This window comes from Psychrobacter jeotgali, from assembly GCF_904846315.1.
GTDB lineage: Bacteria > Pseudomonadota > Gammaproteobacteria > Pseudomonadales > Moraxellaceae > Psychrobacter > Psychrobacter jeotgali.
Map to the genome: position 1 here is coordinate 749,728 of NZ_CAJHAF010000001.1, position 115,343 is coordinate 865,070.

Below are 115,343 nucleotides of genomic sequence, written 5' to 3' on the forward strand. Positions count from 1 at the left end.
CACTGCTCATCATAGCTGTCATCATAGCGGTAAATAAAAAAGCTGAACCAGAAGCAGCTGCTGCTGTTTTAATATTATTCATTGAGATAGTTTTCATGGTTTCCTCCTAAAAGTATAAATAATATAATAGTTTAACGTAGGTAAAGTTACCGTTAACTATCGTATAGGTTTTATTTTACTTCGCCTTGGAAGTTAATCTAACCACAACGAACCATAGGCTAGTAGTTTTTATCTGCTATAACCTTTATAAATTTTGCGTTAGGGGTTGTAATAGCGAAAAAACCTTGTATAATCTGCAACTGGTGGCTCCATTGGTAGCCTCGCAACATTGTTCTATGAATCCCGCCAGGACCGGAAGGTAGCAACGGTAGTAGTTATAATGTGTGCCGAGGATGTGCTGATGGAGTCGCTTTTTTTTGCCTAAAATTTATTTAGCAGACCTTATCGTTCCCTTTAATATATACAGATTAAAGGGTTTTTTTTGCTTAAAATTTTATCTGCTAGAGTGGCAGCATTATCAGGATGAAATAGCTTATAATGCTTCTTAGTTAGAAGGGATACGTTGCATAGACAGGTTTTAAACGCTACGATAGTCAGTCAAACTCGTTATTATTGAGTCATTTTTAGTTTTAGTTATTTCGACTTTCAAAATTATTAATCTATGAATTCATTGCTAAGCCAGTAGGAAAGTGACCTCTCTATGAGCGATACTCAAGACCTTCTCTTAAGGCAACATAAAAAACAGCAACGTCAGATCCAGCAGCGTCAAATTTTGGCGATGATGGGGATAGGGCAGTGGGTGCAACCTAACTCGCCGACGCTAGCGATAGATGAGATATCTGCGTCTATAGAGCAAGCGTTAACCGCTCAGCAACCAACCTCTTATCAACCTGTGGATTCTGAGCCTGAGCTTAAAGATATTAATAATCAAGCACTTATTAATAATGAAGAAAATAGTTCTCAGTTTGAGGATGCGCCGGTTGATGTCGAGGATGCAGAAGTAGACAGTGTAGATATTGCAAGTGTATCTATAGCAACACCAGCAAATGTAGAACAAGCCGTTGAGCCCTTGTTAGATAAAGTGTCAAATAAAGTCACAGCGCCTGTTATTAATGAAAGCTTAGAGGAAGGTGCTGATGAGCAAGATAATGTCAGCTTTGATAAAGTCGCGCCGTTTGATTTGCAAGGGGCACGCTACGGCGATTGGATAGTGATGGTTGATATCCAAGCACTTAACAATGACAGTCAAAAACTCTGGCAAAATATTACCCAAGCGTTATCATTAACTTGTGAGACCACTTCATTCCCCATTTGCGTAGGGATGGATACTGCTGAGCTTGCCAACGCCAGCCTTGCCGGCTATCTATTTAAAATAGGTAGAAGTGAAGATATCAAAGTGGCGGCCTTAACGGAACTGCCGGAGGGCTTGACTCATCCTAATATTGCACAGGTACCAAGCTTAGATGAAATGCTTGCCGATAGTGCTCTCAAACGTGACTTGTGGCAACAAATATCTCAATAAACCTAAAAACAGCTGTTATACATAGTTTTTATAAAATGTTTTTTACTACTCTTTACCTATTCCCTTTATTCGACACCATATAGGACTGTAATGATGACCAATGCTACTGCTGATAATAATGCTGACAAGAAGTCTACACCGCATCGTCTACCTAACTTTAGCGCTGGACCGGCAACGATACCCACTGCGGTGCTGCAGCGTGCGCAAGAGGAGTTGCTCGATTGGCAAGGTAGCGGTGTATCAGTGATGGAGATGAGCCATCGTAGTAAAGACTATATAGCGGTGACTGAAAAAGCCGAAGCTAAGCTGCGCTCATTGATGGCTATTCCTGATAATTATAAAGTGCTGTTTTTGCAAGGCGGTGCCAGCCTACAGTTTTCAGCTATTCCATTGAACTTGTTAAATGGCGGGCGTGCTGATTATTTAACGACCGGTGCATGGTCGGGTAAAGCGATCAAAGAAGCGCAGCGTTATGCCAAGCTTGGTTTAGGCGAGGTGAATCTGGTCGCTAGCGGTAAAGACAGTAATTTTACTGATGTGCCAGAGGTAAGCGAGTGGAATACAACTCTAGATGCCGCTTACTTTCACTACTGCGCTAACGAGACTATTCATGGTCTACAAATATTTGAGCCGCCACAAGTCGATGTGCCGCTCGTTGCCGATATGTCATCCTCTATTTTATCGCATCCTGTAGATGTATCGAAGTTTGGCATGATCTATGCTGGTGCGCAAAAAAACATCGGTCCTGCTGGTTTAGTGATTGTCATTATTCGTGAAGACTTATTAGGTAAGGCCAGCGAATGGTGCCCGCTACTGATGAACTACGAGCATCAAGCCGAAAAAGAATCAATGTCGAATACGCCAGCGACCTATTCTTGGTATTTAGCTGGACTGGTATTTGAGTGGTTAGAAGAACAAGGCGGGGTTGAAGCTATTTACAAAATCAATCAGCAAAAGGCAGATTTGCTCTATAAAACCATTGATGATAGCTCTTTTTATAACAATCCAGTGGCGCATAAGTATCGCTCTATCATGAACGTTCCTTTTACTTTAGCCGATAGTAATCTTGATAAAGTGTTCTTAGAAGAATCAGAAAAAGCAGGTTTTTTGGGTCTAAAAGGTCATCGTGATGTCGGCGGCATGCGTGCCAGTATTTATAATGCAGTATCGCTTGATTGGGTACAGCAACTGGTTGACTTTATGAAGGACTTTGAGCAAAAGTACGCTTAAATTTAAAACTGTTAGCTCATTTAAGCTTTAAAAGAATAATAAAGGTGTAACTGCGAAAAGTTGCACCTTTTTTTATAGAAAATTCGATAGCTTGTTAGCCCAATGATTTACAGTACCCTGTGCTTATCTTGGCAAATTATTAGGTTAAAAAAGCGAAATTTGTTATGATGAAAATTCGCAGTTTGGCAATATAGCTCATTTATATGGCTTTAATAGCTTCTATTATGATAAAAACTCTATGTTAATCTTATGTTAAAAGATGTCTTCATACCAGCCGTTTTACTGGCAACCGTCATCAGCCCGCTATCGGCTGCTAGCGCTGCGCCTATCAAAGTTGAAGCGCTAGCCCATAATAGTACGGCTGAGTATGTTGGCGCACCTTTTATGCCTTACGCCAATCCAGAGGCGCCAACAGGCGGTACGCTGTCCCTAGATGCTCGCGGTACTTTTAATAGCACCAATAAATGGATGACCACTGGTGTGCCGGTGATTGGTACTGATTATCTTTATGACACCTTAATGACGGGCTCATTGAACGAAGCTTTTACCATGTATCCGCAGCTGGCAAGCAGCGTCACTTACGATCCTGATGATACCAGCTGGATTATTTATCAGCTGAATCCTGCAGCACGTTTTTGGGATGGCACACCCGTTACCAGCAATGATGTAAAAGCTACTTTTGATGCCTTATTGACCAAAGGACCGATGTATATTCGTAGCTACCTAGGTGACATCAAAGAGGTGCAAATCATCGATAAGCAGCAAGTAAAATTTGTGTTTAATTCAGATGATAATAAAGAGATTCTGTTAACCGTGGGGCAGTTTCCAGTTTTTGCAAAAACCTCTATAGATGCTGATTTTGAAAAGATTAGTCTCACCCCGCTGATGGGCAGTGGCCCTTATAAGCTCGGGCGTATCGAAGCGGGACGCTCGGTCAGCTACGTGCGCGACCCCAATTATTGGGGACGAGATTTGATGGTTAATCGAGGTCGCTATAACTTCGATATGATTAAGTTCGTTTATTATCAAAGCGATGAGATTGCTTTTGAGGGCTTTAAATCGGGGCAATATCGTTTTCGTCCTGAAAACAAAGCTTCCAACTGGGCAACAGGCTACAATTTTCCAGCAGTAAAAGCAGGACTTGTCAAAAAAGAGTCGATAGCGAATCAAAATCCAGTACCGATGCAAGGGCTGATTATGAATATGCGTCGACCGCTATTTCAAGATATTCGCGTCCGCCAAGCGCTCAGTTACGCTTATGATTTTGAATGGATGAATAAAACCTTATTTCATAATCAGTATGAGCGCCTGCAGAGCTTTTTTCATGGCTCCGAGCTGGCGGCAACGGGCACGCCTTCAGAAGCTGAGATGCAAATACTCACGCCATTACTCTCTGAGCTTGAACCGCTGCAACGTCAAGCGGTGTTAAGTGAATGGCAAGTGCCCACTAGTGATGGTAATGGCTTTAATCGAGATGGTTTGTTGGCGGCTCGGCAGTTATTATTGGACGCCGGATTCTACTATGACGATATGCAGCTTTATCAGCCTGATGGCAAGCCGGCGCAGATTGAGATGCTCATGACCGGCGAGACGATGGGGCGGGTTTTATTGCCTTATATCCGTAATCTAAAACGTTTAGGATTCGATGCCAAATTGCGCCAAGTCGATGGGCCGCAGTATTATGAGCGTAAACGCAGCTTTGATTATGATATGACCACTGATATCTTTGCGCAAAGTCTATCGCCAGGCGCTGAGCAAGCTGGGTTTTGGGGTAGCAGCGCTGCTGATGAAGCGGGCAATCGTAACAGTATAGGTATTAAAAACGCAGCAATCGATAGTATAGTAGATCAGCTTAGTGATGCGTCAAATCGCCAAGAGATTATATTATATACTAAAGTGCTTGATCGCTTGTTACGAGCGGGTCACTACCTAGTACCGTTATATGGCAAATCAGGTACCAATGTGGCCTACTGGGATCAATATCGTCATACTGAAAAACTTCCCACCAATGCGGTTGGTATCGACTACTGGTGGGTGGATAAAAAAGCTGAGCAGCGTATTAACCAATATTTAAAACAATAAAATAGCTATTGATACAAAAAGTAAATGACACCTTTAACCGAGAATTTAATTAAAATGGCAATAAACGAATATAACTTCTAGTAAGTAAGGAATTCATATGAGTATTCAAATTCATCCAATAAAAGCATTCAATGATAACTATATTTGGACGCTAATTAATAAGAATAATAAACAAGCGATCGTTATTGATCCCGGTCAAGCTGAGCCCGTCGCGGAATATATGCAAGAGCATAGTTTGGAGCTGACTTCAATCTGGACGACGCATCATCATCACGACCATATTGGCGGCGTCATGGAGCTGCAAGAGTATTTTCCTATGACTCATATCGTCGCCCATAGCGAACATGGCGTTGAAGAAGATCAAACGATTAAAGATGGTGGTAGCGTCAGTGCTTGGGGCTGTTCGGCACAAATATGGGATGTATCAGGTCATACCGCAACACATGTGGCCTATGTTTTAGATATTGATGGGCAAAAGCATTGTTTTTGTGGTGATACCCTATTTAGTGCCGGCTGTGGTCGGGTGTTCACTGGCACTATTGAACAGCTTTATGATAGCTTTAAGCGTCTAAATGGCTTGCCTGCTGATACGCTGCTCTATCCTGCCCATGAATATACTGCCAATAACTTGCGTTTTGGTCTGTCAATTGAGCCTGACAATGTGGCGATGCAACAGGCGCTAGCGCAAGCAGAAGAAAAAACAGCAGCAGGAATTCCTACCTTGCCCGTAACTCTAGCTCACGAGCGTGAGGTTAATGTGTTCTTACGTGTCAATGAGCCTAGCGTTATAGCAGGGGTTGAGGCAAAAAATATGAGTGTCGATAGTGATAAACCTTTGACGGTGTTCGCGGCTCTACGTGAGCTAAAAGATAACTTTTAATCTAAAAAGCACTAATTTAACTATTTTTAAGCACTTTTTTGGCTATCGTTTTTTCAATCAGGTTAATTAGGAAGTCGTTATTATGGGTCGTTATATCCTAAAAAGACTGCTACTCATATTACCGACGTTGTTTTTAATCCTGCTGGCTAACTTTGTCATTGTGCAAGCAGCTCCGGGAGGTCCTGTTGAGCAGCAAATGGCGCTCATAGAACAAGGTGCTCAGGATAAAGCGATAGGTGGTAACGTTGGGGCGGGCAGTGCTGGCGGGAATGATAGTACCTATCAAGGTACGCGCGGACTATCGGAGGAGATGGTCGCTGCTATAAAGGCGCAGTATGGTTTTGATAAGTCCGCACCTGAGCGCTTTTGGCTGATGCTAAAGAATTATGCACGCTTAGATTTTGGAGAGTCGTTTTTTAAAGGTCAGAGCGTAACGGACTTAATCATCGAAAAGCTTCCGGTGTCGATCTCGCTAGGGCTATGGAGCACCTTGCTGATTTATATGATTGCTATTCCCTTAGGGGTTTATAAAGCTATGCATCATGGTTCAGCCGTGGATAAGGCGACTGCTATGTTATTGGCAGTCGGTCATGCCATCCCGGTATTTGTCTTTGCGGTGATATTGCTGGTGTTCTTTGCAGGCGGCAGTTATTGGAATATCTTTCCATTGCAAGGGCTGACCTCAGAGAATTTCGATCAACTCTCACTGCTGGGCAAAATCAAAGATTACTTTTGGCATTTGGCACTACCGCTGCTGGCAAGTACGGTTGGCGGCTTTGCAGGTTTGACTTACCTGACTAAATTTAGTTTTTTAGAGGAGCTTGGTAAGCAATATGTGCTTACCGCCCGCGCCAAAGGTTTAGGCGAGCGCCAAGTACTCTATGGTCATGTGTTTCGTAATGCTATGCTGATCATTATTGCTGGTATCCCAGCGGCTATTGTGGGCATTTTCTTTGCCAGTAATTTTTTAATTGAGATTATCTTCAAACTTGATGGTTTAGGCTTGCTTGGTTTTGAAGCCATTCAGCAGCGGGATTATCCGGTGATATTTGGGACGTTATTTATCTTTACTTTAGTCGGTCTACTATTACAGCTGATTAGTGATTTGAGCTATCACTTGATTGATCCACGAATTGATTTTGAGGGGCGCTGATGTCAAGTTCTTCGTTATCTTCAACAGCGCCTTTAGCTAAAGAAAAAAAACCTCGCCTAAATCCTATTTGGCAAGCAAGGCTCGAGCGCTTTCGTAGTAATCGTTTAGGCGTTATATCGCTGATTATCTTTAGCATCATCTTTGTTATTTGTATGGCGGCGAATGTCATCGCTAATGATAAACCGCTACTGGTGCAATATGAGGGTGATTATTATTTCCCCGTTTTAAGCGCTTATCCTGAGACCACTTTTGGCGGTATTTTTGAGACCGAAGCCAATTATAAAGATCCTGCGGTACAACAGCTAATCGATGATAAAGGCTATTATATTATGCCGATTATTCCTTTTGCTGATCAAACGCCCAACGTGGAGCTGGGGGTGCCTTATCCGGCGGCGCCCAATAGTCAGAACTGGTTAGGCACCGATGATTTGGGGCGTGATGTGCTGGCACGTATCCTTTATGGTATGCGGGTATCGTTATTATTTGGCATAGCTTTAACGCTTGCGGGGGCGCTGATTGGTATTATTGTGGGCGCAGTGCAGGGCTATTATGGCGGCTGGGTTGACTTAGCTGGGCAGCGTTTTATGGAGGTGTGGGGCGGGCTGCCGCAGCTGTTTATGATTATTATCTTGGTCAGCTTATTTAGCCCCAGCATTACCATACTGTTTGCCCTTATGTTGCTATTTGGCTGGATGGGACTGGTTGGTCTGGTAAGAGCTGAGTTTTTGCGTGCGCGTAACTTTGATTATGTACGGGCTGCACGTAATTTGGGCGTATCTGACAGTCAAATTATGCTCAAACATATCTTGCCCAATGCGCTGGCCTCAAGTTTATCGCAGCTGCCATTTATTCTAACGGCTAATATTATCGCTCTGACTGCTTTGGACTTTTTAGGATATGGTTTGCCGCCCGGATCACCCTCGCTTGGGGAGCTGATGGTACAGGGTAAAAACAATCTTGATGCGCCGTGGCTGGCGTTGTCAGGGTTTTTCAGCTTAACCTTTATATTGTCTTTGCTGATTTTTATTGGTGAAGCGCTCCGTGATGCCTTTGACCCAAGGCGCTCTTAGTATGAATAATATGACCAATAAAACCGCTGATATAGTGCCTAATAAACTCTCTACAAATGGTTTATCTAAAAATAGTCGCTCTACTAATGAGCCTGTTCTTATCGTGGATAAGCTTAGTATTCATACGCGCTCAAATATGGCTTTGGTGGATGATTTATCTTATGAGTTGTACCAAGGAAAAACGCTAGCTATCGTTGGTGAGTCTGGTTCAGGTAAGTCGATTGCAAGTTTAGCGCTATTAGGACTACTGCCAAATAGCCTAAGCATCGATGGTGAAGTCACTTTAAAAGACATCGGCAAACTGCCTATCAACTCTCCTGCCAATAATGTCAATAATAAAAACAGTATTCTAAAAGCTATACGTGGTCAGCGTATTGGCATGGTGTTTCAAGAGCCTATGACTGCGCTCAATCCGCTACATACCGTCGCCAAGCAAATCGCCGAATCATTGCGTCTAAGCGGCGTGGCTAAAAAAGAGTGGCGCGCGCAAAGTATTGCTCTGCTAAATGATGTCAATATCGCAGAGCCCGCTGATAAGCTTAATCGTTATCCGCATGAGCTCTCGGGCGGTCAGCGCCAGCGGGTGATGATTGCCATGGCGCTAGCGCAGCGCCCCGATATTCTAATCGCTGATGAGCCCACAACCGCGCTCGATGTCACTTTGCAACATGAGATTTTGGCATTATTGAATAATCTAAAGTCAGAGCATAACATGGCGATGATTCTAATCAGCCATGATCTCAATCTGGTTAAACGTTATAGCGATGATATTATTGTTATGCGTCAAGGGCAGACTATTGAGCAGGGCAAGACGATAGATATTTTTGGGCAGCCCAAAGCAGACTATACCCGCACCCTTATGCAGCAGGATTTTGGACAAGCGCTGGTTTTTGCCAACTATACCGATAAAAAAGCCAGTCAGATACCAGCTCTAGAGGTTAATTCTTTACAAGTTAAATTCCCTATGGAAAAAAGTCTATTTGGCGGCACCAAGCGTTGGTTTGAGGCGGTAAAAGACGTTAATATGACTCTGCAAAGCGGACAAGCGCTAGGCATCGTGGGCGAGTCTGGCTCTGGCAAGACTACGATTGCGCTGGCTTTGAGCCGACTTCTGAGCAATCAAGCTCAGGTAAGCGGCGAGGTAATGATTGATGGACAAAATATATTAGCATTATCCAAAAGTGAGCTACGCAAATTTCGTGCGCAAATTCAGATGGTATTCCAAGACCCTTTTGCCAGTATCAATCCACGCTTGACGGTTATGCAAATCATTGAAGAGGGTCTGCTGGTACAAGGCGTGGATAAAATCGCGCGCCAGCAAGCGGTATTAGACAGTTTAGAGACCGTACATCTGCCAAGCGACTTTGCCCATCGTTATCCGCATGAGCTCTCGGGCGGTCAACGTCAACGGGTGGCGCTGGCACGAGCGTTAGTTATGCAGCCAAAACTCATTATACTTGATGAACCTACTTCGGCGCTCGATAGCACCACTCAGGTCACCGTGGTCAATCTGCTACGTGAGATTCAACAAAAGCTGCAAATCAGTTACGTATTTATCAGCCATGATCTCAAAGTTGTGCGCGCCTTGTGTCAGCATATTATGGTGCTTAAAGAGGGCGTCTGTGTGGAGTCAGGAGCTACCGAAGATCTCTTTAATCATCCGCAGCACCCTTATGCTAAAAGGTTATTGCAGGCGAGTATTTTATAATAACGCTATTAATAGCCTAAGTAATTTTCTGATCCTATTTTAAAAATCCTACCTATCAATTAAAACCATCGGAGCGCTGCATGATTGGCATGCCTACCATAAAACCTATCCATGCCAGAGATCCTAATGAGCCCAATCGACCCTCGACCACGCTTGAGCTGCTTTTTGACTTGGTCTATGTCATTGCTGTTGCGGCAGCGGCTAGTGGTTTTCACCAGCGTTTAAGTGAGCATGACTTTTCAGGTTTTTTGACCTTTATCGTAGCGTTTTTTATTCTGTGGAATGCTTGGACGAGCTTTACTTGGTTTGCCTCAGGCTATGATCCAGACGATTGGTATTATCGGCTATCAGTGATGCTGCAGATGTTTGGCTCGTTAATGATTGCGGCTAATATCAACCAGTTTTACGAGCAGGGTCTGACTTGGATTGGGGTCACGGGTTACGCTATTATGCGCCTTGCCAGTTGTAGTCAGTGGTGGCGAGTCTACCGTCAAGTGCCCGGTCATCAAAAGGTCGCCAAGCGCAGTATGATCGGCTTGCTCACCTTGCAAGCGATGTGGATAAGCTGGTTGTTTTTACCCGCATCACTGCAGTCACCCGCACTATTTTTATTCATTGCTGCTGAATTATTAATGCCGATGTGGGCGCGCTCAGAGCAGTTTAATAATTGGCACCCGGGGCATATCGCTGAGCGTTATGGTCTTTTGACTATTATTGTATTGGGCGAGGGTGTAGTTGGGGTTAGCAATAGCATTCAGTACTTTTTAGTCAATTCTACCTCGGCAGCCAGCGCTATTATTTTATTAGGATCAAGCTTAGTTGCGTTAGTATTTGCGCTTTGGTGGCTATACTTTAATATCCCTTTTGATACTATTTTAAAGAACCAGCGCAAGCGTTATGATTTGTTTTTATTTGGCTATGGTCATTTTTTTGTATTTGCTTCCTTAGCAGGTTTGGGCAGTATGCTGAATTTAGTTACTGAAGCTGCGGCTGATAGCACCACTGCCAACCCTGATTTGTCCCAGCCTTATGCGATGGCAATGTTGATGGGTATGCTGCTTGCATTTTTGCTAACCTTAACGATACTGCGAGCTTTTATTTGCCGTAAATCAAAGCATAATCTTATGGCGATACTCAGTGCCATTATCATTATTAGTTTATGCTATATCGCTGTGACCCAAGGATTGCCCATTACTTACGGTGTTTGGTTGAGCGTGTTAGCGCCTATAACCATGACCTTTTTATTCAGTCAAGATAATAAGCAGTGGCTCGCCCAAGAAGGTCATTAAAAGCATGTTTTGTAAAAATATTCTCAAGATGAGAACACTAGCGTTCACAGTAATTTCGATATAATAAAAAGGATAATGGCACAATAATAAACCGTGGTTTTATACTAAATAGTGGTAGCTATTAGTCTCTCATTTAATAGTCTGTTATTTAACTTCTGTGTAAATAGCTAATGTGTAAATAGCTAAGTAGTAACCCCACGTTTATTGTCAAAAATTTCACTAGAGTATTACTAAAAAGGATTTTTCATGTCTTTAACAAAAAAAATAAATCGTTCCAAATTAATGTCTACTGAAACCTTGCATCATGCAAGTTATCTGGCCATTGCCAAAACCCGGGCTAAGGCGCTCAAAGCTTTTTCATTAGTGATGCCTATACCGCGACCGATGTTATTTGTAGGCGAAACCGCTTGTGATGAGCTTTGCGATATGCTCATCAACGAAGGCGCTACCAAGGTTTTTATCGTCACTGATGCGGTGCTCAATAAATTAGGCGTACCTGCAAAAGTCACCGATTATTTAGAAAAAAACAATATCAGCTATCACATCTTTGAGGGCATTACCCCAGATCCTACTTTTACCGTAGTTGAAGAGGGGCTACAGCAATCTATCGATGCTGGCTGCGATGCTGTGATTGCTATTGGTGGTGGCTCCGTCATTGATGCCGCCAAAATGATGGCGATGGCTCAGGGTAATAACTGTCAGCCGAAACAGCTTATCGGACTATTTAAAGCCAAAAAATCTAGCTTGCCTTTATACTGCGTGCCTACTACCGCTGGTACGGGCTCGGAGGCGACCCTGGGCGCCGTCGTATCGAATGATAGAACCCATCAAAAAGAATTATCTATCGATCCTAAAATGGTGCCTCTAGCTGCAGCTATTGATCCGACTATTATGCAAGGGATGCCGGCACATATCACTGCTGACACTGGTGTTGATGTCCTCACTCATGCGCTAGAAGCATGGATGAGCGCCAATGCTAATGCTGAGACGGATTATTATGCCGCCTCTGCTGCCAAAACCGTGATGCAATATTTGCCGCGCGCTTATGCAGATGGTAGTGATCTGAAAGCAAGAGAAGAGATGGGCGTTGCGGCACACTACGGCGGTATCGCTTTTAATAAAGCCGGTCTTGGCTACGTTCATGCCATTGCCCATCAACTAGGCGCTTACTATGGTATTGCGCATGGCCGCGCCAATGCTATAGTACTGCCTTATATTCTAGATCTAAACCGGGAAGCCAGCGAAAAAAGATTAGCGAAACTGGCAAAAAAGATTAATCTGGTGGACAGGAATCAAGTAAATAGCAGTGATGGCGAATTGGCTGATTATCTTATCGCCAAGGTAAGAGAGCTGCTCGAAACAGTAGGCATCGACCCTGTAGTAAAAGGTATGCAACAGAGCGACTTTGAAGCGATTGCCAAAGCGGCGGCAAAAGAGGTTAGTGATACTTATGCGGTGCCAACCTACATGCCAGCGTCAGGGATTAAGGATATATTGATGAGAATCAAGACAGCAAGTGATGAGCGTCCTAACGATAGCTCAGCTACTAAAGCTGTTTGATAGGTTTTGCGATCATGTTTTTCTAACTCTTCACTCTACCTATCAATATCACATAAAAAGGACGCTTAAGCGTCCTTTTGATTTTAATAGCTTCCAATTAATAGCATAGAATCAGGAGCATTAAATTCAGAGATAGTTAAAAAGCAGGTTGACGCTTAGGAATAGCGTTTAAAAACTCATTGCGAGCTTGATTATCATGCTTATATTCACCTAGCATTGCGGTACTGCGGGTGGTTGAATGCTGCTTACTGACACCGCGCATCATCATACACATATGCGAGGCATCCATCACTACCGCAACGCCGCGGCAACCAGTGACATCCATGATGGCTTGTGCCACCTGTTCACTCAGGTTTTCTTGAATTTGTAGACGACGAGCGAACATATCGACGATTCGAGCAAATTTTGATAAGCCTAATACTTGACCGTTCGGCAAATAACCAATATGGGCAATGCCATGAAAAGGCAGCATGTGATGCTCACACAACGAATAAAACTCGATATTCTGCACCAATACCAGTTCACGATTGGTTGATGGAAATATCGCCTCATTAACGATTTCATCTAAGTCTTGATGATAACCTATGGTCAAGTGAGCAAAGGCTTTAGCTGCGCGCAGAGGTGTATCTACTAGCCCTGGGCGCCTTAAGTCCTCACCCGTTGAGCTAATCAGGTTGCGATAGGATTCAATAGTTTGTTTATGATCCGATGTTATTATAGGGGTATTACTCATAAGTTTGGCAGCCATCCAAAATGTGGGTATAGCTTAACGCTAAATCCTTGCTAATCAAAGATTATGACAAAGGGATTTTATAAAGTAGAGTGCAAGCTGGGAAGGGCTGCAATTATACTCGAAAACTGCGCAATTTCATACCGCTACAGAGGATTCTTAGCGGTTTGTTATTTAGTACCTAATATTGAGCCCTAATAGTTTACGACTGTTTACTTAAGGTGATTCGTGTATAATAAAACATACTTTTTATTCTGTTATTTGCTTGCAGACCCTAAACTCATTCATTGTTTAACTTTTTTAATTTTTTGACAAGGATATATTATGCTATTGCAAGGACAACGCTTCGTCGTTACTGGTATTGCCAGCAAACTCTCTATTGCTTGGGCAATCGCTGAAGCTTTACACCGTGAAGGTGCGTCACTGATTTTGACTTACCCCAATGAAAAGATTAAAAAACGGGTAGATATGGCGGCTGAAGCTTTTGAGGCCGATATGGTGCTTGAGTGTGATGTTGCCTCTGACGAGTCTATTGCTAAGTGTTTTGAGCAAGTTACGGCGCATTGGGGTGATGGTATCAATGGCGTGGTTCATGCAATTGGTTTTGCGCCTATGGATCAGCTTGATGGGGACTTTGTTAATGCCACCACTCGTGAGGGCAGTCAGATTGCGCATGATATCTCAAGCTATAGCTTTGTCGCTTTGGCAAAAGCTGCGCGCGAATTACTGGCTATGCGTCACGGATCAATGCTGACTTTAACTTACGAAGGCAGTATCTCAGTACTACCGAACTATAATGTGATGGGCATGGCAAAAGCCAGTTTAGAAGCTAGCGTCCGCTATTTAGCCACTTCAATGGGCGGTGAAGGGATTCGAGTTAATGCGATTTCAGCAGGGCCTATTCGTACCCTTGCCGCTAGTGGTATCAAATCCTTCCGCAAAATGCTCGATATCAGTGAAAAGATTGCTCCGCTACAGCGTAATATTGATCAAATGGAAGTCGGTAATGCTGCGTTATTCTTATTATCGCCTTGGGCATCTGGCATCACTGGTGAGATTATGTTTGTCGATGCCGGCTTTAATACCGTTGCCATCAGTGAGCAGTTAATGCTGCTTGGAGAGACTGAAGCGAAATAGTGGATTAATTATCATAAATTCGTAGCGTTAGTTCAGAGAAGGCAGCCAATTGGTTGTCTTTTTTGGGTATACTGTGAGCATTTTTTGCTGATTATATTTAGGCGGCGGATATGATAACCAAACTTCCAAGATGGATATTATGGGGCGGCGGGGTGTTGGCATTCAGCGCAGGTTGTGTCAATACCGCTGCTTTGATTGGCTTTACTAATTTATCTGTGTCTCATGTTACCGGTAACGTCAGTTTTTTTTCGGCCGCCATAGCTCATTTTGATATCAGTAGTATCTTTTTTATTGGTGCTTCATTACTATCGTTTTTGGCAGGGGCAATACTGAGCGGCTTTGTTATCGGTCAGACTTCACTGAGACTGGGTAGAAGTTATGGACGAGCGTTATATATAGAAGCTGCGCTGCTATTTATCAGCTATCTGCTCTATCAACAGCATGATTATTTAGGTCAGTTAGCGGCGGCGATGGCTTGTGGACTGCAAAATGCGATGGTCGCTACTTATAGTGGGGCAGTTATTCGTACTACGCATTTAACCGGGCTGACCTCTGATATGGGCGCTGCTATAGGTAATTGGTTGGCTGGCCGCTCGATTAGCAAGCCCACCCTGGGTTTTCAGACCATTATCTGGTATTGTTTCTTTGGCGGCGGGGTAGTAGGGGCCTTTTTATACGCTAGAGTAGGCTATGGCGCTTTGTTTGTTCCTATAACTATCGTATTGCTGGCCGCTTTTTTCTATAATTATGCTTCTGATAATTTACCTGAGGTGAGACAGCCTAGACGTAAAAGGCGCTCATCAAATAGATAAGCGCCTTTTATTCATATATAAAATATTTATAGACTAAATCTGTAATAACTGATAAAAATGTCTGGTTCAAAGGCTATTTTTCATCTTCTTCTTCATGATCTTCATGCTCATGTAAACCTTGCATCATATCAAGAGCACAGTCATCGGTACGTTGCTGATCTTCTTTAGCAAGTCCATCTTGGTTGATATCTTTAGGGGCCATTTTAGTGGTGGAATCGGTTTTATTGCGATTTGACATAGAATACTCCTCATTATTTTAATCAATATTGTTGTCATTCCTATTTAACAATAGTTATAAGTTAATCTATTAAGTATGGTATAGATACCTTATATTGTACAGGTAGGATATGCGTTGGTTTAGTGACTGTATGTAACTGATATTACGCTACGGCTATTCTGCTTTGTAAAAAAGGTGGAGGCATTTAATAAGGTATTGAGTAAGGTTATTAAAAATCCTAGCAAGCTTAAGTTTTTACAAACGGGACATGAAATGTACTTCAGAAGAAATATTTCTGTTAAGATGTCGACATATTTTGATGGAGCAGGCCATAGTACTGTAGTCCTATCAAAATAGGTTTTTATTCTACTTTGTTTATAACCTGTCTTTGGCTGCAAGCAATACTGCAACCAGTAAGGATACTTTATGTCAGAAAGAAAATTGGACAGTCATCTTCCTGATGATGGCAATGAGTATTTATTTACCGATACTTTTCCAAAAGGTACTGGTAAAGGACTGATCGTGGTGGCCATAGCCGCCATTATTAGTATGGTGATTTATAATATATTACCGTTCGATGTCAATGCCAATAAAGGCCTTGCCATGCTGTTTTTTATTGGTGCGTTATGGTTAACAGAAGCCTTGCACGTTACAATCACTGCAATTTTAGTGGTAGTTATAGGTACCCTTATTGGGATTCCAGACTTTGATGCCAAAATCGGTTTACAAAGTTTCGCTAGTCCGACCATTTATTTATTCTTTGGTGGATTTGCACTAGCCGCTGCGCTTCATGTGCAACAACTGGATAGAAAGATTGCTCTAAAAATATTATCAATGTCAGGCGGCAAGCTTGGTACGGCGGTATTTTTGATATTTGGGGTAACGGCATTTTTATCGATGTGGATATCGAACACCGCTACTGCTGCTATGATGCTGCCTCTAGCCCTCGGTATTTTGACCCAAGTGGATCGTGAAAAAGACCGCGGTACCTTTGTATTCGTACTACTAGGTATTGCTTATTCAGCGAGCTTGGGTGGTTTAGGCACGATTGTAGGGTCTCCACCTAATGCTATTGCGGCTAAAGCATTAGATATCGCCTTTGTTGATTGGATGAAGTTTGGTATTCCTATCATGTTAATCATGCTGCCCTTATTATTGGGAGCGATGTATCTGGTATTAAAGCCTAATCTGAACCGTCAAGTGACTGAGATATCTGAAGCGCCTATCCCATGGAACAAGCCTCGCATACTAACGATTATAGTATTTATTGTGACGGCGCTTAGCTGGATATTCTCTAAGAAGATTGGCACTGCGCTGGATATTGGTGATACGGACGCCGTTATTGCTTTATCAGCTGCGGTAGCTGTGGTTAGCTTAGGACTAGTATCATGGAAACAAGTCTCTGACAATACCGATTGGGGCGTGCTCATGCTATTCGGTGGGGGTATTGCTCTATCAACCGTATTGAAGGTATCAGGCGCTTCTTTGATACTAGGAGAAACGGTCGCCAATGCATTGTCAGCCGCACCTATTATCGTAGTCATGATTGCGGTAGCAGGGTTTATTATATTCTTGACTGAGTTTGCCTCTAATACCGCCTCTGCCGCTTTGTTAGTGCCTGTATTTGCTGCTATCGCTGAGCAAATGGGACTACCGCAAGAGGTATTGGTCTTGGTTATCGGTATTGGTGCTTCTTGTGCCTTTATGCTACCAGTAGCGACTCCGCCTAATGCCATTGTCTTTGGTACTGGTTTGATTAAACAATCAGAGATGGTACGTACCGGAGTAGTGCTCAATATTCTTGCTACCTTTGTGGTTGGACTATGGGCATATTTTTTCTTAATATAATTATTTAATGTCACGCTTTGATATGTTGATATATTAAAATGCTGATACATAAAAACCGCTACTTAGTGTTTTTTCTCAGTAGCGGTTTTTTGATTTTCAATTATAAGGAGTTGCTTAAAGATTACGCAGGATAATTGAGCCAAACCCAACCATTTTCTAACCATTCCATTAATTCATCTGGATCGACAACTGCTACGTCGTCAACGGTTAGAGACTCGCCATCCGCCAGGCGCATCAGCAATGTAGCGGCATCCTTGTCAATCTCATCAAGGCGTTGACCATTAGCATATAGATTCACTTCGCCTTCAAACTTACTATAAAGCAAGCGATTGCTATAATCAGCTTGTAGCACTGCGCCTTCTGCTAAAGCTTGCATCAGCTCGTCAGTAGTCAAGGTCTCTTCAGGTACCAGCGCATCGTATTGGCGTTTGCTGACCACTTCACTAACGGCTTGGCGGATAATATCATCACCGCGCATCGATTCCAGCATTTGCAATAATTGCGCTTTGATAGCTTCGATGCTATCTGTCTGCAATTCACCTGAAGGCTGCAATGACTGAGGTAGAATCATCGGAATAAATAAGCTGCTGTCCTGGGTTGCCACATCTGCCAGACTATCGATGATTTGCATGAGATTAGGTCGACGACAGCCAAAAGAAAAGGTTAAACAGTCATCTTGAGCGACTCCAAAGTGCGATAACTTTGGCGGCACATAAAGCACATCTCCCGCTTCTAGCACTTCATCAAATACAATTTCGCCCATGTCATCAAAGATACGAATCGGCTCATCGGCGACAAATTCGGTATTCTCGTCACAAAACTTGCCCAGCTGCCAACGACGAGAGCCATAACCTTGTGCTAAAAATACATCGTAATCATCATAATGCTTGCCCACTGAACCGCCTTTTGGCGCATAAGAGACCATAATATCGTCACGTTGCCACTGCGGAATAAAATCAAAGGCTTGCCATAATTGTCCCAGCTCAGGAGACCATTGTTCTAAGTTTTGTACCAATACCGTCCACTGCGCTGGCAAATTGTCAAAGTCGGCTTCTGTGAGTGGGCTCTTTTTAAGCTGCCATTGAGACTTGTTTGGTTGTTTAGTGGCTGCTTGCGTTAATAAACGCGCAGAGACATCTTCCTCAAGTGCCAGTCCGAGCATATCATCGGGCTCAAACATACCGATAAGCTGTGGTAAGCCTTGTTTGATTAATAATGGTTTTTTTTGCCAATACTCGCTCAAGAATTGTTCAGCGGTAATATCTTTGGGTAAGCACAGAGGAATAGCTGTCATTGATAAATCCATATGATAAAGGGTTGATAAGTGGTTTAAAATATTGATTAATTTGAAATAATAAAAAGGTTTGCTTTAGAAAAATAAGACAATCGTTTATTATAGAGTGCTGTTCTAATCATAGTTGATCTATAGAAAAACATATCAACATGCCTTTTATATTTACCCAAATTACTATAGGACGCTTATGAAAAAATTACATTTAATAGCTGTAATTGTCGGCGCATTATTCTTACAGGCTTGTGTACACAAGGTGGTGACTGTCCCGGCCAAGGTTGCCTACAAAACCACTAAAGGCGTAGTTAAAGGCACCGTTGCAGTGGGCAAGGCTATCATACCGGGCGACAGCGACGACGATAAAGATGATTAAGGTAGAGCTTGGTCTTTATCATTGTTAAATAAAACGATCCCTGCACCAGATAGGCCTCCTAAAAAAGCCATCATAATATCTTTATGAGCATCCCAAATATCGCCTTGTTGACCATTGTAAGCTTCGCTTGCTTCTGGTGACAAGGTCATCGCTAGCATCCATTCAAATAACTCGTAGGCCGTACTAGTGGCTAAATTCAGCTGCAGAGCAAGCAGTAGGAGGGCGCGCATCGATAATGAAGGTAGATAATAACGAAAGATATCTATCATAAATGGTAATAGTAATAAACCATAGCTGAAGTGAACCAGCCTATCGTACATATTACGCTGCCAACCAAACTTATCCGTTAAGTTGATGCCAAATAACGCCTGCGTCCAATCATCGTAAGGCAAATACGAATATAAGTATCTTGCCCCGATGATATGAATGATAATGAATATACTAGCTAGTACAAAAGACATTGTACGCACGTGCAAATAGCGATAGCAGACTAGCATCACTCCTACAAAAGCAACGGTGCCTGCTTGATGAAGTAGATAGCTTGAGGTGTCTAATGGATTAATACTTGCCAGCGCCATTACTAAGGTAATGACGACTAAGCAAGTAATTATGGCTTTATTAGCCGTAGACTTTGTCATACTTTTTCAAAGCTAAATTTATTAAAGCTTAGCAATCCAGTCCTTAATAGTACGTGCTTGTTCAGCGGCATTACCGGTATAAGTAGCGGGAGTAAGCTCACGCAGGCGCACTTTATCGTCATCACTAACTGCTGACAACTCATCGCTATCCACAAAGGTCAGCATCGCCTCACGAGTCATAGCATTGCCACGAGTCAAAGCTTTAAGTTTCTCATAAGGGTTTTCCACACGGTAACGACGCATAACCGTTTGAATCGGCTCAGCCAACACTTCTTGTGCTTGCTCAAGATCATCATTTAGACGTTGTGGATTCACTTCTAATTTACCCACGCCTTTTAAACAAGCATCATAAGCGATCATGCTTTGCGCTAAGCCCACACCGATATTACGCAGTACCGTTGAGTCTGATAAATCGCGCTGCATGCGTGAAATTGGTAACTTTTCGCCCAAATGAGCCAGCATTGCATTAGCCACCCCAAGGTTACCTTCAGAGTTTTCAAAGTCAATCGGATTGACTTTATGCGGCATGGTTGAGGATCCGACTTCACCTTCTTTTAGACGCTGTTTAAAATAGCCTAAGCTAATATACTGCCAAATGTCACGGTCAAAATCGATCAATACCGTATTGAAACGTTTAACCGCATCGAACAATTCAGCGATATAATCATGGGGCTCAATCTGGGTGGTATAAGGATTAAAAGTGAGCTCCAGATGCTCATTGATAAACTGCTCGGCATGAGCTTGCCAATCGACATCGGGATAAGCTGAAAAATGAGCATTATAGTTACCCACGGCGCCATTGATTTTACCTAGTAATTCAACTTGCTTTATTTGCTTAATTTGACGAGCCAGACGATAGGCGACGTTAGCCATCTCTTTACCCAATGTCGTAGGACTTGCCGTTTGACCGTGAGTACGTGACAACATCGGTTGATCGGCATGGGTCATGGCCAAATCGACAATGCTATCGGTGACTTGCTGCATTTTATCAATGACAATTTGGCGGCTGTCTTTGAGCATTAACGCATAAGATAAGTTGTTGATATCCTCGCTAGTACAGGCAAAGTGAATAAACTCTAGGCTGTCTTCTAATTGCTGATTGCCACGAAAGCGGTCCTTGATAAAATACTCAACCGCTTTTACATCGTGATTGGTAGTCGCTTCAATATCCTTAATCGCTTGGGCATCAGCTTCACTAAAGTTATCAACGATTGCGTTTAAAAAAGTATTGGTTTGATCATCAAATGCAGCCAATTCTCCAATCGCTTTATTATCAGCTAACGACTGTAACCAACGAATCTCAACCGTTACCCGAGCTTTAATCAATCCAAACTCAGATAAATAAGGGCGTAGGCTGTCGGCTTTGGTGGCATAACGACCATCGATAGGGGAGAGAGCGGTAAGTGGGGTCATAGTAGAACCTTAAATTTTAGATAAATAAATCAATAGGTGACACATAAGCTTTGCGACATGATTATAACCTGAAACGGCTCAGTTTTGAGTGAAATACGTTTAAGATGGCTTATTTATTAAGGTGAGCTGCCGGTAAGCGCTTGGGTTGAGCCGTATTGAGTATTAAAATAAAATATACGACTGGTTCTTGCACTCAAAGCTAAGGACTTGGTCTTGACAGTACCATTATCGCCGATAGCGGCACTGTCGCCGGCATAGTCAATAGCATTAAACCTCGGCTCTACCAATTTTGAGGTGACGGTAGCGCCTTTTTCCCCTAATTTTTGTAGCTTGTCTTGCATAACAAAACTAGTGATATTGCGATTAGCTCGATTGGTTGCGGTAATTTTATAAGCAATACACATACCCGGACTTACACTAACACCGGTCTCCGAGCTATTTAAGGGGTTTTTGCTATAAGTAAGACTAGGATCTGTAAGCGAGGTAATACTACAGTCATTGGCTGCCTGCTCTTTTTCAAGTACCAAGGCCTTGTTAGCTTCAATGACTCGACCAAAGTTAATATTTTCATAAAGATATTGATTGGGAATGAATGAGATTATTTGTATAGCGCTGGTGGTACGGATAGGATAGTTATTATTATCCTCTTCTATAACACAAATAGAGTTTGAAGTATTAATCGTGCTAATGGGTATAGTAAAGTTGTATGCTCCAGCGTCAGCAGGTGTTATGGTCTGGGTGGCAATAATAGTCGGTTTAGAGCGGTTACAGTTATTTGCCAAACTCACCTTACTACTAGCAATACCTGACTCGTTACGGTCAAAAACACCATTAAAGTATTGATTATTATTATAGATGCCGCCTATCGTGTCAGGATTTTTTGTTGCAAATTGATCATCAATACCGCCGTTATCATTGTAGACAGTTCCTGAAAAAATGTAATTTAACGGCTCGCTCTCTACTCCAAAGCTGATCCACTCATTAAAAGTTTCTCCAACTTTCTCTCCCTCAAAAGCGTTACTACCATTCATAATACCTTCATAAGTCAACGTGACCGAGCTGGCATTTCTTAACGCCACCACATAGCTGCTATCCGTATTAGCCATACCATAGCTGACATATTGGATATTTTTATTGTTGCTGGTACTGGTACCAACGGCTAATGGAGAAAAGGTACTCTGATTATTAGGACTAGTTGAGGTTGATTTCAAAATATTGGTAAAGGTTGCAGAGCTAGGTAAAAAACCACTGGCATTATTGCGAATACGAACTTCGTTATTAGTGGTGCTAGGTCTAAACCGGTTACTACCTAGATTGGTACCGTTAAGAAAATCTAAGCGATAAAAGTATAGTTTGTTATCACTATTAGAGCGAAGCTGCGGCTCAGGAGTATCGACATCATATCTAAAAGTATTAGAAGTAGGCGACTCCCTTCTACCCATAAAATAGTCGCCCATAGCTTCATAGTATAAAGGGACAGCTGAGTTGTTTTTAACAGTAGCTTCGGCAGGTGTATTTATTTGACTGTTCTTAGTGAATGCTAAAGTATGACGTGCGACCTCTGAATTACCATCTGCAGCATAGCTAGCTTGGCCAATTTTTATGGTATGGATGGCGGTATTGTTAGTAGGAGTAATAGCAAAGGTATAAGTAAACTTATCATTAGCGATATCAGTATTGGCGTCATTTCTTATTTCAATGCCATTATTACCAACTGTGAAGCTCCTACCACTATAACCGTTACTAGCGCCTGCTGAAACAGTATATCTACCAGTGGCGCCCGTTGGCGTGGTATAACGACCAGAAGCGATGCTTCCAGCCTCTGGGCTAAGATCACGGGTAAACGTACCAAAGTTTGATGGTGCTGCCAGTACTTGAAAGGAAGCGATAGCTATAATAAAGACGAGAGGATATTTCGTAAATGATAAAGACTTGATAGAATTGGTAATAAAGGAAGAACGATAGTTCATGAACTGTCCTGAAGAGAATTAGACGTACTTGTATAGATAGTGCTTATAAAAGTACTTAATAAGAAAATATATGCTGATATATTTTCTTATAACATGATTTTAGAAAACGACTTCAAGCTAGTCTGCTCAAAGGTAGTATTAATCAGATAAAAGGCAAGTGGGACGATAAGTAGTTGATTAGTAGACGTTTCTATTTTTCACTTGTTATCGAGCGCGGCGCATCAATAGACTCAATAACCCCGCCGCCCAAGCAGACTTCGTCGATATAAAATACCGCTGACTGGCCCGGCGTGACCGCGCGTTGGGGCTCGTCAAATACCACTCGTACTTTACTGCCATCTTCATCGATAGCAAATACACGGCACGTTTGATCGGGCTGGCGATAGCGTGACTTTGCCATACAGCGCAGACCCTCTTCGTCGAAGATAGCAGCTGGTGGTAGACCGTCTATCCAATCGAGTTTGTAGGCGTGCAGCTCATTACTCATCAGCATAGGATGTTCGTGACCTTGACCGACAATTAGACGATTGTTATCCAAGTCTTTTGCCAGTACAAACCACGGCTCCTCTGGACGGTCTTTGACCCCGCCAATGCCGATACCGCCGCGCTGACCCAAAGTGTAATACATCAAGCCATCATGCTGACCAATAACATGACCGTCGTCAGTGATGATTTCGCCTTTTTGCGCTGGCAAGTATTGCTGCAAAAAGTCTTTAAAACGGCGCTCACCGATAAAGCAAATACCGGTTGAGTCTTTTTTCTTAGCGGTAATCAAATCATGCTCTTCAGCGATTTGACGCACTACTGGCTTTTCAAGCTCCCCAACAGGGAATAAGGTTTTAGCAATCTTATCACCGCCCACTGCATGCAAAAAGTAGCTTTGATCTTTATTGGTATCAAGACCACGTAAGAGCTGCGCTACAGCTGTGCCCTCGCTATTGTGATAATTAACACTGCGGCGGGTATAATGACCGGTAGCGATATAATCGGCGCCAAGAGTCAAAGCATAATCCAAAAAGGCTTTAAATTTAATCTCTTTGTTGCATAAAATATCAGGATTGGGCGTCCGTCCGGCTTTATATTCTGCCAAAAAATGCTCAAAAACCCGATCCCAGTACTCCATCGCAAAGTTGGCGGTATGCAGCTTAATGCCAATCTTATCGCACACCGCCTGCGCATCGGCTAAGTCGTCCATGGCGGTACAGTATTCGGTGCCGTCATCTTCTTCCCAGTTTTTCATAAACAGCCCCTCGACCATAAACCCTGCTTGCTGCAATAATACAGCGGACACGGACGAGTCGACACCGCCGGACATCCCGACAATCACTCGCGTATTGGCAGGGTTGTCGATATCGGCTAGAGTTAGCGGACGGTAAGCTTCAAAAGTGTTTGCAACTGACATAACGGACATAAAAAAGCGCTCAACAATTTGTTATAATATAGGCGCTATATTATACCAGCTAAATGAAAGCGGTGGCGAGTCACGCTTAACTCTGCTGTTCAAACGCAGTTAATTATCCTCATAACTGTTTTGAAAACTTTGAATCTACTTTAACTTTTTGGAATTATCATGATAAAAATTGGTCAAGGTATCGACGTCCACGCTTTTCATAACAATGGCGAGCAAGAGCAATATGTCGTATTGGCAGGTGTGCCCATTGAACATACCCATAGCTTACTTGCGCATTCTGATGGTGACGTCGTGCTACATGCTTTGGCCGATGCCTTGCTTGGAGCGTTAGCTTTAGGAGATATTGGTCAGCATTTCCCTGATACAGATAGCACGCATGCCGGACTTGATTCTAGGGTACTACTACGTTATGTGTATAGCAAAGTTCAGCAGGCAGGGTATAAACTAGGCAATGCTGACATTACGGTGATGTGTGAGCGCCCAAAGCTTGCGCCGCATAATCAAGCCATGCGTGACAATATCGCTAGTGATTTACAAACGGCGGTAAGTAACATTAGTGTCAAGGCGACCACGACCGAAAAGCTTGGATTTACCGGTCGCCAAGAAGGTATCATGGCAAACGCTGTGGTATTATTAGTGGCTGATGATTAACTGGCTTACGATTTGATATGACTTGCAATACAATCACGGTCGCCCCATGTATCAATAACGTATAAAACTTGGTGCTATAGTCAATAAAATCTCAATCAAATTTTTATATCAAATTCTTTTATATTTACACCGTCTTATTAATAGGAGCTGTTATGAGTGAACAAACCCCAAATACTGCGACCAATGATGTTGAACAATTGATTCGTGATCAAATTAAAGATAATAAAGTTATCTTATATATGAAAGGTACGCCGCAGTTCCCGCAGTGCGGATTCTCTGCACGTTCTATTGAAGTATTGACGCAGATTGGTCGTCCGTTTGCCTTTGTTAATATCCTAGAAAACCCAGAGATTCGTGCCACTTTACCAAAGGTAGGTAACTGGCCTACTTTTCCGCAGTTATGGATTGATGGTGAGCTTATGGGCGGATCAGATATTATCTTGCAGATGTATCAATCAGGCGAGCTTAAGCCTTTAGTAGAAGCCAATAGCCCAGCCGCTTAATTTCTATTATTCGCGGGTTAACAATGCTTAACTAAGTTTGTTGTGTATCGACAAGCCTGAGGAGCCCTAGAGTGGGGTTGCTCAGGCTTTTTATTGTCTTTAGAAGATTTAACCCCATATAGGGTTTTAAGATAAATACAGAATAAACCATAAGTGAGACCTATGAATAATCAAGTTAATCAGCAAAAAATTAGTGAACAGCAAGTTAATGAGCAAGCTGCTATCGACAAGCGTCGTGAACAGTTAAAAAAGGAGTCAACACGCATTATTGATATCGCTAGCAATGAGCCAGATTCAGCGCTCAAGTGTATTCATCAATTGAGCGTGGCTGGCGGGGCAACCGAAGGGACTTATATCGCGATTGAGCAGCGCATAGTGGCAGATCAAGATACAGCGGGTGCTTATCATTTGGCACTGTTGGCGCAAAGCACGCCTGATTTACCGATAGATGCGCGTCAGCTTATCGAGCTGGTAGTAGAAAAAGGCAGTAACGAGCAACGTTTGTCATTGCTAAAGAACCTGATGTTGCCCCCTGTTGAGCTTATTAAGTCGCAGATTTTGATGAGTGATGATGGCGAAGCGATTGGGGAGATGAATGCTTATCTACAGATCAACCCTGAGGGTTATGGTAGTCAGCATATGCTTAGCAGTGGTCAAGGAGATCAGATCGTACCGCTAACCCCTGCGAGTAATATCAATAACAATTAAAAATTGTTATAATCGGCAGCACTCTTTTTTGTTTAAATATTGACGTCAATAGTCAAGCGAGGCACACATGCAATACCCAAAAAGTTACGACGTAGTAGTGATCGGTGGCGGTCATGCCGGTACAGAAGCGGCATTGGCGGCTGCACGTATGGGCGCGCAGACCTTGCTATTGACGCATAATATTGAGACTTTAGGTCAAATGAGCTGTAACCCAGCGATTGGCGGTATCGGTAAGTCGCATTTGGTGCGTGAGATTGATGCGCTAGGCGGCGCAATGGCATTAGCTACTGATAAAGCCGGAATTCAGTTTCGGGTATTGAATAGCCGTAAGGGCGCAGCGGTACGAGCGACGCGCGCGCAGGCTGATCGTATTCTTTATAAAGCCGCTATTCGTCATACCCTTGAAAACCAGCCTAATTTGGATTTATTCCAGCAAGGCGCCGATGATATTTTGGTCGAAAACGGTCGGGCAACGGCGGTGGTTACCTCAACGGGAATCATCTTTAAGACCGAGACCGTGATTTTAACCTCAGGGACTTTTTTAGGCGGGGTGATTCATATCGGTCTTGAGAACTCTAAAGGCGGACGGGCAGGGGATCAACCCTCTATTAAGCTTGCTGACCGTTTGCGTGAGCTTAAGTTGCCAGTCGGTCGTCTAAAGACAGGCACGCCTGCACGTATCGATGCGCGCAGCGTTGATTTTAGTGTGATGACGGTGCAGCCGGGTGATACGCCATTGCCGGTGATGAGTTATATGGGCGATGTTTCTATGCATCCTGAACAGGTCAATTGTTATATCACTCATACCAATGCCCGTACTCACGACATTATCCGTGAGAATTTAGATCGCTCGCCGATGTTCTCTGGCAAAATCGAAGGGGTTGGCCCGCGCTATTGTCCCTCTATTGAAGATAAGATTCACCGGTTTGCCGACAAGGACAGCCATCAGATATTCATCGAGCCTGAGGGCTTAACCACGCATGAGCTATATCCTAATGGAATTTCTACCAGTTTGCCGTTTGATGTGCAGCTGGACTTTATCCATAGTATGAAGGGCTTAGAAAATGCGCATATTACCCGCCCGGGCTACGCTATTGAGTATGATTACTTTGACCCACAGAACCTAAAGCCCACCCTTGAAACCAAGTCTATTGATCGCTTGTATTTTGCCGGTCAAATCAACGGTACTACCGGTTACGAAGAAGCAGGTGTGCAAGGGTTGTTGGCGGGTACGAATGCGGCATTGGTTACTAGCAATAATAGTGAGTTTGAGACCTGGACGCCGCGCCGCGATCAAGCGTATTTAGGCGTGCTAGTTGATGATTTAATTACCCATGGCACTACTGAGCCTTATCGGATGTTTACCAGCCGCGCTGAATATCGCTTATTGCTGCGTGAAGACAATGCCGATCAGCGTTTGACCGAAACTGGTCGCAAACTGGGTTTAGTTGATGACGAGCGCTGGCAAGCTTATCAGCAAAAAATGGAAGCTATTGCTAGTGAGTCTGCACGCCTAAAAGATATGTGGGCGACCCCTGCTAACGAGTTAGGTAAGCAAGTAGCAGAGCAAACCGGTGAAGTGCTATCCAAAGAATCTACGGCTTATGATTTGCTTAAACGTCCACAGATACACTTTGCGGATATTGCGGCGATTACTGATTCAAAGGTCGATGCGCAAGTAGGCGAGCAAATAGAGATATCCGTCAAGTATGCTGGCTATATTAATCGTCAGCAAGAAGATATTGAGCAAATGAAACGGCTTGAGAATACCTTGCTTCCGCTAGATTTTGATTATAATGTAGTTTCGGGCTTATCAAATGAAGTGGTACAAAAGCTAATCAAAGTGCGTCCAGCAACCTTAGCGCAAGCCAGTCGTATCAGTGGAGTAACCCCTGCTGCGGTGCAATTACTGGCTATGACGGTCAAAAAGCAGAAAAAAGCGCAGGCCGCCCTAAACTCGTAATAGAAAATTACTACCAAGGCTCATAACTTAGTCGTTATGAGCCTTTTTTATCGATAAGTTAATAATAAGTTTTTTCCTTAAGCGGTTCGTTCACTAATCTATTTCGCTAATCTTGCTATGATTTAGCTCATTTACCGATTTGAGTCTCTTTATGATTGACGCTATCATTTTTGCGATTACCATTGTTTTGCCTAACCTGTTTTTGATGGGGTTGGGCTTTTTTATGAAAAAACGTGGAGAAGTCAGTCAAACCTTTATCGATCAGGCCTCATATTTTGTTTTTAATTATTGCTTGCCAGCGCTATTATTCTTTAGTGTCGTCGATAGCGAAGTTGATTATGCCAAGCAAATCACCTTAATAGCCGCCGGTATTCTCATAACCTTTATTTTATTTATCGGTGCCGAGCTCTATGCTAAGCGCTTCGTTAGCGATCCTGCCGATCAAGGGGTCTTCGTCCAAGGTATCTTTCGTAGTAATATGGCCATCATTGGTCTAGCTACGGTCGCCAACGCTTATGGCGAAAAGGGGTTAAGTATTGGGGCGGTCTATATGGGCATTGTGACCATATTGTTTAATATCTTAGCCGTTATTACCTTGAGCCGAGTCTCTAAAAGCGCGGAGGATACTTGGACGAGCCGTACGCTCATGGTGGTCAAAAAGCTATTTACTAATCCGCTCATTCTTGCGTTACTAGCCGCTTTTGCATACAAGGCGTTACCACTGCCGCCCATAACTGGGGTCATCCATACTACTGGAGATCTGTTGGCTGCTGTGGCTTTGCCGCTAGCACTGATTTGTGCAGGGGCTAGTATTGATCTAAAGTCGATGTTTAGACTATCGGGTTTGTCGATGCAAGCCAGTATTGGCCGCATTGTTATTGCACCTATAGTAGCGATTGTAGTGGGTTTAAGTTTTGGTCTGACCGGCGTGCACATGGGCGTGCTATTTTTGATGGTCGCTTCTCCAACGGCCGCTGCTAGTTACGTTATGGCTAAAGCTATGGGCGGTAATGATGTTTTGGCGGCCAATATTTTGGCCTTCACCACCGTGGTTGGGCTATTTAGTATGGCGATTGGGGCCGCGTTACTGCGGGTGTTTGGGCTGATGTAAAGTTATATCTCTATAAAGTTTTTTATAAAAGCCAGTACTGCATTTGAGGTACTGGCTTTTTAGCTTTTGTTCTAATAAATGCTGTTAACACTTTTAGCACAGCCTGTCACTTAGCCCATCTATTTTGCAGGTAAGTACGCGGTAAAATATAGCTTTTAAAACGAACAACTATATAAATAACTAAGGAGACTTTCCATGCCTTACGGCAAGCTAGCAGAGCTACCAGACAACGTAAAAGATAATTTACCTAAACACGCCCAAGAGATTTTTCGAGCGGCATTTAATAGCGCCAGCGAACAGTATAAAGACGAATCACGCTGGTTTGCCACCGCTTGGGCCGCCGTTGAAAATGTCTATGAAAAAAATGAAAAGGGCGACTGGGTCAAAAAACCAGATTATAAATAATCCCAGTATATGTTCGATGACTATAAATTCAGGTGCCCTAAATAGATAAGGATGGTCTAAAATGCAATTATTAAACAAAACCGTAGTGACTAAGCATTTAACTATGCAAGCAGCAATAGATACTATTGAACAGCTACTAAAAACCCAAGCTAACTATCCGAGCTGGATTAAGTCACCTGAGCGGCTAGTGATTGAAACTTTCGCTGAAGATGATAAAAAAAGCTCGGGCTCGCATTTATCCATGCCAGCGACGATTTATGATGGTAAGGACGAATATGCAGCGGTCAAGCTGGTAACCATTTGTCCCGACAATCCCAGTCGTGATTTGCCGACCACCACTGCCATTATTACGGTCTCCAATAATGCTACGGGCGAGATACTAGCGGTGATGGATGGTATTTATATTACCCAAGTACGTACCGCCGCGCTATCTGGTATCGCTAGCAAATATATGGCGAAAAAGGATTGTCAAAGCTTAGTGGTTGTCGGTTGTGGCGGCATGGCTTATGAGCAGTTGAATGCGGTACTTACTGTCCGTCCTGATATTCAAACCGTATATCTATGGAATAGAAGTCTTGAGGGCGCAAAGCAATTTAAGGAAAATTTTGCTCGCGACTATCAACAATGGAAGGTCGAATTAGTCATTTGTGAGCATATAGAAGATGCTGTTAAACACGCCGATATCATTAATGTCGCTACTCGTGCCACTGAAGGTCTATTTAGTGTTGATCAGATTAAATCGGATGTGCATATCAATGCTGTTGGCGCTTATCAGCCCTCAATGAAAGAGATTGCTAATGATGTGATTGAAAATAGCAGTATGGTGGTGGTTGATGATAAACAAGGGAGCCGTCATGAAGCTGGCGATCTGATTCAGGCGCATAAGGCCGATGATTGCTCATGGACTTGGGATGACCTGAGCGGCGACTTAAAAGAGTTGGTAACCAAAGAAGTGGTTAAGTCTGAGCAAGGCATAACGCTATTTAAGTCGGTAGGGGCGGCCCGCTTTGATGCTGCAGTGGCTTTATATGTCGCCAAGCAAGCTGATCAAAACCATTTGGGTGAAAAGGTATCTTGGTAAGCATTTGTCTTATCCCAGGCTAATAAATCAGAGGCTAATAAAAAACCTCTTACTTCTGATCTTAGAAGTAAGAGGTTCTATCTTTATCAATATCGTATTATATTTTGCTATCGACGTTTATCACGTTTCTCTTCACGTCTGCGCTTGCTAAGTACGCCTGAGCGATAAGTCAAATAACCGCCAATAACCATAATCAATATAAAGCCTATTATATATAAAAATATTGATGAACCGATAAAAGTAGAAGGTTCCATAATTATTATTCCCTTAATATTCTAATCAATACTAATAATTATGCAGTGGCACTCTCAGCTTGTAAAGTAAACAAATTTAACTGGGGTACCAGTGCAAGCGAGCGTAGGCGTGCTGTTTGGTCGTAAACGTTAGCCGTTACGATCAACTCATCAGGCTGATATTTGTCAATAAATTCAGCAAGTTTCGGCTGTACAGTCTCAACCGAACCGATAAATGAAACCGATAAAGCGCTATCGACCATCATCTTCTCTGCTGGGCTCCAGATGCTATCCATATCATAAGTGGGCTTCGGCATTTGTCCTTTTTCACCGCGGCGCAGGCGTACGAAGCTTTGCTGCGCTGAGGTAAAGTGATAATGCGCAGTTTCATCATCATCAGCCAATAATAAATTCGCAGCCAGCATGACATAGGGTTTATCTAAGTATTTTGAAGGCCTGAATTGCTCACGATAAGTATTGATCGCTTGAGCGAGCATCTGCGGTGCAAAGTGCGAGGCGAACACATACGGTAGCCCTAAATGAGCGGCTAATGTTGCACCAAATAATGACGAGCCTAATATCCAAATTGGCACATTTGATTTCGCTCCGGGGAAAGCTTGTACGGGACTGTTATCCGTATCATCGCCTAATAGATAGAGGAGCTCTTGTACATCTTGCGGGAAGCGCTCAGCATCTTTCATTTGACGGCGCAGCGCTTGGAAGGTGGCGCCATCAGTACCCGGGGCCCGGCCTAAACCTAAATCGACTCGGTCACCATATAAGGCTTTTAGCGTCCCAAACTGCTCAGCGACCACTAATGGCGCATGATTAGGTAGCATAATACCGCCAGCGCCAATACGAATACGCTCAGTTTGGCTACCAATATGTGACAACAGCACAGAGGTGGCGGCACTAGCAATACCTGCCATATTATGATGCTCTGCCATCCAGTAACGGTTGAAGCCGGCTGCTTCTGCTTGTTGGGCAATCTCTACGGTTTGGGCGATACCCTCTTCGATGGTTTTACCACTAGGTACGGGCGCTAAATCTAGAAAGGATAAAGGAATAGTATTACTCATAAATCACCTATTTTTACGATGCCATATCAATGCTATTATTTTTATATTATTAACAGCATGCTAGGACTAAAATTAAAAAAAGAGCCATCTGCTCTATAGTTAATATGATGGGGTGGTTATGAGTAATATAAAGGGTAGGATGAGCATTGATAACAAATCTTAATAGTACGCTGTTGTAGTAGGTTTGGACGTTCGTTAAACGTTAATCTGACTGGCTTAGCATTAATTCTTCTTGAGTTTCTAGTCATCCGTGAGTGGGTTATGCTTTGAGCCACCTACGTTACGAGTTATTAATTTTATTATTAGCCTGGCTTTATTCACTAAACTGCTGCTGACAGAGCTCCATAAAAGCCCGACCATACTGACGAATCTCGGCATCGTCACGGACCGCCATCCAACTGGTAAAACGCCCGAAATGATCGACGGGAATAGCCACTAGGTTTTGGTAATGACTGGGTTCAAACGCCATCTCTGCGATAATTCCGATACCCAAACCTAGACCCACATAAGTACTAATCACATCAGCATCGAGCGCCGATAGTACAATATCAGGCTCAAGCCCTGCATCACTAAAGGTTTTATCAATGGCTCCGCGACCAGTAAAACCGCCATGATAAGTCACGATAGGGTAGCTAGCAAGCGTCGGCAAATCTACAGTATCGAGGCCAGCAAGCTCATGGTCACGGGGCACAATAATGCGATGTGTCCAATCGTAATAGCGATGGCAACGTAGATAATCGTTATGCAGTAAGGATTCTGTAGCGATACCAATATCTGCTTGCCCGCGAATGACCATTTGCGCAATAGTTTCAGGATCTGCCTGCTGCAAGATCAAATTAACTTTCGGAAAACGCTCTTTAAAGGCTTTGACCACTTGCGGTAATACATAGCGCGCTTGGGTATGAGTAGTGGCCACCGTCAGCGTACCGGTATTGGGATTATTAAAATCAAGGCTGAGATTTTCAATGGTGCGAATCTCAGCAAAGATAGTTTCGATGTGCGGTAGTAATGCGGTACCCATGGGGGTAAGACCAGTGAGCCGCTTGCCTTGACGAATAAAAACTTCGGTCTTGAGCTGATTCTCTAGGGCGGCAATGTGCTTCGATAGGCTCGATTGGCTGGTATGCAAAACTGTAGCGGCTTGACTTAGGTTATAGCCATTGACCACAGTATGCCAGACCGTTTCCAGTTGCTTAAGCTGAATCTGCAAGTGCCGTTGGTTAACTACCATATCGATTGCCATAACTAAATCCTATATTGTGCCAGTATATGAATAAGCACCTAGTGTAAAACAAAGCTATTATTCCTTTATATAATAAATATGTATATATTTATGCATATGTGGAATATAGACTGATTATAGTTTGTTTAGCGGATATATGAGTAATACTGCAAGCTAAAGATACATAATATTAACCGCTACAACATTGCCGCAAAAATGAAGATAGTAACTGGCAAGTTAATGCAAAAATATCTAGTCAAGGCAAGCGTTCTCAAGTACCATAATTCAATTTTGTAGTAAGTATTGTTTTCCTTATGCCATATATAATGATTTAATTCATGAGTCAATTACTGTTGATATTTGCTTAAAACATTATCGATCTTCATTTTTGAAAGGTTCAATGTTGTTTGAATAATATCTTTTGGATTGAAAATTAAGTAGGGCGCTGTTTTGATGTTTAAACATTTGGTGAGTCGTTATGTCTGCTGTTAAATCTGTACCACCTAATTCTGCTGTTCCCAAAAAATCTTGGGGCGAGGCGATAAAAGCTTATCTCGAGCCCCGTGCCGTTATCATGCTATTTTTGGGATTTTCAGCAGGTATTCCCATTTTGCTGATTTTCTCAAGTTTGTCGTTGTGGCTACGCGAGGCGGGGATTGAGCGTAGCGTGGTAACTATGTTTAGCTGGGCAGCGCTTGGTTATTCTTTTAAGTTTATCTGGGCTCCTTTAATCGACGCCCTTCCGGTGCCTTTTTTAACCAAATGGCTGGGACGACGGCGAGCTTGGATTGTAACCTCGCAGCTGCTTATAGTCATCGCTATCTTATTGATGGCAAGCTTTAATCCGGTTACTGAAAGTGTGCTGTGGTTTATGGCGGCATCGGCAGTTCTATTAGGGTTCTCATCAGCGACGCAAGATATCGTCATCGATGCGTACCGGATTGAGATTGCGCCGCCGACCTTGCAGCCGACCTTGGCCGCTATGTATGTAGCAGGCTACCGCATAGGCATGATTGTTGCGGGGGCAGGGGCGTTATATTTAGCGGACTATTTTGGCTCTACTGAAGCTTTTTATAGCTATGAGGCTTGGCGTAATACCTATTATATTATGGCCGCAGTGATGTCAATTGGTATCTTGACCACTTTTGCAGGTTATGAGCCTATTGCTGAGATTTTGCAGGTCAAAAAACAAAAACTTAACCTAAAGATATTTTTTATCTACGCTGGCTTATTGGTGATACCCGGCTCGATTTATGGTTTGGTGAGCTTGGTTGAGATTATTTATAATAATTTTTTAGATACGACTATTAATGTTGTACCGCTCGCTATCATGCCAGCCGTTAACCTCTACTTCCTAGCTTTAGTCGCTTGTGCGCCGCTGCTACTTTTATTCTTTATTATAAACCAGCCTAAAATTGTTAATAAAGTCTCTTTGGTGGTTGAGACCAGCGAGGACTACGTCAGAATCGTCATGCTTTTTGCTTTTACGGTCATAAGCTTTATCGCCGCTTTTATTATTATTGGCAGCTTTTTTAGCGATAGTGAAAGCGTGTTATTGAGCTTTGTAGCTGAAACCGTACGCTTACTGGGCAGTTTAGTGGTGGCCGTAGCGGTAGGATATGGGTTAACGCATGTGGGATTGGCCAAAAAAGAAGTCGCCAAAACCATGTGGATAGATCCTATTGCTGACTTCTTCAAACGCTATGGCAAAAAGGCATTATTACTATTGTTACTTATTGGCTTATACCGCGTCTCTGATATTGTAGCGGGGGTCATCTCCAACGTTTTTTACCAAGATATGAGCTTTACCAAAGTTGAGATTGCCAATGCCGTCAAGTTGGTTGGCGTATTAATGGCGCTTGCTGGCGGATTTTTGGGCGGGGTATTGGCGCAAAAGATGCGGCTGATGCATGCCATGATGCTGGGCGCCTTATTAGCCTGTGTGACCAATTTGCTATTTGTATTATTGACTTATAATCCAGGTAGCTTGCCGCACATGTATCTGGCGGTTATTTTAGATAATTTGGCGGCAGGATTTGCTAGTGCGGTATTTATTGCCTTTTTATCGGCTTTGACTTCTATTAGGTTTACGGCGGTACAATATTCAATATTTTCGTCCTTGATGACACTGGCACCCAAGGTGTTAGGCGGATACTCTGGCGGTATCGTGGATAATATGGGTTATCCATTCTTTTTCTTATTCACTTTTGCTATTGGTATTCCAGTATTGCTGCTTATCTACCTAGTTGATAAACATATTGTTATTGGCGACAACGACGATATATATGGCGATGATGAGGATGACGATAAAGGCGATGGTGCTAAAAGTGATGAAGGTACGGGTGTTGATAAATTGACTAAAATTAATCCCAATTTAACCGACACCAAAGAGCCACCACGTGCGCCAGAATAAAGATACAGGTTAAAAATAGGGGCATTGGTTATATGTCACCGGTTATCAATATAAAGGGTTATTGAAAGTTTTGAGAAGTTTATGACAACATTTAATATTCGTCAGATAAAACAGCAAATAAAACAACTGGCAAATGAGACCTCAGATAGTAATGGTAAGGCCTTGCCATCATTCTGGCTGACGGATTGGTTATTATATGTCATTGATAAGCCCGCATTATTTTTAATCACAGACGATGATTATCAGCTGACCGATAGCGAGCTTGACCAGTTCAATACGGGTATTACTAACATGCAGCAAGGTATGCCTTTAGCTTATCTGACCGGCCAGCAGGAATTTTGGTCGCTTGATTTTAAGGTAAACGCACACACGCTCATTCCAAGACCAGATACCGAGGTATTAGTCGAGCAAGTCCTTCGTTGGATAGGAGAGTGTGAGAGCAATAGAGCTGAGCGTCTTGATAAAGCGAATAACGTCGCCATAAACCATAATAACCCTAACGATAACAAGCGTTTACTTGATTTGGGCACGGGATCGGGTTGTATTGCAATCAGCCTTGCCCATGAGCTGCAAAAGGATGCTCAACCCAATTGGCAAGTGGTCGCCGTTGATATCTCAGCTGAAGCGTTAGAAGTCGCTGAATATAATGCAGCGGCTAATAATACTCAGGTCGCATTTATGCAAAGCAGCTGGTATGAGGCGTTATCAACCAATCCTGCACAGCGCTTTGATGTCATCGTCTCCAATCCGCCTTATATCGATGAAAGCGATGAGCATTTGATCGATTTGCAAGCGGAGCCAATTAGTGCGCTAAGTGCGCCCGAGCAGGGATTGGCTGATATAGCCCATATCGTGCAATACGCGCCGCAATTTTTACAGGCAGGTGGTTTGCTCGCTATTGAGCATGGCTATGACCAAGGAAAGGCGGTTCGTAAGCTTTTTTTAGAGCGTGGCTTTAAGGCAGTGAAAACTGTATCCGATTATGGCGGTAATGATAGAGTTACGCTGGGTGAGATTTAGTTTTAAAATATTTTATAATTTTGGTAATAACTATGACATCGTCAACAGACGTCCAACCTTCAATAAACAAAGCTTCGATAGCTGTCTCAATAGATAGCCAAACGCTTAACGATGACGAGCTACTGCGTTATGCGCGCCAAGTCCTGCTTGAGGGCTGGGATGTCGACGCACAGCTGCGCTTAAAATCCTCGCGTATCGTTATGATTGGGGCCGGCGGGCTGGGTTGTCCAGCCTCTGAGACTTTGGTGCGGGCGGGTCTGGGTCAATTGCTACTCATCGATGATGATGTCATCGAAGAGAGTAATTTGCAGCGGCAAACGCTATTTTTGCCTACTGATATTGGCAAACCCAAAGCTGAAACGGCGGCGCAGCTGTTGCAGGAAATTAATCCGATGATTGAAGCTCGGGCTACGGTTGCACGGCTAAGTGATGATAATGCTTACGAATTAATGGATATGGCAGCGGGCAAGCCTGACTTGCTACTTGATTGTACTGATAACTTTGCCACCCGTGCGATGATTAATCGCATCAGTGTGCGCTATCAGATTCCGCTATTGTCAGCCTCGGCGATTGGTATGCAAGGTCAGCTGGCTTTATATGAACCAGCATTGAATACCGGCTGCTATTACTGTGTATTTGGCGAGCATAATAGCGATACTGATGAGCGCACTTGTGCCAACTCAGGGGTGCTAGCCAGCACGACTGCCATTATGGGCAATCTACAAGCTAATGCTGCCTTACAGTATTTAGGTTTAACTAAAAATCCACTGACAGGCAAGCTATTAATGTGGGACGGTAGGCAGATGCAACAACGCTTGATGGGCTATCGGCAAGATAGCGACTGTCCTATTTGTGCCGCTTAGTGTTTGTTTTAATTTTTATCTATTTTTTTTATCTATTTATAACAGTTGTCATTTATGAAAATTCATCGTCCGCATTTATTAAAACATAGCTTTAACGTCGTAAATAGAGTTCGGCAAACAGCAAGCATTGCCGGATTATCTGCGCTGCGTGTCGCTAAGGGTGAAAAGCCCGATGCTAGGTTGTTAAAAGAGACCTTTGAGCAGTTAGGGACGACTTATATCAAAATCGGTCAGTTTATTGCCAGTACGCCTTCGTTGTTTCCGCGCAACTATGTGGAAGCGTTTCAGGATTGTTTGGATCAGACCACGCCATTACCCTTTGATTATATTGAGCAAGTGTTAAGGGAGGAGCTAACGACGGATGGTCAGAGCTTGTCTGATAAGTTTGCTCATATTGAGCCTAAGCCTTTGGCATCGGCGTCTATCGCTCAGGTGCATGCCGCGCGTTTGCACAATGGTGATGAAGTGGTATTAAAGGTACAAAAACCTAATGTCGAGACTATTATGCAGACCGACTTAGGCGTGCTACACGGCGTCACTAAGTTGCTCGAGATCATCATGCCCTCGATGAAGTTTGCTAGTATAGCGCCGATTATCGATGAGATTCGCTTAAGGATGTTGGCTGAAACGGACTTTATCGCTGAGGCGCAAAATATCCGAGATTTTCAGCAGTTCTTGGCAATGTCGGGTAACACGCGCGTGGTCGCTCCCAAGGTTTATGATGACTTGACAACCAAACGTGTACTGACCATGAGCCGCTTACGCGGGGTTTCTATGATTGATGAGGTAGCGATGCGTCAATACTGTAGTGATCCGGCGCAAGTGATGGCCGATACGTTGAATACTTGGTTTGCAAGTTTGATGCTATCTAACAGCTTCCATGCCGATTTGCACGCTGGCAACTTAATGCTACTCACCGATGGCCGCATTGGTTTTATTGATTTTGGTATTGTCGGTAAACTCAAAGCTGAGAGTTGGCGCGCCTGTATGGGTATGATGCAAGCCTTGCAGGATAATGACTATCAAAACATGGCGCACTATATGATCGATATGGAGATGACCCATGGACGCAGTCAAGTCGATGCGGATGCCCTTGCAGACGATTTGCAGCGTATGATGCGTACGATTATGGCGGAGGATGTCAAGATTACCAGTGGTGTCCCTTTTAATAATAAAGAGCAGGCTGACGAGCTCAATCAGATGATGCTGGAGATTGTCGATGTAGGCAAGCGTCATGGTATTCACTTCCCGCGCGACTTTGCCTTATTAACCAAGCAGCTGTTATATTTTGATCGTTTTATGCGCACGCTTGCGCCTGATATGGACATGTTTAGTGATAGCCGAGTGGCTATATTGGGTGAGCCCACCGCTATAGAGTCCACCGCTATTTAGTTGATGCACTTTTAAAAAAACACAAAGGATTGTGTGCTGATGACCACAAATTGGCTCTGTCATGATGACTGCTCCTAAAAGCCGGAGAACATTTACCATCACTAATGAAACCGCTATAGCCTTGATAGGGCTGTATTGTTTGGCAGTGGTGATGGGCTATGGCCGGTTTCTCTTCACGGCGACCCTACCAGATATTATGATGCAGCTGACTTTGTCGACTACGGTTGCAGGTTGGCTGGCGTCCATTAATTATATCGGCTATTTCATTGGCGCTTTGGTAGCGATGTTTGTCCCGCAGCGTCTCACTTGGCAAACTTTAGTTTTTTGGACCACGGTTAGCATAGTCACTACTATGCTGCTCGCCATACCTAATATGTCATTAATACTGTGGTATATCATCCGGCTGCTGGCAGGTATTGCTAGTGGCATTGCGATGATTTTAAGCTCAACGCTGGTCATACAAAGCCTTAGTGATAAACGGCGCTCGGTACTCTCCACCTTGCACTATGCTGGTATCGGCGTGGGCATTAGTGCTTCTGCTCTGCTAACTTGGTTACTGCTGGTTCTGGGTTATCATTTCGATATGATTTGGTTGGTTGCTGGGATTAGTAGCTTGCCATTGTTATGGCTGTTATTTGGCATACGACCTACACCATCAAGCTCACTCACTTCAAGTCATCAGTATCAATCTCTACGACAGACTTATATTAATTTTAAACGTGCCTTATATGAAGCCGTTATTGGTAATACTAAAGCCATTACACTGCTAGCGGCGAGTTATGTATTAGCAGGGTTTGGTTATATTACCTCAGCGACTTTTTTGCCGGTTATGGCGGTGCAGCGCTTGAGCACGCAGTCTTATGCTGGATTGCTTATTTGGTTGATTGTTGGGGTTTTCGTTACCTTGTTTAACCCTGTTTGGGGCTTGCTGGCGAAGCGTATTGGCGAAATTAATACGCTGATTGGACTGACTTTATTGCAAGCCGTAGGGATGTTCACTCCCATTTGGTTTGATGGTGCTTTGGGTTTGTATGCCAATGCCGCCATTTTAGGCTTAACCTTTGCTGGTATGGTTTCTATGACCCTTAATATTATTAAAAATATGAATCCAGCTTATTCTAATCTGCTGATTGGTTTGGCCACTTTAGCTTATGCTTTGGGGCAATTTATAGGTCCGCTAGTCACGGTTGCCTTGGCTGGCAAAGATGATAATTTTAATGCAGGCTTGTTCGTTGCTGGTATGGGGCTATTAGTTGGTGTTGTTTTATTATTCATATTTCGTAGGCAAGTTAAACAAACCGTTTGATGGTTTAAATTTATCCAAATGGCATAGTTTTTGAGCCTTGTTTTTAGGCTTTGTTTTCAAGTTTTTATCAATCCTTGTTCTCAATTTTCAAACCATACTACGGCTGAACACTTCTCGCAGCTCAAAACTGGTATGGACTTGAGCCACACCTTCAATCCGGTTGAGTCTATGTAATAAAAACTCTTCATAATGGGCCATATCACGCACTCGAACCTTGATTAAGTAGTCCTCAGTGCGCCCAGTGACGATACTACAGCTGATGACTTCATCAAAGCTTTGTACCTTACGCTCAAACTGCTCAAAGCGCTCAGCGGTATGGCGATCCATGCTAACAGCGATAAATACCGCTAAAGGGTAGCCCAATTTCTGTGCGTCGGTTTGGGTATGGTAGCCTGTTATAATGGCATTGTCCTCCAAACGCTTAACCCGGCGGGCGCAGGGAGTAGCAGAAAGGTTGACCTTTTCAGCGAGCTCAGTAATGCTCATACGGGCATCGGTTTGTAAAAGCCGCAGTAATTGTCTGTCAATATCATCAATATCATAAGGTAATGCTTCAGTATTATTGCTGTTTGCCATGGTTTTAGCCCTATTATGTATTTAACAACTAATAATACACTCAATATTGGTGATAATCACTAATAATAAGACAAATTATATAAAATAAAGCTGCTTTTCACTTCTTATAATTTGCTATTATAATGGCATGAACTTTTTCAATTACTGTAAATAAGGTCAGTCACATGTCGCAACAAACTGCCAACACTCGTAAAGTTACTCCAAAACACGCTGCTTTTGATTACAACAAGTATCGTCCCTTTGCTTTTGCACCTTCATTGCCAGATCGTACTTGGCCCAGAAAAACCATTGAAAAGGCGCCAATATGGGCAAGTGTAGATCTGCGAGATGGTAACCAAGCGCTTATCGATCCGATGACCATTGAACAAAAAACCCGCTTTTTTAAGACCTTGGTTGAGGTGGGTTTTAAAGAGATTGAAATTGGCTTTCCATCAGCCGCACAAGTTGAGTTTGATTTTGCTCGTAAATTGATTGAAGAAAATCAGGTGCCTGACGATGTTACTTTGCAGGTATTGGTGCAAGCACGTGAACATTTGATTGCCCGAACTTTTGAGTCTCTTAAAGGGGCTAAGCGTGCCATCGTCCACGTTTATAATTCAACCAGTCGCATACAACGTGAAAAGGTTTATGGCAAAGATAAGGCTGAGATTAAAGAGATTGCTATCAGCGGTGCCAAGCTATTAAAAGAGTACGCTGCCAAATATCCTGAGACCGAGTGGGTGTTTCAATATTCGCCTGAGAGCTTTAGTCAGACCGAAACCGAGTATGCGGTAGAAGTTACTGACGCCGTTTGTGAGGTTTGGCAACCTGCACAAGGACAGGGCGTTATTATCAACTTGCCAGCGACAGTTGAGGCTTCAATGCCCAATATTTTCGCTGATCAAGTAGAGTATTTTTGCCGTAATTTAGCCCAGCGTGAGCATGTGACTATTAGCTTGCATACTCATAATGATCGTGGCTGCGCGGTTGCTGCGGCTGAGCTTGGGGTGCTTGCAGGCGCAGATCGTATCGAAGGCACTTTGCTGGGTAATGGTGAACGTACCGGTAATATGGATATCATGGTCATGGCGATGAATTTATTTAGCCAAGGCGTTGATCCTGAGCTTGATTTTAGTAATATGAGCGAGATTGTACAAGTGGTTAGCGAATGCAATAATTTGCCTGTCCATCCGCGTCATCCTTATGTGGGCGAATTGGTATTCACTGCCTTTAGTGGCTCACATCAAGACGCTATTAAAAAGTCGCTTGATTACAATGAGAAAAATAAGGACGAAACTGATAACGTTTGGGATGTGGCCTATTTGCCCATTGATCCGGCACACATCGGCCGTAGCTATCAGGATGTAGTGCGTATCAATAGCCAATCTGGTAAAGGCGGCGTCGCTTATATCTTGCAGCGCAATTACGGCTTTAACTTACCGCGTTGGATGCAGATTGACTTTAGCCGGGTGGTACAACAACAAGCTGAATCGGTCGCCCGTGAATTACAAAATGATGAAATCTTGCAAACCTTTGAAGATACCTACTTAAAGCAAGGCAATTTTGAACTGCTTGACTATAGTGTTAATAATAAAGGCGGCGAAGTTTACTTTGATGGTCAAGTACGAATGAATGAGGAAGTGATTACTATTGCTGGAACTGGTAATGGTCCACTGTCTTCATTTATTGATGGGTTGGCTCAGCACACTGGTAAGTCTTTACATATCATTAACTATGCTGAGCACGCTATCAATCCTCAGCATAACAGTATGGATGGTATAGATGATGATACCAACAGTGATAATAAAACTAATGCTAATGCAGCGGCTTATATCCAATTAAATGTCGATGGAGAGGTGTATTCAGGTATTGGAACCTGTAGCAGCACCGTATCAGCGATGTTAAAAGGAGCCTTATCCGCTTTTGCACAGGCACCAAGCACTACAGCAGCATAAGTAATTTTGGCTAAATAAATTTAGCAAAGTAGTGGTCTAACTTGCATATAGATTAGCTCTGATAAATGACTTAATTTATATCTGATAACTAAAAACTATAATGCCATGCCTAAAAGCTCTACAGTAGCTGGAAGCATGGCGTTATTTTTTATACTTGAATCAAAGCGTCACAAGATGACGTGTTAAGCTAATATGTAGCTATCAATAGCATAATGTTACTTGTGTTTTACTGCTTTAAGACTTACGCTAAGGCTAACATTACCTCTCATTATTATTAAAAAGGTTAGTTATGGAACCTGTTTCAATTGCTTCATTTACGTTAGCCTCTATTTTAGCCTCGCTCCCTGCTAACAATGAAAATACCCAGCCAACCAGCCAAGCGGTTATTACCACCCATATTAGCCCCGCTATTGTCGGGCAGTGGGAGATCGATTTGGACAGTGAGCTTTCAGCTGATAGCGATAAGGGCTCATCTGTGATGGACTCTATAGCGATGAGGAGCGATAGCAATACAGAAAGTACCGAACCTAGGGTAGTTGCCGGTACAGAAGGCGGTGTTATTGAGCAAAATGAGCGCCGTATCGTTAAAGTTAAACCTAATACTAATATTAATAACGTTGCTAATAGTAAACAGAGTATTACGGCATCGGCTGCTCAGTCTGATCAATGCCGTGAGCTTTATAATTTTGGATCTGACAATCAATTATGGACGGTTAGTGATAAAGAGTGGACTTACGGACATTATTTGATCACTCATCTTGAAAAAGGCTTACCGATTATTGCTATCAAAACGATTTATGATAATAATGAGATAGATTGTTCAGGCAACCAAGTGGATCAAAGTGGAGAGATCTTAATGGCATTTTTGAAGCATGAAGGTAATAAAATGCAGTGGTGTGCCGACCCCGAAGGTGAAGAGTGTTTTGTGAATTTTCATAGAGTTTTGCCATAGCTCTAATACTTAAGCTCTGATACTTAGATACTTTATAAGCAAAACCATAAGCAAAACCGCTATTTTATTGAATAGCGGTTTTTTATTTTATAGTGATAACTAAATTAAAGGAGGCGCCAGTTAAGTCGCTGTTTTAGTCTTTTGCGATTTGAGTAGTTCTTCTTCGAGATAATGAATGTTTTGAGCTTCCTTAACAAAACTCTCATCTGCTAAAATCACATCACGATGCAGAGGTATATTGGTTTTGATACCTTCAATAACCAGCTCGTCAAGGGCATGCAAAGTCTTTGAAATGGCTTGTTGACGAGTCTGACCATGACAAATGAGCTTGCCAATTAATGAATCATAATAGCTGGGTATCTCATATCCAGGATATAGGTGGGAATCAAAGCGTACTCCAGCGCCACTAGGAGCGAAGAGTTGAGATACCGTACCCGGTGATGGAACAAAAGTTGTTGGATCCTCAGCATTGATACGACATTCAATAGCATGGCCTTGAATCTCGATATCGCTTTGACGATAGGATAGGCCGTAACCGGCGGCAATTTTTAATTGTTCAACCACCACGTCAATACCAGTAATCATCTCAGTGACCGGATGCTCGACCTGTATGCGAGTATTCATCTCAATGAAGAAGAACTCATTATTCTCAAATAAGAATTCAAAAGTACCAGCACCGCGATATTGTACCAATTCACACGCTTTAACACATGCCTTCAAAATAGGCTCGCGTACATCGTCAGGGATATCAGGGGCAGGAGCTTCTTCTAGTACTTTTTGGTGACGACGCTGTAGCGAGCAGTCCCGATCAAAAAGGTGGATAGCATTACCATTACCATCACCTAATACTTGAATCTCAACGTGGCGTGGGTTCTGTAAGTAACGCTCCATATAAACGGTGTCATCACCAAACCAAAGCTCAGCTTCTTGTTTGGCTGACTGCACTTGACCAATGAGTTCGTCAAAGCGCTCGACGACACGCATACCACGACCACCGCCACCCGATGCCGCTTTAATCAATAGTGGAAAACCAATATTACGTGCTTGCTCTTCAGCATTGTGTAGCGTTACCGCTCCTACTGAGCCGGGTACTGTCGGTACGCCTGCTTTTTTCATAGCATTGATAGCTGAGACTTTATTGCCCATCAGGCGAATATGATCCGCATTGGGACCAACGAAAGTCAATCCTGCTTCTTCAACACGCTCAGCAAATTCAGCGTTTTCAGCTAAAAAGCCATAACCGGGATGAATGGCATCAGCACCGCAAATCTCCGCAGCGGTCAAGATAGTATTGATATCTAGGTAGCTCTGGTTAGCGTTTGGCTGACCAATACAAATAGCCTCGTCAACAAAGCGCAGATGCATCAAATTGGCATCGGCAGTAGAATAAACACCAACCGTTTCAATACCAAGCGCTTTGCAAGCGCGTACGATACGTAGGGCAATCTCACCTCGATTGGCAATGAGCAGTTTTTTGATCATGGGGTCGTCCTTGTTAGAGTAGTACAGATCATCTCTATCATCATAATGGACTGTCATATTATTAAAGTAGACAGCCCAAGGAATGAGAGCGATCAATAGCAACTAAATAGTAACTAAGTAAAGTATGGCAAAATCCGTTAGGCTTTGTAGCGTATAACCGGTTGACCAAACTGTACGACCTCAGAGTTGTCGACTAATATCTCATCAATAACCCCACTTTGAGTAGCTTCAAGTGGGTTCATAATTTTCATTGCTTCAATAATGCCGAGCGTATCACCTGCTTGTACTTTTTGTCCTACTTTAACAAATGGAGGATCATTAGGACTTGGTGCAGAATAAAAAACACCAACCATTGGTGATGTTTCGACACTACCTGCTTTTATATTGGTTTTAGCTTCTGCTGCTACAGGAGCGTTACCAGCCGCAGGAGCGGTCATCATAGTAGGAGCAGGAGCATCATAATGGCGAGTTAAGCTAACGTGGTCGTTTTTTGAAGTAACTTCCAAATTGACCAAATCTTTTTCTTCCATGAGGGCGATTAGCGTGCGTATCTTTTCAATATCCATAATTTCATTGTGGCCTTTTTCTAGAATTTAAGAAATAAATAGTGTAACAAAATATTGTATTAGTGATTACTAATGATACCTATATTCAACGGAATGAGCAATCAATGTACAGTTGTTAACTGATTTTTTTTACATATTCTTATCATATAATAGCCTATCCGTAAGAAAGGGCGGATTTTATCTATCAACCGTTAAAATAAATTAAATTTCTAAAAGCAAAAGTGATGTAACTTTGCCTATCAGATCGCAGCAATCTTACCTAAAAACTATTATATCTAAGTCATATTTGATTAAGCCCATTTTGCAGTCAAACGTTTTTGCTGATAACGGAGTCTTAATGTGAGCAAAATTGAAGATAAGAATAAGCCTGTAATAAGCGCCATCCAAAATCCTTGGGCGCCTATATCAGTGAAACGTACTAAATAAATACCGAGCGGTAAAGCGACCAGCCAATAACAAAATAGCGTTACCCACATCGGTACAGTAGTGTCTTGCATACCGCGTAGGATACCGGCAATATTGACCTGCCAACCATCAAATAGCTGATAAGCCAAGGCAAAAATCAGTAAATGCATAGCTTGAGCTCTTACCTCAGGATTGTCAGTAAAAGCGGCTGCCAACTGCGGTCTAAATAGCCAAATACCAAGCATACTGGTCAGCGCAATCAGTACTGTCCAAATGAGCCCAGTGGTTTGTACGTGCCGTAGAGCCAGTAAGTTCTTTTCTCCAAATCGATTAGATATCATAATAGTCAGCGCCATTGCGACGGATATGGGTATCATAAACAGCTGTGAAGTGACAGATAAAGCGACTTGGTGGGAGGCGGTTGCCAAAGCACCCAAAGGACTGATAACCAGTGCGCCTAAACTAAATAGACTGGCCTCAAAAAATATTGAGATACCAATGGGAATGCCAAGTTTTAAAAGCTTGGTGATTTGCGCACGGTTGGGTCTGGTGAAGCTATAAAAGAAGCGGGTGCTGGCAAACTGTTGACGCTTACTAAAGGTGGTATAAGTGCCTAATAGCAAGACGTTAATCCAAAGTACTATTGCCGTTGCCACACCGCAGCCCGCACCGCCGAGCTCTGGCATACCAAATAGCCCATGGATGAAAATATAGTTCAAAGGAATGTCTGCTAGCAGGCCTATAATACTGATGACGGTTACAGGCTCTGGTCGTCCAAGGGCTTCGCAATAGCTACGTAGTACCGCATAGACAGCAATGGCGGGAAAGCCAAACGCTACCGCTCGTAAGTACATAGTCGCTATAGGCTGAATATCTGCAGGAACGCCCATAAGACCCAACACATTGGGCATTAAGCTTACTATAATAAAGCCCAAGATACCTATAACACCTGCCGTCCATATCGACTGCTGGGTAATATGCGGTACTTGATCGTATTTATTTTGGCCGACCGCTTCACCAATTAACGGGGTGGTAGCAATCAAGATACCCGTTGCCAATAAAAATAAGGGCAACCAAATACCTGAGCCAACAGCTACTGCTGCTAAATCGAGTGCTGAAACTTGACCTGCCATAATGGCGTCAACCACACCGAGAGCGGCTTGGCAAAACTGAGTAATTAAAATAGGTAGCGCTAGCACGCCTAGACGTAAGCTATAGCTTTTAAAATCTGCAAAGGATATTGGCAAAACCATGGTTAGCAACTTGTCATTATTTACGGTGTTCACGATTGATATTAGATAAAACCATCAATCAGTAGTGGCAGAGCACTAATAAAACACAAAAGAGATGTTAAAATGTTAGGATAAAATCATGCAGGCAATCATACTCCGATAACGCTTATAAGCATAGACCCTTAAGTATGGAACCATGAGCTGATCAACAGCGTAGTATGATTAAAACAGCCATCCTAAAATAAAAATAACCCGTCAATTCAGAGTATAAATTGACAGGTCAAAAGAAGATAGAATAGTAATAAAGCGTGATAATATTGTCAACGCTTTAGCAGTAGGTTGTTTAGTTAGCTAATAGCTAGGGTTATTAAATTAAGAGTTTGTATAGCTATCTGGTAGTAATTCCAGATTTTTAGCCATATCAATAATAGCTTGCCAGTGTTTGGGTTCAAGCGGAATAACGGTTAATTGCTGACAGCCTTTTCTAAGTAATAATGAATCTTCAAGAGCCGGTATAAACTTGAGAGCTGATAAAGGTACGGTCTCTATAAATGCGCATTCAAAAGTGACATCAACCATATACCAGCGCGGCTCATCCTCAGTAGCTATTGGATCATAATGACGATGTTCAGGATGGAACTGGGTGGGGTCGGGGTAGCCGGCTTTAGTGATAGTCATTATGCCAGCCGCTCCGGATGGATTAGCGCTCGAATGATAAAAAATTACCTTATCACCAACTTGCATGTCATCACGCATAAAGTTACGGGCACGATAATTACGTACTCCATCCCAACACTCGGTTCCTAAACGCTGCAAATCATTAATACCAAAGAATTTTGGATTGGACTTCATTAACCAATAAGCCATGTTTGCCTCTTTTTTAATGTTTTACCTATTTTGCCTACCAGCTCATGATTTGGCTATGAGTGTTCGTTGATACTTTTGTTAGTTAAAAAATATATCCCAGTCTCGCTGTATCGTTTTTATATTGAACTCACTATATCGAGTCTTAACAGACGACCAAGCTTTCATTTTGATAATGAAGCCGTTATTCTAGCTTGGTTTTTGTAAGTACCGCCATTTTTATAAGTAAAACTATTTATGTCTAAATCTGCTTGTTCCAATCCTGCTATTATAGCGGTGACTAGCATTCCGCTAGCGCTGTATATTCATATTCCGTGGTGCGTAAAAAAGTGTCCTTATTGCGATTTTAATTCGCATGAGTTATCCGTAGACAGTCCATTATCGATGTATGAGCACTACGTCGATGCTTTGTTGGCTGACGCACATCTGCAGCAACCCCTAACTCAAGGTCGACAGATTCGTTCGATATTTATCGGCGGCGGTACACCATCATTACTGCCTATTGCCCAGTATCAGCGTTTATTTGCCGGCTTGCGGCAATGTTTTGATTTTGCTGCGGACATTGAAATTACTATGGAAGCCAATCCGGGTACGCTTGAGCATGCGCCTTTCGCTGAATACTTGCAGGTAGGTATCAATCGCTTATCCATAGGGGTGCAAACTTTTGCTGCGGATAAGCTTACCACTCTTGGGCGTATTCATAATCCTGAGCAAGCATTTTCTGCCATTCAGGCGGCGCGTAAGGCAGGATTTGAGCGCGTCAATGTTGATCTGATGCATGGCTTACCTCAGCAAAGCCTCAATGAAGCGTTATATGATATTCAAAGGGCCCATGATGCTGGGGCGACCCATATTTCTTGGTACCAATTAACGATTGAGCCTAATACGGTGTTTTACCGTAATCAGCCAGTGTTGCCTGATGAGGATAATTTAGCCGATATCGAAGAGGCGGGGCAGACTTTATTACAAGGGTTAGGCTATGATAATTATGAAGTGTCAGCTTGGGCGGGCGCAGAGGATAGCCCTTGTCGTCACAATGTAAATTACTGGCAATTCGGTGATTACTTGGCAATTGGCGCTGGTGCTCATGGCAAAGTCAGTATTGACCACGCTAAGCTTAGCGAAGAAAACTTACCATTTTTAAAAAATGATCAGTTATCAAAGGATAACGGGATTTACCGCTTTAGTAAATCACGGCTGCCAAAAGACTATATGACTTATGAAGGTGCCCCGAAAATGGTAGGCTGGCAAGTGATTGCCGCTGATGAGTTAGTCAGCGAATTTATGCTTAATGCGTTACGCTTACATGATGGGGTAGCGTGGTCGATGTTTGAGGCGCGCACTGGTCTTAATTTTGCAACTATCGCTGAACAAGTGAATAATCTGATCGATAAAGGCTTATTAGAAGATAGCCAAAATAAGCTACAACCGACTGCCCTAGGAAAGCGATATCTTAATCAAATATTACGAGAGTTTTTATAACGAGAGATCGTGATATTTTGCTGGCAAGTGGATTGATTATCAAGGTTAAGAGTAGCTAATAAAAAAGGCTTACCAAATGGTAAGCCTTTTTAATACTAATCTAAGGTAAGAAAACTTAGATTTTCTCTTGTACGTTTTGCGCGCCGCCAGTAACAGCATCACCAGCGCTGGATACGTCTTGGCCTAAACCTCTAAACGTGTTGCAACCGGTTAATACAAACATAGCAGTAAGAGATGCGATAATTACTTTTTTCATAGTAAACTCCTCATAAAATTAATTGATGAAACTTAGACTTGAAAACTTAGATTTGAAAACTTAAACGTTAAAGCTTAGATTTTTCTTTGAACGCTTTCAGCGCCATCAGAAATACCTTCGCCAGCTCTGTTTACGTCTTGACCAAAACCTTTAAAGGTGTTGCAACCTGTTAATACGAACATAGCGGTTAAAGATGCGATAATTACTTTTTTCATGGTAAATTCCTCCAAAAAGAATGAAATCTGGACAATCCATTTAGATATTGTTTGTCAATAACTAAGATGGAACTGCAAAAACGTAATCTTATATAAACACTGATTAAATCTAGGCTATCTGAATCTATTAATTCTAAATAGTGCTTTTTAAGTAGTGTTTTTCTAACATTACTAAATTGTGTTTGTATCCATTACGGCTATGATAGAGAAAGTTAAAATCGATGCCCAGTATCAAAATGTAATTATTAATCATAAACTGTAACTTTTGATTACGTAATCAGCCAAGCGTTTTACCTCAACGTTAAATAACTACGTACTCGCTTATTGATTTATAATGAGCATTTTTCTCCTATGGAAGTATTATGACCATTCATATCGTGTTAGTCGCCCCTAAAATGCCTAGTAATACCGGTAATATTATTCGTCTGTGCGCTAATACGGGAGCGCAGTTACATCTGGTTAAACCTTTAGGCTTTGAGCTGGATGATAAGAAACTGCGCCGGGCAGGGTTGGACTATCATGAGTATGCTGAATTACAGGTACATGATAATTGGAGTACAGCCAAACAGGCTCTGCTTAAAGCAGACTGTCGCTCTATTACGGCTCTGACCACGAAACTTAGCCAACCGTTTTATGATTATGACTTTCAAGGGCAGTTAAAAGATAAGCAAAATATAAATGTAGCACTAGTTTTTGGTTCTGAAACCGCAGGACTCGCCGATGATATACGTGCAGATATTGGCGCAGATAATTGGCTTAGATTGCCTATGCTACCGGACTCACGCAGCCTGAACCTGTCTAATAGCGTGGCAATATGTTTATATGAGGTCTGGCGTCAGTTGGGTTTTAACGGAGATACTGGTCGTAGTACCGGTTATGAGACCTTGAGCGTTTATGATCCAAAATAGCTTCTTATAATTATAAACAATTTGGCGGTTTGGGTAAGCCAGCGAGACGGTTAACATGACGAGCAACCAATCCAGTATTAAAAATTTGCTGAAGTTTTTGATTGCTAATATCGTGCTCAGGCAAGGTTTGCTGTAGCCATTTAATGAGCGGACGAGTAGCAGGTGGATGGTTAAATTTGTCAAAAAATGCTCGCACTTGCTGCAAGATCTGTAAATGTTCGGCATTTAACTCGACATCCAAACTATCAGCAAGTTGTTGAGCAATATCAGTAGTCCAAATCGTATAATCACAAAGGTGGCCGTCTTGATCTAGCGCTATCTCTTTATTCATAGAAAACCTTTCCTCATAACAACTCTCACATCATTTACAAACAAACCGTGACTACTTTATCGAACTGAGAATCTTGAGTCATAGTCACCCATTCATCATCAGTTAAAATACCGGTCAATTTAGTCTCTAAACTTAACTTTCTACTGGTGTTTTCGCTAAGATTCGCTATATCATCAGCCAAGGCGTAAATGCCTGAGATACCGTCGATATCACTTTCATCCAAATAAGCCTTAAGCCATTCTATAAAAGCGACGGTAGTACCCAGTAGGATAATGCTATCTCCTGCCTGCCATGTTAACGCCATCTGTGTCGTGCTGCTTCTAAGCCTATCCATGGTGCTATGTAATTGGTATAAAGTTGCCATAAAAAATCCAAATAAATATTAAGGCTGATAGTCAGTAATTTTTTGATTATAGAATTTAAAAAGTGAGCACTTGCTCAAATTCTTGTGTATCAATAACTTCTGGCACTAGCGTTAACTGCGCAACTAAGTCATTGGGTAGCATACCGGTGAGCCAGCCACTAAAGACATCTTCTGGTAGCCAAGCTGGCGGCATGTCATATAATTCAAGCGATTGAATCATACCGTGCAAGCGCGATTTTGGCTGCATGAGTAACCCAAATACAGGTGCATCTAAATAAAGCTGCACCTCGTGACCAAAGGTCGCCAGCGTTAAAGCCAGCGCGCAGCCTTCATAGCTTGCCATCTCAGTAGCGGTGCGCAGCTGAATCAATAGTTTCATAAATGCTCCTTTTAGCTATTCTATTCAGCTCTAAAATTGAATCAATCGGCAGTTGTCTTGCAGCATCATGGCAAGCTCGCTAAGTCCTACGAGCTTGAAACCAGCCGCTAGATTTTCGCCCTCTAGCTGATGACGATTGCTATTTTCAGAATCACTAATACCGCGGCTAAGCGCCGTACTGACGCAGACCGGTAGGGTGAGCTGATATTGCTCTGCTAGTGCCTGCCACTCTTTAGTCAGGTTAGTTTGCTCAGCGGATTGCCAGCGCAGACGATTGGCTATGTGGGCCGCATCGGCATAAAAAAAGATATTTAAGAGCGGTTTATCATCAGCCTCATCGGTGTTTGCTATCGCTGTTTTCCTATTGGGTGGTTGCTTAGGGTCTTGCTGGGCTAATTGTGCAAGTAAGGAGTGGGCATAGCGTAGCCCTAGATGAGCCAGCGGATGGCTTGGATCTTTGGTTATCAATAGTAAGGGAGTGAGGCTCATAAATACATCTTCTTAGTAAGCAGTTTTTAAAATAGGTTGTTCTAAATTAATATAAAGGGTTATCAGTTTTATCACTCATTAATATCGGCAACTTTGACCATCTGCTTACCGATATTTTCGCCTTCAAATAGTCCTATAAAAGCCGCAGGAATATTCTCAAAGCCTTCGATAAGGTTCTCTTTATATATTAATTGGCCGTTATTATACCACTCTGCCATTTGCTTTTTGGCGTCATCAAACTCATCGCTAAAATCATAAACCACAAACCCTTCCATCCGTGCACTTTTCTTAATCAAAGTATGCATAGGTCTAGGACCTTTTGGAGGATTATCCTCATTGTATTCTGCAATTTGTCCACAAATGGCAATGCGCCCCTGTCTGTTAATATTAGCAAATACCGCATCAAACAATGCTCCGCCAACATTATCAAAGAAAACATCAACGCCATTAGGGCAAGCTGCTTTTATTGCTGCTTGCATATCTTCAGTCTGCTTATAGTTGACACCTTTATCGAGGCCTAAGTCATTTTCTAGATAGTCAATTTTCTCAGGAGAGCCTGCAATACCGACAACTTTGCAGCCTGTGATTTTGGCAATTTGAGAAGCCATGCTGCCAACCGAGCCTGCAGCGCCTGAGACTACAACGGTCTCACCTTGCTTAATTTGTCCGATTTTAAATATACCAAAGTATGCTGCTAGCCCCGGTATGCCTAACATGCTAACAGCAGTAGAAATAGGGGCAAGCTCAGGATCTACCTTCTCGATGTCATCTGTACTCACGATTTGATATTTTTGCCATTTAAAACGACCATGAACAATATCACCTTTTTTAAAGAGGCTATTATCATTACTATCAATAATCTGTGCCACACTTCTACTGGTAATGGGTTGATTTAGCTCGTATTTATTACCAGCGGCATCATCTTCACCTTTATCCATAAAGCCGCGCATGCCCGGATCAACTGAGACATAAATGCTTTTTATCAATACTTCATTATCTTCAAGCGCAGCAGATGGCGGCATATCGATATCGTTTATTTGAAAAGTATCTGTTGTTGGCACGCCTGAAGGATGTTCAGCCAGTACGATTTCTTTATTTTGTTTTTTTGTATTTTTATTATTCATGTGAAGCTTCTTAAAATGGTTGTTCGTTAAGAGTTGAGTTATTCATGCTACCATAAAGCTGTCTGAATCAAACACAACTAGCGTTTCCAAAAGTAATTTAAGGATTTTTTTGCTTTATGTCATCATTTATGTCATCTAGTCCCTCAAATAATTTGGCTTACCAACCGACCTCTGAGCAATTGGAGGTGTTACGAACGGCTAGTGAGTTCGCTTATCAAGTTTGGGAGAATCGTATGATTTCGTGCCAAACTTTTTTGCGTAGTTATCCTTTAGACCAGACGCTAACTCGGCAGCAGATTGATGATTTGATTCAAGATTATACCTTGGATGAGAACTATCAGTTGGCGATTGAAACCAAGGTGATGAGTGGTCTACGGCATTTGCGCATGCTACTGATGATGCGCTGGATTTGGCAGGATGCGCTAGGAGTCATTGAGCTTGAGCAATTGACTGATGAGCTGTCCGAATTTGCTGACGGCTGTATTTTATTTGCCAAAGATTACACTTATCAGCAGCTGATCACCCGTTATGGTCAGCCGACTTTTATTGATGATAAGGGTATCAAGCAAATAGATGATATGGCTATTATGGCAATGGGCAAGCTTGGCGCTCATGAGCTTAATCTCTCCAGCGATATTGACTTGATATTCGTCCATCAAGCGCGCGGGGAGACTGATGGCGATAAATCAAAAGGCACTCGCAGCATCGATAACAAACGTTTTATGGCGCGTTTAGGTCAAGGTATTATCAAATTACTGGATAATAGTACCGCAGATGGTTTTGTGTTTCGAGTCGATATGCGGCTGCGTCCTTGGGGTGATGGCAGTGATTTAGCCATTCATCTGTCCGCCTTACAAAAGTATTTTGCTAAACATGGCCGGGCATGGGAGCGTTTTGCTTGGTTAAAGGCTAGGGTAGTCGGGCAAATCGACCCCACCTTTTATGATAATTTGCAGGCGCTTATCAAGCCTTTTGTCTTTCGCTATTATGTGGACTATAGTGCCTTTTCTGCGCTACGTGAAATGAAATCCTTGATCCAAAACCAAGTGGCGCAGCGTGAGGATTTGGATAACATCAAACTTGGCGCTGGTGGTATTCGTGATATCGAGTTCATTGTCCAAGCTTTTCAGCTGATTTATGGGGGTCGTCATCCGCAGCTACAGGTTAAAGCTTGCCTGCAAGCTATGCAGGCGCTATATGAGCTTACTTATATCGATCGCTCAACTTATGAGCAATTGCAAGCTGCCTATCGGTTTCTGCGCCGGCTTGAGCATGGCATTCAGGCTATTAATGATCAACAGACCCAGCGCTTGCCGCACGATGAGCAATGGCAGCGCAATCTAGCTATTACGCTTGGATTTACCGATTGGGCCGCTTTATTAGACACCCTGAATCAGCATCGTCATAATGTCAGCGTACCCTTTGAGCGCATGGTTACCGAGCGACAAGTGCCAGATCAAGAAGATGCTACGCTTGAACCTGCAGATATTGACGAGCAGATTAATCAATTAGATCAGATTTTAACTGAAGATAATAGAGGGCAGCTCCAACGTTTTTGGGACTCAAAAATGGTTGCTAATCTAAGCGATGAAGCCAAAAGCCGTTTAGATGAAGCCTATCCGGTGATAATTTATGCGCTACTGGCTCATCAAGAGCAGCAGCAACTTGCCAATACTGCTTTACCCCGTCTGATTAATTTATTGGAAGCTATTTGCCGACGTTCGATATACCTGGTTATGATTGCCGAGAATCCTAATGCAACGGTCGAGCTGATTCCTATGTTATCGGCCAGTCCGTGGATTGCCAATGAGCTGGCACGTTATCCAGTTCTATTGGATACCTTCTTGCAGCAACATTATCGTCATCTGCCGGATAAGCTTGAGCTGCGAGATATCCTGCGTCAACAATTACTGCGGGTAGAGCCTGGCGATGAAGAGGAGTTACTTAGCGTTCTCAGACTGTTTAAAAAGAACCAAGTATTAGCTGTTGCTGCCAGCGATGTGTTGGCTGAGCGTCCGATTATGAAAGTCTCTGATTCGCTTACTTATATTGCAGCGGTAGTATTAGAAGCTGCACTTGAACGGGCTTTTGCAGAATTAGTTAAGCGTTATGGTTACCCCATTGGTCAAGATGGCGATCCGGTCACCGAAGCAGACTGCGGTTTTGCTATTATTGGTTATGGTAAGCTTGGCGGGCTTGAGTTATCCTATTCCTCTGATTTGGACTTGGTGTTTTTGCATAAGATAAAAGAGCGCGGTATGACCACCGGTGAGACTTCAGTCAGTGGTATGAAGTTTGCGGCACGTTTGGCACAAAAGCTGATGACCTATCTCAACACTCAAACTCGTGATGGGCGTGCTTATGAGATTGATATGCGTCTGCGCCCCTCAGGTAATGCTGGCATGATGGTAGTTTCTTGCAATGCTTTTGAGACTTATCAGCGCGAAAAAGCGTGGTCATGGGAGCATCAAGCACTGGTGCGGGCACGAGCCATTTGCGGTGATAGACGAGTAACGGCACGTTTTTGTGATATTAGGCGTACGGTATTAGCGTTACCGCGTACGCTTGAGCAAGTCCGTACAGAAGTGACCAGTATGCGTATCAAAATGCAGAGGCACTTAGGTACCAGCCAATGGCAACAGCGCGAAGGTAAGTTTCATCTTAAACAAGACGCCGGTGGTATTGTCGATATTGAGTTTCTAGCACAATTTGCAGTTTTAGCTTACTCACATGAATATCCAAGTTTGACCAAATGGAGCGATAACGTCCGTATCTTTGAAGAAGTGGCGTTACTTGGCATTTGGGAGGAGCAAGTTTGTCAAGATTTGACTGATGCCTATTTGCGCATTCGTGCGGCAACTCATCAACTGGCCTTGTCAGAACAATCGTTATTGGTCGATGAAGCCTTATGGCTAGAGACCCGAACGTTGGTGCAAAATCAATGGCAGCATCTAATGGGCGTTGAGCCTAGTGAGAAAGAGTAAGCTAAACATACTGGATTTAATAATTAGCTATAAAAATAGCATAAACAAAAGCCATGCCATCACCAACTAAAAGATTTCATTTATCAGCTCTGCCGATGATATAATCACAACACTTTTATAAAACCGAACTCATTTCTAAAAATAGAGTGATTAAATAAGACAGTATAAATGCTGCTAGTAACTTTATGAGTTAAATAGTATCAATGTTAAATAGTATCGATTTAGCTGCTTTATTTTTTGAGATGTTATTATTTAAAACAAGCAAGTTAGTCGGCGACACTAACCTAAGGATTATTAAATGAACATGGCAACACAAGATGGCAAACTTTGGATGAATGGTGAGATGATTGAGCAGCCTGATGCCAAGGTTCACGTACTGACCCATAGCTTGCATTATGGTATGGCGGTATTTGAAGGGGTGCGTGCGTATCAAACGGCTGACAAACGTACCGCTATTTTTCGCCTAAAAGAGCATACTGAGCGCTTGCTGGGATCTGCAAAGATCTTTCAGATGGAAGTGCCTTTTGATGCAGCAACGCTTGAGCAAGCGCATAAAGATGTGGTTAAGCAAAACAATTTAGAAGAAGCGTATATTCGTCCACTCATTTGGGTAGGCGCTGAAAAACTAGGACTATCATCACACGACAATAGTATTAATGCGATGGTAGCTGCTTGGCATTGGGGTGCCTATTTGGGCGAAGAAGGTATCAAAAACGGTATTCGGGTAAAAACCTCTTCATTTACCCACCACATGACTAACGTCACTATGTGTAAAGCTAAAGCCTCGAGTAATTATCCCGTCTCGATTATGGCCAATCAAGAGGTCACGCGTAACGGCTACGATGAGGCCATCTTGATGGATCCGCAAGGCTATGTCTGCCAAGGTGCAGGCGAGAACTTGTTCTTGGTCAAGAATGGTGAGCTACATACCCCAGATTTAGGCGGCGGAGCGCTCGATGGTATTACTCGTCGTACCATCATCCAGTTTGCAGAAGATCTAGGGATTAAGGTGACTGAGCGTCGTATCACCCGCGACGAGTTTTACTTAGCAGATGAGATCTTTATGACCGGTACGGCAGCTGAGGTCACGCCAATTCGAGAATATGATGATCGCAAAATTGGTAATGGCGGCCGTGGTGAACTGACTGAACAGCTGCAAACCTTGTACTTTGATGTGATCCATGGGCGTAATGACAAGTATATGGATTGGTTAAGTTTTATCGATTAAAGTTGGTTTATGATATAATAATGACTGGTTGTTATTAAAATAAAAAGCTAAGGCCATAAATAGGTCTTAGCTTTTTATTAATTACTAAGTTGCTAGTATTATTAGGCTAAGATTTAATATAGAATTATTTATGTTAATTTACTAAATAAATCACTATAAGTCTTAAGTTGAAACAGGTTTTTATGAAAATATTAATAACAGGCGGCGCAGGTTTTATCGGATCTGCGGTTATCCGCCATATAATAAAAAATACCAACGATGACGTTTTAAATATAGATAAACTGACTTACGCTGGTAATCTAGAATCCCTTAAAGACATCGATCAAAGTCCACGATATCAATTCGAGCAAATCGACATTTGTGACGCAGAGGCCATACAACACGCCTTTGACAGCTTTCGTCCTAATCTTATCATGCACCTTGCCGCAGAGTCACACGTGGATCGTTCTATTGACGGCCCTGCTGAATTTATTCATACCAATATTGTCGGCACCTATACCTTATTAGAAGCGGCGCGTCACTACTGGCAGAATCTTGATAAAAAAGAAAAATCTGAGTTTCGTTTCCATCATATCTCAACCGATGAAGTCTATGGCGACCTAGAAGGCACCGCCGATCTATTTACTGAGACCACCTCTTACGCCCCAAGCTCCCCTTATTCAGCTTCCAAAGCCAGCTCTGACCATTTAGTTCGTGCTTGGCAGCGCACTTATGGCTTGCCGACCATCATTACCAACTGCTCCAACAACTATGGCCCGTATCACTTCCCTGAAAAGCTCATTCCACTCGTGATCTTAAACGCCCTAGAAGGCAAACCATTACCCATCTACGGTAAAGGTGACCAGATTCGTGATTGGCTCTATGTCGAAGACCATGCGAGGGCATTATATAAAGTCGTCACCGAGGGACAAATAGACGAGACCTATAACATCGGTGGGCATAATGAGAAACAAAACATCGAAGTGGTCAAAACCATCTGCCAAATATTGGATGAGCTCCAGCCGCAAGCGAATCATCAGCCTTACCAAACCCTCATTACCTTTGTAAAAGACCGCCCCGGTCACGACCTGCGTTACGCTATCGATGCCAGCAAGATTGAAAAGGAGCTGGGCTGGACACCTACAGAGAGCTTTGAGAGTGGTATTCGTAAAACGGTTAAGTGGTATCTCAATAATTTAGACTGGTGCCGCCGCGTACAAGATGGCAGTTATCAACGCCAAAGATTAGGAGCAGGTAAATAAATGAATACGAAAGGTATTATCTTAGCGGGTGGTTCAGGGACACGTCTTTATCCCATCACCAAAGGGGTCTCTAAACAGCTGCTGCCTATTTATGATAAACCAATGGTTTATTATCCTTTATCCGTGCTCATGCTTGCCGGTATAAAAGACGTCCTTATCATCAGCACCCCTGAAGATATCGACGGCTTTGAGCGCTTGCTTGGTGATGGTTCCCAGTTTGGAATTCATCTAGAGTATGCCATCCAGCCGAGTCCCGATGGTCTAGCGCAAGCCTTTATCATTGGAGAGGACTTTATCGGCGATAGTAATGTCTGCCTTGTACTTGGCGATAACATATTCTATGGCCAAGGATTTACGTCGCTATTACGCCAAGCAGTTAATCGCAAAAGTGGAGCGACTGTACTTGGCTATCAAGTCCGAGATCCTGAGCGCTTTGGCGTGGTTGAATTTGATGACCATAAACGCGCAATCTCTATAGAGGAGAAACCTGCTAAACCGAAATCTACTTATGCCGTTACAGGTTTATATTTTTATGACAATGATGTGATAGAAATTGCTAAACAAGTTAAACCGTCAGAGCGTGGTGAACTTGAGATTACTACCGTTAATCAAAAATATATGGAACGCGGCGATCTTAATGTAGAACTGCTAGGTCGCGGCTTTGCATGGCTCGATACCGGTACTCATGAGAGTCTGCTCGAAGCTGGAATGTTTGTCGAAACCATAGAGAAACGTCAAGGTTATAAGATTGCCTGTCTCGAGGAGATTGCCTACAACAACGGCTGGCTGACGAAGCAGCAGCTGCTAGAGATTGGGCAGTCTATGAGTAAGAATATTTACGGCCAATATCTAATATCTTTGGTAGAAGAAAGTTTATGAGTTTAATACAATGGGCTCACTTTCCGCCATTAGGCGATGAGCGTGGCTCTTTAGTAGCGTTAGAGGGAGAAAAGACGGTACCTTTTGCTATCAAGCGCGTGTACTATATTTTTGGTACTCAGCCAGGTGTCGCACGTGGGTTTCATGCGCATCGTGATCTAAAACAAGTAGCCGTTTGCGTGACTGGCAGCTGTCGTATGATCCTTGACGATGGCAGCAGGCGTGAGGAGTTCATATTAGATTCTCCTACTAAAGGAGTATTAATAAAAGATTTAGTCTGGCGCGAGATGCATGACTTTAGTGAAGATTGCGTGCTGTTAGTACTGGCAAGCGAGCACTATGATGAAAGTGACTATATTCGCGATTATGATGAGTTTATTGAAGAAACTAATAAGCCTTTCATACACCCATTATCTGATGTTATGTCAACCACTATAGGACAAAAAACTAAAGTCTGGCAGTATAGTGTGATTTTTCCCAAAGCTATCATTGGAGATAACTGTAATATTTGTGCGCATACTTTGATTGAAAATGATGTCGTAATCGGAAATAACGTTACGGTCAAATCGGGCGTCTATGTGTGGGACGGTGTTACTTTAAAAGACAATGTGTTTATTGGTCCTTGTGTCACTTTTACTAATGATAAGAAACCACGCTCAAAACAGTACCTAGATGAGTTTCCAAAAACGGTTGTAGAAGAAGGAGCAAGCATTGGCGCTAATGCTACTATTTTACCCGGTATTTCCATTGGAAAAAATGCAATAGTAGGTGCTGGAGCAGTAGTCACTAAAAATGTTCCAGAAAATGCAATTATGGTAGGTAATCCAGCTTTTATTAAAGGATATGTATAGATATGATCTCGTTTCTAGATCTTAAGGCGATTAATGCTCAATACCGTGATGAGCTTATAACCGCTGCAACCCGAGTTATTGATTCAGGCTGGTATATCAATGGGCGTGAGCTTGAAGCGTTTGAAAAGGAATTTGCAAGCTATTGCGGTACCAAGCACGCTATAGGGGTTGCTAATGGTTTAGATGCTTTAATATTGACCTTAAGAGCTTGGGCTGAGATGGGTAAGCTGAAGAAGGGCGATGAAGTTATCGTACCTGCTAATACATATATTGCCAGCATTCTAGCGATTAGTGCCAATAATCTAGTGCCTATATTAGTTGAGCCTGACCTAAACAGCTATAATGTAGATCCTAGTCATATCGAATCTGCGATTACAGACAAAACCAAAGCCATACTACCTGTCCATCTATATGGTCAATTAGCAGATATGCCAGCTATTATGGATATTGCTCAGCGTCACAATTTGCTAGTACTCGAAGATGCGGCCCAGGCACATGGCGCTATATTAGAGGGCAAAAAAGCAGGCAACTGGGGTGATGCTGCCGGTTTTAGTTTTTATCCGGGCAAAAACTTAGGTGCATTGGGCGATGCGGGAGCGATTACGACTAATGACGATGAGTTGGCTAGTATAATACGAGCGCTACGTAACTATGGCTCACACGAAAAATATAAAAATATTATGCAAGGCGTAAACAGTCGTTTAGATGAAATTCAAGCGGCCATGCTCAGTGTAAAATTGAGCCATCTTGATACAGAGATTACGCATCGCCGCAAGATAGCTGATTTATATCTTGATGGTATAAAAAATCCAGCGATAATACTGCCAACTAAGACCCAAGACAGTGCACATGTATGGCATGTATTTGTGATTCGTTGTGAACAAAGAGAGGCATTGCAGAAACATTTAGCAGATCATGGTATTCAAACTTTGATTCATTACCCAATCCCGCCACATCAGCAGCAAGCTTATAAAGAGTGGAATGAGCTTAGCTATCCTATTACTGAAAAAATACATGAAGAAGTTTTAAGTTTGCCCATCGGGCCTACAATAAAAGCTGATGATGCTCAAAAAACCATTCAACTCTGTAATAGTTTTGAAGAAAATAAACCATAAAATCCAAACTAATTTTATGAAAGGTAATAGAGTCTATCCATGTATCATGGCTTAGTTCATCAATACACTTGAGCTTTAAAATGAAAAAAAATCAAAACCAATTATATCACCATAAATATCGTCCAGATATTGATGGTTTGAGAGCGGTTGCTGTTCTAGCGGTCGTTATTTTTCATGCTTTCCCGTCTTCATTACAAGGCGGGTTTATTGGGGTTGATATCTTCTTTGTTATATCAGGATTTTTGATCTCAACTATTATTTATAATAGTTTGCAAAAAGGTGATTTTAGTTTTGCAGATTTTTATTCTCGTAGAATTAGGCGTATCTTCCCTGCTTTATTAGTGGTCATTAGTGCCACTTTTATATTTGGTTTTCTTATATTATCTGCTGACGAATTTAGCCGCTTAGGCAGGCTAGTTGCTGCTGGTATTGGTTTTGTGGCTAACTTAGTGTTATGGAGTGAGTCGGGTTACTTTGATGCCGCCACCGCCACTAAGCCATTACTTCACTTGTGGAGTTTGGGTATTGAAGAGCAATTCTATATTGTTTGGCCACTAATACTACTCTTTGCTTGGAAGCGTAGATTCAATCTTTTGTTGGTCACAGTCATTGTCTTAACCTTGTCTTTTATGTTCAATATCATGCAAATTAGAAGTGATCCAGTCGCAACCTTTTACTCCCCTTTGACAAGGATATGGGAGATACTATTTGGTAGCCTATTGGCATGGATTATGGTTTTTAGAAGAGAGGCTTTTTATCAATTTAATCTAAAAGCAGATGGCTACCTCTCTTCCCTAAATTTTATTAGTAAAACAAGCGGCAAGCATTTATTTGCCAATCTTATCTCAACTTCTGGCGCTATATTATTCTTAGTTGGGCTTTTTGTAATTACTGAAGAATCTTATTTTCCGGGCTTCTGGGCGCTTGTCCCCGCTTTAGGTACAGTCATGATGATCATGGCAGGAACCGAAGCTTGGATTAATAAAAACATCTTATCAAACAAAGTAGCCGTTTGGTTTGGCCTCATCAGTTACCCTTTATACTTGTGGCATTGGCCCCTGCTGTCATACGGTAGAATATACTACGATAAAGCGCCACCGACTGGATTTAGATGGATTGCGGTGTTATTGGCTATTTTGCTAGCATGGCTCACGGTTAAATATATAGAAAAGCCGCTGCGTTACAGTAAGCGCAAAACACGCTCAAAGGTTATTTATTTAAGTAGTATCGCAGTCGTTATTGCAGCTATAGGCTTGTTTGTGTCTGTCACTGACTTTTCAAAATCAAATACTTTTAAAGAGTTTTCAATTACTAGAAAGGGCTTTGAGTATGCTTACGGTCCCTCGTTGAACTGGTATCAAGGTCAGGATAATTGGTTATATTTAGGCAATAGTTATGATAAAGGCGTAGAGAAATTACAGTTGGTTGAGCCGCCAAAAGCTGAAAAAACAGATGGGGTAGCTGACAATATGGCGGCTATCGTAAGCGCTGCGGATAAAACGGGTACTAAAGTTGCGTTTATTATGGGGCCTAATAAATCCAGTATATATCCAGAGTTTTTACCTGAAGCTTTAGTACCTTCCGAAACTAAATATAGTAGTTTTTTCTTAGATAAACTAAAGATAATTCCAAACCTTGTAGTATACGACCCTACAGCCGATTTGCTTAAAGCAAAAGAAAAAGAGGGGCTGTTATATTGGAAAACAGATACTCATTGGAATGATAAAGGCGCTTTTATTGCGTACTCAGGTTTGGCCGAAGCCCTATCACTCCCAACTCCGCAAGTCACATTTACCCCAGGTGATGTGCATGAAGGAGATCTCATTGGTATCTCAAAATTAGAAGATTTTCCGCTTGATGCTTCCGATAGTTGGCGGGTAGATTGGCAAGAGCAGCCCATATCTCAGGAGCAAGAAGTACCTAACGAGCATGACTCTCCATTTGGTAATCCAACTATTGTTACTACTCAAAATGCTTTGACTGATAAATATGTTTGGGTGGTCGGCGACTCTTTCTCACAGTCATTAAAGCCTTACTTAAATGCGACATTTAAAGAGGTATACTATGTAGGGCATTGGAGTGAGAAATTAGAGGATCTAGCTAAGGAGTTAAATAAAGTGAGCAGAAAACCTGATATTATTATAATTGAACGAGTTGAGCGCTCTTTTTAATACGAGCAGTCTACCTCTACACTAGATTGACTGCACTATTTAATCTCAATACTTATATCACTAGAACACGTCAGCGTTTTTTATAGCTTGTACAAAGGTAGCACCATCGCTATCTTTGTCGGTTAATTTTAGCTCTAAATCCGCTGTCGGCCACGTGATATCTAAATCCTTGTCGTTCCATACGATAGTACGCTCGCTGTTTTTATTATAATAGCTAGTAGTTTTATACACAAACTGCGTATCATCTTCAAGGGCTAAAAACCCATGAGCAAAACCTGCTGGAATCCAAAGCTGCCGATGGTTAGTAGCGCTTAGCTCAACACCTACCCACTGACCAAAGGTAGGCGAGTGTTGGCGGATATCAACTGCCACATCCCAGGCACGTCCCTGTACCACGCGAATGAGTTTGCCTTGCGCAAATGGTGGCAACTGATAGTGTAGACCGCGTAGTACGCCCCGCTTGGATAAAGAATGATTATCTTGCACAAAGCTTGGCATAGCAATCTGCTGCTCATGGCAGATATCTGCAAAGGTTTGCTGATTGAAGCTTTCCATAAACCAGCCACGATCGTCTGCAAAGACGCGAGGCTCAAGGATTAGTACTTCTGGTATTTTTGTGGGAATAGTATTCATAATAAGTAGTCTAATGTTGTTATAAGTTTGATTTTTAGGCTATTAATAATGCCATCATAATTAGCTTGAATTATGCTAGTAACTCTTTTAATACTTGAGTAACTCCATGTTGCCAATGAGGTAAGTTTAACTTAAATTGAGTTTGTAGCTTTTGGGTGTTTAAGCGTGAGTTATGTGGGCGTTTAGCAGGGGTGGGATATTCAGAAGTTGGAATCGGATGCACCGTTTTAACGAGTAGTTTACTGTCTTTTGTGTGTTTAGCATTAGCAATTATAAACTGGGCATATTCAAACCAAGAGCAAGTACCACTTGCAGCTAAATGATAGTGACCCTCTAAGCATTGAGGTTTGTCATTAATAAAGTAATAGCGTAGTGCTTGAGCAGTAATATCAGCAATTAAGGCGGCACCAGTGGGCGCACCAATTTGATCGTTGATAATATTAAGCTCTTCTCTGTTTTTAGCAAGTTTTAACATAGTTTTTATAAAGTTATTGCCTTGAACACCATATACCCAACTGGTGCGAAAATTTATAAATCTTGCACCACTATACTCTAAGGCAAGCTCGCCATTGCGTTTGGTTTTGCCATAGCTATTGATAGGTAAAGCCATGTCTGTCTCCAACCAAGGCATATCGGTGCTGCCATCAAATACGTAGTCAGTAGAGTAGTTAATGAGCAAACTACTGTAACGCTCTGAGAGTTGAGCCAAATGCTTGACAGCTAAATGATTGATTAAATTAGCTTGTTCGTAGTCACTCTCAGCCCCATCTACGTTGGTATAAGCGGCTGCATTTATGACTATATCAGGCTTTATAGTCATATAAATGTGTTCCATAGCTTCAAAATTACTAATATCACCACATAGCCCAGTGCTATCCGTATATCGATCTAAGCTAATAACCTGTCCTAATGGTTGTAAAGCACGTTGCAACTCCCATCCAACCTGCCCATTTTTACCCAGTAAGACAATTCTCATACTTTTCACCCGTTCTTTTAATTATCTTATTTGTAATTACAAATCATTTATTAATCTAGCTTGATATAGCGCAAGTTTATATAATATAACTAACTTAAGTATCAGCGACTGGTTTTTGCAGACTTCAATGATTAATTTTACATAAAGCTCGGTAAAATTCTTGCTAGATTTTACTGCCAACAATAGTACAATGCAAGCCAATGTTGCTTACAGTTAATAGGATTATAAAGCTACCTGTGTGATTATATTTGGATACATAGCCGAGATCACTAACCATTTCATTTCTTACCAAAAGCTTTTAAAGTTAATAATTTAATAAGCATTTTTTTATCTAGTGCCAAACCTTTCTTTCTAGTACCTTTAGATATATGTAGCTTTTTACTTTTATTCACAGGTTTCTGTGGTATATATTCAACCATTGGGTTCTGGAAAAAAACGTTTTCATATAAAGTAGTCAAAAAACGATATTTTACATTTTCGAATCCATGTACTTCAAATATTTTTGATTGTAAATCGCTAATGAAACCTTGAGTAGGGGGCTTTTGAGTTAGTAGTTCTATCACCTCATCTACAGTATCTCTTTTTATCAAATCTAAGGGAGTATAACCATAAAAATTACTACGAAGACCTATGCAAGGCTTTCCATTTATAAACTGCTCCACAAATGCAGTACCGCCAGTTATCGGATAGCTATCTATATAGAAATCAGTGTTCTGAGTCAATAATAAATATTCATCGTAAGGAAGTGAGGAAATAAAATGTAAGCGCTCTGAATATGTGTTTTTTAGTGGTAAAAGTATAGGGTTGGTTTCTATGCCAGAGCCTATAAAAGATATTTGGTTGGCGCAGTTTAACGAAAGTATACGCCTAGCTAATGGTTCGATAGAGTTGTTTTCGTTAATATTATATTTATAAGCTGCTGCTGCTGTGAGAAAACTCGTACCTTGGGGGTTGTAGTTATAACTTACAGGTTGAAAAAATTGGTTCTTTTGTTTATTTATAGGAATGCCTAAAAAACTTTTTTTAGTATTTATTGAAAAACCTCTATCTTTGTCAAGCTGTTGACCGCATAAGCTAATCTCAAACCAAACATCGGCCACAGTAACGCCAAAAGATGCTAAATGATCAGCATGATTAACAAAATATATTTTCATACTTGAATTTATTTTTTTTGCAAGTGCACAAGCTATTATGGTATGAATATCATCGGGATGAGTATTTAATATAACTTTTTCGTAAGCTTGTATTTCATTACTGAGTTTTTGAATATAAACCAAGTCATCCTTATTATTAAAGCATTTTGTAATAGTAGAAAAGTAACGCTCAAGTCTATTAATAACATGATCTTCAGTGGTTCTAGTAATTAATAAAGGACATTTATTAGGCATCATTTGACTTAAGTTTTCCATAAGGCGTGTATGACCCCCTGTAATATAACCTTGCGATATTATAAACAAAGTATCTTTCGATGTTGAATATTTTCTAGGAAGATCATTTTTTACCAAAGAAAAAATCTTATCAATTAAGGCTGATTCTATATCAGTTATATCAAGATTATAATAGTCACTATTATTTATATCTTCAATCAAGGCCTGAGAAAATATTAAACTGTCATAAAGATTAGATCTAAATATTAATTTTTTTATTTTATTTGATTGAAACATTATATTATCTCTATTATAGTCAGTTGAAAATAAAAACTGGTATAGGTGTTTAAACGTACTGCCAAAATAGTTTGTTCTTGCTACTAGCTTGTGATATAGTGTAAAAAATATTAGTTATTTTTTAAAATGATTTAATAAAAATTTATCTTAGTATGAGGACTAGTAAGCATTATAATTTCACCACTATTGATATAAAAAACTTACTTTTTATATATAAATGTTATAGTCGAAAGCTATTCTTACAAAATATCTAGTATGTTTTTTGAATGGCTCGTAATATCTATTTATTGAAATTTTTTTCTAATATCACATTTATATCTTTTGATGTTGAGTTGAATTTATAGATATTTTTCTTTTTTAACATAGAGTTTGATAGTCTATTAAAAAGCTTAAATGGAAAAATAGTAGTATTAGGCCTTAAAAAGTTCTTAATAACAAGATGCGCTTTAGATAAACGTTCTAAATCGTCTTTATTAAGCTCTTCCCATTTATCATAAGCGCTTCGGTAACCTTCAGTATAAAAAAAACTATCTATTCTTTTTAGTTTTTTTGAATCAATCGCTTTATCATCATATATATAAGGCTTGCTTTTATATTTTTTGTGCATCAATAAAAATGTGCTGATTAATCTTTCAAATATGAAAGGATAAAAACTAGCTTTAGTATAGTATTCAGTGTCAGAGAAAAACTTTTCTTTTTCTTGCTCTGGCATTTTATCTATAGTCGAGTCAAGAAGCTTGATAAATTTAATAAAATCATCTAAAAAAGGCTTGGAGGCTACCCAATAATTAGAGTAGACCGTACTATAAATAGTATTTCTATTGTGATCATAAACATTAAAGTCTATATTTGCTTTATCAAATAAATGTTGAGTTAATTCCTTTATACCTTTATGACTATACTCGCCACTATCCCAAACATTCATATATAAGTAAACGTGCATCGGAAAAGGATTAAATAAAAATATGTCATGGTCAGGGTAGGCGGATACGAAGTCTTTTACTTGTGTAATGCTCAACCCAGTTTTTTCTGTAAATCGCGGCGATAATAATGCAAAGTAATCGTCATCATGGGCATAGGCGACGATCTCATCATAAAATCTAATGAGATGTGCTGTTTCTCGTTTAAGTGTCTCTGGAGTATTGCGACAATCAAAGCTTAATAGACCTGATTCTTTACTAGGTTTGGTATTCTCGTTATACCATATTTGATATAGATGTAACTGTATGGCCATAGTCTATGTACTTAAATAATGTGTGATATAATAATTTCATCGATATAACGGTATGAGATTTGAGATAATACCTATATAGATACTGATTTTGTACTGTTTTGAAAAAACCTGTTACCCATTTGAACGACAATAAAAAATTTTGATGGTTACACTGTATTTTAAAAGATCAGTACCTTAGCATTATTATCTATTATTATAGGGTATTAGTAGTATATATAGTAAAGCTACAGTTATAAACCAGCAGTATTTGAGAGTCAACTACACAAATTATTATGAGTGTCCTATGATATTTTCTTTATTAATTGTCAACTATAATACCGAATATTATATAGAAAAACTGCTGAACAGTATATTAACACAAAGTATGGCTGAAAGTGATTTTGAAATTATCATCAGTAATAATGTTCAAAATGACAAATTGGATCAAATGCTAGCTAAGAATCACTTTTTCGAAAGGCTGAATATCCGTTTGGTGCCATTATCACAAAACATAGGCTTTGGGCGTGGAACCAATGCCGCCGCACAGCAAGCTCAAGCTGAGCATCTACTTATTATTAATCCTGACATAATTTTGACAGATAATGATTATTTGCAAGCTATGTGGCAGTTTATCCAAGCACATCCAGACTATGGCGTCATTAGCAGTCAGGTTCTTGATGATGATGGGCACGATGGCAGTGCTTATAGTCGTTTTGAGTTTACTGAAACCTTTGGTTTTGAGAATCAGATATGTTGGTTTGAAGGCTCGCTTATGTTTATTCAAAAGTCTGTATTTGAAGATATTGGCGGTTTTGATGACGACTTTTTTATGTACTCCGAAGACGTTGACTTGTGCTATCGCATAAAAAAGCAAGGCTTAGCGCTTATAAAAAACAACTCAATGAGCGTTTATCATAAAGGCGGGGCTAGTGAGCCCTATAGAGACTATGGTTTTTATAATCGTTGGTATAAATCAAAGCTATTATTTATGCATAAACATTATGACCAAGAGCAATTTGCTAAATTTATTGATGACCTAAGTAAAAAACAGCGCATCAAAAGATTGCGTTATCGTACTTTAGGACTTGCATCTCCTCATTATAGGCAAAAAATAGTTCAGCCCCAAGCTATGTTAGATATTATTAGTGATATCAAGTCGTCTTCTGCTAAATGTCTATATGCGAATTAATGCTAGTTTTCAAAGAGATCGCAAGCTTAATTCTATCCTATAAGCTATTAAAGTATTGAGATAGCCTTGACACTTTTTGTTATAATTGAATTAATTGATATTATCTCAAGTTAATGGAGAAACCATTGAAAGTCTTACATTTTGTCACTGGTGGTTTTTCAGGAGCAACAAAAGTCGCTGTCGATTTAATTACAGCTCATAACCAAATAGAGTCTGTAGAGAGTCTATTAGTGCTACGTCGAAAAAAAACAACCGTAGCAAAAAAATTAACTGAACTAGATCAAATAGGTGTCGATTATCGAATAGTTACTGGTTCAACACATTTGGCAACGGTTTATGAGTTAAAGCAATTGTGCGAACAATGGCAGCCTGACATCTTAGTTGCGCATGGATTTCCTGAGCATCTATTAGGTCGGCGTGCTGGATTATTAGCCAAAGTGCCACATTTAGTACAAGTGGAACATAACTCTAGAGAACGTTATACGCCGTGGAAGCGCTACCAGACATGTCAATTAAGTAAAGCGACCGATACAGTCGTCGCAGTCTCAGAGGGCGTGGCGCAAGTTCTAGCTCAGCAAAATCTACAAGCGCCTATTCAAGCCATAGCTAATGGTATTGATACGACTCGATTTGGCGGAGTAAACTTACTTCCTATCACTGATAGGCCGCAAGACCTAATTATGGTGGGCAGGTATGCCAAAAGCAAAGACCACGTCACCTTAATAAAAGCAATGCATAAGCTCAAACAAAAGGGAGTCATGCCAAACCTAACCTTGGTAGGAGATGGCCGCGCGCGCTATAAAAAAGAAGTGAAAGCGTTGGTTGAGAGTTACGCTTTAGAGAGTCAAGTTAATTTTATAGATTATAGTAGTGAAGTGGATAAGCTATTATTACAGCACAAGGTTTTTGTGATGTCTAGCCGATTTGAAGGGTTAAATCTCGCAGTATTGGAAGCAATGGCGAGTGGATGCGTCGTTATAGGCAGCACAGCGGTAGGGGTAGAGGAGCTGATAAATGATAAACAAGACGGGTTTTTATTTCAAATTGGTGATGCCCGTCAGCTTGCTGATACGATAGAATTAGTATTATCTAATCCTGCAGAATATCAGCCATTAGCAGAAGCTGCTAGAGAAAAAGCCTTAAAAAAATACGATAAAAGCCACGTGTCCCAAGCTTATTATGAATTGTTTCAACAGCTTTTAGAGGGTTGAATTTTATTCAAAAATGAGTATTAATAATAGTTAATCTGGCTTTTAATATAGCTCTCAATCTTGCGAATGTTGCGAGTATTGATGCTTTTACTCATAGCTCTAAAAGGGATAAGTAGCTTTTCACCAATACCGTCGACTAGGACAAATTCAGGGAAACCTTGTCTTTGTTCGGTATACATAATTCCTGCGATGTTAACTTCACCAAACACCACGTGCTGCTCAGCACAAGCATCAAAAAAACTATCTAGAGCTTGGGCATGTTTATCATCAAAAATATTCTGCGTTGCCAGCTCATACAACGAAGTTATTGAACCATTAGGATCTAAGACTTTTTCAGTCACTAAACCTAGTCCTTCGTCCGTTGGTGCGAAACCGTAAACGGTCTCAATCGGAAAAGTAAAGTCAAACTTGCCATAATTGTTTTTGCATAGCTGTAGATATTGCAACAGCTCCCTTCGGAACTGTTTGTAAATGCCTTGTGAGCGATGAGCTCGTAGATGATGTTGACCAACTCGGCCACCAGTAGCGGTAGCATGTTCTGGTTTCATAATTTTAATAACTTTATTTGCATCCTCTGGATGCTCGTAGACCTTTTTTTGGGTACCTTCTCCCAGCAGGTTTAGATTCTTTACTAAAATCATTTTTGTTGCCTTCTGGATTACAAATAAGCTGATAGATTGGAACTGTTAGTGACTTGTTAATAAAAGGGTATATATCAGCCACTTAATAAGGATAAAAATCATATCATCTTACTTAAAAGGAATATCTTTAGCGAAGATAGATTTTTTAAATTGATGTTTAAGGCGCCTAGTTTCTCTTGTAAGCTTAGTTTTAAATGTTTTTTTGTTATTTGACATTCTATGATCACGATTTACATCTAATGAGCTTGGAAGAGATAAATGGGAAACTTTAAGTATTTTCTCTTGGATACAAAGTGCAGGTGTCATCTGATAAACCGATTCAGATTTTGATTGAATAAATTTATCAAATATAAGCTCATCAATAGGAATTAATTCGCTATCTAGTAAGTAGTCCATTAATAACTTAGCACCTTGCAAGCTTAATATATAACCTGCCCCACCTAAATGCTTACCTTTTAATGATGCGATTTGCCGCTTAACATTTGGCAGCTTAGTGTAAGCAGCTGATAGAAACACCTTGTTATCAAAAGACTCTATCTTGATAATATTCCAGTCTGTTTTTATCCAGTCTGTGTTATTTAATAAGTACTTTGCATCATCACCTAAATAGACATCATCTTCAAATATAGTAGCATAAGCTATATTTTCATCAATAATGCGTTGCCAAACAGCAATATGACTGAGGGCACAAGCCAGCTCTCCACTGCTCATCTGGCTACTATTTATATTAATGTTTAATTCATTTGCGTAAGTCTTAGCTGACTCTGGCATTAAAGCATCAAAAAACTCGAAGTTAACGTTATGTTTATTAAATTCTTTTTTGATGTGCGCTCTTCTGTCTGTAGCAGCGGTTAAGCTTATGACTATATTTTTCATAATAAATGAGTTATTTAGTTGAAGATAAATGTTTGAGGGCAAGGCTTTTGTTCTTTAACATTCGGGTTTTCTTTTTTAGGCCGTATGACCAGTCTCTATTTTCTAAGTCTTTGCGCGCTATGTTTTTGGCAGTGGCTTCACTCCATATATCACTATCTAAGTCAGCAGGATGGACTAAAGCTGGCCAGACTCCTAAACCTTTACCATTAGCGCTTAACCAGCCTTGAAAAAAAACATCGACAGGCATTGTGATGGTTTTACCTTTTTCTATAAACTCTTCTGCCCCTTTTCTTGACCAAACCAAACCTAATCCTAAAATAGGAAAGTAATAAGCGTGCCATAAAGTATGCTGATGAAATTGGGTAATGTCCTGCGCAAGTTTCTTTTTCTTAGCGGCAATATTAACTAAATACCATTCTAGATTATTATTAGTGTATAGAAAATCTAATAACTGGCTGGTAATAACTTTGAAATCAGAGGAGAGTTGCATATCGTCTTCTAAAACTACCAAAAATTCTGCATCAGTCTGTAAAAAGCTGACGGCACAATTGTAATGACTGAGGTAACAACCAATCTCGGAATTTAGTAAACTACGTCCCAAAATACTGCGCGCCTGCGCATCATCATAGCGCTCAAAATCTGCTAAGTTTTTTCCGCGACCATCAAATGCTGGGAACCTTTCGAATGGCCAATCTATCTGATCAAGTTGCTGCTTGGCATTTTCTAAGCGTTTATGACTGCCATCTAAGTTGATCAGGTAGGTCAATACTTTCATAGTTTTGAATTCTCAGAAGCTTTACGATACGGTTTATACAATAATAAATCTATTGCCAATACTGCTTAAGCCAAGGGCTAGGTTTGACATGGCGATACCATTTGCCGCCGCCACCTTCGATGGCATCAGGCGGATTAATTTCACCATGGAAAATGACGATCTTTGCACCATCAGGGAGCTTTGGCGCGCGTATAAAATTAAGAGGAGTAGGGGCGATGCATTGATACTTAAAGCTGACGCACCAGTCTTTATCCCAATATTCTAGATGATGATGCTCGCGCAGGTAGTTGGATAAATAAGCTTGCTCGTGACGCACTTGGGTACGAATGGTGTCAAAGTTACGCTCAAAATTGGCAAGCAAGTCAGGGTAAGTATTCATGCCTACTTTGAAGCGATAGACCGAGCTATTACCAATCATCCGCCAAGGTTTTTTCCAATCACGAATGATCACTACGCTATCGTCGTATTCCGCTTCGTAGGTAAAAAAACTATCGATATTATCGACAATGACGATATCTATATCCAAAAATAAAGCTGTGCCTTTTAGATCATATAATTCAGGTTTGAAAGTAGTGAGCTTTTTCCAGCCGCGCTCAGGTCCTGCCGGTAGATTCATCTCTGGTATGGGATAGCACTTTACGGCAGCATTAATGCCAGTGCTATCATCGGTGAGACATACCATTTGAAAGTCTAAAGTCAAATGGCGGCTGACCATGTTATATAAGCGGTTGACATATTCAGGGCCGTATTTATTACCCCATTTCATACAAATGATATAGCGCTGTTCGCTCATTGGCCTATCATTTTTTTTGGCTGAAAGAGTGGATATAGAATCAACTGCGTCAAGGGTCATAATAGGCTCATATTGCTATTAAAAAAGGTCAAAGTGTGGTTTATTTTAGCATGAATTATATTATCTAGATATCTGCACCGTTATAATGACTGATGTTAGAGGCTTACTTACAGTTTATTCACTGCAGCCTCTTAAGTGAGTCGTTATTTGTCAGCTGATTAGCTTTGATAAAGTTATTTAATTCAGTCTCATCTGCGCAATAAGGATTATTTATAATAGGTAAGTGTTTAAAGCGCCGATAGCCCCACATATAGTGACTAAAGTTATCATTAATCATAGCTTCCATTGCTTGGTTAAGGGCATGAGCCGCAGTAGCAGCATCTCGATCATATAAGGCTGGATTATCAAGCTGATAACAATGAATATCAAACCCGCGACCATCATCACGGCGGATACAAGATAGACCAACCAAAGCACATTTGGTCTTGCTGGCAAGCTTGGAGGCAAGCGTACTAGTCAAAGTCTCAACACCAAAAAACGGTACGATCTCACCGCCTGAAGGATCAGGAACATGATCAGGCAAGATAAGGCTGAAACCGCCCTGTTTTAGGGTTTTAAAAACGGCTTTTACTCCGCTACCATCTGTAGGTACTAGGGTGGCATTGAGTCTTGAACGCCCTTGGAACACAAATTCATTGGTTATATCGCCTTTAACAGGCTTGTACATGATAGTAGGCGCGCCAAATTGATTGAGCCAAGCATTCATCATCTCCCACGTTCCCAAGTGCGGCACGATAGCCAGCATACCATTGGGACTGGCAAGCCCCTCTAGTAGGATCTGTTTATTATAAACCTCACGAATTTGGGCGATACTCCATTCAGGCGGCATTGCCCAACTTTTGACGGATTCGACGCTACTAAGTGCTTGATGTCGAACGATATCTCTAACCAAAGTATCTTGATTAAAGCCATCTTGGGTGAGAGGTTTTGGTAGGTTATGGGAGATTAATTTCATGTTGATTTTAATGGTGCGCACGACACTCGTATTCGGCAAAAATATAATAACCCATGCAACAAAACGTGCCACTATCTGCATGACAGATAGTGGCACGTATTTAAAAATATGGTACGGATTCATGAGAACTCACATGTCAGTAAGCTAATTGGTAACAGCATATAATACACCTTTTTACATACCAAAAAGCCATAGAGTAATAAGCTGTACTGTCGCTTATATAACTACAACTTATATGACTATAAGCATCTGTACATGGAATATCAAGTTAACTATTGAGCAGGTTTGCTGTTATCCGCCTGTGCTTTTTCACGCAAACGAATGCCCAGATCTCTTAGCTGCTTACTATCAACGGGAGCCGGCGCTTGAGTTAGCGGGTCTTCAGCAGTCTTGGTTTTTGGGAAAGCAATGACATCACGGATAGAGCTTGCGCCTACCATTAGCATAATTAAGCGATCTAAACCAAAGGCCAAACCACCATGCGGCGGCGCACCGAATTTGAGCGCATCAAGTAAGAAACTGAACTTTTCTTCGGCTTCCTGAGCATCAATACCAAGCGCTTCAAATACTGCTTGCTGCATCTCAAGAGTGTTGATACGCAAACTACCACCGCCAATCTCCGTACCGTTTAATACCATATCATAAGCAATGGATAAAGCGGTTTCGGGACTGTTTTTAAGCTCTTCAACTGAGCCTTTAGGTTTAGTAAACGGATGGTGCATAGAGGTCCATTTACCATCGTCAGTTTCTTCAAACATTGGGAAGTCTGTGACCCAAAGTGGTGCCCATTCGCAAGTTTGCATGTCAAGATCAAGACCAATCTTCTGACGTAGTGCGCCCATCGCATCATTGACAACACTAGCTTTATCGGCACCAAAGAAAACGATATCACCATCCCCGGCACCAGTACGCTCAATCAGGCTTACCAGTACTTCATCAGTCATATTTTTAATGATAGGCGACTGTAAACCTGATTCTTTATCAACGCCATTGTTAATATTGCTGGCATCATTAACTTTGATATAAGCCAAACCACGAGCACCGTAAATACCCACAAACTTGGTATATTCATCGATTTGCTTGCGGCTCAATGAAGCTCCGTTAGGGATACGTAGAGCAGCAACGCGGCCTTTTGGGTCATTGGCAGGGCCGGCAAATACTTTAAAGTCAACGCTTTGCATCAAATCAGCGACATCGACAAGCTTTAATGGAATGCGTAAATCAGGCTTATCGGATGCATAGTCGCGCATGGCGTCGCTATAGGTCATACGCGGAAAGTCAGCCAGATCAACATCTAGCATGGTTTTGAATAAATTCTTAATCAAGCCTTCGTTGATCGCCATAATCTCTTCTTCATCTAAGAAAGAAGTTTCAATATCGACTTGAGTAAACTCAGGCTGACGATCAGCGCGTAGATCCTCATCACGGAAACATTTAGCGATCTGATAGTAACGGTCAAAGCCCGACACCATCAATAGCTGTTTAAATAGCTGTGGCGACTGCGGCAAGGCAAAAAAGTTACCTGGACGGGTACGTGAAGGTACTAGATAATCACGCGCACCTTCAGGAGTAGCACGGGTCAAGATAGGGGTTTCAACATCCAAAAAGCCATGATCGTCTAAATAACGACGAATCGTAGAAGTCGCCTTGGCACGGAAGACCATACGCTCTTGCATTTTTGGGCGGCGCATATCCAGATAGCGATATTTGAGACGTAAGTCTTCTGATACCGTCATGTTTTCATCATTAAGCGGGAAAGGCGGGGTCTCAGACTTGGCTAATATTTCAATCTCTTTACCCAGTAGCTCAACCTGACCGCTGGTCATATTGGCGTTTTCAGTACCTTCGTAGCGGCGACGGACGCGGCCAGTGATTTTTAGGACATATTCAGGGCGAGCAGCATCAGCAGTAGCAAAGGCTTCGGGCGTATCAGGGTCAACTACGACTTGCAAGATACCCGCACGATCACGCATATCTAAAAAAATCACTCCACCGTGATCTCGGCGACGGTGTACCCAGCCGACGATAGTGATGGTTTGCTCAAGTAGCTTTTCGGTGACAGCGCCGCAGTATTCGTCACGGTACTTGCTATGTATCATCAAGTCGCTCTGCGTTATCGTGCTGTGTTCAATAGTACTGTCCGTCATAATATTTGTTATCCAGTTGTCAGCCCAGTTTTGAGTGAGTTTTCAAGTAAAGTTACGCCGCATGCGCTAGCTAATAGACTGATATCAGTCTATATTTATAGGCAAATCATCCTACCAAAAGGGTTACTACCAAGAATTCAGCCTTGGTGAATCCATAAGCTATTAAGTTATAGACTTGAGGAACGCTGCTATAACACTGTATTTTAAATAAGTTTTATTAAAAATAGCGGATAGAACGTGCTCAAGACCAATCTTGTCACGTTAGCGGCATAGAAATAAATGTAGACGCATATTATGCCTAAAGTCCTTTTGTTATACAACTCTCATCCTGCAATCAGCTCATGTCATAGTCGAAATAACAGCAGTATCAAAGAGTAAATGAGCGTTGAAAGTGATTCGTTAAAAACTATAAGTTAAAAACTAGAGGCTGAAGATGCGCTAAGTAAATTAAATCAGGCGCTGATGCTTGAAAAAATTCACCACTGAGCGCATATCAAGCTAACATCGACACAATAACAAATTCTTAGCGACAATAAATTCTTAGCGACTTTTATTTTCATATTCTCATCACTCATCGATTTATATTATTAAGGAAAGCTATATTATGCTATTTCATCCTCCCAAAAATCCTGTTGAGCTCAAAGTACTACATTTAAACAAGGCTCAAGAGCAGCGCCGCCAAGACCTGATGGAAGCCACCCAAGGTAAAGCAGCTCTTAAGCAGCTCAAAAAACGTATGGCCAAAAAAGCCAAGCAAGCCCTAAAAGACAGAGCTAAAAGTAAGCATAAGTCGCAGCAAGTTTTTGTTTTGGATTTTGATGGCGATATCAAAGCCTCAGCGGTTAAACATCTGCGTGAAGAGATTAGCACCTTGATTAGCACCGCTAACAAAGGCGACGAGGTCGTAGTTCGTTTAGAATCGCCAGGCGGAATTGTACATGGTTATGGCTTAGCCGCTGCGCAGTTAGTACGTTTAAAAGAGGCTGGCCTTAAACTAACGGTTTGTGTGGATAAAGTAGCGGCCAGTGGGGGTTATATGATGGCCTGTGTGGCCGATAAAATAATTGCTGCGCCTTTTGCGGTTATCGGCTCTATCGGGGTAGTCTCGCAATTACCGAACTTTCATAAATGGCTCAAAAATCACGATGTTGACTATGAGATGTTTACTGCTGGGGACTATAAACGTACGGTAACTTTGTTCGGTGAAAATGACGATGAAGACCGTGCTAAGTATCAGCAAGAGCTTGAGCAGACTCATGAGCTATTCAAACATTTTGTCAATACTTATCGTCCGAAACTTGAGCTGGATAAAGTCGCTACTGGCGAGCACTGGTACGGTGAGGATGCGCTGCATCTAAACTTAATTGATAGCCTACAGACGTCTGATAGCTATATTTTAGAGTTGATGGATAATAACGAAGTTTATGCGCTGCATTCGCGCCAAAAGCCTACTTTGGCGGAAAAGCTTGGTTTGGCTCAAGCTGCCGAAGCGACGCTGAACTTAGCCGCTGATAAATTGCCTGAGGCTTTGATGCGTTTTGATTTTAATAGCCGTTTAAATATTTTAAAATAAGCTAAAGTATCAATGTTTTGTTGTTAAATTAACTCAATAACTCTTAGAGCTTATGTAATTTTTCTAAAGGCGTGACCCAACAGGTTGCGCCTTTTTGCTGTTTGTTGATAATGGCTATGTTATAAATAGGAAAGCATAAAAGGCTAAAGATAATAAGCCCTAATCAACTTGATTAGCTTTAAAGTATGGGTTTTAGGCAGTCGTTTAAGCTTGATACTTATAAAAGACTCATCAAGAATATCACCCAAGGAAGAGGTCATTATGTCTACAACTAATCCCACCAATACATCCAAAGCGCTGTTCACGACTAGTGAGCATGGTCAAAAAATGTATGAACAAGTCAAAGATTTTATTGCTAACGAAATTGAGCCAATAGAAGCCCAGTTTTGGCAGGATTGCCATGAGCAAAACCCTGATGGTAACTGGGAGAACTGGCATTGGCCAGAAGCGTATGAGACCTTACGTAAAAAGGCACGCAAGGCTGGTGTTTGGAATCTGTTTTTGCCTGATGATGAGTTAGGAGCTGGGCTATCGGTTACCGATTATGCGCCTATCGCTGAACTAACAGGACGTAGTTTGCTTGCGCCTTACGTCTTTAACTGCAACGCTCCTGATAGTGGTAATATGGAGTTGTTGTGGCGTTATGGTACACAGCAGCAGCAAGATAAATGGCTAACTCCGATATTAGAAGGCAAGACCCGTTCCGTATTTTGCATGACTGAGCCTGATGTCGCTTCTAGTGACGCGACTAATATGCAAGCGACCGCCGTAGTTGAAGGCGATGAAATTGTAATTAATGGTAGCAAATGGTGGTCGTCAGGACTTGGTGATCCGGCCGTTGATCTGTTGATCGTTATGGCTTATACCCCGGATGAGAGCAAAGATCGCCATCATCAGCACTCGATGGTATTGGTGCCTGCTAAGACCGAAGGCGTCAAAATTGAGCGTATGCTAAAGGTATTCGGTGATTATGATGCGCCGCATGGTCATGGTGAAGTTAGCTTTAATAATGTACGGGTGCCAGCGCATAGCTTTATTGGTGGGCCTGGTATGGGGTTTGAAATTGCCCAAGGCCGCCTGGGACCAGGTCGTATTCACCACTGTATGCGCTGTATTGGCGCGGCTGAAAAATCATTGGAGCTCGCCATTCACCGTGGTATGGAGCGTACGGCTTTTGGCAAGCCGTTACTACAATTGGGCGGTAATTTAGAGCGGATAGCGGATGCTCGTATCAAGATTGATCAAGCACGTCTACTGACCTTATATGCAGCGCAAAAGATGGACAGTCAAGGTACCAAAGCCGCTTTGACTGAGATTTCAGCGATTAAAGTAGTCGCGCCCACCGTACTCCAAGAAGTCGCTGATATGGCGATTCAGATCTATGGTGGTATGGGCGTTTGTCAAGATACGCTATTGCCGAGTTTTTATGCGCAAGGTCGAGCGCTACGCTTGGCTGATGGTCCAGATGAGGTGCATAAAAATATGATTGCCAAGTTAGAATTAAAACGTCAAGGCTTTCGCCGCAAGTCTAAATAGCCAGAAGTTTAAATAAGATTGGTTATTATTTATAATAGCCTAAGCAATAACAAATAACCGACTTTGAAGTGGTTAACATAACCCTAAATCTCAAAGTCGGTATTTATTGTTAACAGATATATTATTTAACAACTGAATATTTTTATAATTATAGATAGCAAAATTCTATAGTAGATAAACGATACATGATAAGGAATGTCGCATGGTAGCCCAAAACGATAAGCAAAATAGTGGAAAAAATAAAGCTAATATTGACAATGATAGTAAGCAATCTATTTCAAATAAAAAAGTTAGTGCAGAGGTGCTCGATAAAGGGGGCGAGATTCGTAATGGCGAAGAGCTGGATGCGCAAGCTATCAGTGACTGGCTACGAGAGCAAGGTATCGAAGTTGCTGGCGAGCCTCAAGTGACTCAATTCTCAGGTGGCGCCTCTAACTGGACCTATCGCCTACAATATGAAAATTATGATCTGATTTTGCGTCGCCCTCCTAAAGGCACTAAAGCTAAGTCCGCTCATGATATGGTGCGTGAATATACCGTCCAAAAGGCGCTAACAGACACTTATCCTTATGTGCCAAAGATGGTCGCCCTTTGTACCGATGAGTCGATAATCGGCGCTGATTTTTATATTATGGAGCGTATGGAAGGAATTATTCCTCGTGCTAATTTGCCTAAAGAGGTGAATCTAGACCCTGAGCAAACCCGTGAACTGTGCATCAATGTTATTGACGCTTTGATTGAATTGCATGACATTGATTATCAGGACAATGCTGATCTGGTAGCGCTTGGCCGCGGTGATGGTTATTGCGAGCGTCAAGTAAGCGGCTGGAGTAAGCGTTATGTCAAAGCCAAAACGCCTAATGTGCCAAGCTATGCTTTGGTGCGTCAGTGGCTAAGCAAGCACACCCCTGAGGATAGCAAAACTTGCGTTATTCATAATGATTGGCGTTTTGACAATGTTGTTCTAGATGCTACAGATGCCACTCAAGTGATTGGGGTGCTCGATTGGGAGATGGCCACACTTGGTGATCCGCTCATGGACTTAGGTAGCGCTCTAGCTTACTGGATTGAGGCCGATGATAATATCGTCATGCAGCAGTCGCGCCGCCAGCCTACGCATCTAAAAGGCATGATGACTCGCAGTGAAGTGGTTGATTACTACCTGCAAAAGACCGGTCTTGAGATTGACAATTGGACCTTTTATGAGGTCTTTGGACTATTCCGTTTGGCTGGAATCGTGCAGCAAATATATTATCGCTATTATCACAAGCAGACCAAAAACCCTGCCTTTAAGAACTTTTGGATTATCAATCATGTGCTGCACGCTAAATGTCTAAAGCTGATTGCCCAGTATGAAGGTGAGGTGCTATTTACTAGCCATGTACAGCCTCATCTAAAAGATATAGGCGTGGATAAAGCTACCGTTGAGCAACTGCCAAGCCCTATCCAAAAGGTTATTAAAGGTATTTTACCTAAAGGTTATTTTGAATAGTTAGGTTGCTGCTGTCTTGTTTTAAAGCGCTACAGTACTACTGATATTAAGGTAGCGCTTTTATTTTTTATTAGTTTTTATGGATAACCTTAATATGACCACAATATTATTGGCACGGCATGGTCAAGCATCGTTTGGCCAAGCGAACTATGATCAGCTCTCCAAGCTGGGTATCAAACAAGCGCGCTTATTAGGGAAGCATTATGCCAGTACCCAGCGGCGTATTGATGCCGTTTATAGCGGTAGTTTGGTGCGCCAACAAGATTCAGCTCGTCATTTTTGGGAAGTGTATCAAGCCTCAGCAGCTGATAGGGAGTCCTCTGCCTTTGATATCAGTACGCCTGAGCAGCACGTATTGCCCTTATTTAATGAATTTAATCATAAAGATGTGTTTTTAAAGTCTGATCCCGCTTTTGCTAGTCCGGCTGATATTGCGGCCAAGATTGCCCAAGCTGAAAATCCCAATCTGCGCTTAGCGGAGCTTTTTGATAATGCTATGCAGCGTTGGCACAGTGGTAACTATGATGAGGATTATATTGAAAGCTGGTTGCAGTTTAATAGCCGGGCTCAGCAAGCCCTTGAGCAACTTATTGAGCGTATAGAGACTTTAGGACACCTTGAGAAAGGTAGCACAGTTTTAGTATTTACCTCTGGTGGCGTCATTGCTGCTATTACCGCCAAGCTCTTAGAGCAGGACAGCAAAGGTTCTTATCAAATCAATAAAAGTTTGGTCAATACTGGGGTTACAGCTATTACGCTACCCAAGCAGACGCCGCGTTTGTTATCTATGAACGAATATAGCCATCTGTTCGCTGATGGTGAGTCCTTTGTGACTTGGCGCTAAATTGAGCAAACTGGTGTTTAGCTTATAATCAGAGTCATAAGTTGGCAGTATTGATACATATCCACTATCCCTATACTGGATAATAGGCCTTATAATGCTATTTTTTAGTATACATTTTATCTCTGTACTGTACCCAGACGTTTAAAGGATTGCATATGCCGCATAAACTGAAAAAAATAATGACACAAACTGTTAAAAAGAGCAAAGATCAAGCTTTAAGCGCGGTGCAACCTGCTCGCTATCTAAAGCGTTTAACCAAGCTGCAAGTGGGTCAAGGTAAGACGGTATTGGTAACCGGCGCTAGCTCAGGGTTAGGGGAGGGCATGGCAAGGCTGTTTGCCAAGCTGGGTTATAACTTAGCTATATGCGCCAGACGTACGGATCGTCTAGAGCAACTACAAGCAGAGCTATCTGACAAACATCCTAACATTCGTATTGCTTATAGAGTTTTGGATGTGACCGATTATGATACCATCTTTGAAGTGTTTGATGCTTTTGCGGCAGATTTTGGTCAGATTGACCGAGTAGTAGTTAATGCGGGCGTGGGTGACAGTCGCCGTATCGGTAAAGGTCGCTTTGAGACTAACCGCCGGACTGCCGAGATCAACTTTGTCTCTGCATTAGCGCAATGCGAAGCGGCGATGAAGATTTTTCGTGCGCAAAATAGTGGTCATTTAGTAGTGATATCCAGTATGTCAGCTATGCGCGGATTACCTAAGCACATGACTACTTACGGCGCCAGTAAAGCGGGCTTAGCCTATTTAGCAGAAGGCATCCGTGCTGATATGTTACTCGATAAACTACCCATTAAAGTTTCAACCATTTATCCGGGTTATATTCGTACTGAGATTAATACCAATGCCAAGCCATTACCCTTTGAAGTTGATGCAGATACTGGTACTAAAGCTATAGTAGCGGCTATTGAGACTGAAGTAGCCGAAGCCTGTGTACCCAGCTTGCCCTGGTCTATCGTCGGTAAGGCTATGAAGCATTTGCCACTGAATATAGTCAATAAAATCAGCTAGGAGCTAAAGTAGTTGCTTTGACGGTTTTATTAACAAAGCGCGCTCTATCTTAAATAGCGCGCTTTAGTCTTAGTAGCGGTTATTTTAATCTAAGCCTGTTTGTTTATTAAGCCTGATTTTCTAAATGCTGGTTGCGTAGCTGTTGGCGTAGTACTTTGCCGACATTGGACTTGGGTAGCTCGTTGACAAACTCGATATAGCGCGGACATTTATAACCAGTCAGATTGTCCAAAGCAAAGTCCTTAATGTCCTCTGTAGTTACGTTTTTGTTCGCAGGTACCACATATATTTTGACCGCTTCACCTTGGCGTTCATCAGGGATGCCAATGACCGCACAATCAATGATACCCTCACAATCGAGCATCACCGACTCCAGCTCATTAGGATAGACATTAAAGCCTGAGACCAAAATCATATCTTTTTTGCGATCAAGCAAAGTAAAGTAACCCTCATCGTTCATACTGACAATATCACCGGTACGAAAATAGCCATCTTTAGTAAAGCTGTCACTATTATCGTGGTTGAAATAACCAGAGGTGACATTGGGGCCCTTAATACACATCTCACCCGCTTGACCCACGCCTAAACGCTGATTATCTTCATCAAGGACAATGATATCGACACTAGGGACGGGCACGCCAATAGTACCGTTAAATTTGCGATCAGTGATAATATTAGCAGTGCCCGCCGCCACGCCTTCAGTCATGCCCCAGCCCTCGACCATAGGACAGCCTGTAACCTCCAACCAGCGCTTTGCAGTCTGCTCAGTAGCTGCCATACCGCCCGCTTGGGTGATACGTAGCGAGCTGAAGTCTAGTTTTTGAAAGTTTGGCTGATCAAGCAAACCTTTAAATAGCGTGTTTACCGCAGGGAAGATATGGAAAGGTTGCTTGGATAAGGTCTTGATAAATCCTGGCATATCGCGTGGATTGGGTACTAAGATAAAGGTATAACCTGAGCGCATGCCGAGCAGGCTTAGCATAAAAGCGAAAATATGATACAGCGGTAACGCCATCACCATATTGATATACACCTCATCAATCTCTGAGGTAACAGGGCGATACCAAGCTTCTGATTGTAGCGCCGCTGCCACAATATTACGCTGGGTTAATATCGTACCCTTTGATAGTCCGGTCGTGCCGCCGGTATATTGCAGGACTGCTTTTTGTTCTAAGGACATTTTTGGTGCTTGATATGGTAGCGTTTTACCTAACTTCAGCACCTCAGGGAACTTGTTTACCTCATGCTTGGGGTCGTTGAGTTTATATTTAGGTACTAATCGTTTGACTTGACGAACTATGGTATTGACCAGCACGCCTTTTAGACCCATCATATCGCCCATTTTTGACAACACAATCCGCTTGATAGCGGTCTCATCGACCACTTGTTCCAAAGCTTGAGCAAAATTATCTACAATAAAAATAACTTTAGCACCTGAGTCGTTAAGCTGGTGACGGAGCTCACGGCCGGTATATAAAGGGTTAATAGGAGTGCAAACGAAGCCCGCTCGCAAAATACCGATCATCGTTGGTAGATACTGCGGGACGTTTGGCATCATTAATGCCACGATAGTTCCTTTGGGTAAACCTTGGGCCTGTAACCAAGCAGCAATAGCTAATGAAGCCTCGTCAATATCGCCATAAGTATGAGTGACGCCCATACAGATGCTCAAAGGATGCATACGAAAGCGGTTAAAGCTTTCTTCATACAAATTCATTAGGCTGCTGTATTGGTTGGGATCAATAGTCTTAGGTACATTGGTGGGATAATGATTTAGCCAAGGTTTATCTTCTGACATAATTAACGTCCTAAAAGGGTGATGATTGAGTAAATTTTTATGCGTCGTAAGACTTGAGTCATTGTTTATAGAGAATAATGCTGATTAATCAAAGCTATCAGGTGTTAGGCTGAGTTTTAAAGATTATTATGCAGATGAGCCGAACTTTTTTGGCTTGGTTTTTAGATTAATCAGCTACTGATATAACAATAACTGACAGGAGAGTAACATAGTAGCAACCTAAAACTGTATTTTTAACCAAAGACTTAGCAGTTTGTAAAATTATATGGACAAACGAAATTTAGTTAATCAAGTTAAAGGCGATTTACGGTCATAAAAACAGATAAGCTGAAAATTTGACCAAAAAAAGAGCCTTTTACTTAATAAAAGGCTCTAGAGAATAGAATTGGGTAAGACTGATTGGAATTAATTGGAACTGATTGATAGCTACTGCAGTTAAAGATTATTTTCTAAAGGATGATTTTCTAAAGGATAATCGGCTAAGTGTTTTTCACGCAGTTTTTGCCGTAATACTTTTCCGACATTAGACTTGGGTAAATCAGTCACAAATTCGATATAACTCGGGCATTTATAACCGGTTAGATTATCTAAGGCAAAGTCTTTAACTACTTCTGCAGTGACATTGCTATCCGCAGGCACGATATAGAATTTAACCGCTTCACCTTGGCGTTCATCAGGAATGCCAATGACCGCACAATCTATAATACCGTCACAATCGAGCATCACCGACTCAAGCTCGTTAGGGTAAACATTAAAACCTGAGACCAAAATCATATCTTTTTTGCGATCAAGTAAGGTTATATAGCCTTTTTCGTCCATGCTGACAATGTCACCAGTACGGAAGTAACCGTCTTGGGTAAAGCTATCACTACTGTCACGATTAAAATAACCAGAGGTGACATTAGGGCCTTTGATACACATCTCGCCCGCTTGACCCACGCCGACACGCTGGTCATTATCATCGATTATGATTACATCAACGCTAGGTACAGGTAGACCAATGGTGCCATTAAACTGGGTATTGGTGACGATATTGGCGGTACCGACAGCGACGCCTTCGGTCATGCCCCAACCTTCAATCATGGCACAACCTGTAACCTCCAGCCAGCGTGTTGCCGTCTGCTCAGTAGCTGCCATACCGCCGGCCTGCGACATACGTAATGCGCTGAAGTTTAGCTGTTGAAACTTTGGATGATCAAGTAGACCTTTGAATAGAGTATTGACCGCCGGTATAACATGGAAGGGCTGCTTAGATAAGGTTTTGACAAACCCTGGGATATCGCGGGGATTGGGTACTAGGATGAAGGTATAACCTGAGCGCATGCCCAGTAGGCTGAGCATAAAAGCGAAAATATGATACAGCGGTAACGCCATCACCATATTAATATAAACGTCTGCAAATTCTTTGGTAATAGGACGCGACCACGCTTCTGATTGCAATGCCGCTGCTACGATATTACGCTGGGTCAATATCGTACCTTTTGATAGTCCCGTAGTCCCGCCAGTATATTGCAAAAAGGCAGTTTGATCTAAAGTCGCCTTTGGTTCTTGAAAGGGCAGGGTTTTGCCTTTTTTGAGGACGTCAGGGAACTTGGTGACCTCATGTTTGGGGTCATCTAATTGATATTTAGGCACTAAGCGTTTGACTTGACGGACAATAGTATTTACTAAAATACCTTTTAGTCCCATCATATCGCCCATTTTTGACAGTACGATACGCTTAATCGAGGTTTCACCGACCACTTGCTCTAATGCCTGAGCGAAATTATCAACGATAAAAATAACCTGAGCCCCTGAGTCCGTCAATTGATGGCGGAGCTCACGACCCGTATAAAGTGGATTGACCGGGGTACAAATGTAGCCTGCGCGTAAGATACCAATCATCGTAGGCAGATACTGCGGGACGTTGGGCATCATCAATGCTACAACGCTACCTTTTGGCAGGTTTTGCGCTTGTAACCATGCGGCTACCGCTAGCGAAGCCTCTTCTATTTCGCCATAAGTATGGGTAACTCCCATGCAGATACTCATAGGATGCAAACGAAAGCGATTAAAGCATTCCCCGTACAGCTCCATTAAGCTGCTGTATTGATTGGGATCAATAGTTTTAGGTACATTAGGAGGATATTGAGCGAGCCAAGGTTTTTCCAAGTTCATTGTCAGAGTCCTTAATGAGAGCTACTACAAAGGATTTGACAAGGAAACGGCCATTCAATATGAGTATCTGATACTAGAAAAGTAACAGACTTGATAGAGATCATAGCTGTTGAATGATGCGACATCCTTGTCTATCAATATTCTATGTCAGAATATTGGTGATATATTCCTGTAAGACCTAAATAATATGCATCGCTACTCTTTAGCCGATTGATATTAATAAGTTTAACCTTTATCACTAACAAATAGTAACATGGTAGTAACAATATTTAATATTGCTAGAATTGGACTGACTAGTACGTAAAAAAATATAGACAAAGCTGAATTTTACTCGGTGAATATAAAAAGTAAAAATAAAGGCTAAGGAATAATAAGCTGCTTTTTTTGATTAAAAAAGCGCCTATATATAAGCAGAGCACTGATAGTGCACCCCAATGTGCTACTAACGCATATCAAAAACATAGTGACAATCTGATAGCGTACCGCTTGAGTAGGATCTGCGCCAGCTAGTATTTGACCGGTCATCATACCCGGTAGGCTTACAATACCAACGACTAGCATAGAATTTAGCGTTGGAGTCATGCCATTAATAATAGCAGCAGTTATTTGTTCGTGTACGGCCTCAAAGGGACGAGCGGACAAGCTTAGCATCATCTCAATCCGAGCTTGTTGTTCATAAAGGGCTTCGACAAGCTGATTGCTAGTCAATGAAATTGCAGTCAAAGCATTGCCTAGTATTAGACCTAGTATTGGAATAATAAACTGCGGTGTATACCAAGGCCGCACTTGTAAAATAAAGCCGATAGCAATGATGGTAACCAATACGGCTGAAGCGCTGACAGCAATAAGGGTATCGGTAAATAGTCCTTTATAAGCCCGTTTGACCCGGCTTTTGGCCGCACTTCCTGCAATCAAAGTCATGATAGTCAGGATAATTAATACTTCATACCAGTGTTCACGAGCGAAAATCCATGCCAGCACTAGCCCAATAAAACTAAGCTGTACTACGGTACGAATAGCAGCTATCAACAGAGTCGAGGTTAGTTTTAAACGTAACAGCCACGATACCAGCATAACAATGAGGATCAAACTGCTGGCAAGCGCAATATCTGTATAAGTTAGGATGATTTGCATATCAGCGGTACCTATAGGTGATGGTTCAACACGTTTTAGTTTTAATTATTTAGCGCCTGAGTAAGGGCTAGACATCTCCGTTAATATTCCTGCCTGCATATGCCAATGTTTATCTGCTAGTGGCATAATATCTTCCGTGTCATGAGTCACCCATAGCATAGCCCGTTGAGGCTTAGCCTGTAACCAATGCATCAATAACTTTACCAGTTTGCTTGAGGTTTCACTGTCTAATGCGGCTGTTGGTTCATCTAATAACAGCACTTGCGGTGATAATTGTAGTAGGCGTAGAGTATTGACCAGTTGACGCTCACCCCCTGATAGATGGCTGGTAGGCTGCTGCAAAAATTCAGCGGTGCGCTCCAAATAAGCCAGATTTTCGATATGCCACTGACTATCAAAACGGCTTTTTTTATGAGCTTGCAACTGATATGGCATCTGCAGGTTATCAAGGACGCTGCCTTCCAGTAGTTGTGGATGTTGAGCAAGCAAAGCCACCTGCGCGCGCCACTGTGTAGGCGAGGTATCATGAATACTATACTGGAGGTTATCGCGGTGATCGAGGTTAGGATAGTGCCAAACATTACCGGTATCCATCGGAGCTAATCCTGCTAGCACTCGTAGTAACACTGATTTTCCGCTACCAGAATGACCGGTTAGTACAGTAACTTGGCCAGCTAGTAATGTGCCACTTACGCCCGCTAACAGGGTGCGTTCATGAGTCGAGGCAGACTTATTAGTACCGAGCTTATCTGTTATTTTTGTTAACCATGACTTATAGAATGGAGAAGGAGAGGCTTTAGAAAAACCAGTCTGTCTATCATCTTCACTAGCAGCATCCCGAGTATGCTTAGCAGATTCAGCTAAGCCAATAGGGTGTTGGCCATATATCCAAATATCTTTGAAGCCTAGTATGGGATTGTTGACCTCAATATTCATCGGTATGATGCGTGATAGCTTGTTGAATGGTATCATGTAGCTTTTGCGGGACGCGGATAGGGCGGATTGGAGTAGCGTTAGGTAATGCAGCAAGAGCACTAGTGTCATTTTTTGAAATTGGCGTTGAAGGTTCAGGTTTAGTTTGATTCTGCACGCAAGCAATAATAATTTTGGCGCTACTTAATAGCGTGTGGCTCTCGGGCAAGTCGTCATTTGTTGCTAAATTGCGGTGAATGCTTTGATGGAAGACAATACTGGCAGGTTTTAGTTCTACTTGATCAATACGTACACTAATAACCTCATCTAAGAGGATGGCTTTACGATATTGCAACTGCGCTTGGCTGACCACAAAATGCTGAATTTCTCCATCGTCAGTTTGCAAAAAATAACCCGGAAGTCCAAGCTTGCTAAACCAATCACGGCGGCAATTCTCAAAAAACACTAAGTGATTGGCGTGATAGACGATACCGCCGGCGTCAGTATGATTGATATAAATGGGATAATCAGCAGTAAATAGAGGGGAAGCAGTGCCTTTTTGTGCTGTTGTTGTAGACGTGGAGCGGGTTGATTTATTTGGCATAAAATGACTCGATAAATAATTAAGGTTTTATTTACAGTTATGATAATGACGTTCAGCTAAAGACTCAAGGTTCTTATCATTAACTTATGACCAACAACCTCATTATCAAACTAATAATAAGCAAAAGTTTAGTAATCCATAGATGCAAATAGTTTCTTTATAATAAATAGTTTCTAAGCTATCTAAAAAGTATAAACCAGTAAATAATAATATAGGACAACGTATGACTCGTTTTGTAAGCTTTAATATTAACGGTATTCGCGCCCGTCAACATCAGCTAGAAGCCGTACAAGCGGTAATAAATCCTGACGTTATGGGTCTGCAGGAAACTAAAGTCCACGATGACCAATTTCCCTTAAAAAATGTAGAGGGTTTAGGTTATCACGTCGAATACTTCGGTCAAAAAGCCCATTATGGGGTAGCATTATTGTCCAAAGTGGCGCCTATATTTGTGCAAAAAGGCTTTCCGGGTGAAGACGAGGAGGCGCAAAAGCGCTTTATTCATGCGCGTTATTTATTGCAAGGGCGCGAGGTTGATGTGCTTAATGGCTACTTTCCGCAAGGTGAAAGCCAAGATCATCCGACCAAATTCCCTATGAAGCGTGCTTATTATGCTGATCTTATCGCTTATATTGATACCCTAAAAGCGGAAGGGCGCTCGATGATTATCATGGGTGATATGAATGTAGCACCCGAAGATACTGATGTGGGTATTGGTGAAGCCAATGCGAAGCGCTGGCTTAAGAATAGAAAAACCTCTTTTTTGCCCGAAGAGCGCGAATGGTATGAGTCTTTAATGTCACGTGAGCTCATAGATACTTACCGCTTGCATTATCCCACTAGCACGGAATTTTATAGCTGGTTTGACTATCGTAGCCGTGGTTTTAATGATGATCCTAAGCGTGGTTTACGTATCGATCATATTTTATGTACTACAGATTTAGTAGACCAATGTGTGGATGCGGGTATTAGCTATGAGCTACGAGCAATGGAAAAACCCTCTGATCATGCCCCAATATGGTCAGCATTTGACTTGAGTAAAGTATAGTTTTAATCTTTATTTCTATTAACAGACCCTAATATTTTTATCAAAATGACTCAAAAAAGGATTTACTATGGCTGTCGGCAACGTTGCAGTACCCAATACTATTTATCCCATCGACGGTATCTCTCTTAGTACTACTGCCACCGGCGTGCGCTATAAAGATCGTGATGATCTAGTGGTTATCAAAATTGCTGAGACGGCAGCAACGGCAGTTGTTACTACCAAAAACACTTTTTGCGCCGCACCTGTACGAGTACTGCGTGAACACTTTAGTCAGTCCAGTCCGCGTTATTTAATTACCAATACCGGCAATGCTAATGCGGGTACTGGCGCTGATGGTATACGCCGTGCTCAAGATATCTGTACAGCGCTAGCACAAAAGGCTGGGGTAGATACTCAGGCAGTACTGCCGTTTTCTACTGGCGTTATTGGCGAGCCTTTGAACAGTGAGGCGGTAATAGCAGGGTTAGATAGTGCTTTGGCTAATTTGGGTTCTGATAATTGGCTAGCGGCAGCGAACGGTATTCGAACCACCGATACCATCCCTAAGCTTGCCAGCCAAAAAGTCGAGATTGACAGCGCTACTGATAAAAGTGTGAGCTACCACATTACTGGTATCTCCAAAGGCTCAGGTATGATTCGCCCCAATATGGCAACTATGCTGGGCTACGTGGCTACCGATGCTAATATTGCAGCAGATTTATTGCAAGAGATGCTTATCGCTATTAATGAGCAGTCCTTCAACCGTATTACCGTCGATGGTGATATGTCTACCAATGATTGCTGTGTGCTGATAGCTACGGCTACCGCCAGCTCAGAGCTGATAGATAGTACTGATCATCCACACTATCAGCCATTATTTACTGCCTTAACCGAAGTGTTTGTACGCTTGGCACAACTGATTGTGCGTGATGGTGAAGGGGCTACCAAGTTTATCACCGTTAAGGTAACGGGCGGCAAAACCACCCAAGAATGCTGCGATGTGGCTTACGCAGTAGCGCACTCGCCTTTGGTTAAAACCGCCTTTTTTGCCAGCGATGCCAATTGGGGACGTATTTTAGCGGCCGTAGGTTATGCTGGTATCGACGATTTAGATACCGATCAAGTTGATGTCTCACTAAATGAGGTTATGATTTGCCAAAACGGGGTGGTAGCTCCGAATTATACCGAGGCAGCTGGTAAAGAAGTCATGAGTCGCCCTGAGATTACTATCCATATCGATCTGGCTCGTGGTACAGCTAGCGATACGGTCTATACTTGTGATTTATCTCATGATTATATTAAAATTAATGCTGACTACCGTAGCTAAAGTGAGTTGATCCGAAGTGCTAGTTACCAAATTAACTATGCTTGCGGATTCTGATAGTTTGCTCTTGATTAATATATAACTATTTAAAGTGAGCGTAAAAATAGTTTTCAGTTGCAAATCCTGACGTTAAGTTACAAAGCAGTTATAGAGGATAGTGTTTTAAATCTCTTATACTTACTGTAGTACGACAACAAACACAGCCACCTCAATGATGATGATTTCTATTAGAATTAGGTGGTTTTAGTGATGAAAAAGATGAACAAATAGTAATTAACTGAGGAAAATATAATGAAAAAATTAGCAATTGCTGCATTGATGGGTACTGTCGCTCTAGCTGGCTGTTCTACTGCTGCTCTAGATGACCAACGTACGATGGTTGTCGATGGCGAAAGAATGAATGTCAAAGTCGTTAATATCCCAAGCTTCGACGTGGAAATTGCACCACGTAAAGCGCTTTGTGATCGTGTAAACACCCGTGGTGAAGTAGTGGAAGCTCAGTGCTTACAGTATCGTGAGACTTTCCGCAAAAACTACAACACTTTAAACGGTGATATCCAAGGTTTCACTTATGAGCCTAATTATCGCTATGTGCTAAACCTTCGTCAAGAAGCAGTAGCCGATACTCAAAGCGGTGTGGTAGAGCCTGTTTGGATCTTGAATGAAGTTATCTCAAAAACTGCTGAATAATTTTATCTTTAAATTATTTAATATCTTAAATCGTTAAATCACTGATATTGTATAATTAAGTTTTTACAAGGTAAATATTTACAAGTCTAGTAAAAAGCCTCTAATTCGTTAGAGGCTTTTTTGCATTTTGTACTATAGTCAGTTGAAAGTAAAACTGTTATGTAGGTTCGAACGTGCTACTGGTATTAATTTTACTTAAAAACACTTTTATCATCAGCATTGGCTGTAGTTGACACTGACGCCGCTGGTTGCAGTAGGGATACGGTCATCAGCGTAAACTGCCAATCCGCCACGAGCGGTTTCCTTATACTTATCAGACATGTCAGCACCAGTCTGTTTCATGGTTTGGATGGCTTTATCCAATGAAACAAAGTGCTGACCATTACCTCGACAGGCCAAACGGGCGGCATTAATAGCTTTGACTGCCGCCATAGCATTACGCTCAATACAAGGTACTTGCACTAGGCCACCGATGGGATCACAAGTCAATCCAAGGTTGTGCTCAATACCAATCTCGGCGGCATTAAGGCACTTGGCAGGGTCGCCGCCTAAGATCTCTGCTAAAGCAGAAGCCGCCATTGCGCAGGCAGAGCCCACCTCTCCTTGACAGCCCACTTCAGCGCCTGAAATAGAGGCATTTTGTTTAATTAAGCTGCCAATCGCTGTAGCATTTAATAAGAACTGGTGTACGCCTTGTTGACCATAACTCTGTAGAAAGTCGCGATAATAATGTAATACTGCCGGGATAATTCCTGCCGCACCATTCGTAGGCGCAGTGACTACTTTGCCGCCATTGGCATTTTCTTCGTTGACCGCTAATGCATAAAGATCGACCCAATCCATTGCCGCTAATTTATCCGTTTGAGCTATAGGCAGCTCTTTTTCAGCCAATAATTGCAGATGTAGCGCTTGCGCACGGCGCTTTACTTCTAAGCCTCCAGGTAGTATTCCTCCATTTTGGCACCCTTGTCTGACACACTCTTGCATCACCTCCCAAATGGCATCTAAATAAGACAATATCTCGCTCTCATCGCGGTAATGACATTCATTAGCCAGTACCAGCTCGCTAATACTGAGATTATGTTGGCGGCATTGCTCAAGTAATTCGGCAGCACTGTTAAAGGGGTAAGGTAAATCATTAATAGTAGGGCTGGCATGATCTATATCTGGGGTGCTAGCATCCTGTTCATTAATAACAAAACCGCCCCCAACAGAGTAATAAGTTTGCTGATAAACCACCCCATCTAAAAAAACTGCACGAAGGGTCAGCGCATTGGGATGATAAGGTAAGACGGTGTCATCGTACCAGTAGATATCACCCTCGCTGTCAAAGTCAATAAGGTGTGCGCCTGATAAATTCAGTGTTTTATCAGACAGTATAGGCGCTAGATATTGCTCAGTGAGACGCGTATCAATGGTGCTTGGCGTATGACCGAGCAAACCTAGCAAGATTGCAGTATCAGTAGCGTGCCCCTTGCCGGTGGCGGCAAGAGAACCGTAAAGCTCAACCTCAATGCTTTTAATAGTGGTTAGTGGAGCTTGCTTTACTAATGAAGTTAAAAATAAGTTGGCAGCTACCATGGGCCCCACAGTATGTGAGCTTGAGGGACCAATACCAATTTTGAATAAATCAAAAACACTAATCATGAGAGACTACCAAAAAATTAAAATAAAAGGATAAAAGCTCGACTGTACTGTATAAATGGAGAGTGAATAATCGCTTTTGTTTATTATTAAATTCCGTTATGATGCACGGCATCAATAGTTGTGTAACAATCTGTAAATCAATGGCCGTTATCAAGCGTCATTATAAGACTCAGTAGCTATTAGCACTAGCAATTAAAATATTAAATTTAGTAGAACACATCTATCTTTAGATCGCTAGCAAAAGTTAACGCTAGTAGATAATAAAGGCTTGATTTTGAGTGCTTTTTTATAAGATGTCGTTGTATTAATTTATTCTGAGTAAAGGTGGTCATCTGATTTACTCTGTTAGGCCATAAAGGAAAAGTACGCATGAAACCTTCCTCAGAGCATTCCACTCAAGAGCCCAATGCATTAGAAGCTGCTGGTATCGATCCTGCGGTTATGAACTTGACTAACAATCCAGATTTTGAAAATGGACGTTGGTTCCCCAATTGGCGGCCTTATACGGGCGATCTTGATCTTAATCCTGTCGGTATCAATGAATACTTGCCACCAGCTAAAAGTCTGTTATTAGGTATCCAGCATACTTTTGCGATGTTTGGTGCCACCGTTCTAGCCCCTTTGTTGATGGGTTTTGATGCCAATCTAGCTATCTTGATGTCAGGTATCTGTACGGTGATGTTCTTTGTGATTACCGGTGGCAGGATGCCAAGCTACCTAGGCTCTAGCTTTGCTTTTATCGGTCCGGTCATCGCCGTAACGGCTTATGCTGGGGTTGGCTTTAATAGCAATCTAGATGTTGCTTTGGGCGGCATTATGGTCTGCGGTATCATTTATGCACTGGTTGGTTTACTGGTTATGAAGACGGGCACTGGCTGGATTGAGAGCTTGATGCCGCCTATTGTCACCGGTGCGATTGTAATGATTATCGGTCTTAATTTAGCACCAGTAACTATTCAAGGCGTATCGGCTAATCAGTTCGATGCGTGGATGGCAGCACTGACCGTACTGCTTATCAGTGGGGTGGCGGTATTTACTCGTGGCATGCTCAGGCGCTTGTTGCTATTGATCGGTTTGATACTGTCTTATGTTATCTACTATCTAGTAACTAATATTATGGGTTATGGGACACCGATTGACTTTAGCGGAGTTCAAGCGGCGGCGTGGATTGGCTTGCCGGATATACATACGCCACGTTTTGAGCTCAGCGCTATCGTTTTAATTGCGCCAGTCGCCTTTATCCTTGTTGCTGAGAATTTGGGTCATTTTAAAGCGGTTGAAGGCATGACCAAAGCTCGAGTGACTCCTTATATGGGTCGAGCATTCTTCGCTGATGGTTTAGCCACCACTTTCTCAGCCGGATTCGGCGGTACCGGGGTGACTACTTATGCTGAGAATATTGGAGTCATGGCGGTGACCAAAGTCTACAGTACGACGATATTTGTCGTAGCTGGGCTGGTCGCTATCTTATTAGGGTTGTCACCCAAGTTTGGCGCTATTATTCAAACTATTCCGCCAGCATTATTGGGCGGTGCTTCTATTATCGTATTTGGTTTAATTGCTATTGCCGGTGCTAAAATTTGGTTGGATAACCGTATTGATTTTACTAAAAATAGCAATCTTATCGTAGCAGCGGTCACCGTTATTATGGGTACTGGCAACTTTAGTCTACATATAGGCGGCTTTGATTTGGGCGGTATTGGTACGGCAACTTTGACTGCTATTGTGCTCAATGCTTTATTTAATCGCCAAAAAGCCTAAGGGTAAATAAAAGGAATTGGGTAAGAGCTTAATGAGTCGTTTTAGCGGTTAGCTCTTTTATTAGTACTTATATCGACATGCCCTAGAATTTACGTTTATAGAATCGGGAAAAGAAGCGATAGCGTCTTAGGGTGCGCGGTTTGGGATTCAGCGAGCCTAGGTAAATGGCGAACATAGTCAGAAATGCGCCGCTCCACTGCAAAGTATTGATGGATTTACCAAGCCAACTGTAATCTATCACTAAGGCTGCAATGGGCTCGCTCAATAGCAGTAGACCGGTGATTGCCAGTGATAGTTTGGGGATAGAGTAAGCGATCAAGCCCCAAGCCAAGCACTGCATGACAGCGCCATATATCAAAATCCAACCGAGCTCAGACCAAGTGCTGGGCATAATATTACCGCTATCTAATATTAGCATCGGTATAATCATCGCCAGTACGCCGCCAACACTAACCAGTTGCATCAATATAAAGATGGGTGTCGGTTCGGTATCATGAGTTTTTCGAATAAAGCTCATAGAGGCGGCGAGCATAGCGCCTGATACGATACCGGTGACAAAACCCCAAGTAGCGGCGGTATTTTGAGCAAATTCGGGACTACCAATCAAAGCTACCCCTAACATGGCTAAGCAAAGACTGATCAATTGTAAAATAGACTGGCGCTCACTGAAGAATAAAAACCCAATAGCGGCTAAGAAAAATATCTGTAAACTGTTTAATAAGGTTGAGATACCGGGACCAACCGCATAAATACTCTCATGCCAAAGCGCTAAGTCTAAACCTAAGAAAACCCCAGATAATAATCCATAGACTACCGCTCGACGCGAACGAGGCAATCGCTGCCCTGTCATTTTCGCTAGTATAGTAAAGACCACGCCTGAGATTGCTAGCCGCCAGAACGACATCGCCCAGCCGCCAATATCCACATGAGCGACAATAAGGCTGCCTAAGCCAAAGATAATACAACCTATCACTAAACCAATAGATGCAGAGCGTGAAGCTGCGTCAGCCATAACTTTTCCTTTGCGTAAATGCCAGCTTTTTCACTCGCTGATATAGCTATTTACCGTTCAAAATGAACCCAAGCTAAAGTTTACTAGATGTCAGAGTTGAATGCGAATGCTGACAATTTTCTGACAGATTCTATAGCTTGCTGTTACACCTTTACTTAATATTGATAGGCGGCTGAGCTGCTATTTGCTAAAGTAACTGCTTGTATTTGAAATGATTATTTACGAAGTGCATTTATAGAGGGTAATAGCTTGAAGCTTTTATTCTAATCACGTTTAATTCTTACTATTGGGTTCTTTTATGGATCAAAGTAATATCTATAAAACCAGCTACAGAACCACTAGCTTGCAAAATATATCGAAGGCTTTTTATTTGCTATTTGCTTCTATAATGGCAACCTTGCTACGTCTATCTATAGCTATCAGTGTGGTAGTTGGTAGTGTTTTTATGGTATCAACTGTGCAAGCAGCCAGCTGCAAAGTCCCTAAAAGTTATTATAAGAATGTCTCTTGTACCGCTGATAGTAATTACTTCTTAGCGAAAAAAGACTTTGGTGCCCCCGTAGCGCTTATCGATAAAAATGGTAAAAAGGTCGCTGACTTAATGGACTTTCAACGGGTCGATGGAGCCAAGATAGCAGGCGGTCTAATGCCAGTACAACGTAACAGCCGGGTCGGTTATGTCAACATGCAAGGCCGGTTAGTGATTCCGACTATGTATGATATTTTAAAAGACGATCAAGGCTGGGCACGTCCCGTATCTGAGGGGCGCATTGTGGTCAAAAGAAATGGTCATTACGGGGTCATTAATACCTCTAATCAAACTATCGTGCCTTTTTCATCCGCCATTACTAATATTGACAATTATCGCGGCGGCATAGCAAAGGTGCGCAAGAACCAAGCGCTAAGCCGGCTGGATAAAAATGGTAAAACGACTAGCGACCCTAATGCCAAAGCCGAAACTAAAGCGCCTGTGCAAGCCTCAGACAATCGAGTGAACCCCTCTATACCCCTTCCTTTTACAACCTTGCAGCCGCATCAGCAAGACGGAAAGTGGGGATTCGTGGATGAGAAAAAGGTAACGATGATTACTTATTCCTTCGATGATGTACGCCCTTTTTCTGAGGGTTTAGCTGGGGTGCGTGTCGATGATAATTGGGGATTTGTTAACTTAGGCGGCGATTTAGTCATCCCTTTTCGTTATGATAATAAGATAACTAAAGCCCATGACAATTATAACGGCGTATCCGCTTTTGTCTTTAATAATGGCAAAGCTTGGGTGGGCAATCTCAACAATGGCGATAAAATGTGTATTGATAAACAGGGCGAAACCGTTAGTTGTGATTGATAAGGTTAATATAGTCAGTTGAAAGTAAGGATTTTAAAGTGACTCAACTATATGTCCAACAATACCGCTTGAACATAGCTGGCTTTTACATAAAAACAGCGCTAGAGGTTGTTTAAAACTTCTAGCGCTGTTTTTTTTCAACACGTCCTAATCTAATAAATGCTTTTGGATCAATTCAACCAAGTAGGGCTGATAGTAGGTAGGGATGTCATGAGCCATACCTTCTATCAAATGAAAAGCTGCATTGGGAATGGTTTTGGCAACCACCCGCCCTTGTGAAGCTGGCAGTAGACCATCGGCGCTACCATGAATCACGATAGTTGGGGCTTTAACTTGCTTACTAAAGCGGCTGATAGAGCCTGAAGCTAAAATAGCATTAAGCTGCTGCACTGTACCTAAAGGATGGAAATTGCGCTGATAGCGTATCTTGGCAATCTCACGTACAGTACGCACATTGACATGCCCTGGCGTTCCTACGGTCTTCATAAACCAAACGCTATGACGCACAATATCGCGCTCAGAATGACTCTCAGGACGATTGATCAGGGTGTATAGCTGTTTTGGTCTAGGAGGCTTCAAAAAGGCGCGGTTGGTGGTGGTAAACATAAGTGCCATACGTTTTACTAAGCTTGGATAACGCGCAGCAGCGATCTGAGCGATCATACCGCCCATTGAGGCGCCGAGCAGATGAGTGCTGCCAAGATTTAACGCCTTAATTAGCCGTACCGTATCTTCTGCCATATCGGTCAAATTATAAGCGACCTGCTGACTCTTATTCGATAATCCGGTTTGTAAGCGCATCATCATCTTTAGCTGGCTAACCCGAGGTAGACCTTCGATTTGAACTTTGGAGGACAGGCCGATATCACGATTGTCAAAACGGATCACAAAGAATCCGGCATCAATCAAACGTTTAACAAAATCGTTTGGCCAAAAAACCATCTGTGAGCCCAATCCCATAATCATTAGTAAAGGGGGATTGGTAGGATCACCGCCAGCCTCAACGCACAGCTCAATACCATCTCCGATATCGATCATGGCCTGATAGAGATCATCATTTAGATCAGAGGCACGCCAAGCATGCTTACCAAATTGCTGCCATGCCGGCGTGGGATAATAGTAAGAGACTGCTGAAGAGTCAGCAGCATCAAGATCATCAGAATGACTGAAGGATTGTGAATGTTTTGGGTCGATCATAAGCTTTCCTATTTAGAGTATCGTTAACTAAAAGGCTATTAATCAAAACTCTACCATCTCAAAATCAAGCTTGCCCACACCGCATTCAGGGCATGTCCAGTCATCAGGGATATCCTCCCATTTAGTACCGGGAGCTATCCCTTCTTCTGGGCAGCCAAGCTCTTCGTCGTAAATCCAGCCACAAACAATACATTCATAACGTTTCATATTTATTCCTATCGATCGATATCAACTTTATAACCTACTTTTAGGCTTTGCCTCAAGGTTATACTGATACTATAAAAGCGCACGTAGTTTAGCATATAACTAGACTGACATGATTAAGTTTACACTTGTATATTGAGATAAATATGTGTTTATCAAGTTCAAATTTAGCGTTCAGTCAATTTTTCTATTTTCCTTTATTGACTCTCTTTTTATGCTACTAAGCCGCTAAAATAAAGCCAGTTATGCTATGATAGCCGCCATTAATTTCACTATTATATATTGCTAATGGCTGATATATCAGGGCTTGCCTCTATCAGTCGTTTAAGTTAAGGATCGCTATGAGCGCTACTGCTAAACCTCTTAATACTGAGTCTGAACTGTCTGATGATATAACTACGGATCATCCTTTTTGGCAAATCATCCGCACAGTTCCTGACTTTCCTAAACCGGGCATTGACTTTTATGACATTACGCCCTTACTGCGCAGTCATATTAATGAGGTTATTGATGCATTACTAGCGGCTTTACCTAAAGGTCTTATGGACGAGGTCGATTGTCTAGGCGCGGTCGAAGCGCGCGGGTTTGTATTTGCAAGCTTGCTGGCAGGTAGGCTGGGTAAGGGTATGATTTTATTACGTAAACCGGGTAAACTACCTCCTCCAGTTGCTAATAAAGCTTATGCTCTAGAATACGGCAAAGATACACTGGAGATGCAAAATAACCTACCTCCTGAGCGAGTATTATTGGTAGATGACATTTTGGCGACAGGCGGTACGTTGACCACGGCTTATGAGCTTTGCAAATCTGCTGAACACACCGTAGTAGGGGCTTTAGTATTGTTAGACTTAGTCGATTTGCACGGCAAATTTCCCGTACCTGTTTATACGGTGTTGAGGGCATAAAAATACTTGAGGATAAAACTGGATAAAAGTATAAATGAACAAAGGGCATACAATTTGAGTAGCTACTGTTATTGATTCTATTCAGTTGCCGCTATAGGCTAAGGGTATATAAAGGTTGAGCTAACGGTTTAAACTGCTCATTTAAGTAGTTGATTTAAAATAAACCTTAATTTGGTCCCATTTAAATATATAGCTTAAACATACAGTCTTTAACAACAATAAGTGTTCATAACTGGTAAATCTTAATTGATTTACCAGTCTTTTTTTAGATGATAATAAAGGAGAAACCATGGCTAGTATTAATCGCTCACGTCTTGCTATGCTAACCGCTAGTGTGAGTACTGCTCTGATGCTCAGTGCCTGCCAGCCTGCCAATGATACTGATGTCATAGACGGAGCAGCAACAGAAGATGTCGCAACCGTTGATATGACTGAAGCTGAAGCTGCGGCAGTAAACGATGCTCATGAGATGGCAGCAGAGGGTAGGCCAACGACGCCTATGTATAAAGAGTACAATGATTCGATGATCAAGATGCATGATGAGATGATGGATGGTATGAACTACAATGATCCTGACGCTGCATTTGCTAAAGGTATGCTCGGTCATCATATTGGTGCGGTCGACATGGCAGAGATTCAACTCAAATATGGCAGTGATCCAGAAATGCGTCAGTTGGCACAAGAGATTATCGATGCTCAGAAAGCTGAGATAGAACAGATGCAAACTTGGCTCGCTAACAATCCTGATGCTGCTGAAGCTACTGCTGATACTGCAGCCATGCAAAAGGCTTATGCGGATGGTATGGACGCAATGCATGATGAGATGATGCTCGGTATCGCTGACCCTGACCCGGATATGGCCTTTGCTCGTGGTATGTTACCGCATCATGTGGGCGCGGTAGATATGGCAGAAGTACAGCTCAAATACGGCAAGGATGCAGAGATGCGCAATCTGGCGCAAGAGGTTATCGATGCTCAGCAGCCTGAAATTGAGCAAATGCGTAACTGGATTACTGCTAATGGTGGTAAGGTGCCGGGTGCTTAGTTTTGGTTTTTAAAAATACTAGGGTTTAGAAACGATGTTTAAAAAGCGTCCTGATTTATAGTCAGGGCGCTTTTTAATTTTTGTTAGTAATTTTTAATAATACCATGCGCTAGTGATTATATACTGATAGCGGTATAATAAATTTCTTTAAGTTTGAAGAATTAATTATTTGGTAAAGTTGATATTTATTGCTATTTGAACACCTGAAATAATATTTCTAATTTCATTAAAGGTTATTTTTTGTATACTTAAAATGCTATAATATTTCTATTAGAATAAATAAGTTGTTTGAACTATTCGGTTGTAGAGACTATAAACTCTATTAGTGCAAAGAAGACTTTGATCCAAAATCATAAAGCAATTAGAAGGGAGTTTTAAATTGGACGATGAAAGGCAGTATCCTCATAGTGCTATCGCAACATGGAGTGGGTTTGTATATCAAGGCAAAGTTGCTCTTTATCATTGTTTAAAGTTGATAATTGAAGGTTACGATGATTTCGAACTACAGTTAGATAGCACTGAAGATTTTGCAATTTACAGAGATGGGTTACTTGTGAGTGCTCACCAAGTAAAGGCAATGGTTAGTGAGTATCGTTCGAGTTATAAAAGTGCTCTGGAGAAAGCTGCCGAAATTGAAGGAGATAGAATTGAAGATTCCGTTAGGTACTTACATGTTTCTGTAAATCTGAATGATGTAAACGATTATACTGCCGATAACGGGGAATTGGTAAAAATCTATAGGTATGGTACTAAAAAGTACTGTGGGCTCGGAGATATTAAAGGTCTTAGTGAGAGTCTAATTTTAGAGATATTTGAAAATAACAATGTTGAAGCTCCTTTATCGACAGATGAATCCTACCTAAAAACGAACTATTCTGCGATATCAGAAAAAATCAGTACCAATGCCATAGAAACTCATAGAAAAATACAAGTAGATAAAATACCTAAAGATGAAGCTGCATATTGTTCGAGAATCCATGTAAAAGATATAATAAGTTCTTTGTTTAATAATAATCCTTATGAAAATATCAAATATTTCACATCAACGCTCAAGGCTGATTTATCTGACTATATGGAAGAAAAAATAGCTAACAACCTGAATGGATTATCAAACGAACAAATGATAAGAGCTCGATATCTCTTTGAACATATTTATAAATTAGAAGATGAATATTTAAAAAGATTATGTCAGTTAATAAATCCATGTGAAAATTTTTCAAAGGTTCGAGATTCTGATATTTTTCACTATTCTAGTCTTATTCAAAAATTTTGTATAGATCCAGTTTTTGATGGAGTACCGCATTATCGAGACAAAGAGAATAATTTTTATTTACCTACTGCTATCTCTTTAATAGATGAAGACGGGACTACTCAATGTATTAATCAAATTATAAAACAAGCTAAGAATAACAATCACCTTCTACAATTACTATACGAATATGGAAACCTTATAGCCTCTCATACTCCTAAGTCTTTTGTAGTCAACTCTAAAATAACTAACATAAGCGATCAAGACACTGCTAACAGCGTAGAACAATATGACAATATAATAAAACCTTTACATGTACGTATAGTAAAAATTAATGATGCAGAGGAACTAATAAATGCTTAAGGATATTCTCAGTGATGCATTAGAAGAACATGATTTCAGACTTGAATCTGAAACAGAGTTTAGCAAATATTACATCCTCCAAGAAGAAAGCGCTATTAGGTTTGCAATAATATATGAACTATATGATGTAGTATCAGCCGAAGAACTAAATACACTGGTTACTAAAAACTCTCCTTCTTCGTTTTTAGAGAACCCAGCTTATAAAAAAAACTCTGATTTAATCTGTATTCTAAAAATTGAACATTTGGCTAGCTTTAAATCTATCGAAGACGAGATTTTCGCCATAGAAGAAGACCCCTATCAATATAAAAAATACGTTCTTTATTATATTGATGCAGAAGAAGCTATAATTAAAGATATCAATTTTAATGACCTTAAAAAAGTTATATCTGATAAACATCAATTTACACAGTATAAGATTGACCCTCTCCAACCTTCTATGTATAGCTTAGCAGCAAGAATATTCATAAAACTACCATTTTTAGAGTTACCTCATAATAATGACAAGTTAATACCATTAAAGCACCAAGCGCAAGAAGCAGTAAGTGAGAATGAGTTATCATCTTTATATGAGAAGATCCAAAAATCTCAAACTATGGAATATGATGAAGATAAATTAATCGAGGAACTGATTAACAATGAAATGGAAAATATCTAGAATTGAAATATCAAGTTTCAAAGCTTTCAAGCATATTTTACTCGACGCGGAAGACTCTTCTCTCGTTACACTTGACGGTCCAAATGGATTCGGAAAAACTAGTACATTTGATGCAATTGAGTTACTTTTAACTGGTCAAATTTCTCGAATAAAACGTTTGTTTAGAGTTGTGATGCTAGATAAAAAGAAAAATTATACAGATAACCTTTATTGGAATACGCGATCTTCTCATTTAGATATTTGGATCAAAATTGAATTTAAGGATGAAGAGAATACGCTTGTTTTAGCTAGGAAAGCAAGTGTTGAAGATGTTGAGAAGAAAACAAATAATAAAGCAGATATTTTCGACTATTTCTTTCTTTATGAATTGGAATGTTTTGAATCTAACGATTTTTATACTCAGAACATGCGTGATGAAAGTTTCATAAAAAGTAAGTTCGGAGAAGGGTTTGTTGAAAATTACTCGATACTCAATTATTTGGAACAAGGTCAGAATCAATATCTTTTATCAACGAAGGTTGATAAAAGAAAAAATGACCTCGAGAATTTGATAAAAACTTCAGAAATAAATATTGAGATTGGAAACTGTAAATCAGTTGAAAGAAAGCTTTCTTCATTCATTAATAATTCAGATAGAGCCAAAAAAAAGATAGAACTTGAAACTAGACGTAGCTCTCTTCTTGAAACGTTAGGAGGAGATCAAGATAGTAATAACTATATAAGAATTAGTACAACTGCCGCTATTCCTACTTGGGATATGGAAGCTCTTCCTTCTAGTTATCGTTCAGAAGATTACACCATGTACGAAAGCGAAGTGCAGGAATTAATAAATTTAGTACCATTTAAGGAGGCAATAAAGAATAGAATATACAATATCAAAATCGATACTTACTTGTCTTCAAACAAAGAATTGATAAAAATTTTAGCAAAAGTAGGAAATGACATTTATTTAAAAGAAGAATTAGATAAAGCTAAAAAAGAGATTGATTTACTGCAAATCGCTAAAGCAATACTCCAGAAAGATGAAAAAGAAATAAAATTCTCTGAAATTCAACAAAATGCAGTGTTAAATTCTAGTAATATTGAACACCTTGAGATTATGATTATTTATCGTAATGAATTACTAAGTAGCACAAGCGAGAAGTCAGCTATAGCTAATGAACTCCATAATCTTAAAGAAAAAATTATAAAAGAGCACTACAAATTACACCCCAATGATCATTCTTGCCCTCTTTGCAATACTGATTGGCATTCTCAAGAGAAACTTCTCTCAGTAATTAAAGAAAGGGAAGAATCTATTGCCGATAGTTTAAGTTCTGAGGATAAGAAACTTTATGAACTGTTATCACTAATAAGAGCAGATCTCGACATTATCTTAGAAAGCATTAATAGTAAATATGAGCCACTCATTATTAACTATCAGTCTGAGCTACATCAGTTTTTAATAAATAACCATGAAAAAATTACAAATATCGAGAGTTTGATTGATCGCTTAAAAGAATTGAATATCCCATACCCTATTAGTTTTGTTGCTAACAATGTAGAAGTAGATGAAAACTTTTTAGCCCTGTCAAACTCAATTAGGTTATTAAAAAAAATTGAAAACCAAATCTTACCGATAAATTGGGAAAATACAATAACTACAGTATTTAAGGATATTGAAGATTTCTATAAAGTTCAAAGTGATGATTTGTTGAAAAAAATAAAATATATCATTCAAAAAGCGAATGAAGCTAAAAATGCTGATTTAAAAGATATTAATCGTGATTTAGCTAACCATATACAAAAAGATAAAGCCGCCCTTTTAGCTAAAGAAAAGGTTAATAAGCTCAAGACTTTATTGATTGAATGTGAAAAAAGCTATGCTAACCAAACCATTTCTGAGATTGAACTTATATTTCATATCTATAGTGGAAGATTGATACAAAACTACCAGCGAGGTCTTGGACTCTTCATTGAAAGTAGGGAAGGCAATGAATTAAAATTTACAACTGCTGAAAAGTCTGAGCATGACTCGATACTTTCTATGAGCTCTGGGCAACTCTCTGCTGTAGGTCTTGCATTCTTTCTTGCGTTGAATAGAGTGTATGCAACTACGCCTATAATACTGATTGATGATCCAACTCAATCTCTAGATGAAATTAATATAGCTTCCCTAATAGACCTGCTACGCTGTGAACTTAAAGACCGTCAACTAATTGTGTCCTCTCATGAGGAGGATATATCTTCCTATATGAGATACAAATTTTCAAAGGCAGGGCTTAATTCTAGAACGTTCAACATGCAAGAAGTTGTAAAAGAACAAATTTGATATAAAGAATAGCAAATGTGCTCTAATTACAATTACCTTCGATGCCATTCAAAGCCAAAGTAAAATGGTCTTAACCAAATATTGAAATGTAATATTAAGTTATTTTATCCAGTGTTCACGCATAGGCTGACCCAATTTTTAAAGATAGCCTTGTCAAACCCTAATCCCGCATAGCCGCAAGCGCCTTTGCTAGCTCATCACGGGCGCCGATAAAGCCATCAATGCCTTTAGGTAACAAGTTCTGGGTGACCTTATCTTGTTGATAAGCCGCACTAAATTCTTCATGGGTCAGGCTTACCTTTTTCATATCATCCAAATCCATAGACATACTTGGCGACAGCTGGCGTGTCACTTCAACATCCATCGCCGCCAATTCATCAATCAGATTCGGAGCAATGGTCAATAAATCACAACCTGCTAATGCTAGTATTTGTTCAACCGAGCGGAAACTAGCGCCCATGACTTGAGTGTCGTAGCCGTGCTGTTTATAGTATTGATAAATGAGCTTAACCGATTGCACCCCCATATCATCAGAGACTGGGACGTTTTGGCGGTTTTGTTGACGCTTTTGCCAATCTAATATACGTCCCACAAAAGGCGAGATCAGGGTCACGCCGGCATCAGCGCAAGCAATCGCCTGATGCTGACCGAATAGCAAAGTTAAATTACAATGAATATTTTGGGTCTCAAGATAACGTGCCGCTTCAATACCCTGCCAAGTGGCTGCCATCTTGATTAACACCCGCTCTGAATCAACCCCCGCTTGTTGATAAGCTTCAATAAACTCCATCGCCTTATCAATAGTTGCCTGAGTATCATAAGATAAACGTGCATCGACCTCAGTAGAGACTCGGCCTTCGATTAATTCTAAAATATTGCAGCCGATTTTGATAGTAAGGGCATCAATGACCGCATCCACATCCCCTTGATAACGGCTCATAGTTTCTGAGAGCATAGACTGATTATCAGGATGAATAAGCGCTTTGGTAATCAGACTGGGATTGGTGGTCGCATCAATGGGCTTGAGTCGTTGAATGGCAGCTAAATCACCAGTATCAGCGACAATAGTGGTCATGGTGCGAAGTTGTTGTAATGCGCTCATCGTTTATCCTTGCATAATCAATTAATAATAAAACGGTATTATTGGTATATCCCAAAATAAGGACATGTCCTAGACTGTATCATAGTTTGGAGAAAAATTTGCATGCTGCCTATTTTTAGTAGGCTTTAGCAGATGATATTAAGTGCTAATAAGCTAAGATTTAATCATTTCGCAAATTTCCATCTATTTACACATGGGCACTGCAGCCAGTTTTTGTTATAGTAGAGACGATTATTTGGCTACTTATTAAATTTATGCTTTTTGCGCCTAAGGGAAGGGCGTAAGCTGCTAATAGTAAGCCTTTATTTATAAACAGTATTATTATAAGCATCACTAAATTAAATAACAGTTAAAGATAAAAAGGACAAACGGTAATGAGTGAGCAGTCAGCAGAGCAAAATACAGACAACTTAAATCCAATCGATGCCGGTAATAGTGAGACCTCAACAGATCAAGAATTCTTAGGCCGTCTACGTCAAAAGATTGATGAAGTCGACTGCGAGATTCAAACGCTCATTAATAATCGTGCTAAGTTGGCTCAGCAAGTCGCCATCGTCAAAAAAGATCACGTTGCAAAGAGTGCTAGTAACAATAATGGCACCGCTGAACCCGATCCGATTTTTTATCGTCCTGAGCGTGAAGCACAAGTATTAAAGGCCGTAATGGCACGTAATACCGGCCCTATCGCTGATGAAAAGATGGCGCGTCTGTTTCGTGAGATCATGTCGGTTTGTTTGGATCTAGAAGCGCCGCAGCGCATTGCGTTTCTAGGCCCTATTGGTACCTTTACCCACGCCGCTGCTCTAAAGCATTTTGGCAAAGCCGCTGATACCATGCCGCTTACTACCATTACCGATGTGTTTCGTGAAGTCGAAGCGGGCACTGCCATGTACGGTGTAGTACCAGTGGAGAACTCCTCTGAGGGCGTGGTTAATCATACTTTAGATGGGTTCTTATCATCTACGCTAAAGATTATCGGTGAAGTTGAGCTACCTATTCATCAAAACTTTTTAGTCGCTGAGCATACCAAAATCGATGGCATAAGCCGTATCTACTCGCATCAACAGTCGCTTGCTCAGTGCCGTCATTGGCTCGATGTCAACTTCCCAAATGTCGAGCGCGTAGCGGTATCGAGTAACGGAGAGGCCGCTCGTCGTCTGAAAAACGAATGGCATTCAGCCGCTATTGCTGGTGATGTGGCAGCAGCTGAATATGATCTGCATAAGTTATATACAAATATCGAAGATAATCCTAGCAATACCACTCGTTTCTTAATCATTGGTCACGAATCGGTAGCTCCGTCGGGCCAAGACAAGACCTCCATTGTGGTATCTGCGCATGATAAAGCAGGGGCCTTGATCGAAATATTAAAGCCGTTATCTTATCATGGGGTATCGATGACCAGTATCGAGACCCGTCCTGAACGTCCTAATAAGTGGGCGTATGTATTCTTTATCGATATGGATGGTCATATCCAAGATCCTAATGTTAGCGCTGCTATCGCTGATATTCGCCCATTGGTGAAAGATGTACGAGTATTGGGCTCTTATCCTAAAGCGGTGTTGTAATTAGTAGTTAATAGAATAAAGAATTATTTTAACTGGATAAAATATTGTAAGTTGGCGCTTTTAGCCAAGCTTTACTAAGGATAAATCATGCCCGCACAGCAATCGTTTCGCTCGCAATCAGCACCGTCAGCAGAATTATCAAAGCTAGCGCCTTTGACTCCAGCTTACGACAGCATTTTAGAGCTGACACCGTATCAAACGGGCAAGCCAGTTGAAGAGCTAACTCGTGAGTATGGCGTTTTCGATGTGGTGAAGCTGGCGAGTAATGAGAATCCAATGGGCTGCTCGCCGCATGTAACCCTAGCTATTACTGAACAATTGGGGCAATTATCACGTTATCCAGACGGTAATGGCTATTATCTCAAACAAGCCTTAGCTGACTTTAATAATATCAGTGCAAAGTGTATTACTTTAGGTAACGGTTCTGATGATTTGCTCGATATTTTAACCCGTAGTTTTGTTAGTAGTGACGATACCATTGTTTATAGTCAATATGCCTTTGTGATCTATTCAATGTTAGCAAACATGCAAGGCGCTTCTAGTATTGAGGTACCTGCGCAGCGTTTTGGCCATGATCTGCTAGCGATGCGTAAGGCTGTAGAGGATAATCCTAGTACCAAGATGGTATTTATTGCTAATCCTAATAATCCCACCGGTACTCTGCTTGAGCATCAAGAGCTGCGCGAGTTTGTGGCCAGTTTACTGCCTTCAGTTTTGGTAGTACTCGATGAGGCCTATATCGAATATAGCCCTGAGAGTAATAATAGGGCGCTATTAGATGAGTTCGATAATGTGGTTATCGTACGTACTTTTTCAAAAGCTTATGGATTGGCTGGTCTGCGCATTGGTTATGCGCTTAGTTCGCCGCCAGTAGCTGAGCTGCTGAACCGTATTCGCCAGCCCTTTAATGTTAGCCGATTAGGGTTGGCTGCAGCGACTGCCGCTTTGGCGGATCAGGATTATATTGAGCAAACACGGGTATCAAACCAAGAGCAAATGCGCTGGCTTGAAAAGCAGTTTGATGCTTTAGGATTGGCTTTTATTAAGTCGCATGCCAACTTTATAATGGTTGAGATAGAGGAGGCAGTGAAGGTTTATCAGGCGCTGCTTGAGCAAGGGGTTATTGTGCGTCCATTAAAGGGCTATGGTTTAGATAACTGGCTGCGCATTACCGTAGGTTTAGCAGAAGATAATCTACGTTTGATTGATACTTTGCATTCTATTTTAAGTGATGACTGACTTTATAAGTGGCGCTTATATTCAATAGCCCTTAATATTTAGTAAATTTTATGCAGTTAGTGCTGAGGGTTTATAACCTTCACCAACAATATGTAAAAGCTGATTTTTCCAATGCCAATGAGAAAAGCCGTGAGTCATCCCCATAATAATAAACAGCAGTCCCTCGATAATTCTAATAGCCTTGTTAACAATCACTCAAACAATGGTTCGCCATTATTTAGACAAGTTTGTGTGATTGGTCTCGGGCTTATCGGTGCCAGTCTTGCACAAGCGATTAAAGATAATAACTTAACTACGCGCTTGGTGGCAGTCGATAGGCATGAGCCTAGTATAGCTGCAGCGCTGGAGCAAGGTTTGCTGGACGCAGGTAGTGCTCACCTTGATGAGGTGGTCAATGGCAGTGACTTGATCGTTATTGCGGTGCCCGTCCAAGCAGTACAAGCTGTCTTTGCTGAGATTAAAACGGCGATGGATAGAGGACAGCTGGCCACCGACTGTGTCATTACTGATGTCTGTAGTACCAAAGTCAATATTATTGAGGCGGCTAAAACAGTCTTTGCCTCCTTGCCTGCTGGGCTTCCTGTAGGCTTGGTGCCTGCCCATCCGATTGCTGGTGCTGAAGATTCAGGGTATCATGCTCGCCGCAGTAACTTATTTATCAATCACAGTGTCATTATTTGCGAGCTACCGACCACTTCTCAGCTTGCCATTGCCCAACTAAGGCAGCTATGGGAGGCGGTAGGAGCTTCAGTAATTACCATGGAAGCTCATCACCACGATGCGATACTGGCGCATACTAGCCATTTACCGCATTTGCTGGCTTTTAACCTTGTCGAGCAATTAGCCAGCCACGATGATAATTTGGATATGTTTCGCTATGCCGCTGGCGGGTTTCGAGACTTTACTCGTATCGCTGCTAGTGATCCTAAGATGTGGCATGATATATTTATCGCCAATCAACAGGCTATTGTCAGTGCTCTCGATGAATACAGTGTTTATTTGCAAACGATGCGTCAGCTTATTATCGATAAAGATTCAACCGCCCTAATGGGACTTTTGGGCCGCGCGCAAGCCGCACGGAGACACTTTGGTCATATGCTAGCTTCCACCCCTTATACGGATACCTCTGCTATGTCAGCTTCTTATATTATTCCCCCTAAAAACAATAACAGCAATGCAGTCACCGGCACTATCGCTATTCCTGGTGACAAGTCTATCTCGCACCGTAGTATTATGCTTGGTAGTATCGCTGAAGGCGTTACCCACGTTACTGGATTCTTGGAAGGCGAGGACGCCTTAGCCACTTTGCAAGCATTTCGAGATATGGGGGTGACGATTGAAGGCCCTAATAAAGGAGAGTTGACCATTCACGGTGTTGGTATGCATGGTCTAAAACCTAGTAAAACGCCGCTTTATATGGGCAATTCTGGTACCAGTATGCGCCTGCTAGCGGGCATTTTGGCCGCACAAAAATTTGATAGTGTTCTGACCGGTGATACCAGTTTAAACAAACGTCCGATGGAGCGTATTGCGGCTCCATTACGTGAAATGGGCGCTAAGATCCAAAGTACTGGTCATAGCGGCACCGCGCCACTTAGTATTACTGGGCGTGATAAAGTAGGTCAGCCACTACAAGGTATCGATTACGATATGCCAGTGGCGTCTGCACAAGTTAAGTCTTGCTTATTACTGGCAGGGTTATGGGCAAAGGGTACCACCACCGTTATTCAGCCTGAGATTAGCCGTGATCACACTGAACGTATGCTGTCCGCTTTTGGTTATGAGGTTACAGTTGAGGGCAACCGTATCAGTGTTGAAGGCGGTGGCAAACTTACTGGTGGTGAGATTGCGGTACCTGCTGACATCTCGTCAGCGGCATTTTTTATGGTAGCAGCAGCTATCAGTCAAGGTAGCGAGTTGACTTTAACTCAAGTTGGTATCAATCCTACGCGTACCGGTATTATTGATATTCTAAAGCTGATGAATGCTGATATTACGCTAAGTAATGAAACGCTTGTTGGCGGCGAGCCAGTAGCTGACATTACTATTCGCTCATCAAACTTACAAGGTATTGAGATACCAGAACAATTGGTACCACTTGCTATTGATGAGTTTCCAGTATTATTCATCGCCGCCAGCTGCGCAAAAGGCCGTACCGTACTAACGGGTGCCAAGGAGCTGCGGGTAAAAGAGTCTGACCGTATCGCAGTGATGGCAGACGGACTACAAACTCTTGGCATTGATTGTACGGTTACTGACGACGGTATGATCATTGAAGGAAAGGGTATCGAAGGCAAGGCTAGCACTGATAAAGATAGCTCTGAAACTAATAATAGCCAACCTGTCTTTGGTGGTGGTTATATCGTCTCGCATCACGACCACCGTATCGCTATGAGTTTTGCCGTTGCCAGTCTACGCGCCTCCCAGCAAATCACCATTGAGGGCGTCGAAACCGTCAATACCAGCTTCCCCGGTTTTGCTGAGCTTGCCAATCAAGTGGGTATGGCGATTGAAGTAGATAATGGCGCTGATAGAGGGTAAAAGTAAGGTTTAAGATAGCGGCTTTAAGTTCACGATAAAGCCGTTCTATTTTGGATTGACGATAAATTCGTTCTTTAGCAATGTAGTGGTGCTAATTATCATCACTACATTGCTTTTCTATTTTAATTTCAATTGATTCTATTCTATAAATAGCAAGGTTGACGTCGTGTTAGTTTTTTATTAGTAAATAAAAAATAAATAGAGACGTCCTTGCTCTGATAAGTTGTTCTATCTTATGACTACTCAAAATGTCATCAAAAAATCAGTGACTGCTGTCGCCACTACTAAACGCGGTATTATCACTGCGCTTATTGCGTTTTCTATTTGGGGAGCATTCCCTTTATATTTTAAACAGCTAGCCGCCTACAATGCTACTGAGATTATTGGTCATCGCATTGTATGGACATTTTTATGTTTACTGGTAGTACTGATTGCCACCAAGCGTTGGCAATGGATAGAGACCCTTAAGCAAAATCCAAAGTGGATATTTATCACTTTTATATCGGGCCTTATTATTGCTACCAACTGGCTCACGTATGTATGGGCTGTGAATCACGACCAGATACTAGAAGCCAGTTTGGGCTACTTTATTGGGCCTTTGGTTGGCGTTGCGTTATCGATGATTTTGTTTAAAGAGCGCCTACGTACGCTGCAATGGGTAGCTATTGGTTTTGCTTTGTTATCGGTTGTTATTCAGGTAGTGATGTTGGGTAGTTTGCCATGGATATCGCTGATACTGGCTTTTAGCTTTAGTACCTATGGTACCATTCAGCGTCAAACGCCATTTACCGCAGTCGATGCTATGTTTATAGAGACCGCAATGCTAGTGCCTATATGTGTCTGGTGGTTTTGGCAGGCAGATGTGGTGAGTAGTCAGATTAGCTTTTGGTTCACCTCTAATATTTGGTTATTGATGCTGGCAGGTCCGGTGACCTTAATTCCTTTATTACTATTCAATAAATCAACTAAGCTGGTCGCTTATAGTATATTAAGTTTTATGAACTATTTGACCCCGACCTTTATCTTCTTCTTGGCGGTATTTTATTATAAAGAGCCCTTTGACTTACATCGTTTAGCCGTATTTGGTCTGATTTGGCTCGGGTTGCTATTATTTAGCATAGATTTATGGCGTCATCGCCCTAGTAAGCAGCTCAAAGCTCTAGTTAGTACTAAATAAAAAAGTACAATAATTGCCCCTATTATTAACTATCTAAAATTCAGCCTACAAGTAATTCATGTTAGGTTAAGTGTTAGGCAATAATTATAATTAATCTAAAACAATTTTAACCTTAATACGAATACCAAGGACAAAAAATGCTATCTACCGAAGCTGACGTAGTATTTATAAAAGGCTTAAAAGTTGAAGCCGTGATAGGCGTTTATGACTGGGAGCGCGCTATTACTCAGCCGTTACTTATTGATATTGCGCTTGAAACTGATATCAGCAAAGCGGCTATATCAGATGAGGTTAAAGACGCTTTGAATTATAAAGCGGTATGTGACGATGTTAGCGAGTGGTGCAAAGCTATCAAAGCCAAGCTGCTTGAGCATTTAGCTGAAAAAATTGCCGATAAGTTACTAAGCAAATATTCTTGCCAAAAAGTTACGTTGAGCTTGGCTAAACCAACAGCTATT

General features: G+C 41.6%; 101 protein-coding genes and 1 other RNA gene (2 of these 102 only partly in view). 59 read left to right on the forward strand and 43 right to left on the reverse strand.

Annotated elements, in window-relative coordinates; genetic code table 11:
* On the reverse strand, positions 1-82 hold the 5' portion of the coding sequence (locus tag JMX18_RS03065; RefSeq protein WP_201588194.1) for an SIMPL domain-containing protein. 641 nt of this gene lie to the left of the window's left edge; only the first 82 of its 723 coding nucleotides appear in the window; it begins with the start codon at positions 80-82; its stop codon lies off the left edge, out of view.
* Between the two features lie 227 nt (positions 83-309).
* Between JMX18_RS03065 and ffs the strand changes: the two genes are divergently transcribed.
* The 10 genes from ffs (at position 310) to JMX18_RS03115 (ending at position 12,494) form a co-directional block, all read left to right on the forward strand.
* An RNA gene (gene ffs, locus JMX18_RS03070) (signal recognition particle sRNA small type) lies at positions 310-406 on the forward strand.
* A 294-nt stretch (positions 407-700) separates the two neighbouring features.
* Positions 701-1,522 (forward strand): DNA polymerase III subunit psi, encoded by an 822-nt coding sequence (locus tag JMX18_RS03075; RefSeq protein WP_201583854.1) that lies wholly within the window; start codon positions 701-703, stop codon positions 1,520-1,522.
* A gap of 93 nt (positions 1,523-1,615) precedes the next feature.
* Positions 1,616-2,752 (forward strand): 3-phosphoserine/phosphohydroxythreonine transaminase, encoded by a 1,137-nt coding sequence (gene serC, locus JMX18_RS03080; protein WP_201588195.1) that lies wholly within the window; start codon positions 1,616-1,618, stop codon positions 2,750-2,752.
* Positions 2,753-3,001: 249 nt separating this feature from the next.
* Positions 3,002-4,834 carry an extracellular solute-binding protein gene (locus tag JMX18_RS03085; RefSeq protein ID WP_201583857.1) on the forward strand — a complete coding sequence of 611 codons (1,833 nt, stop codon included), beginning with the start codon at positions 3,002-3,004 and terminating at the stop codon, positions 4,832-4,834.
* Between the two features lie 97 nt (positions 4,835-4,931).
* Entirely contained in the window at positions 4,932-5,714 is a 783-nt protein-coding gene (gene gloB, locus JMX18_RS03090; protein ID WP_201583872.1) for a hydroxyacylglutathione hydrolase, read from the forward strand.
* Positions 5,715-5,796: 82 nt separating this feature from the next.
* On the forward strand, positions 5,797-6,867 hold the full coding sequence (locus JMX18_RS03095) for a microcin C ABC transporter permease YejB (RefSeq protein ID WP_201583875.1): 1,071 nt from the start codon (positions 5,797-5,799) through the stop codon (positions 6,865-6,867).
* Positions 6,867-7,937: an ABC transporter permease gene (locus JMX18_RS03100; protein ID WP_201583878.1), complete on the forward strand. Its 1,071-nt coding sequence runs from the start codon at positions 6,867-6,869 to the stop codon at positions 7,935-7,937. Before JMX18_RS03095 ends, JMX18_RS03100 begins: the two co-directional genes overlap by 1 nt.
* 136 nt (positions 7,938-8,073) lie before the next feature.
* The gene (locus tag JMX18_RS03105) at positions 8,074-9,645 is read left to right on the forward strand and encodes an ABC transporter ATP-binding protein (protein ID WP_227674678.1); all 1,572 of its coding nucleotides are present in this window, start codon (positions 8,074-8,076) and stop codon (positions 9,643-9,645) included.
* An 80-nt stretch (positions 9,646-9,725) separates the two neighbouring features.
* Complete coding sequence (locus JMX18_RS03110; protein ID WP_201583884.1) at positions 9,726-10,934, forward strand: low temperature requirement protein A; 1,209 nt, start codon at positions 9,726-9,728, stop codon at positions 10,932-10,934.
* Between the two features lie 246 nt (positions 10,935-11,180).
* Positions 11,181-12,494: an iron-containing alcohol dehydrogenase gene (locus tag JMX18_RS03115; protein WP_201583887.1), complete on the forward strand. Its 1,314-nt coding sequence runs from the start codon at positions 11,181-11,183 to the stop codon at positions 12,492-12,494.
* Positions 12,495-12,630: 136 nt separating this feature from the next.
* Here the strand turns inward: JMX18_RS03115 and folE are convergent, their stop codons facing one another.
* A complete protein-coding gene (gene folE / locus JMX18_RS03120; RefSeq protein WP_227674542.1) occupies positions 12,631-13,227 on the reverse strand; it encodes a GTP cyclohydrolase I FolE in 597 nt (198 codons plus the stop codon).
* Between the two features lie 321 nt (positions 13,228-13,548).
* Here folE and JMX18_RS03125 point away from each other — a divergent pair, with 321 nt between their 5' ends.
* Complete coding sequence (locus JMX18_RS03125) at positions 13,549-14,361, forward strand: enoyl-ACP reductase FabI (protein ID WP_201583891.1); 813 nt, start codon at positions 13,549-13,551, stop codon at positions 14,359-14,361.
* Positions 14,362-14,471: 110 nt separating this feature from the next.
* Positions 14,472-15,173, forward strand: coding sequence for a YoaK family protein (locus JMX18_RS03130; RefSeq protein WP_201583894.1), 702 nt, complete (start codon positions 14,472-14,474; stop codon positions 15,171-15,173).
* A 73-nt stretch (positions 15,174-15,246) separates the two neighbouring features.
* On the opposite strand, the gene JMX18_RS03135 is transcribed toward JMX18_RS03130, so the two are convergent.
* Complete coding sequence (locus JMX18_RS03135) at positions 15,247-15,411, reverse strand: hypothetical protein (RefSeq protein ID WP_201583897.1); 165 nt, start codon at positions 15,409-15,411, stop codon at positions 15,247-15,249.
* A 405-nt stretch (positions 15,412-15,816) separates the two neighbouring features.
* Here JMX18_RS03135 and JMX18_RS03140 point away from each other — a divergent pair, with 405 nt between their 5' ends.
* Positions 15,817-17,238 carry an SLC13 family permease gene (locus JMX18_RS03140; protein ID WP_201583917.1) on the forward strand — a complete coding sequence of 474 codons (1,422 nt, stop codon included), beginning with the start codon at positions 15,817-15,819 and terminating at the stop codon, positions 17,236-17,238.
* Positions 17,239-17,359: 121 nt separating this feature from the next.
* Here the strand turns inward: JMX18_RS03140 and JMX18_RS03145 are convergent, their stop codons facing one another.
* A complete protein-coding gene (locus JMX18_RS03145) occupies positions 17,360-18,532 on the reverse strand; it encodes a cupin domain-containing protein (protein WP_201583920.1) in 1,173 nt (390 codons plus the stop codon).
* Positions 18,533-18,719: 187 nt separating this feature from the next.
* Here JMX18_RS03145 and JMX18_RS03150 point away from each other — a divergent pair, with 187 nt between their 5' ends.
* Positions 18,720-18,902 (forward strand): NF038104 family lipoprotein, encoded by a 183-nt coding sequence (locus tag JMX18_RS03150; RefSeq protein WP_201583936.1) that lies wholly within the window; start codon positions 18,720-18,722, stop codon positions 18,900-18,902.
* On the opposite strand, the gene JMX18_RS03155 is transcribed toward JMX18_RS03150, so the two are convergent.
* From JMX18_RS03155 to mnmA, 4 genes are all read right to left on the reverse strand, one after another.
* Positions 18,899-19,540 carry a DUF2238 domain-containing protein gene (locus tag JMX18_RS03155; protein ID WP_201583939.1) on the reverse strand — a complete coding sequence of 214 codons (642 nt, stop codon included), beginning with the start codon at positions 19,538-19,540 and terminating at the stop codon, positions 18,899-18,901. The genes JMX18_RS03150 and JMX18_RS03155 overlap by 4 nt on opposite strands.
* Before the next feature lie 21 nt (positions 19,541-19,561).
* Positions 19,562-20,953 (reverse strand): adenylosuccinate lyase, encoded by a 1,392-nt coding sequence (purB, locus tag JMX18_RS03160; RefSeq protein WP_201583941.1) that lies wholly within the window; start codon positions 20,951-20,953, stop codon positions 19,562-19,564.
* Between the two features lie 116 nt (positions 20,954-21,069).
* Entirely contained in the window at positions 21,070-22,923 is a 1,854-nt protein-coding gene (locus JMX18_RS03165; protein ID WP_201583943.1) for a hypothetical protein, read from the reverse strand.
* Between the two features lie 190 nt (positions 22,924-23,113).
* The gene (mnmA, locus tag JMX18_RS03170) at positions 23,114-24,325 is read right to left on the reverse strand and encodes a tRNA 2-thiouridine(34) synthase MnmA (RefSeq protein WP_201588196.1); all 1,212 of its coding nucleotides are present in this window, start codon (positions 24,323-24,325) and stop codon (positions 23,114-23,116) included.
* 168 nt (positions 24,326-24,493) lie between these two features.
* Between mnmA and ispF the strand changes: the two genes are divergently transcribed.
* The 7 genes from ispF to JMX18_RS03205 all read left to right on the forward strand — a co-directional run bounded on the left by ispF (position 24,494) and on the right by JMX18_RS03205 (position 30,756).
* On the forward strand, positions 24,494-24,985 hold the full coding sequence (gene ispF / locus JMX18_RS03175) for a 2-C-methyl-D-erythritol 2,4-cyclodiphosphate synthase (RefSeq protein ID WP_201583953.1): 492 nt from the start codon (positions 24,494-24,496) through the stop codon (positions 24,983-24,985).
* 152 nt (positions 24,986-25,137) lie between these two features.
* On the forward strand, positions 25,138-25,488 hold the full coding sequence (gene grxD, locus JMX18_RS03180) for a Grx4 family monothiol glutaredoxin (RefSeq protein ID WP_201583966.1): 351 nt from the start codon (positions 25,138-25,140) through the stop codon (positions 25,486-25,488).
* 162 nt (positions 25,489-25,650) lie between these two features.
* Complete coding sequence (locus JMX18_RS03185) at positions 25,651-26,196, forward strand: hypothetical protein (RefSeq protein WP_201583968.1); 546 nt, start codon at positions 25,651-25,653, stop codon at positions 26,194-26,196.
* A 67-nt stretch (positions 26,197-26,263) separates the two neighbouring features.
* Positions 26,264-28,159 (forward strand): tRNA uridine-5-carboxymethylaminomethyl(34) synthesis enzyme MnmG, encoded by a 1,896-nt coding sequence (gene mnmG / locus JMX18_RS03190; RefSeq protein WP_201583970.1) that lies wholly within the window; start codon positions 26,264-26,266, stop codon positions 28,157-28,159.
* Between the two features lie 151 nt (positions 28,160-28,310).
* On the forward strand, positions 28,311-29,270 hold the full coding sequence (locus JMX18_RS03195; protein ID WP_201583972.1) for an AEC family transporter: 960 nt from the start codon (positions 28,311-28,313) through the stop codon (positions 29,268-29,270).
* A gap of 195 nt (positions 29,271-29,465) precedes the next feature.
* Positions 29,466-29,675: a ChaB family protein gene (locus tag JMX18_RS03200; RefSeq protein WP_201583975.1), complete on the forward strand. Its 210-nt coding sequence runs from the start codon at positions 29,466-29,468 to the stop codon at positions 29,673-29,675.
* Between the two features lie 61 nt (positions 29,676-29,736).
* A complete protein-coding gene (locus JMX18_RS03205; protein ID WP_201583978.1) occupies positions 29,737-30,756 on the forward strand; it encodes an ornithine cyclodeaminase family protein in 1,020 nt (339 codons plus the stop codon).
* 107 nt (positions 30,757-30,863) lie between these two features.
* On the opposite strand, the gene JMX18_RS03210 is transcribed toward JMX18_RS03205, so the two are convergent.
* The 3 genes from JMX18_RS03210 to JMX18_RS03220 all read right to left on the reverse strand — a co-directional run bounded on the left by JMX18_RS03210 (position 30,864) and on the right by JMX18_RS03220 (position 33,311).
* Entirely contained in the window at positions 30,864-31,010 is a 147-nt protein-coding gene (locus tag JMX18_RS03210; protein WP_201583981.1) for a hypothetical protein, read from the reverse strand.
* A 38-nt stretch (positions 31,011-31,048) separates the two neighbouring features.
* Positions 31,049-32,068 (reverse strand): LLM class flavin-dependent oxidoreductase, encoded by a 1,020-nt coding sequence (locus JMX18_RS03215; RefSeq protein ID WP_201583984.1) that lies wholly within the window; start codon positions 32,066-32,068, stop codon positions 31,049-31,051.
* A gap of 313 nt (positions 32,069-32,381) precedes the next feature.
* The gene (locus JMX18_RS03220) at positions 32,382-33,311 is read right to left on the reverse strand and encodes a LysR substrate-binding domain-containing protein (RefSeq protein ID WP_201583986.1); all 930 of its coding nucleotides are present in this window, start codon (positions 33,309-33,311) and stop codon (positions 32,382-32,384) included.
* A gap of 457 nt (positions 33,312-33,768) precedes the next feature.
* On the opposite strand from JMX18_RS03220, the gene JMX18_RS03225 reads away from it, so the two are divergent.
* The 5 genes from JMX18_RS03225 to JMX18_RS03245 all read left to right on the forward strand — a co-directional run bounded on the left by JMX18_RS03225 (position 33,769) and on the right by JMX18_RS03245 (position 40,284).
* On the forward strand, positions 33,769-35,703 hold the full coding sequence (locus tag JMX18_RS03225; RefSeq protein ID WP_201583988.1) for an AmpG family muropeptide MFS transporter: 1,935 nt from the start codon (positions 33,769-33,771) through the stop codon (positions 35,701-35,703).
* Between the two features lie 81 nt (positions 35,704-35,784).
* Complete coding sequence (prmC, locus tag JMX18_RS03230; RefSeq protein ID WP_201583990.1) at positions 35,785-36,723, forward strand: peptide chain release factor N(5)-glutamine methyltransferase; 939 nt, start codon at positions 35,785-35,787, stop codon at positions 36,721-36,723.
* A 32-nt stretch (positions 36,724-36,755) separates the two neighbouring features.
* Positions 36,756-37,586 (forward strand): HesA/MoeB/ThiF family protein, encoded by an 831-nt coding sequence (locus JMX18_RS03235; protein WP_201583992.1) that lies wholly within the window; start codon positions 36,756-36,758, stop codon positions 37,584-37,586.
* A gap of 54 nt (positions 37,587-37,640) precedes the next feature.
* Complete coding sequence (locus JMX18_RS03240) at positions 37,641-38,978, forward strand: ABC1 kinase family protein (RefSeq protein WP_201584003.1); 1,338 nt, start codon at positions 37,641-37,643, stop codon at positions 38,976-38,978.
* Between the two features lie 61 nt (positions 38,979-39,039).
* Positions 39,040-40,284, forward strand: coding sequence for a YbfB/YjiJ family MFS transporter (locus JMX18_RS03245; RefSeq protein WP_201584006.1), 1,245 nt, complete (start codon positions 39,040-39,042; stop codon positions 40,282-40,284).
* Between the two features lie 87 nt (positions 40,285-40,371).
* On the opposite strand, the gene JMX18_RS03250 is transcribed toward JMX18_RS03245, so the two are convergent.
* Positions 40,372-40,860, reverse strand: a complete 489-nt coding sequence (locus JMX18_RS03250) for an Lrp/AsnC family transcriptional regulator (RefSeq protein WP_201584009.1) — start codon at positions 40,858-40,860, stop codon at positions 40,372-40,374.
* A 164-nt stretch (positions 40,861-41,024) separates the two neighbouring features.
* Here JMX18_RS03250 and leuA point away from each other — a divergent pair, with 164 nt between their 5' ends.
* Together leuA and JMX18_RS03260 are read left to right on the forward strand one after the other, a co-directional pair.
* Positions 41,025-42,794, forward strand: a complete 1,770-nt coding sequence (gene leuA, locus JMX18_RS03255; RefSeq protein ID WP_201584012.1) for a 2-isopropylmalate synthase — start codon at positions 41,025-41,027, stop codon at positions 42,792-42,794.
* Positions 42,795-43,083: 289 nt separating this feature from the next.
* Complete coding sequence (locus JMX18_RS03260; protein WP_201584015.1) at positions 43,084-43,746, forward strand: hypothetical protein; 663 nt, start codon at positions 43,084-43,086, stop codon at positions 43,744-43,746.
* Between the two features lie 120 nt (positions 43,747-43,866).
* On the opposite strand, the gene accC is transcribed toward JMX18_RS03260, so the two are convergent.
* The 4 genes from accC to JMX18_RS03280 form a co-directional block, all read right to left on the reverse strand.
* Positions 43,867-45,228 carry an acetyl-CoA carboxylase biotin carboxylase subunit gene (accC, locus tag JMX18_RS03265; RefSeq protein ID WP_201584018.1) on the reverse strand — a complete coding sequence of 454 codons (1,362 nt, stop codon included), beginning with the start codon at positions 45,226-45,228 and terminating at the stop codon, positions 43,867-43,869.
* A gap of 137 nt (positions 45,229-45,365) precedes the next feature.
* Positions 45,366-45,794: an acetyl-CoA carboxylase biotin carboxyl carrier protein gene (gene accB / locus JMX18_RS03270; RefSeq protein WP_201584021.1), complete on the reverse strand. Its 429-nt coding sequence runs from the start codon at positions 45,792-45,794 to the stop codon at positions 45,366-45,368.
* 290 nt (positions 45,795-46,084) lie between these two features.
* Complete coding sequence (locus JMX18_RS03275; RefSeq protein ID WP_201588197.1) at positions 46,085-47,452, reverse strand: MATE family efflux transporter; 1,368 nt, start codon at positions 47,450-47,452, stop codon at positions 46,085-46,087.
* 351 nt (positions 47,453-47,803) lie between these two features.
* Positions 47,804-48,298, reverse strand: a complete 495-nt coding sequence (locus JMX18_RS03280; RefSeq protein ID WP_201584024.1) for an EVE domain-containing protein — start codon at positions 48,296-48,298, stop codon at positions 47,804-47,806.
* Between the two features lie 234 nt (positions 48,299-48,532).
* Here JMX18_RS03280 and hemW point away from each other — a divergent pair, with 234 nt between their 5' ends.
* Positions 48,533-49,777: a radical SAM family heme chaperone HemW gene (hemW, locus tag JMX18_RS03285; protein WP_201584042.1), complete on the forward strand. Its 1,245-nt coding sequence runs from the start codon at positions 48,533-48,535 to the stop codon at positions 49,775-49,777.
* 115 nt (positions 49,778-49,892) lie between these two features.
* On the opposite strand, the gene JMX18_RS03290 is transcribed toward hemW, so the two are convergent.
* Positions 49,893-50,033, reverse strand: a complete 141-nt coding sequence (locus JMX18_RS03290; RefSeq protein WP_201584046.1) for an entericidin A/B family lipoprotein — start codon at positions 50,031-50,033, stop codon at positions 49,893-49,895.
* A 74-nt stretch (positions 50,034-50,107) separates the two neighbouring features.
* Positions 50,108-50,248: an entericidin A/B family lipoprotein gene (locus JMX18_RS03295; protein ID WP_201584049.1), complete on the reverse strand. Its 141-nt coding sequence runs from the start codon at positions 50,246-50,248 to the stop codon at positions 50,108-50,110.
* A gap of 362 nt (positions 50,249-50,610) precedes the next feature.
* Between JMX18_RS03295 and JMX18_RS03300 the strand changes: the two genes are divergently transcribed.
* Positions 50,611-51,156, forward strand: coding sequence for a tRNA (cytidine(34)-2'-O)-methyltransferase (locus JMX18_RS03300; protein ID WP_201584052.1), 546 nt, complete (start codon positions 50,611-50,613; stop codon positions 51,154-51,156).
* A 10-nt stretch (positions 51,157-51,166) separates the two neighbouring features.
* Here JMX18_RS03300 and JMX18_RS03305 read toward each other — a convergent pair whose 3' ends face one another.
* From JMX18_RS03305 to JMX18_RS03325, 5 genes are all read right to left on the reverse strand, one after another.
* Positions 51,167-51,487: a TusE/DsrC/DsvC family sulfur relay protein gene (locus JMX18_RS03305; protein ID WP_201584055.1), complete on the reverse strand. Its 321-nt coding sequence runs from the start codon at positions 51,485-51,487 to the stop codon at positions 51,167-51,169.
* Between the two features lie 34 nt (positions 51,488-51,521).
* A complete protein-coding gene (locus JMX18_RS03310; protein WP_201584057.1) occupies positions 51,522-51,851 on the reverse strand; it encodes a hypothetical protein in 330 nt (109 codons plus the stop codon).
* Positions 51,852-51,906: 55 nt separating this feature from the next.
* A complete protein-coding gene (locus JMX18_RS03315; RefSeq protein ID WP_201584060.1) occupies positions 51,907-52,230 on the reverse strand; it encodes a hypothetical protein in 324 nt (107 codons plus the stop codon).
* Between the two features lie 30 nt (positions 52,231-52,260).
* Positions 52,261-52,719, reverse strand: a complete 459-nt coding sequence (gene tusD, locus JMX18_RS03320; protein ID WP_201584077.1) for a sulfurtransferase complex subunit TusD — start codon at positions 52,717-52,719, stop codon at positions 52,261-52,263.
* Between the two features lie 71 nt (positions 52,720-52,790).
* Positions 52,791-53,843: an NADP-dependent oxidoreductase gene (locus tag JMX18_RS03325; protein ID WP_201584093.1), complete on the reverse strand. Its 1,053-nt coding sequence runs from the start codon at positions 53,841-53,843 to the stop codon at positions 52,791-52,793.
* Positions 53,844-53,959: 116 nt separating this feature from the next.
* Here JMX18_RS03325 and glnE point away from each other — a divergent pair, with 116 nt between their 5' ends.
* The 7 genes from glnE (at position 53,960) to JMX18_RS03360 (ending at position 64,312) form a co-directional block, all read left to right on the forward strand.
* A complete protein-coding gene (glnE, locus tag JMX18_RS03330; protein WP_227674544.1) occupies positions 53,960-56,827 on the forward strand; it encodes a bifunctional [glutamate--ammonia ligase]-adenylyl-L-tyrosine phosphorylase/[glutamate--ammonia-ligase] adenylyltransferase in 2,868 nt (955 codons plus the stop codon).
* A gap of 298 nt (positions 56,828-57,125) precedes the next feature.
* Complete coding sequence (locus tag JMX18_RS03335) at positions 57,126-58,055, forward strand: branched-chain amino acid transaminase (RefSeq protein ID WP_201584096.1); 930 nt, start codon at positions 57,126-57,128, stop codon at positions 58,053-58,055.
* A 182-nt stretch (positions 58,056-58,237) separates the two neighbouring features.
* A complete protein-coding gene (gene rfbB, locus JMX18_RS03340; protein ID WP_201584099.1) occupies positions 58,238-59,296 on the forward strand; it encodes a dTDP-glucose 4,6-dehydratase in 1,059 nt (352 codons plus the stop codon).
* Positions 59,297-60,175 (forward strand): glucose-1-phosphate thymidylyltransferase RfbA, encoded by an 879-nt coding sequence (gene rfbA, locus JMX18_RS03345; RefSeq protein ID WP_201584102.1) that lies wholly within the window; start codon positions 59,297-59,299, stop codon positions 60,173-60,175.
* Positions 60,172-61,026: a WxcM-like domain-containing protein gene (locus tag JMX18_RS03350; RefSeq protein ID WP_201584115.1), complete on the forward strand. Its 855-nt coding sequence runs from the start codon at positions 60,172-60,174 to the stop codon at positions 61,024-61,026. Before rfbA ends, JMX18_RS03350 begins: the two co-directional genes overlap by 4 nt.
* A 2-nt stretch (positions 61,027-61,028) precedes the next feature.
* Positions 61,029-62,141: a DegT/DnrJ/EryC1/StrS family aminotransferase gene (locus JMX18_RS03355; protein ID WP_201584126.1), complete on the forward strand. Its 1,113-nt coding sequence runs from the start codon at positions 61,029-61,031 to the stop codon at positions 62,139-62,141.
* An 80-nt stretch (positions 62,142-62,221) separates the two neighbouring features.
* Positions 62,222-64,312: an acyltransferase family protein gene (locus JMX18_RS03360; RefSeq protein WP_201584129.1), complete on the forward strand. Its 2,091-nt coding sequence runs from the start codon at positions 62,222-62,224 to the stop codon at positions 64,310-64,312.
* A gap of 60 nt (positions 64,313-64,372) precedes the next feature.
* On the opposite strand, the gene rfbC is transcribed toward JMX18_RS03360, so the two are convergent.
* From rfbC to JMX18_RS03380, 4 genes are all read right to left on the reverse strand, one after another.
* Positions 64,373-64,945 carry a dTDP-4-dehydrorhamnose 3,5-epimerase gene (gene rfbC / locus JMX18_RS03365; RefSeq protein WP_201584132.1) on the reverse strand — a complete coding sequence of 191 codons (573 nt, stop codon included), beginning with the start codon at positions 64,943-64,945 and terminating at the stop codon, positions 64,373-64,375.
* A 70-nt stretch (positions 64,946-65,015) separates the two neighbouring features.
* Positions 65,016-65,921, reverse strand: coding sequence for a dTDP-4-dehydrorhamnose reductase (gene rfbD / locus JMX18_RS03370; RefSeq protein WP_201584135.1), 906 nt, complete (start codon positions 65,919-65,921; stop codon positions 65,016-65,018).
* A 278-nt stretch (positions 65,922-66,199) separates the two neighbouring features.
* Complete coding sequence (locus tag JMX18_RS03375) at positions 66,200-67,585, reverse strand: hypothetical protein (RefSeq protein ID WP_201584151.1); 1,386 nt, start codon at positions 67,583-67,585, stop codon at positions 66,200-66,202.
* Positions 67,586-67,865: 280 nt separating this feature from the next.
* Positions 67,866-68,819, reverse strand: a complete 954-nt coding sequence (locus JMX18_RS03380; protein WP_201584155.1) for a hypothetical protein — start codon at positions 68,817-68,819, stop codon at positions 67,866-67,868.
* Between the two features lie 283 nt (positions 68,820-69,102).
* Here JMX18_RS03380 and JMX18_RS03385 point away from each other — a divergent pair, with 283 nt between their 5' ends.
* On the forward strand, positions 69,103-69,987 hold the full coding sequence (locus JMX18_RS03385) for a glycosyltransferase family 2 protein (protein WP_201584158.1): 885 nt from the start codon (positions 69,103-69,105) through the stop codon (positions 69,985-69,987).
* A gap of 125 nt (positions 69,988-70,112) precedes the next feature.
* Complete coding sequence (locus tag JMX18_RS03390) at positions 70,113-71,198, forward strand: glycosyltransferase family 4 protein (protein WP_201584161.1); 1,086 nt, start codon at positions 70,113-70,115, stop codon at positions 71,196-71,198.
* A 20-nt stretch (positions 71,199-71,218) separates the two neighbouring features.
* Here the strand turns inward: JMX18_RS03390 and JMX18_RS03395 are convergent, their stop codons facing one another.
* The 6 genes from JMX18_RS03395 to aspS all read right to left on the reverse strand — a co-directional run bounded on the left by JMX18_RS03395 (position 71,219) and on the right by aspS (position 77,397).
* Positions 71,219-71,839 carry a YrbL family protein gene (locus tag JMX18_RS03395; protein WP_201584165.1) on the reverse strand — a complete coding sequence of 207 codons (621 nt, stop codon included), beginning with the start codon at positions 71,837-71,839 and terminating at the stop codon, positions 71,219-71,221.
* 108 nt (positions 71,840-71,947) lie between these two features.
* The gene (locus JMX18_RS03400) at positions 71,948-72,715 is read right to left on the reverse strand and encodes a glycosyltransferase family 25 protein (protein WP_201584168.1); all 768 of its coding nucleotides are present in this window, start codon (positions 72,713-72,715) and stop codon (positions 71,948-71,950) included.
* A gap of 10 nt (positions 72,716-72,725) precedes the next feature.
* Positions 72,726-73,490 (reverse strand): glycosyltransferase family 25 protein, encoded by a 765-nt coding sequence (locus tag JMX18_RS03405; protein ID WP_201584171.1) that lies wholly within the window; start codon positions 73,488-73,490, stop codon positions 72,726-72,728.
* Between the two features lie 49 nt (positions 73,491-73,539).
* Positions 73,540-74,283, reverse strand: coding sequence for a glycosyltransferase (locus JMX18_RS03410; protein ID WP_201588199.1), 744 nt, complete (start codon positions 74,281-74,283; stop codon positions 73,540-73,542).
* Between the two features lie 178 nt (positions 74,284-74,461).
* Complete coding sequence (locus tag JMX18_RS03415; protein WP_201584174.1) at positions 74,462-75,421, reverse strand: lysophospholipid acyltransferase family protein; 960 nt, start codon at positions 75,419-75,421, stop codon at positions 74,462-74,464.
* A gap of 149 nt (positions 75,422-75,570) precedes the next feature.
* Positions 75,571-77,397 (reverse strand): aspartate--tRNA ligase, encoded by a 1,827-nt coding sequence (gene aspS, locus JMX18_RS03420; protein ID WP_201588200.1) that lies wholly within the window; start codon positions 77,395-77,397, stop codon positions 75,571-75,573.
* 652 nt (positions 77,398-78,049) lie between these two features.
* On the opposite strand from aspS, the gene sohB reads away from it, so the two are divergent.
* From sohB to JMX18_RS03445, 5 genes are all read left to right on the forward strand, one after another.
* Complete coding sequence (gene sohB, locus JMX18_RS03425; protein ID WP_201584177.1) at positions 78,050-79,018, forward strand: protease SohB; 969 nt, start codon at positions 78,050-78,052, stop codon at positions 79,016-79,018.
* A gap of 261 nt (positions 79,019-79,279) precedes the next feature.
* The gene (locus JMX18_RS03430; RefSeq protein ID WP_201584180.1) at positions 79,280-80,554 is read left to right on the forward strand and encodes an acyl-CoA dehydrogenase family protein; all 1,275 of its coding nucleotides are present in this window, start codon (positions 79,280-79,282) and stop codon (positions 80,552-80,554) included.
* Positions 80,555-80,756: 202 nt separating this feature from the next.
* On the forward strand, positions 80,757-82,046 hold the full coding sequence (locus tag JMX18_RS03435; RefSeq protein ID WP_201584195.1) for a phosphotransferase family protein: 1,290 nt from the start codon (positions 80,757-80,759) through the stop codon (positions 82,044-82,046).
* Positions 82,047-82,140: 94 nt separating this feature from the next.
* Positions 82,141-82,890, forward strand: coding sequence for a histidine phosphatase family protein (locus JMX18_RS03440; RefSeq protein WP_201584198.1), 750 nt, complete (start codon positions 82,141-82,143; stop codon positions 82,888-82,890).
* A gap of 155 nt (positions 82,891-83,045) precedes the next feature.
* Positions 83,046-83,915 carry an SDR family oxidoreductase gene (locus tag JMX18_RS03445; RefSeq protein ID WP_201584203.1) on the forward strand — a complete coding sequence of 290 codons (870 nt, stop codon included), beginning with the start codon at positions 83,046-83,048 and terminating at the stop codon, positions 83,913-83,915.
* A 106-nt stretch (positions 83,916-84,021) separates the two neighbouring features.
* Here the strand turns inward: JMX18_RS03445 and JMX18_RS03450 are convergent, their stop codons facing one another.
* The 5 genes from JMX18_RS03450 to JMX18_RS03470 all read right to left on the reverse strand — a co-directional run bounded on the left by JMX18_RS03450 (position 84,022) and on the right by JMX18_RS03470 (position 90,520).
* Positions 84,022-85,713, reverse strand: coding sequence for an AMP-binding protein (locus tag JMX18_RS03450; protein ID WP_201584215.1), 1,692 nt, complete (start codon positions 85,711-85,713; stop codon positions 84,022-84,024).
* Positions 85,714-86,148: 435 nt separating this feature from the next.
* The gene (locus JMX18_RS03455) at positions 86,149-87,870 is read right to left on the reverse strand and encodes an AMP-binding protein (protein WP_201584218.1); all 1,722 of its coding nucleotides are present in this window, start codon (positions 87,868-87,870) and stop codon (positions 86,149-86,151) included.
* Between the two features lie 360 nt (positions 87,871-88,230).
* Complete coding sequence (locus tag JMX18_RS03460) at positions 88,231-89,004, reverse strand: ABC transporter permease (RefSeq protein ID WP_201584219.1); 774 nt, start codon at positions 89,002-89,004, stop codon at positions 88,231-88,233.
* A gap of 45 nt (positions 89,005-89,049) precedes the next feature.
* Positions 89,050-89,976, reverse strand: a complete 927-nt coding sequence (locus JMX18_RS03465; RefSeq protein WP_201584233.1) for an ABC transporter ATP-binding protein — start codon at positions 89,974-89,976, stop codon at positions 89,050-89,052.
* A complete protein-coding gene (locus JMX18_RS03470) occupies positions 89,930-90,520 on the reverse strand; it encodes a thioesterase family protein (RefSeq protein WP_201584241.1) in 591 nt (196 codons plus the stop codon). Before JMX18_RS03470 ends, JMX18_RS03465 begins: the two co-directional genes overlap by 47 nt.
* Positions 90,521-90,743: 223 nt before the next feature.
* Between JMX18_RS03470 and xthA the strand changes: the two genes are divergently transcribed.
* The 3 genes from xthA (at position 90,744) to JMX18_RS03485 (ending at position 93,561) form a co-directional block, all read left to right on the forward strand.
* Positions 90,744-91,568 (forward strand): exodeoxyribonuclease III, encoded by an 825-nt coding sequence (gene xthA, locus JMX18_RS03475; protein ID WP_201584244.1) that lies wholly within the window; start codon positions 90,744-90,746, stop codon positions 91,566-91,568.
* A 67-nt stretch (positions 91,569-91,635) separates the two neighbouring features.
* Positions 91,636-92,874 (forward strand): bifunctional glutamate N-acetyltransferase/amino-acid acetyltransferase ArgJ, encoded by a 1,239-nt coding sequence (gene argJ / locus JMX18_RS03480; RefSeq protein WP_201584246.1) that lies wholly within the window; start codon positions 91,636-91,638, stop codon positions 92,872-92,874.
* Between the two features lie 288 nt (positions 92,875-93,162).
* Complete coding sequence (locus JMX18_RS03485; protein WP_201584250.1) at positions 93,163-93,561, forward strand: DUF4377 domain-containing protein; 399 nt, start codon at positions 93,163-93,165, stop codon at positions 93,559-93,561.
* 213 nt (positions 93,562-93,774) lie between these two features.
* Here JMX18_RS03485 and JMX18_RS03490 read toward each other — a convergent pair whose 3' ends face one another.
* Positions 93,775-95,208 carry an L-serine ammonia-lyase gene (locus tag JMX18_RS03490; RefSeq protein ID WP_201584253.1) on the reverse strand — a complete coding sequence of 478 codons (1,434 nt, stop codon included), beginning with the start codon at positions 95,206-95,208 and terminating at the stop codon, positions 93,775-93,777.
* A gap of 441 nt (positions 95,209-95,649) precedes the next feature.
* On the opposite strand from JMX18_RS03490, the gene JMX18_RS03495 reads away from it, so the two are divergent.
* The gene (locus tag JMX18_RS03495; RefSeq protein ID WP_201588201.1) at positions 95,650-96,969 is read left to right on the forward strand and encodes a solute carrier family 23 protein; all 1,320 of its coding nucleotides are present in this window, start codon (positions 95,650-95,652) and stop codon (positions 96,967-96,969) included.
* An 82-nt stretch (positions 96,970-97,051) separates the two neighbouring features.
* On the opposite strand, the gene JMX18_RS03500 is transcribed toward JMX18_RS03495, so the two are convergent.
* Entirely contained in the window at positions 97,052-97,981 is a 930-nt protein-coding gene (locus tag JMX18_RS03500) for a DMT family transporter (RefSeq protein ID WP_201584256.1), read from the reverse strand.
* Positions 97,982-98,279: 298 nt separating this feature from the next.
* Between JMX18_RS03500 and JMX18_RS03505 the strand changes: the two genes are divergently transcribed.
* Positions 98,280-99,326 carry a WG repeat-containing protein gene (locus tag JMX18_RS03505; protein ID WP_227674545.1) on the forward strand — a complete coding sequence of 349 codons (1,047 nt, stop codon included), beginning with the start codon at positions 98,280-98,282 and terminating at the stop codon, positions 99,324-99,326.
* Positions 99,327-99,473: 147 nt separating this feature from the next.
* Here JMX18_RS03505 and JMX18_RS03510 read toward each other — a convergent pair whose 3' ends face one another.
* On the reverse strand, positions 99,474-100,523 hold the full coding sequence (locus JMX18_RS03510; protein WP_201584259.1) for an alpha/beta fold hydrolase: 1,050 nt from the start codon (positions 100,521-100,523) through the stop codon (positions 99,474-99,476).
* A gap of 42 nt (positions 100,524-100,565) precedes the next feature.
* Positions 100,566-100,730 carry a rubredoxin gene (locus JMX18_RS03515; protein WP_201584262.1) on the reverse strand — a complete coding sequence of 55 codons (165 nt, stop codon included), beginning with the start codon at positions 100,728-100,730 and terminating at the stop codon, positions 100,566-100,568.
* 338 nt (positions 100,731-101,068) lie between these two features.
* Here JMX18_RS03515 and JMX18_RS03520 point away from each other — a divergent pair, with 338 nt between their 5' ends.
* The 5 genes from JMX18_RS03520 (at position 101,069) to JMX18_RS03540 (ending at position 107,258) form a co-directional block, all read left to right on the forward strand.
* The gene (locus JMX18_RS03520; RefSeq protein WP_201584265.1) at positions 101,069-101,632 is read left to right on the forward strand and encodes an adenine phosphoribosyltransferase; all 564 of its coding nucleotides are present in this window, start codon (positions 101,069-101,071) and stop codon (positions 101,630-101,632) included.
* Positions 101,633-101,921: 289 nt separating this feature from the next.
* Positions 101,922-102,677, forward strand: coding sequence for a CopM family metallochaperone (gene copM / locus JMX18_RS03525; RefSeq protein WP_201584268.1), 756 nt, complete (start codon positions 101,922-101,924; stop codon positions 102,675-102,677).
* Between the two features lie 379 nt (positions 102,678-103,056).
* Entirely contained in the window at positions 103,057-104,289 is a 1,233-nt protein-coding gene (locus JMX18_RS03530; protein ID WP_201584271.1) for an ABC-three component system protein, read from the forward strand.
* The gene (locus tag JMX18_RS03535) at positions 104,282-104,947 is read left to right on the forward strand and encodes an ABC-three component system middle component 1 (RefSeq protein WP_201584274.1); all 666 of its coding nucleotides are present in this window, start codon (positions 104,282-104,284) and stop codon (positions 104,945-104,947) included. Before JMX18_RS03530 ends, JMX18_RS03535 begins: the two co-directional genes overlap by 8 nt.
* Positions 104,928-107,258, forward strand: a complete 2,331-nt coding sequence (locus JMX18_RS03540; protein ID WP_201584276.1) for a recombinase RecF — start codon at positions 104,928-104,930, stop codon at positions 107,256-107,258. The genes JMX18_RS03535 and JMX18_RS03540 overlap by 20 nt, the downstream gene beginning before the upstream one ends.
* 160 nt (positions 107,259-107,418) lie before the next feature.
* Here the strand turns inward: JMX18_RS03540 and JMX18_RS03545 are convergent, their stop codons facing one another.
* Entirely contained in the window at positions 107,419-108,360 is a 942-nt protein-coding gene (locus JMX18_RS03545) for a transaldolase (RefSeq protein ID WP_201584279.1), read from the reverse strand.
* A 374-nt stretch (positions 108,361-108,734) separates the two neighbouring features.
* Between JMX18_RS03545 and pheA the strand changes: the two genes are divergently transcribed.
* The 5 genes from pheA to folB all read left to right on the forward strand — a co-directional run.
* Positions 108,735-109,928, forward strand: coding sequence for a prephenate dehydratase (gene pheA, locus JMX18_RS03550; protein ID WP_227674546.1), 1,194 nt, complete (start codon positions 108,735-108,737; stop codon positions 109,926-109,928).
* Positions 109,929-110,015: 87 nt separating this feature from the next.
* Positions 110,016-111,167 (forward strand): histidinol-phosphate transaminase, encoded by a 1,152-nt coding sequence (gene hisC, locus JMX18_RS03555; protein ID WP_201584282.1) that lies wholly within the window; start codon positions 110,016-110,018, stop codon positions 111,165-111,167.
* Positions 111,168-111,296: 129 nt separating this feature from the next.
* Positions 111,297-113,708, forward strand: coding sequence for a bifunctional prephenate dehydrogenase/3-phosphoshikimate 1-carboxyvinyltransferase (locus JMX18_RS03560; RefSeq protein ID WP_227674547.1), 2,412 nt, complete (start codon positions 111,297-111,299; stop codon positions 113,706-113,708).
* A gap of 235 nt (positions 113,709-113,943) precedes the next feature.
* Positions 113,944-114,885 carry an EamA family transporter RarD gene (rarD, locus tag JMX18_RS03565; protein WP_201584284.1) on the forward strand — a complete coding sequence of 314 codons (942 nt, stop codon included), beginning with the start codon at positions 113,944-113,946 and terminating at the stop codon, positions 114,883-114,885.
* 137 nt (positions 114,886-115,022) lie between these two features.
* Positions 115,023-115,343, forward strand: the 5' portion of a protein-coding gene (gene folB, locus JMX18_RS03570; RefSeq protein WP_201584287.1) for a dihydroneopterin aldolase. The gene runs 75 nt beyond the window's last position; the window shows 321 of its 396 coding nt (coding positions 1-321); the start codon lies at positions 115,023-115,025; its stop codon lies beyond the right edge, outside the window.

Coding starts and splice junctions, on each gene's coding strand:
- JMX18_RS03075 (WP_201583854.1), top strand. CDS start 701: ATGAGCGATACTCAAGACCTTCTCTTAAGGCAACATAAAAAACAGCAA.
- serC (WP_201588195.1), top strand. CDS start 1,616: ATGACCAATGCTACTGCTGATAATAATGCTGACAAGAAGTCTACACCG.
- JMX18_RS03085 (WP_201583857.1), top strand. CDS start 3,002: ATGTTAAAAGATGTCTTCATACCAGCCGTTTTACTGGCAACCGTCATC.
- gloB (WP_201583872.1), top strand. CDS start 4,932: ATGAGTATTCAAATTCATCCAATAAAAGCATTCAATGATAACTATATT.
- JMX18_RS03095 (WP_201583875.1), top strand. CDS start 5,797: ATGGGTCGTTATATCCTAAAAAGACTGCTACTCATATTACCGACGTTG.
- JMX18_RS03100 (WP_201583878.1), top strand. CDS start 6,867: ATGTCAAGTTCTTCGTTATCTTCAACAGCGCCTTTAGCTAAAGAAAAA.
- JMX18_RS03105 (WP_227674678.1), top strand. CDS start 8,074: ATGGCTTTGGTGGATGATTTATCTTATGAGTTGTACCAAGGAAAAACG.
- JMX18_RS03110 (WP_201583884.1), top strand. CDS start 9,726: ATGATTGGCATGCCTACCATAAAACCTATCCATGCCAGAGATCCTAAT.
- JMX18_RS03115 (WP_201583887.1), top strand. CDS start 11,181: ATGTCTTTAACAAAAAAAATAAATCGTTCCAAATTAATGTCTACTGAA.
- folE (WP_227674542.1), bottom strand. CDS start 13,227: ATGAGTAATACCCCTATAATAACATCGGATCATAAACAAACTATTGAA.
- JMX18_RS03125 (WP_201583891.1), top strand. CDS start 13,549: ATGCTATTGCAAGGACAACGCTTCGTCGTTACTGGTATTGCCAGCAAA.
- JMX18_RS03130 (WP_201583894.1), top strand. CDS start 14,472: ATGATAACCAAACTTCCAAGATGGATATTATGGGGCGGCGGGGTGTTG.
- JMX18_RS03135 (WP_201583897.1), bottom strand. CDS start 15,411: ATGTCAAATCGCAATAAAACCGATTCCACCACTAAAATGGCCCCTAAA.
- JMX18_RS03140 (WP_201583917.1), top strand. CDS start 15,817: ATGTCAGAAAGAAAATTGGACAGTCATCTTCCTGATGATGGCAATGAG.
- JMX18_RS03145 (WP_201583920.1), bottom strand. CDS start 18,532: ATGACAGCTATTCCTCTGTGCTTACCCAAAGATATTACCGCTGAACAA.
- JMX18_RS03150 (WP_201583936.1), top strand. CDS start 18,720: ATGAAAAAATTACATTTAATAGCTGTAATTGTCGGCGCATTATTCTTA.
- JMX18_RS03155 (WP_201583939.1), bottom strand. CDS start 19,540: ATGACAAAGTCTACGGCTAATAAAGCCATAATTACTTGCTTAGTCGTC.
- purB (WP_201583941.1), bottom strand. CDS start 20,953: ATGACCCCACTTACCGCTCTCTCCCCTATCGATGGTCGTTATGCCACC.
- JMX18_RS03165 (WP_201583943.1), bottom strand. CDS start 22,923: ATGAACTATCGTTCTTCCTTTATTACCAATTCTATCAAGTCTTTATCA.
- mnmA (WP_201588196.1), bottom strand. CDS start 24,325: ATGTCAGTTGCAAACACTTTTGAAGCTTACCGTCCGCTAACTCTAGCC.
- ispF (WP_201583953.1), top strand. CDS start 24,494: ATGATAAAAATTGGTCAAGGTATCGACGTCCACGCTTTTCATAACAAT.
- grxD (WP_201583966.1), top strand. CDS start 25,138: ATGAGTGAACAAACCCCAAATACTGCGACCAATGATGTTGAACAATTG.
- JMX18_RS03185 (WP_201583968.1), top strand. CDS start 25,651: ATGAATAATCAAGTTAATCAGCAAAAAATTAGTGAACAGCAAGTTAAT.
- mnmG (WP_201583970.1), top strand. CDS start 26,264: ATGCAATACCCAAAAAGTTACGACGTAGTAGTGATCGGTGGCGGTCAT.
- JMX18_RS03195 (WP_201583972.1), top strand. CDS start 28,311: ATGATTGACGCTATCATTTTTGCGATTACCATTGTTTTGCCTAACCTG.
- JMX18_RS03200 (WP_201583975.1), top strand. CDS start 29,466: ATGCCTTACGGCAAGCTAGCAGAGCTACCAGACAACGTAAAAGATAAT.
- JMX18_RS03205 (WP_201583978.1), top strand. CDS start 29,737: ATGCAATTATTAAACAAAACCGTAGTGACTAAGCATTTAACTATGCAA.
- JMX18_RS03210 (WP_201583981.1), bottom strand. CDS start 31,010: ATGGAACCTTCTACTTTTATCGGTTCATCAATATTTTTATATATAATA.
- JMX18_RS03215 (WP_201583984.1), bottom strand. CDS start 32,068: ATGAGTAATACTATTCCTTTATCCTTTCTAGATTTAGCGCCCGTACCT.
- JMX18_RS03220 (WP_201583986.1), bottom strand. CDS start 33,311: ATGGCAATCGATATGGTAGTTAACCAACGGCACTTGCAGATTCAGCTT.
- JMX18_RS03225 (WP_201583988.1), top strand. CDS start 33,769: ATGTCTGCTGTTAAATCTGTACCACCTAATTCTGCTGTTCCCAAAAAA.
- prmC (WP_201583990.1), top strand. CDS start 35,785: ATGACAACATTTAATATTCGTCAGATAAAACAGCAAATAAAACAACTG.
- JMX18_RS03235 (WP_201583992.1), top strand. CDS start 36,756: ATGACATCGTCAACAGACGTCCAACCTTCAATAAACAAAGCTTCGATA.
- JMX18_RS03240 (WP_201584003.1), top strand. CDS start 37,641: ATGAAAATTCATCGTCCGCATTTATTAAAACATAGCTTTAACGTCGTA.
- JMX18_RS03245 (WP_201584006.1), top strand. CDS start 39,040: ATGATGACTGCTCCTAAAAGCCGGAGAACATTTACCATCACTAATGAA.
- JMX18_RS03250 (WP_201584009.1), bottom strand. CDS start 40,860: ATGGCAAACAGCAATAATACTGAAGCATTACCTTATGATATTGATGAT.
- leuA (WP_201584012.1), top strand. CDS start 41,025: ATGTCGCAACAAACTGCCAACACTCGTAAAGTTACTCCAAAACACGCT.
- JMX18_RS03260 (WP_201584015.1), top strand. CDS start 43,084: ATGGAACCTGTTTCAATTGCTTCATTTACGTTAGCCTCTATTTTAGCC.
- accC (WP_201584018.1), bottom strand. CDS start 45,228: ATGATCAAAAAACTGCTCATTGCCAATCGAGGTGAGATTGCCCTACGT.
- accB (WP_201584021.1), bottom strand. CDS start 45,794: ATGGATATTGAAAAGATACGCACGCTAATCGCCCTCATGGAAGAAAAA.
- JMX18_RS03275 (WP_201588197.1), bottom strand. CDS start 47,452: ATGGTTTTGCCAATATCCTTTGCAGATTTTAAAAGCTATAGCTTACGT.
- JMX18_RS03280 (WP_201584024.1), bottom strand. CDS start 48,298: ATGGCTTATTGGTTAATGAAGTCCAATCCAAAATTCTTTGGTATTAAT.
- hemW (WP_201584042.1), top strand. CDS start 48,533: ATGTCTAAATCTGCTTGTTCCAATCCTGCTATTATAGCGGTGACTAGC.
- JMX18_RS03290 (WP_201584046.1), bottom strand. CDS start 50,033: ATGAAAAAAGTAATTATCGCATCTCTTACTGCTATGTTTGTATTAACC.
- JMX18_RS03295 (WP_201584049.1), bottom strand. CDS start 50,248: ATGAAAAAAGTAATTATCGCATCTTTAACCGCTATGTTCGTATTAACA.
- JMX18_RS03300 (WP_201584052.1), top strand. CDS start 50,611: ATGACCATTCATATCGTGTTAGTCGCCCCTAAAATGCCTAGTAATACC.
- JMX18_RS03305 (WP_201584055.1), bottom strand. CDS start 51,487: ATGAATAAAGAGATAGCGCTAGATCAAGACGGCCACCTTTGTGATTAT.
- JMX18_RS03310 (WP_201584057.1), bottom strand. CDS start 51,851: ATGGCAACTTTATACCAATTACATAGCACCATGGATAGGCTTAGAAGC.
- JMX18_RS03315 (WP_201584060.1), bottom strand. CDS start 52,230: ATGAAACTATTGATTCAGCTGCGCACCGCTACTGAGATGGCAAGCTAT.
- tusD (WP_201584077.1), bottom strand. CDS start 52,719: ATGAGCCTCACTCCCTTACTATTGATAACCAAAGATCCAAGCCATCCG.
- JMX18_RS03325 (WP_201584093.1), bottom strand. CDS start 53,843: ATGAATAATAAAAATACAAAAAAACAAAATAAAGAAATCGTACTGGCT.
- glnE (WP_227674544.1), top strand. CDS start 53,960: ATGTCATCATTTATGTCATCTAGTCCCTCAAATAATTTGGCTTACCAA.
- JMX18_RS03335 (WP_201584096.1), top strand. CDS start 57,126: ATGAACATGGCAACACAAGATGGCAAACTTTGGATGAATGGTGAGATG.
- rfbB (WP_201584099.1), top strand. CDS start 58,238: ATGAAAATATTAATAACAGGCGGCGCAGGTTTTATCGGATCTGCGGTT.
- rfbA (WP_201584102.1), top strand. CDS start 59,297: ATGAATACGAAAGGTATTATCTTAGCGGGTGGTTCAGGGACACGTCTT.
- JMX18_RS03350 (WP_201584115.1), top strand. CDS start 60,172: ATGAGTTTAATACAATGGGCTCACTTTCCGCCATTAGGCGATGAGCGT.
- JMX18_RS03355 (WP_201584126.1), top strand. CDS start 61,029: ATGATCTCGTTTCTAGATCTTAAGGCGATTAATGCTCAATACCGTGAT.
- JMX18_RS03360 (WP_201584129.1), top strand. CDS start 62,222: ATGAAAAAAAATCAAAACCAATTATATCACCATAAATATCGTCCAGAT.
- rfbC (WP_201584132.1), bottom strand. CDS start 64,945: ATGAATACTATTCCCACAAAAATACCAGAAGTACTAATCCTTGAGCCT.
- rfbD (WP_201584135.1), bottom strand. CDS start 65,921: ATGAGAATTGTCTTACTGGGTAAAAATGGGCAGGTTGGATGGGAGTTG.
- JMX18_RS03375 (WP_201584151.1), bottom strand. CDS start 67,585: ATGTTTCAATCAAATAAAATAAAAAAATTAATATTTAGATCTAATCTT.
- JMX18_RS03380 (WP_201584155.1), bottom strand. CDS start 68,819: ATGGCCATACAGTTACATCTATATCAAATATGGTATAACGAGAATACC.
- JMX18_RS03385 (WP_201584158.1), top strand. CDS start 69,103: ATGATATTTTCTTTATTAATTGTCAACTATAATACCGAATATTATATA.
- JMX18_RS03395 (WP_201584165.1), bottom strand. CDS start 71,839: ATGATTTTAGTAAAGAATCTAAACCTGCTGGGAGAAGGTACCCAAAAA.
- JMX18_RS03400 (WP_201584168.1), bottom strand. CDS start 72,715: ATGAAAAATATAGTCATAAGCTTAACCGCTGCTACAGACAGAAGAGCG.
- JMX18_RS03405 (WP_201584171.1), bottom strand. CDS start 73,490: ATGAAAGTATTGACCTACCTGATCAACTTAGATGGCAGTCATAAACGC.
- JMX18_RS03410 (WP_201588199.1), bottom strand. CDS start 74,283: ATGAGCGAACAGCGCTATATCATTTGTATGAAATGGGGTAATAAATAC.
- JMX18_RS03415 (WP_201584174.1), bottom strand. CDS start 75,421: ATGAATCCGTACCATATTTTTAAATACGTGCCACTATCTGTCATGCAG.
- aspS (WP_201588200.1), bottom strand. CDS start 77,397: ATGATACATAGCAAGTACCGTGACGAATACTGCGGCGCTGTCACCGAA.
- sohB (WP_201584177.1), top strand. CDS start 78,050: ATGCTATTTCATCCTCCCAAAAATCCTGTTGAGCTCAAAGTACTACAT.
- JMX18_RS03430 (WP_201584180.1), top strand. CDS start 79,280: ATGTCTACAACTAATCCCACCAATACATCCAAAGCGCTGTTCACGACT.
- JMX18_RS03435 (WP_201584195.1), top strand. CDS start 80,757: ATGGTAGCCCAAAACGATAAGCAAAATAGTGGAAAAAATAAAGCTAAT.
- JMX18_RS03440 (WP_201584198.1), top strand. CDS start 82,141: ATGACCACAATATTATTGGCACGGCATGGTCAAGCATCGTTTGGCCAA.
- JMX18_RS03445 (WP_201584203.1), top strand. CDS start 83,046: ATGCCGCATAAACTGAAAAAAATAATGACACAAACTGTTAAAAAGAGC.
- JMX18_RS03450 (WP_201584215.1), bottom strand. CDS start 85,713: ATGTCAGAAGATAAACCTTGGCTAAATCATTATCCCACCAATGTACCT.
- JMX18_RS03455 (WP_201584218.1), bottom strand. CDS start 87,870: ATGAACTTGGAAAAACCTTGGCTCGCTCAATATCCTCCTAATGTACCT.
- JMX18_RS03460 (WP_201584219.1), bottom strand. CDS start 89,004: ATGCAAATCATCCTAACTTATACAGATATTGCGCTTGCCAGCAGTTTG.
- JMX18_RS03465 (WP_201584233.1), bottom strand. CDS start 89,976: ATGATACCATTCAACAAGCTATCACGCATCATACCGATGAATATTGAG.
- JMX18_RS03470 (WP_201584241.1), bottom strand. CDS start 90,520: ATGCCAAATAAATCAACCCGCTCCACGTCTACAACAACAGCACAAAAA.
- xthA (WP_201584244.1), top strand. CDS start 90,744: ATGACTCGTTTTGTAAGCTTTAATATTAACGGTATTCGCGCCCGTCAA.
- argJ (WP_201584246.1), top strand. CDS start 91,636: ATGGCTGTCGGCAACGTTGCAGTACCCAATACTATTTATCCCATCGAC.
- JMX18_RS03485 (WP_201584250.1), top strand. CDS start 93,163: ATGAAAAAATTAGCAATTGCTGCATTGATGGGTACTGTCGCTCTAGCT.
- JMX18_RS03490 (WP_201584253.1), bottom strand. CDS start 95,208: ATGATTAGTGTTTTTGATTTATTCAAAATTGGTATTGGTCCCTCAAGC.
- JMX18_RS03495 (WP_201588201.1), top strand. CDS start 95,650: ATGAACTTGACTAACAATCCAGATTTTGAAAATGGACGTTGGTTCCCC.
- JMX18_RS03500 (WP_201584256.1), bottom strand. CDS start 97,981: ATGGCTGACGCAGCTTCACGCTCTGCATCTATTGGTTTAGTGATAGGT.
- JMX18_RS03505 (WP_227674545.1), top strand. CDS start 98,280: ATGGATCAAAGTAATATCTATAAAACCAGCTACAGAACCACTAGCTTG.
- JMX18_RS03510 (WP_201584259.1), bottom strand. CDS start 100,523: ATGATCGACCCAAAACATTCACAATCCTTCAGTCATTCTGATGATCTT.
- JMX18_RS03515 (WP_201584262.1), bottom strand. CDS start 100,730: ATGAAACGTTATGAATGTATTGTTTGTGGCTGGATTTACGACGAAGAG.
- JMX18_RS03520 (WP_201584265.1), top strand. CDS start 101,069: ATGAGCGCTACTGCTAAACCTCTTAATACTGAGTCTGAACTGTCTGAT.
- copM (WP_201584268.1), top strand. CDS start 101,922: ATGGCTAGTATTAATCGCTCACGTCTTGCTATGCTAACCGCTAGTGTG.
- JMX18_RS03535 (WP_201584274.1), top strand. CDS start 104,282: ATGCTTAAGGATATTCTCAGTGATGCATTAGAAGAACATGATTTCAGA.
- JMX18_RS03540 (WP_201584276.1), top strand. CDS start 104,928: ATGAAATGGAAAATATCTAGAATTGAAATATCAAGTTTCAAAGCTTTC.
- JMX18_RS03545 (WP_201584279.1), bottom strand. CDS start 108,360: ATGAGCGCATTACAACAACTTCGCACCATGACCACTATTGTCGCTGAT.
- pheA (WP_227674546.1), top strand. CDS start 108,735: ATGAGTGAGCAGTCAGCAGAGCAAAATACAGACAACTTAAATCCAATC.
- hisC (WP_201584282.1), top strand. CDS start 110,016: ATGCCCGCACAGCAATCGTTTCGCTCGCAATCAGCACCGTCAGCAGAA.
- rarD (WP_201584284.1), top strand. CDS start 113,944: ATGACTACTCAAAATGTCATCAAAAAATCAGTGACTGCTGTCGCCACT.